Source organism: Paracoccus sp. NIOT.M2S5SZ12 (assembly GCF_057748165.1).
The window spans coordinates 1-87421 of record NZ_JBYLFR010000014.1; the positions used below are offsets into that span (position 1 = coordinate 1).

The 87421-nt window shown below is 68.4% G+C and carries 84 protein-coding genes, 1 tRNA gene, 1 other RNA gene and 2 pseudogenes; 65 read left to right on the forward strand and 23 right to left on the reverse strand.

Annotated elements, in window-relative coordinates:
- Positions 1-617: 617 nt before the first annotated feature.
- The 9 genes and pseudogenes from AC2SGK_RS13020 (at position 618) to AC2SGK_RS13060 (ending at position 8269) form a co-directional block, all read left to right on the forward strand.
- Complete coding sequence (locus AC2SGK_RS13020; RefSeq protein WP_488323947.1) at positions 618-1814, forward strand: tyrosine-type recombinase/integrase; 1197 nt, start codon at positions 618-620, stop codon at positions 1812-1814.
- Positions 1807-2505 (forward strand): hypothetical protein, encoded by a 699-nt coding sequence (locus AC2SGK_RS13025; protein ID WP_488323948.1) that lies wholly within the window; start codon positions 1807-1809, stop codon positions 2503-2505. Before AC2SGK_RS13020 ends, AC2SGK_RS13025 begins: the two co-directional genes overlap by 8 nt.
- A 71-nt stretch (positions 2506-2576) precedes the next feature.
- The gene (locus AC2SGK_RS13030; protein ID WP_488323949.1) at positions 2577-2762 is read left to right on the forward strand and encodes a helix-turn-helix transcriptional regulator; all 186 of its coding nucleotides are present in this window, start codon (positions 2577-2579) and stop codon (positions 2760-2762) included.
- 315 nt (positions 2763-3077) lie between these two features.
- Positions 3078-4472: a replicative DNA helicase gene (locus AC2SGK_RS13035; RefSeq protein WP_488323950.1), complete on the forward strand. Its 1395-nt coding sequence runs from the start codon at positions 3078-3080 to the stop codon at positions 4470-4472.
- Positions 4472-5263, forward strand: a complete 792-nt coding sequence (locus tag AC2SGK_RS13040) for a helix-turn-helix domain-containing protein (RefSeq protein ID WP_488323951.1) — start codon at positions 4472-4474, stop codon at positions 5261-5263. The genes AC2SGK_RS13035 and AC2SGK_RS13040 overlap by 1 nt, the downstream gene beginning before the upstream one ends.
- Before the next feature lie 19 nt (positions 5264-5282).
- Entirely contained in the window at positions 5283-5780 is a 498-nt protein-coding gene (locus tag AC2SGK_RS13045) for a hypothetical protein (protein WP_488323952.1), read from the forward strand.
- On the forward strand, positions 5714-6268 hold the full coding sequence (locus tag AC2SGK_RS13050) for an HGGxSTG domain-containing protein (protein WP_488323953.1): 555 nt from the start codon (positions 5714-5716) through the stop codon (positions 6266-6268). Before AC2SGK_RS13045 ends, AC2SGK_RS13050 begins: the two co-directional genes overlap by 67 nt.
- Positions 6269-6417: 149 nt before the next feature.
- Positions 6418-7160, forward strand: a pseudogene (locus tag AC2SGK_RS13055) (IS5 family transposase).
- Between the two features lie 176 nt (positions 7161-7336).
- Complete coding sequence (locus tag AC2SGK_RS13060; RefSeq protein WP_488323954.1) at positions 7337-8269, forward strand: IS5 family transposase; 933 nt, start codon at positions 7337-7339, stop codon at positions 8267-8269.
- A gap of 408 nt (positions 8270-8677) precedes the next feature.
- On the opposite strand, the gene AC2SGK_RS13065 is transcribed toward AC2SGK_RS13060, so the two are convergent.
- Positions 8678-9241 (reverse strand): hypothetical protein, encoded by a 564-nt coding sequence (locus tag AC2SGK_RS13065; protein WP_488323955.1) that lies wholly within the window; start codon positions 9239-9241, stop codon positions 8678-8680.
- Between the two features lie 339 nt (positions 9242-9580).
- Between AC2SGK_RS13065 and AC2SGK_RS13070 the strand changes: the two genes are divergently transcribed.
- The 7 genes and pseudogenes from AC2SGK_RS13070 (at position 9581) to AC2SGK_RS13100 (ending at position 17194) form a co-directional block, all read left to right on the forward strand.
- Positions 9581-10792 (forward strand): nucleotidyltransferase domain-containing protein, encoded by a 1212-nt coding sequence (locus tag AC2SGK_RS13070; protein ID WP_488323956.1) that lies wholly within the window; start codon positions 9581-9583, stop codon positions 10790-10792.
- A gap of 119 nt (positions 10793-10911) precedes the next feature.
- Complete coding sequence (locus tag AC2SGK_RS13075) at positions 10912-12507, forward strand: ThiF family adenylyltransferase (RefSeq protein WP_488323957.1); 1596 nt, start codon at positions 10912-10914, stop codon at positions 12505-12507.
- Positions 12508-12585: 78 nt separating this feature from the next.
- Positions 12586-13328 (forward strand): annotated as a pseudogene (locus AC2SGK_RS13080) (IS5 family transposase).
- 463 nt (positions 13329-13791) lie between these two features.
- Positions 13792-15288: a multicopper oxidase family protein gene (locus tag AC2SGK_RS13085; RefSeq protein WP_488323958.1), complete on the forward strand. Its 1497-nt coding sequence runs from the start codon at positions 13792-13794 to the stop codon at positions 15286-15288.
- A 28-nt stretch (positions 15289-15316) separates the two neighbouring features.
- Positions 15317-15916, forward strand: a complete 600-nt coding sequence (locus AC2SGK_RS13090) for a DsbA family protein (protein ID WP_488323959.1) — start codon at positions 15317-15319, stop codon at positions 15914-15916.
- Between the two features lie 93 nt (positions 15917-16009).
- Complete coding sequence (locus AC2SGK_RS13095; RefSeq protein WP_010400332.1) at positions 16010-16462, forward strand: DUF305 domain-containing protein; 453 nt, start codon at positions 16010-16012, stop codon at positions 16460-16462.
- Positions 16463-16543: 81 nt separating this feature from the next.
- Positions 16544-17194, forward strand: coding sequence for a L,D-transpeptidase (locus tag AC2SGK_RS13100; RefSeq protein WP_265502507.1), 651 nt, complete (start codon positions 16544-16546; stop codon positions 17192-17194).
- Between the two features lie 27 nt (positions 17195-17221).
- On the opposite strand, the gene AC2SGK_RS13105 is transcribed toward AC2SGK_RS13100, so the two are convergent.
- The 5 genes from AC2SGK_RS13105 to AC2SGK_RS13125 form a co-directional block, all read right to left on the reverse strand.
- Positions 17222-17494 carry a hypothetical protein gene (locus AC2SGK_RS13105; protein ID WP_488323960.1) on the reverse strand — a complete coding sequence of 91 codons (273 nt, stop codon included), beginning with the start codon at positions 17492-17494 and terminating at the stop codon, positions 17222-17224.
- A 41-nt stretch (positions 17495-17535) separates the two neighbouring features.
- A complete protein-coding gene (locus AC2SGK_RS13110) occupies positions 17536-17991 on the reverse strand; it encodes a c-type cytochrome (protein WP_488323961.1) in 456 nt (151 codons plus the stop codon).
- Between the two features lie 3 nt (positions 17992-17994).
- Positions 17995-18474, reverse strand: coding sequence for a DUF411 domain-containing protein (locus AC2SGK_RS13115; RefSeq protein ID WP_488323962.1), 480 nt, complete (start codon positions 18472-18474; stop codon positions 17995-17997).
- A 93-nt stretch (positions 18475-18567) separates the two neighbouring features.
- Complete coding sequence (locus tag AC2SGK_RS13120) at positions 18568-18891, reverse strand: hypothetical protein (protein ID WP_488323963.1); 324 nt, start codon at positions 18889-18891, stop codon at positions 18568-18570.
- Positions 18891-19172, reverse strand: coding sequence for a metal-sensitive transcriptional regulator (locus AC2SGK_RS13125; RefSeq protein WP_101459771.1), 282 nt, complete (start codon positions 19170-19172; stop codon positions 18891-18893). Before AC2SGK_RS13125 ends, AC2SGK_RS13120 begins: the two co-directional genes overlap by 1 nt.
- A 100-nt stretch (positions 19173-19272) precedes the next feature.
- Here AC2SGK_RS13125 and AC2SGK_RS13130 point away from each other — a divergent pair, with 100 nt between their 5' ends.
- Complete coding sequence (locus AC2SGK_RS13130) at positions 19273-21636, forward strand: heavy metal translocating P-type ATPase (protein ID WP_488323964.1); 2364 nt, start codon at positions 19273-19275, stop codon at positions 21634-21636.
- Positions 21637-22413: 777 nt separating this feature from the next.
- Here the strand turns inward: AC2SGK_RS13130 and AC2SGK_RS13135 are convergent.
- Both AC2SGK_RS13135 and ssrA read right to left on the reverse strand, forming a co-directional pair.
- Positions 22414-23877 carry a methyl-accepting chemotaxis protein gene (locus tag AC2SGK_RS13135; protein ID WP_488323965.1) on the reverse strand — a complete coding sequence of 488 codons (1464 nt, stop codon included), beginning with the start codon at positions 23875-23877 and terminating at the stop codon, positions 22414-22416.
- 107 nt (positions 23878-23984) lie between these two features.
- Positions 23985-24340: a transfer-messenger RNA gene (ssrA, locus tag AC2SGK_RS13140) on the reverse strand.
- Between the two features lie 73 nt (positions 24341-24413).
- Between ssrA and AC2SGK_RS13145 the strand changes: the two genes are divergently transcribed.
- Positions 24414-24914, forward strand: coding sequence for a MarR family winged helix-turn-helix transcriptional regulator (locus tag AC2SGK_RS13145; protein ID WP_488323966.1), 501 nt, complete (start codon positions 24414-24416; stop codon positions 24912-24914).
- A gap of 6 nt (positions 24915-24920) precedes the next feature.
- Here AC2SGK_RS13145 and gndA read toward each other — a convergent pair whose 3' ends face one another.
- Genes gndA through AC2SGK_RS13160 form a run of 3 tightly spaced genes read right to left on the reverse strand, consistent with a single transcriptional unit; the run spans position 24921 to position 27392 of the window.
- Positions 24921-26321, reverse strand: a complete 1401-nt coding sequence (gene gndA / locus AC2SGK_RS13150; protein ID WP_488323967.1) for an NADP-dependent phosphogluconate dehydrogenase — start codon at positions 26319-26321, stop codon at positions 24921-24923.
- 59 nt (positions 26322-26380) lie between these two features.
- The gene (locus AC2SGK_RS13155; protein WP_488323968.1) at positions 26381-26827 is read right to left on the reverse strand and encodes a PaaI family thioesterase; all 447 of its coding nucleotides are present in this window, start codon (positions 26825-26827) and stop codon (positions 26381-26383) included.
- Positions 26828-26849: 22 nt separating this feature from the next.
- Positions 26850-27392 carry a biotin transporter BioY gene (locus tag AC2SGK_RS13160; protein WP_488323969.1) on the reverse strand — a complete coding sequence of 181 codons (543 nt, stop codon included), beginning with the start codon at positions 27390-27392 and terminating at the stop codon, positions 26850-26852.
- 432 nt (positions 27393-27824) lie between these two features.
- Here AC2SGK_RS13160 and AC2SGK_RS13165 point away from each other — a divergent pair, with 432 nt between their 5' ends.
- The 9 genes from AC2SGK_RS13165 to AC2SGK_RS13205 all read left to right on the forward strand — a co-directional run bounded on the left by AC2SGK_RS13165 (position 27825) and on the right by AC2SGK_RS13205 (position 35770).
- Positions 27825-30107: a putative monovalent cation/H+ antiporter subunit A gene (locus tag AC2SGK_RS13165; RefSeq protein WP_488323970.1), complete on the forward strand. Its 2283-nt coding sequence runs from the start codon at positions 27825-27827 to the stop codon at positions 30105-30107.
- A 1-nt stretch (position 30108) separates the two neighbouring features.
- Entirely contained in the window at positions 30109-30525 is a 417-nt protein-coding gene (locus AC2SGK_RS13170; protein WP_411838952.1) for a Na+/H+ antiporter subunit B, read from the forward strand.
- Between the two features lie 2 nt (positions 30526-30527).
- Positions 30528-30902: a Na+/H+ antiporter subunit C gene (locus tag AC2SGK_RS13175; RefSeq protein ID WP_488323971.1), complete on the forward strand. Its 375-nt coding sequence runs from the start codon at positions 30528-30530 to the stop codon at positions 30900-30902.
- On the forward strand, positions 30899-32398 hold the full coding sequence (locus AC2SGK_RS13180) for a Na+/H+ antiporter subunit D (RefSeq protein WP_488323972.1): 1500 nt from the start codon (positions 30899-30901) through the stop codon (positions 32396-32398). The genes AC2SGK_RS13175 and AC2SGK_RS13180 overlap by 4 nt, the downstream gene beginning before the upstream one ends.
- A 2-nt stretch (positions 32399-32400) precedes the next feature.
- The gene (locus AC2SGK_RS13185; protein ID WP_488323973.1) at positions 32401-32871 is read left to right on the forward strand and encodes a Na+/H+ antiporter subunit E; all 471 of its coding nucleotides are present in this window, start codon (positions 32401-32403) and stop codon (positions 32869-32871) included.
- A gap of 4 nt (positions 32872-32875) precedes the next feature.
- Positions 32876-33163 (forward strand): monovalent cation/H+ antiporter complex subunit F, encoded by a 288-nt coding sequence (locus tag AC2SGK_RS13190; protein ID WP_411838956.1) that lies wholly within the window; start codon positions 32876-32878, stop codon positions 33161-33163.
- Positions 33160-33519: a monovalent cation/H(+) antiporter subunit G gene (mnhG, locus tag AC2SGK_RS13195; RefSeq protein WP_488323974.1), complete on the forward strand. Its 360-nt coding sequence runs from the start codon at positions 33160-33162 to the stop codon at positions 33517-33519. Before AC2SGK_RS13190 ends, mnhG begins: the two co-directional genes overlap by 4 nt.
- Positions 33520-33624: 105 nt before the next feature.
- Positions 33625-34794: a ribonuclease D gene (rnd, locus tag AC2SGK_RS13200; protein ID WP_488324022.1), complete on the forward strand. Its 1170-nt coding sequence runs from the start codon at positions 33625-33627 to the stop codon at positions 34792-34794.
- Position 34795: 1 nt separating this feature from the next.
- The gene (locus AC2SGK_RS13205) at positions 34796-35770 is read left to right on the forward strand and encodes a GNAT family N-acetyltransferase (protein ID WP_488323975.1); all 975 of its coding nucleotides are present in this window, start codon (positions 34796-34798) and stop codon (positions 35768-35770) included.
- Here AC2SGK_RS13205 and AC2SGK_RS13210 read toward each other — a convergent pair.
- Positions 35767-36510 carry a PAS domain-containing protein gene (locus AC2SGK_RS13210; protein ID WP_488323976.1) on the reverse strand — a complete coding sequence of 248 codons (744 nt, stop codon included), beginning with the start codon at positions 36508-36510 and terminating at the stop codon, positions 35767-35769. The two genes, AC2SGK_RS13205 and AC2SGK_RS13210, sit on opposite strands and share 4 nt — an antisense overlap.
- 231 nt (positions 36511-36741) lie before the next feature.
- Here AC2SGK_RS13210 and gmk point away from each other — a divergent pair, with 231 nt between their 5' ends.
- The 12 genes from gmk (at position 36742) to AC2SGK_RS13270 (ending at position 50443) form a co-directional block, all read left to right on the forward strand.
- Entirely contained in the window at positions 36742-37377 is a 636-nt protein-coding gene (gene gmk / locus AC2SGK_RS13215; RefSeq protein ID WP_488324023.1) for a guanylate kinase, read from the forward strand.
- Complete coding sequence (locus AC2SGK_RS13220; RefSeq protein ID WP_488323977.1) at positions 37374-37898, forward strand: gamma carbonic anhydrase family protein; 525 nt, start codon at positions 37374-37376, stop codon at positions 37896-37898. Before gmk ends, AC2SGK_RS13220 begins: the two co-directional genes overlap by 4 nt.
- 4 nt (positions 37899-37902) lie before the next feature.
- Positions 37903-39009, forward strand: a complete 1107-nt coding sequence (locus AC2SGK_RS13225) for an ATP-binding protein (protein ID WP_488323978.1) — start codon at positions 37903-37905, stop codon at positions 39007-39009.
- A 68-nt stretch (positions 39010-39077) separates the two neighbouring features.
- A complete protein-coding gene (rpiA, locus tag AC2SGK_RS13230; protein ID WP_488323979.1) occupies positions 39078-39830 on the forward strand; it encodes a ribose-5-phosphate isomerase RpiA in 753 nt (250 codons plus the stop codon).
- A gap of 1 nt (position 39831) precedes the next feature.
- Positions 39832-41211 carry a glutathione-disulfide reductase gene (gene gorA, locus AC2SGK_RS13235; RefSeq protein WP_488323980.1) on the forward strand — a complete coding sequence of 460 codons (1380 nt, stop codon included), beginning with the start codon at positions 39832-39834 and terminating at the stop codon, positions 41209-41211.
- A 115-nt stretch (positions 41212-41326) separates the two neighbouring features.
- On the forward strand, positions 41327-42613 hold the full coding sequence (gene hflK / locus AC2SGK_RS13240) for an FtsH protease activity modulator HflK (protein ID WP_488323981.1): 1287 nt from the start codon (positions 41327-41329) through the stop codon (positions 42611-42613).
- Entirely contained in the window at positions 42613-43848 is a 1236-nt protein-coding gene (gene hflC, locus AC2SGK_RS13245) for a protease modulator HflC (protein WP_488323982.1), read from the forward strand. Before hflK ends, hflC begins: the two co-directional genes overlap by 1 nt.
- 354 nt (positions 43849-44202) lie before the next feature.
- Positions 44203-45618, forward strand: a complete 1416-nt coding sequence (locus tag AC2SGK_RS13250; RefSeq protein WP_488324024.1) for a Do family serine endopeptidase — start codon at positions 44203-44205, stop codon at positions 45616-45618.
- 102 nt (positions 45619-45720) lie between these two features.
- Positions 45721-46044 carry a 2Fe-2S iron-sulfur cluster-binding protein gene (locus AC2SGK_RS13255; RefSeq protein WP_488323983.1) on the forward strand — a complete coding sequence of 108 codons (324 nt, stop codon included), beginning with the start codon at positions 45721-45723 and terminating at the stop codon, positions 46042-46044.
- A gap of 140 nt (positions 46045-46184) precedes the next feature.
- Positions 46185-46622: a DUF2141 domain-containing protein gene (locus AC2SGK_RS13260; RefSeq protein ID WP_488323984.1), complete on the forward strand. Its 438-nt coding sequence runs from the start codon at positions 46185-46187 to the stop codon at positions 46620-46622.
- Between the two features lie 78 nt (positions 46623-46700).
- Positions 46701-47813, forward strand: coding sequence for a metallophosphoesterase family protein (locus AC2SGK_RS13265; RefSeq protein WP_488323985.1), 1113 nt, complete (start codon positions 46701-46703; stop codon positions 47811-47813).
- The gene (locus AC2SGK_RS13270; protein ID WP_488323986.1) at positions 47810-50443 is read left to right on the forward strand and encodes an AAA family ATPase; all 2634 of its coding nucleotides are present in this window, start codon (positions 47810-47812) and stop codon (positions 50441-50443) included. Before AC2SGK_RS13265 ends, AC2SGK_RS13270 begins: the two co-directional genes overlap by 4 nt.
- A gap of 3 nt (positions 50444-50446) precedes the next feature.
- Here AC2SGK_RS13270 and AC2SGK_RS13275 read toward each other — a convergent pair whose 3' ends face one another.
- Positions 50447-51334, reverse strand: a complete 888-nt coding sequence (locus tag AC2SGK_RS13275) for a LysR substrate-binding domain-containing protein (RefSeq protein ID WP_488323987.1) — start codon at positions 51332-51334, stop codon at positions 50447-50449.
- Between the two features lie 105 nt (positions 51335-51439).
- Between AC2SGK_RS13275 and AC2SGK_RS13280 the strand changes: the two genes are divergently transcribed.
- Positions 51440-52648, forward strand: coding sequence for an acyl-CoA dehydrogenase (locus tag AC2SGK_RS13280; RefSeq protein WP_488323988.1), 1209 nt, complete (start codon positions 51440-51442; stop codon positions 52646-52648).
- Positions 52641-53786, forward strand: coding sequence for a CaiB/BaiF CoA transferase family protein (locus tag AC2SGK_RS13285; RefSeq protein WP_488323989.1), 1146 nt, complete (start codon positions 52641-52643; stop codon positions 53784-53786). The genes AC2SGK_RS13280 and AC2SGK_RS13285 overlap by 8 nt, the downstream gene beginning before the upstream one ends.
- On the opposite strand, the gene AC2SGK_RS13290 is transcribed toward AC2SGK_RS13285, so the two are convergent.
- Genes AC2SGK_RS13290 through ribA form a run of 5 tightly spaced genes read right to left on the reverse strand, consistent with a single transcriptional unit; the run spans position 53770 to position 57790 of the window.
- On the reverse strand, positions 53770-54600 hold the full coding sequence (locus AC2SGK_RS13290; protein ID WP_488323990.1) for a RibD family protein: 831 nt from the start codon (positions 54598-54600) through the stop codon (positions 53770-53772). The genes AC2SGK_RS13285 and AC2SGK_RS13290 overlap by 17 nt on opposite strands.
- Before the next feature lie 20 nt (positions 54601-54620).
- A complete protein-coding gene (locus AC2SGK_RS13295; protein WP_488323991.1) occupies positions 54621-55394 on the reverse strand; it encodes a class I SAM-dependent methyltransferase in 774 nt (257 codons plus the stop codon).
- A 2-nt stretch (positions 55395-55396) separates the two neighbouring features.
- Positions 55397-55792, reverse strand: coding sequence for a 6-pyruvoyl trahydropterin synthase family protein (locus AC2SGK_RS13300; protein ID WP_488323992.1), 396 nt, complete (start codon positions 55790-55792; stop codon positions 55397-55399).
- Positions 55793-55805: 13 nt separating this feature from the next.
- The gene (locus AC2SGK_RS13305; protein WP_488323993.1) at positions 55806-56750 is read right to left on the reverse strand and encodes a zinc-dependent alcohol dehydrogenase; all 945 of its coding nucleotides are present in this window, start codon (positions 56748-56750) and stop codon (positions 55806-55808) included.
- A complete protein-coding gene (gene ribA / locus AC2SGK_RS13310; RefSeq protein ID WP_488323994.1) occupies positions 56747-57790 on the reverse strand; it encodes a GTP cyclohydrolase II in 1044 nt (347 codons plus the stop codon). Before ribA ends, AC2SGK_RS13305 begins: the two co-directional genes overlap by 4 nt.
- 300 nt (positions 57791-58090) lie before the next feature.
- Here ribA and AC2SGK_RS13315 point away from each other — a divergent pair, with 300 nt between their 5' ends.
- A complete protein-coding gene (locus AC2SGK_RS13315; RefSeq protein ID WP_488323995.1) occupies positions 58091-58822 on the forward strand; it encodes an FkbM family methyltransferase in 732 nt (243 codons plus the stop codon).
- On the opposite strand, the gene AC2SGK_RS13320 is transcribed toward AC2SGK_RS13315, so the two are convergent.
- Positions 58804-59598, reverse strand: a complete 795-nt coding sequence (locus AC2SGK_RS13320) for an inositol monophosphatase family protein (RefSeq protein ID WP_488323996.1) — start codon at positions 59596-59598, stop codon at positions 58804-58806. The genes AC2SGK_RS13315 and AC2SGK_RS13320 overlap by 19 nt on opposite strands.
- 166 nt (positions 59599-59764) lie before the next feature.
- On the opposite strand from AC2SGK_RS13320, the gene AC2SGK_RS13325 reads away from it, so the two are divergent.
- On the forward strand, positions 59765-60883 hold the full coding sequence (locus AC2SGK_RS13325; protein ID WP_488323997.1) for an efflux RND transporter periplasmic adaptor subunit: 1119 nt from the start codon (positions 59765-59767) through the stop codon (positions 60881-60883).
- Positions 60880-63951, forward strand: a complete 3072-nt coding sequence (locus AC2SGK_RS13330; RefSeq protein WP_488323998.1) for an efflux RND transporter permease subunit — start codon at positions 60880-60882, stop codon at positions 63949-63951. Before AC2SGK_RS13325 ends, AC2SGK_RS13330 begins: the two co-directional genes overlap by 4 nt.
- On the opposite strand, the gene AC2SGK_RS13335 is transcribed toward AC2SGK_RS13330, so the two are convergent.
- Positions 63936-64583 carry a GntR family transcriptional regulator gene (locus tag AC2SGK_RS13335; RefSeq protein WP_488323999.1) on the reverse strand — a complete coding sequence of 216 codons (648 nt, stop codon included), beginning with the start codon at positions 64581-64583 and terminating at the stop codon, positions 63936-63938. The two genes, AC2SGK_RS13330 and AC2SGK_RS13335, sit on opposite strands and share 16 nt — an antisense overlap.
- Before the next feature lie 92 nt (positions 64584-64675).
- Between AC2SGK_RS13335 and AC2SGK_RS13340 the strand changes: the two genes are divergently transcribed.
- The 7 genes from AC2SGK_RS13340 to AC2SGK_RS13370 all read left to right on the forward strand — a co-directional run bounded on the left by AC2SGK_RS13340 (position 64676) and on the right by AC2SGK_RS13370 (position 74748).
- Positions 64676-66253, forward strand: a complete 1578-nt coding sequence (locus AC2SGK_RS13340; protein WP_488324000.1) for a gamma-glutamyltransferase family protein — start codon at positions 64676-64678, stop codon at positions 66251-66253.
- 10 nt (positions 66254-66263) lie between these two features.
- Positions 66264-67244, forward strand: coding sequence for a bile acid:sodium symporter family protein (locus AC2SGK_RS13345; RefSeq protein WP_488324001.1), 981 nt, complete (start codon positions 66264-66266; stop codon positions 67242-67244).
- A 78-nt stretch (positions 67245-67322) separates the two neighbouring features.
- The gene (locus tag AC2SGK_RS13350) at positions 67323-67862 is read left to right on the forward strand and encodes a 2Fe-2S iron-sulfur cluster-binding protein (RefSeq protein ID WP_488324002.1); all 540 of its coding nucleotides are present in this window, start codon (positions 67323-67325) and stop codon (positions 67860-67862) included.
- A complete protein-coding gene (locus tag AC2SGK_RS13355) occupies positions 67859-68833 on the forward strand; it encodes an FAD binding domain-containing protein (RefSeq protein WP_488324003.1) in 975 nt (324 codons plus the stop codon). The genes AC2SGK_RS13350 and AC2SGK_RS13355 overlap by 4 nt, the downstream gene beginning before the upstream one ends.
- Positions 68830-71046: a molybdopterin cofactor-binding domain-containing protein gene (locus tag AC2SGK_RS13360; RefSeq protein WP_488324004.1), complete on the forward strand. Its 2217-nt coding sequence runs from the start codon at positions 68830-68832 to the stop codon at positions 71044-71046. Before AC2SGK_RS13355 ends, AC2SGK_RS13360 begins: the two co-directional genes overlap by 4 nt.
- Positions 71047-71100: 54 nt before the next feature.
- Entirely contained in the window at positions 71101-73386 is a 2286-nt protein-coding gene (locus AC2SGK_RS13365) for an FdhF/YdeP family oxidoreductase (protein WP_488324005.1), read from the forward strand.
- Between the two features lie 114 nt (positions 73387-73500).
- On the forward strand, positions 73501-74748 hold the full coding sequence (locus AC2SGK_RS13370; RefSeq protein WP_488324006.1) for an allantoate amidohydrolase: 1248 nt from the start codon (positions 73501-73503) through the stop codon (positions 74746-74748).
- Here AC2SGK_RS13370 and AC2SGK_RS13375 read toward each other — a convergent pair.
- Both AC2SGK_RS13375 and AC2SGK_RS13380 read right to left on the reverse strand, forming a co-directional pair.
- A complete protein-coding gene (locus AC2SGK_RS13375) occupies positions 74745-75329 on the reverse strand; it encodes a retropepsin-like aspartic protease family protein (protein ID WP_488324007.1) in 585 nt (194 codons plus the stop codon). The two genes, AC2SGK_RS13370 and AC2SGK_RS13375, sit on opposite strands and share 4 nt — an antisense overlap.
- Positions 75326-75946, reverse strand: a complete 621-nt coding sequence (locus tag AC2SGK_RS13380) for a MarC family protein (protein WP_488324008.1) — start codon at positions 75944-75946, stop codon at positions 75326-75328. The genes AC2SGK_RS13375 and AC2SGK_RS13380 overlap by 4 nt, the downstream gene beginning before the upstream one ends.
- A 234-nt stretch (positions 75947-76180) precedes the next feature.
- Between AC2SGK_RS13380 and AC2SGK_RS13385 the strand changes: the two genes are divergently transcribed.
- The 14 genes from AC2SGK_RS13385 (at position 76181) to AC2SGK_RS13450 (ending at position 86847) form a co-directional block, all read left to right on the forward strand.
- Complete coding sequence (locus tag AC2SGK_RS13385; RefSeq protein ID WP_488324009.1) at positions 76181-76465, forward strand: twin-arginine translocase TatA/TatE family subunit; 285 nt, start codon at positions 76181-76183, stop codon at positions 76463-76465.
- A gap of 27 nt (positions 76466-76492) precedes the next feature.
- Positions 76493-76972, forward strand: coding sequence for a Sec-independent protein translocase protein TatB (gene tatB / locus AC2SGK_RS13390; RefSeq protein WP_488324010.1), 480 nt, complete (start codon positions 76493-76495; stop codon positions 76970-76972).
- Positions 76973-77830 (forward strand): twin-arginine translocase subunit TatC, encoded by an 858-nt coding sequence (tatC, locus tag AC2SGK_RS13395; protein ID WP_488324011.1) that lies wholly within the window; start codon positions 76973-76975, stop codon positions 77828-77830.
- A complete protein-coding gene (locus AC2SGK_RS13400) occupies positions 77827-78666 on the forward strand; it encodes an ATP-binding protein (protein ID WP_488324012.1) in 840 nt (279 codons plus the stop codon). The genes tatC and AC2SGK_RS13400 overlap by 4 nt, the downstream gene beginning before the upstream one ends.
- A 3-nt stretch (positions 78667-78669) precedes the next feature.
- On the forward strand, positions 78670-79941 hold the full coding sequence (locus AC2SGK_RS13405) for a short-chain fatty acyl-CoA regulator family protein (RefSeq protein ID WP_488324013.1): 1272 nt from the start codon (positions 78670-78672) through the stop codon (positions 79939-79941).
- Between the two features lie 113 nt (positions 79942-80054).
- The gene (locus tag AC2SGK_RS13410) at positions 80055-80414 is read left to right on the forward strand and encodes a response regulator transcription factor (RefSeq protein WP_488324014.1); all 360 of its coding nucleotides are present in this window, start codon (positions 80055-80057) and stop codon (positions 80412-80414) included.
- The gene (locus tag AC2SGK_RS13415) at positions 80414-80686 is read left to right on the forward strand and encodes a hypothetical protein (RefSeq protein WP_488324015.1); all 273 of its coding nucleotides are present in this window, start codon (positions 80414-80416) and stop codon (positions 80684-80686) included. The genes AC2SGK_RS13410 and AC2SGK_RS13415 overlap by 1 nt, the downstream gene beginning before the upstream one ends.
- Positions 80676-83306, forward strand: coding sequence for an ATP-binding protein (locus AC2SGK_RS13420; protein ID WP_488324016.1), 2631 nt, complete (start codon positions 80676-80678; stop codon positions 83304-83306). Before AC2SGK_RS13415 ends, AC2SGK_RS13420 begins: the two co-directional genes overlap by 11 nt.
- 60 nt (positions 83307-83366) lie before the next feature.
- On the forward strand, positions 83367-84503 hold the full coding sequence (locus AC2SGK_RS13425; RefSeq protein WP_488324017.1) for a hypothetical protein: 1137 nt from the start codon (positions 83367-83369) through the stop codon (positions 84501-84503).
- An 87-nt stretch (positions 84504-84590) separates the two neighbouring features.
- Complete coding sequence (gene infA / locus AC2SGK_RS13430) at positions 84591-84809, forward strand: translation initiation factor IF-1 (protein WP_010397442.1); 219 nt, start codon at positions 84591-84593, stop codon at positions 84807-84809.
- Positions 84810-84849: 40 nt separating this feature from the next.
- Positions 84850-85449, forward strand: coding sequence for a Maf family protein (locus tag AC2SGK_RS13435; RefSeq protein ID WP_488324018.1), 600 nt, complete (start codon positions 84850-84852; stop codon positions 85447-85449).
- Positions 85446-86501, forward strand: coding sequence for a ribonuclease E/G (locus tag AC2SGK_RS13440; protein ID WP_488324019.1), 1056 nt, complete (start codon positions 85446-85448; stop codon positions 86499-86501). The genes AC2SGK_RS13435 and AC2SGK_RS13440 overlap by 4 nt, the downstream gene beginning before the upstream one ends.
- Positions 86501-86677, forward strand: coding sequence for a DNA gyrase inhibitor YacG (locus AC2SGK_RS13445; protein ID WP_488324020.1), 177 nt, complete (start codon positions 86501-86503; stop codon positions 86675-86677). The genes AC2SGK_RS13440 and AC2SGK_RS13445 overlap by 1 nt, the downstream gene beginning before the upstream one ends.
- 94 nt (positions 86678-86771) lie before the next feature.
- Positions 86772-86847, forward strand: a tRNA-Phe gene (locus AC2SGK_RS13450).
- An 80-nt stretch (positions 86848-86927) separates the two neighbouring features.
- Here AC2SGK_RS13450 and AC2SGK_RS13455 read toward each other — a convergent pair.
- Positions 86928-87421 (reverse strand): tyrosine-type recombinase/integrase (locus tag AC2SGK_RS13455; RefSeq protein WP_488324021.1); only part of this gene is annotated, 494 nt, incomplete at its 5' end.

An 87421-nucleotide genomic window follows, 5' to 3' on the forward strand; every position in this document is an offset into this window, starting at 1 on the left:
AAGGCAGAGAACAGGTGTCAGGAGTGCTAACGCCAGGTGATCAGGCACGCAAATCCTGACGGGGCAACTGCAGCGGATGAAAAATTTTCGTCCGAAAGCTAGTGCACCGCTGTCCGAAAGCTGGCGCGCGGCAACAGGAGGCCGCGCCGGGTCTCCGCTGCAGTCGAAGCACCTGCAAGCTGCGGTGATTGGCGAAGGTTTGATCCGGGTCGCGTAACCGACCGCGCCACCGGCATCGAAGTGTTCAGCTCGCACCGACGGTTTTTCAATTAAAATCAATATGATGAGAAGAATTCACCAAATCCGCGCAGTCAACAGGTCCGGAGAATATCGGCCCTGAGAGACCGTTTCCGGGCCTCCCGGCACCCATGCCGGTGCTCAGCCCATCTCGCATAACCCACGAAAACAACGGAAAAATCCGGCGGCAGCCGGATCGGGAGAACGCTTTCGCGGCGGCAAGTGGCGGAGCGAGAGTCCGCCAAAGCTTCTTCCGGCAGAGTCCCCACAGTTCTCGATGGTATTGCATTTCCAGCATGATAACTGCTTCTCATGCTCCTTGTGTTCCAGCGTAGTCCGCGCTACTCCCGCCCACAATGGGGGAAGGAACGGCGGAAGAGATGGGAGATTATTTGACGCGCAGGCCAGAGAAGGTACTGACGGCGCAGGCGGTACGCAATGCAACCACTCCAGGTAAGTATTTCGACGGGCATGGCCTGTACCTTCGCGTCGATGCCAACGGCTCCCGCTTTTGGGTGCAGCGCATCACCATTCGAAACAAACGATGCGAGCTTGGCCTAGGTTCGCCGTCGCTGGTAACGCTGGCCGAGGCGCGAGCGAAAGCACTAGAGAACCGAAAGCTTGCCCGTGCAGGGGGCGACCCGCTTCAAGCCAAGCGCGAGGCGCGGGCCGTTCTGACTTTCGAGGATGCCGCCCGCGAAGTTCATGCGCTTCACAAGCCGACTTGGAGAAACGAAAAACACGCAGCGCAATTCATCACCACGTTAGAAACCTACGTCTTCCCCCGGCTGGGCAAGTTGAAGGTACCAGAGCTAACGACGGCGGATGTGCTGGCCGTGCTGATGCCAATCTGGACCGAAAAGCCCGAAACGGCCCGCCGCGTGAGACAGCGTATCGGTACAGTAATGAAATGGGCGATTGGCCAAGGCTGGCGACAAGACAATCCTGCCGAAAATATAAGCCAGTCGTTACCCAAAGTGTCCAAGAAACAGGAACACCGCAAGGCGCTGCCCTATGGTGACGTTGCGCGCTGTATCAATGCGGTAAACCAATCGAAGGCCGGGAGGGTGACAAAGCTGGCCTTCGAGTTATTGGTCCTGACCGCCGCCCGCTCTGGCGAAGTCCGTGAAGCCCGCTGGGAAGAGATCGACTTAGCTACGAAGGTCTGGGAAATCCCAGCAGCTCGAATGAAAATGAAACGTCTCCATCGGGTGCCGCTGTCCCTGCGTGCCGTAGCACTGCTGCACGAGGCCGCAGCGCTGGGTAACGGGTCCGGACTCGTGTTCCCGGGGACCAAGTCTGGCCGTCCTCTGTCAGACATGACGCTATCCAAGCTCGTGAAGGAACTGGGCTTCAACGCTGATGTTCATGGGTTCCGCACATCCTTCAGAACATGGGTACAGGACCGTACTGATTTTCCACATGAGGTGGCTGAGGCAGCACTTGCGCACCAGACTGGAGATAGCTCCTCAAGGGCATATGCGCGAAGCGATGTGTTCGATAAGCGGCGCGAGATGATGGACGCTTGGGCAGCCTACCTGCTGGAGACGCAGGCAAAGGAACAGGCTGGTGGCTGAGACGGATGATGCTTTACGCGCAGTGATGGTCGACTGGCTTGCGCGCAGAGACGCCAGAGAGGCGGCCTTTCGCGAAATCAGGTTCGGTGAGAAGGGATATTTCCAACGCGCCGTTTGCGCCGTCACTCCCATGCTTGAGCAAGCGTTGGCCGCCCGGCCGAAGAGGCAGGTTGGTCAATCGTTTGTTGAAGTGTTGCCGATGCTTATGCGCTCCGAACAAGCGGAGGTCACGAATGAGACCGTCGAGCAACTAATTGAAAAGGCGGCAACCGACTTCTACAGCTACCAAGAGTTGGCGTACCTGGCTTTGAACCCAGTCTTCCTTCGCCATTTACCCGCATTGAGAGATTGGCAGCTGCAGACCTATCTTGGGTCAAGAAAGCCACCAGCTAGGCCACGGGGCCATCACACTAACGCCAATTACTTCCGTGATAACGCGATCTGCAATGCTATTACAAAACTCGAAGAGATCGGCTTTACCCCGTACCGGGGTAAGCTCCACACATCGACATGCGCCAGCGATGTGGTCGTCGAGTCATTGGCGCGATGTGGCCAGAACGTCTCCTACGATGCTGTTGCAAAAATCTGGCGAGGTCGAACTGGATTGAAGGCCAGTGCCGCGGGCACCGAGCTCGCAAACGACTTAGCCCAGCGATTGTTGAAGGTCCTGTCGGACTCTAGTCAGGCTTAAGGAGTCCGACGACGTGCCGGCACAGATGTTGGAAGACTTGCATGTACTTAGACATGCAGAGGAAAGCCGACATGGCCCAGAAACACTACCGCCGCCGCGCCGTTGAAGAGATCACCGGCTTAAGCCGCAGCACGATCTACGACCTGATGAGCAAGGGGCTGTTCCCGCGCCCGGTGAAGCTGACCGGCAAAGCGGTGGCGTGGCCGGAAACTGCCATTGCCAACTGGTTGAACAGCCGCCCCACCAACTCGGCATAAGAAAGCCGCCACCCGGTCTAGGGCGGCGGCGCGTTCATTTCATCGTTTGATCGCTTTGAAATGTATTGCCCAGCAGCCATGGCCGCAAGTCATGAGGCAACATATGGACAAGGCGACTGTCTACATGATCGCAAAAGTCGCGGGCATGGCACCGGATGGTGCGGACATGACCCAATACACCATTGATCAGACATCTGCTGCACCTACCTGCGCTCGCCGCGGAGCGGTCTTGCATCACGCCCCGCAACCTGACCCTTGGAAACACATCAGGGAGCTGACTGGCAATTTGCTTATGAAGGCGATTGAGGCCCGCCAATGACCGCCGTGACCCCCATTCCGCGCGACGCAGCTTTCCATAATGTCGAGGCCGAGCAGCAAGTGCTTGGTGCGCTCATCATGGCCGACAAGTTGGTCCCGATCGTGATGCGGCGCGGCGGTGCCACACTGTTTGCTGCCGATGCTCATGTCGAAATCTATCACGCCATCGAGACGCGCTATAAGGCGGGCGAACTGGTCAGCCCGGTCACCATAAAGGCGATGTTCGAGGGATCCGAGTGCTTGGAGTCGGTCGGCGGCCCCTCCTATCTCGCGCGACTGGCCGGCTACGCGATTTACACGACCGCCCCGGCGGTGACCAGCTTGGCCGACATGCTGGTCGAATACGCCCGCAAGCGGTCGCTTCAGGTCGCGCTGACTGAGGCGCAGGCCGATCTGGCGCGCGGCGATCTGTCGGCGACTGACATCGCAAACTGCCTTGAAGGCGCGCTGGTCGCGCATTCCATGGCCGTCGCCGCCGACCGGCCCACGTCTATGTTGGCCGCCGTCAATGAGGCCGTCGCACTCGCCAACGAGGCATATCGCGGCGAGACGAGCGCCGCCGTCAGCTTTGGCATCCCTCCCCTCGACGCCATCATCCCCGGCCTCTATCCGGGCGAGCTGACGCTTTTGGGAGGGCGGCCCGCCATGGGCAAGTCGGCCGTCGCGCTTACCATGGCCCTAAACGCGGCACGGGCCGGGCATGGCGTCGCCATCGCGTCCCTTGAGATGACGCCCGCCGCAATGGCCCAGCGCGCCCTGTCCGAGGCAACCGCCAATGCAGGACGCGCAGTCCCGTATCAGGCCATGCGGCGCGGCGACATGAGCGAGGAAGAGATGCGCGCCGTGGTCGAATGCGCGCAGGACGTGGCGCAGCTTCCGATCACTTTCTTGTCGCGGTCTTACAGCGACGTAAACGCGCTGGTTGGCGGCGTGCGTCAGATCGTCCGTGCCAAAGATAACCTGCGCCTCCTGATCGTGGACTATGCTCAGCTTCTGAAGGCCAAGGGGCGCGACCGCTATCAGCAGGTCACTGAAATCAGCCTCGCGCTCAAGGGCACGGCGATGGCGCTTAACATCCCGGTTCTCGCGCTGTCCCAGCTGTCCCGCAGCATCGAGAGCCGTGACGACAAGCGCCCGGTCCTGTCCGATCTGCGCGAGTCCGGACAGCTTGAGCAGGACGCCGACAACGTGCTGTTCTGCTACCGGCCGGAATACTACATGCAGCAGGAACAGCCCGACCCCTCTGATCAGGACGACATGGCCGACTGGCAACTCACCATGAACAAGGCGCGAGGTGTCCTCGAAATCATCGTCTCGAAGCAACGCATGGGCAGCATCGGCACGGCGCGCTGCATGTGCGCCCTGTCCACCAACAGCGTCTGGGGGGAGTGATGGGCTACAAGCACGTCGAAATGGTTCTCGCCAGCGCGATCACCGATCCGACGGAGATCGCCGTGCTGATCGCCCTAGCATCTCACACCGATCAACACTGGTCGTGTTACCCATCCATCGCACGCATCTGCCGGCTGTCCCGCTACAAAGAGCGTGCCGTTCAGACTGCGATTAAGCGCCTCCAAGCACGCGGCGCGCTGGTCGTCAGGACCGGAGGCGGCCGCGGCGGGGCGAGCCACTACACCATCATTCCGAGCGCCTTGAACCCCGCAGGAGATGCACCCCTCAAGGAGGAAAAACCCAGCAGCAAAAACACCGTTTGTGACAACGAAAATCCGCAGCAAATGCGCGAAACCCCGCATTCAATGCGCGAAAACCCCGCAGCAGATGCACCCGAATATATCAATAAACCAGTCAAGAATATGTCATCATCAGCACATGACGACGCAGCGCGTACGCGACGAGAGAAAATCCTGACCATCATCGGATGCGACACGAGCGGCGTCACCAAGGGGCTACGCTTCACCGGCACGACCGTCGACTTGGCCGAGGCCAAACGCTGGGACGAAATGGGCCTGTCCGAAGCGCAGCAGGACGGCGTCATCCGCGACATGCTCGCCAGGGCCCGGATCAAAGACCCCGAGTTTATCCCGTCTAGCTGGCGATATTTTACAACCGGCATGGCAGGCTTGGTTCGCGCCAAGGGCACCCCGCACGACAAGACCACTTCATCACCCAAGACCACCCTCGAGCAGCGCGCAGCGCGCCGCCGTGTCATCCTGGGAGGCTGAATTGTCCGTTGATCCGATCTTGACCGAGACCGAGGTGCTCGACTTGAACAAGCTCAAAGCCCGAGGCGCGATCCAGCCGCAGATCGCGCAGCATCTGAGCGTCTTATTCGCCACCCTCAAGCGGATCCTGATCGAGATGATAAGGTACGGCATGAGCCGGCAACGCAACGCTGCCAAGGTTGAGACTGAAAACATCCTGGCACGCCTCGCCGCCCTCAGCGCGGGCCATTTCGAGAGCAGCTCAGACAAGATCCGATGGAGGCATTTCGCCGCCCTGAACCACTATCGTGTCCGCCTATGCGCAGTTTCAGATGCCGCCCTCCCCCCCTCGACGCTGCAAGTGCCCGATAACTATTGCCACACATGGACGCGTCGCGATTTGCGGCTGGACGAATGGCGGCAGCTTCGAGCATGGGACCGGCACGGCCCGGCTAGGCGGCTGGTCTACGGATGGGTTATCCGCGATGGCCGATACGGGCGGTCGGGGCGCTGGAAGGTGCAAGGGGGTGCCGCGTGACCGGGGCTGAACTGGCGGCCATTCGTAAGGCCGCAGGTTTGTCGCAGACCGAACTGGCTGGACGTGTTGGCATAGGCCGCCATGCCGTCAGCTATTGGGAATGCAAACGAGAAGTGGAACGCAGCGCTTGGGCCGTAGAACGTATGGCCCAGGTGCTGGCCCTGCCGAATGGGCCCGTGGTCGTTCCAGTCAGGATCTCCTTCGTAGAGCGGCAACAGCATGGAACAACTCATCAAGATGCCGCAGTGCTCGCAATGCTGCAGGCGGTTGAAGATCGAATGAAGGCCATCAGGGCCAACCGGCGGGTACGATGCGGGGCCAAGACGCGCAAAGGCGCAGCTTGCCACATGAGATCAGAGCCAGGAAAGCGGCGCTGCAAGTTTCACGGCGGCAAATCTACGGGAGCAAAGACTGCCGAAGGGAAAGCTCGGATTGCAGAGGCTCAGCGCAGGCGCTGGGCAAAATGGCGCTCGGAACGAAGAAAATAAAGCTGCCGGGCTAAACAGTAATCAGACCGTTACCATTCCTTGCGATCACAGTCCTCTACATGGGGTGTTAGGGTCTGTTGACGTTTAAGGATTCCCATATTGAGCGCGAAGTGATTCAAGGTTGCCAAATGGAGGTGACCTTGATCCGCATGACCTTGACCGATCCGCAATGGGCGCTCATCGGCCCGCACTGCCTTGGCCGGGAATGTGATCCCGGTCGCACGGGCCCTGACCCTCGGCTCTTCGTCGAGGCGGTGCTGTGGATCGCCCGGACGGGCTGTCCGTGGCGTGACCTGCCTGAGGAGTTCGGTAAATGGAACTCGGTGTTCAAGCGGTTCCGCAGATGGGTTAAGGCGGATGCTTTCTACAGGATATTCAGAGCCTTGGCCGAAGACACCGACTTCGAATACGCCATGATCGACGGCACTATCGTCAAGGTCCACCGCCATGGACAGGGCGCAAAAGGGGGACTCAGAGCCAGGCCATCGGACGCTCGCGCGGCGGCGTGACGACCAAGATCATGGCCCTGGCCGACGCACTCGGCAACCTGATCGATTTCCGTCTGCTGCCGGGGCAGGCTCACGATCTGCGTGGAACAGCAGCGCTGCTCGAAGGGTTGACCTGCGGCCAGTTCCTCGCCGACAGGGCGTTTGATGCCGATTGGGTGCGAGACGCCCTAACCGAGAAGGGGATCGAGGCAGTAATCCCGCCAAAGTCCAACCGCCGCTTCCCGGCGGAGTTCGACCGCGACACCTACAAGTGGCGTCACCTGATCGAGAACTTCTTCGGGAAACTGAAGGAATACAGAGGGATCGCCATGCGGTGCTGCAAGACAGACAGCAGCTTCTCAGCCTTCGTCGCCATCGCTGCAACCATCATTCGGCTGCGGTGAACGTCAACAGGCCCTAGTTCTCTGAAACATTACTACCGAATAACCGAATGCTACTCTGACAGACAGCGCTTGTAGCACTCGGGACCCGCAAACGTCATTAGATCCAGTGGGCGTTGTTGCAGAATTCCTGACCGTCGAGGATTCACATGGTGAGTCCATGCGTTTATACGTGCACCATGAGCAAGCCGACCCCCGCCCGCTACCGCACGACGAACTGGTCCAGCTACACAGCTTCGCTTCGCAAGCGCGGGTCGCTGTTGATCTGGTTGGACAAGGAGATGACCTGGATCGCGCGGCATGAAGGAAGTCCCGGTCGCCCTGCGGTATTCTCAGATGCAGCAATCCAGTTTTGTCTTACCATCAAGGTCCTGTTCAGGCTGCCGCTCCGGCAAACGACCGGGATGGTGGCCAGCCTGCTTAAGATGGCAACCCTGAATTGGGCGGTGCCCGACTACACCACCCTGTGCCGTCGCCAGAAGATGCTGGCCGTCCAGATCCCGTATCGCCGTGCCGATGGCCCCCTGAACCTCTTGATCGACAGCACCGGGATCAAGTTTCTTGGTGATGGCGAATGGCAGGCCCACAAGCACGGCGTTCAGGGCCGACGCCAGCGGCGCAAGGTTCATCTGGCCATGGACACGGCCACTTCGGACGTTCGGGCGGTGGAGTTCACCCCCAGCAGCAGCGGTGACAGCCCTGTGCTGCCGGAGTTGCTTGACCAGATCCACGAAGATGAGGAGATCAGCACCGTGACCGCCGACGGCGCCTATGATACGCGCCGTTGCCACACCGCCATCATTGACCGGCAGGCCATTCCGATCATACCGATCCGCAAGAATGGTCGTCTCTGGAAAGAGGAATGCCTGGCCGCAATCGCGCGAAACGAAACCCTGCGTGCCACCCGGCTCTATGGGAGGGCGTTCTGGAAGCGCTGGACCGGATACCACGCCCGAAGCCGGATCGAGGCGAAGATGCATTGCCTCAAGTCTTTTGGCGAACGCATCGCCGCAAGAGACCCAGACCGCCAGACTGCCGAGATCCAGATCCGCATCGCACTGATGAACCGCTTCTCGGCCCTCGGAACGGCCGAAATCATCCGCGTGGCCTGAAGACGAAGGGGAAAGGGGCTCTCATGCCTCAGGCGTGAGTTACGCAACAACGCCCTTTGAAGGCGTGAAAAGCGCCGCTCCTTGCCATCTCTCTGCAATTCAGTAAACGCAAGCCAGGTCGTCGCGCCTGATGCCATTGGACGCCGGCATGCGCTGGCGTTTCCACACAGCCTAGGCCCTTAGCCGCCGTTCACGCAGGGCGCAGCAGAGGGCCGATCTCAGCCGAAAGCAGTCAAATGGCCATCTCCAAACGTGCGTCGCCTTGCGCCTCGCCCCGGTCATTGCCCTATCGGCGGTCTGAGCCCAGAAGTGGACATGGGCAAGCTAAGGGACATTGGCCCCTCAAGGCGGGCATGAACTCTTGAGGTTGGGCGGCGCGGACTCTCCAAGGCCTTGGGTGTAAAGGCGCTATCGAAAGCGCTCGGCGGGGGTGAGATGCGTCGGGTGAAACCAGTACTCGATCTCAGGCAGTTGCCCTGCGCCCCCGATCACTGCGTCAAGCACCTGTGGAATGCCTCCGTAGAATAAAAGGATCGCTCGCTCATAGCCCGCACGATCCCGGAACTGTGATAGAGTCAGAAGGTCTTTTTTGATGCCCTCGCGGCGTGCGTTACCTGGCTTGACCTCAATAACGCAATAATTGCCAGCCATTTGGCCGGGCGTGTGCACTAAGAGGTCGGGCGAGGCGATGCGAGCTTGAATCCGCGCCCACTGAGGATGGGCTCGCTTATCGACTTCGCCGTTAAGGGAAAATTGAGCCTCTGGTGGCCAGAACGATCTCATCTGATGATAGAGTTCGTAGCAGTAGACCCGCTCGCGATAGACAGGGTCACCGCCATCCACAGGTAACTGGAAATAGATGGCATCAATAGCTGCCGTGGCTTTCCGAATGATGAGGTCTAGTTGTTCCATATTTCTCTCGGTAATAGTAGCGATATTCGTCTTTTTTATAGGTAAGGCGAGCAACTCCATGTCTCTATGGATGGCGGATTTGCTTCATCAAGCCTTACGCATGAAGGGTCGTCTAGGTCGAGCGCAGATGCATCATCTCTACCGGCCTGATGACCCAAGCATCGGGTTTCTGTTCCCGGCAAGTCGTCAAACATGCCGCCTTGATCAGCTTTCTGCACCAACGTAGATATGGGTTACTAGCGGTTAAAGGCCGCGGGGCGCTATCATTCTGGTTCGTTTGTCGCGACGCACCAGATCCGGCTCGGGGACATAGTCGATCCGAGTCATCGGACGATATGCGCCCTCCGGCGCAAGCAACGGTGGTCGCGCTTATAACTGGATCAGCAGGAAGAGGGCGCGATGGTTGCCATTACCAAAGAAGCTGAGGGTTACCTCGAGGCGCTCGCGGACGAGATTACGATCTCCCCTACTAGATATGAGCAGGCGGTCGCCCGGTACGAGTCGCTAGGCAAGTGGCTGCATCGCGACGCTTCCAAGGTGAAACAGTACGACCCGCAGGTCTACTCGCAGGGTTCGTTCCGGTTGGGCACGGTCATCAAGCCCGAGGACGAAAATGGCCAGTACGACATCGACTCGGTTTGCGAGTTGGCCACCCTGACGAGGGGACAGTTGACCCAGTATGCACTCAAGGAACTGCTTCGGGTCGAGGTCGAGGCGTATCGCACGGCACAGGCAATGGTGAAGCCGCTCGGCGAAGGCCGTCGTTGTTGGACGCTTGAATATGCCGATGGCGCCCAATTCCACATGGATATCGTGCCGGCGCTCCCAAGTGGCGCGTCTACAAGGTTGTTGCTGGAGAGTCGCCAGCTAGACGCGCAGTGGGCCGGCACGGCGATCGCCATCACGGACAACAGGCACCCTCTGTTTTATCAGCCCACTACCGAATGGCCTCGTTCCAACCCGAAGGGCTATGCCAACTGGTTCCGTTCGCGTATGGCTGTGGCTTTCTCGCGCAAGCGCCGCAAGCTTGCCGAAGCGGCCCAAGCCAGCGTTGAAAGTATTCCCGAATACCGGGTTGTCACCCCGCTGCAACAGGCGATCATGATTTTGAAGCGGCATCGCGATCAGATGTTCGCGGAACGCAAGGATGTTAAACCGATCTCGGTGATCCTCACGACCCTGTCTGCCTATGCATACGAAGGCGAGGAAACAATCGGCCAGGCCCTCATTTCGATCCTGACCAAAATGGACCGCTTCATCGGCCTCGATGGCGTCCGGTTCTACATACCAAACCCGTCTGACCCCCTCGAGAACTTCGCCGACAAGTGGGCCGATCATCCGGAACGCCGGGCGGCGTTCTTTGAATGGCTGGAAACAGCCAGGCGAGACTTTTTCTATGCAGCGCAAGTGACCAGCCGTCAGGTGATCACCGACTCTCTGGCCCCCCGCGTCGGTCGTGGCCTAGCGGAGCGAGCTAGGGATCGTGCGGCGCCAAAGCCCGCTCCATCGCTCCTGCGCCCTGCCACTGCAGCGTCCGTAGCGGCTCCTGTACCAACCTTCCCTGCGGAGGCGCGTGTTCCGGGCAAACCGGCAGGGTTCGGTGGCATATGATTTGGTGGGTTTCGGATCCCGGCCGGGGCCTGTTGGAGCGACTTGCGATCGCTCGGCTGGAGCAGTCCACCGACTGGCTCCAGAACGTACGGTGGCGCCTTGACGGCCTGAAGTTGCTCTTGGATTTCGAAATCGTCGAAGTCGCTTCCAGATGGCGTCTTGTGATGCACTACCCGGACTTCTTCCCCTCCATCCCGCCATTGGTGTTCAACGCAGACGGCGAACGTCTATCCGGACATCAATATGGTCTATCAGGCGAACTTTGCTTGGAATTTCGGCCCGACAACTGGGAGCTCAGTTGGACAGGCGCGATGATGATCGAAAGCGCCCATCGACTCCTCGTGGGAGAAAGCGCCGAGCTGGCGGGACACGGGGTGCCGTCTGCTCACGCGGTATCCGAAGGCCAGCGTCTTCGAGGGACCTATCTCAGGCTGGTCATACCCGAGGAACCACTGAGACTGATCCAGGCCATGGGTGATGGCCACGTGGAGCCGATTGAGGTCGACGAGCACTATTATGGCGAGGCCGCGGTGGCTCATTTGACCGCCTTGGGTCCGGACGGTGATCGGATTTGGAAGCGGAGCAAGCCGGTCTTCACGGCATCCAACTACAAAGGCACCGCGATCCGTGTCCCTCGGGGGGTGAGATTTCCGGGACCGGTCTCCGAAAAGACCCTCGAGGTTTTCCTAAAGTCTGCGGGTATCACGATTGAATATCCGGCGTGGCCGCCTGCCACCTACCTGCTTGTAGATGATACAACCGCGTGGTTGGCGATGGTGTACCGCAAGGCGGGCGGCGGCGTCCGACATTACGGCTACGCCACGTTTGTTATCGATGCTGACCAACAACGACTGCCCACAGCGAACACGGCGCTGGCCGACAAGCGGATCGCGCTGATAGGATGTGGGTCACTCGGATCGAGAACAGCGGCAATGCTTGTGCGATCGGGTGCCCGGAAGCTCGAACTATTTGACGACGACATTCTCTCTCCTGGCAACCTAGTAAGGAACGAACTGGATTGGCGAAGTGTTGGGGCCCACAAGGCCAAGGCACTGCGAGCGCGGCTGTTGGAAATTGCCCCCGAGGCGAAGGTCACGGTGCAGATTGTGAACCTTGGCGGCCAAGAAAGTTCCGACTGGACCGCCACCGCGCTGGAAACGCTAGCCAACTGTGACCTAATCATCGACGCCACGGCGGACCCGACCGTTTTCGGCCTCGCCGCGGCGGCTGCGCGATTTAAGGTTCGGCCGATGGTCTGGGGCGAGGTGTTCGGCGGTGGGATCGGCGGAATAGTTGCGCGGTCCCGCCCCGGCCACGATCCGTCTCCTGACGTGGCGCGGCGCCAAATCTTGGCGTGGTGCGACGATAAGGGCGTTGAGTGGGAGATGCCCTCTCGGCAGGTGGAGTACGGCGTCCTTCGGGAGGATCAACCACCGTTGATCGCAGACGATGCCGACGTTTCCGTCATTGCCGGTCACCTCGCGCGTCTGGCGATCGACACGCTTCGAGGTGGCGGGAGCCAGTTCCCCGCGCCGGCGTATGCAGTCGGCCTCGGTGAAGGCTGGATATTCACAGCCCCATTCGATACCCACCCAATTACTTATACCGGCACGGACGGCTGGGACGCGGGATCGTCCCTCGACAAGGTCAAGCTGAAAGAGCTTGTGACCCTTCTCTTCCCCAAGCAGGCCCAAGATGCAGATCGCCCTCCCTAGGGTCTGTTGACGTTTAAGGATTCCCATATTGAGCGCGAAGTGATTCAAGGTTGCCAAATGGAGGTGACCTTGATCCGCATGACCTTGACCGATCCGCAATGGGCGCTCATCGGCCCGCACTGCCTTGGCCGGGAATGTGATCCCGGTCGCACGGGCCCTGACCCTCGGCTCTTCGTCGAGGCGGTGCTGTGGATCGCCCGGACGGGCTGTCCGTGGCGTGACCTGCCTGAGGAGTTCGGTAAATGGAACTCGGTGTTCAAGCGGTTCCGCAGATGGGTTAAGGCGGATGCTTTCTACAGGATATTCAGAGCCTTGGCCGAAGACACCGACTTCGAATACGCCATGATCGACGGCACTATCGTCAAGGTCCACCGCCATGGACAGGGCGCAAAAGGGGGACTCAGAGCCAGGCCATCGGACGCTCGCGCGGCGGCGTGACGACCAAGATCATGGCCCTGGCCGACGCACTCGGCAACCTGATCGATTTCCGTCTGCTGCCGGGGCAGGCTCACGATCTGCGTGGAACAGCAGCGCTGCTCGAAGGGTTGACCTGCGGCCAGTTCCTCGCCGACAGGGCGTTTGATGCCGATTGGGTGCGAGACGCCCTAACCGAGAAGGGGATCGAGGCAGTAATCCCGCCAAAGTCCAACCGCCGCTTCCCGGCGGAGTTCGACCGCGACACCTACAAGTGGCGTCACCTGATCGAGAACTTCTTCGGGAAACTGAAGGAATACAGAGGGATCGCCATGCGGTGCTGCAAGACAGACAGCAGCTTCTCAGCCTTCGTCGCCATCGCTGCAACCATCATTCGGCTGCGGTGAACGTCAACAGGCCCTAGTTTCATAGGTTCCAACTCAACCACATGATGTGCCGCGCGATATGTTCTCTGCTTGTTGTCCTGCTCGTGTTGGCGGGCGCGACGCAGCATGGGCAAAGTGCTGGCCCAGCCGGACTGCCGACCGATCAAGTTGTCGCTTCGATCAGCCATCCCGGCGACACAGCCGGGCATGAGCACGGTTATTCGGGAGAGCCTTCTCGGCACGATATGACCGATGCCTGTGCGATTGTATGTGTCGGCACACCTACGCTCTGGCTTGCTGCCGCGCAACTTGCGCCTGTTGAGACCGAGCATTCGCTGAAATGGCACTCTATAGCGGTGACACGTGAGGGCCGTCTGGTCGGCCCCGGATACCGCCCTCCGAAATCCATCTGAACACCTGATTTGCCGCACCTGTTCAAGGTGCCGAACATTGTTCGCCCCACGGGGTTTGATGGATTACTCATATGACATGCACGCTGAATCGCCGCGGCTTTCTGACCGCATCCGCTGCCATGGCCGCAGCTTTTGCCGTCCCGCGCACGGGCTTTGCGCAGCCAGCCGCGCTGGCATTGCAGGCAACGACGCGCACGCTTGACATCGATGGCCGCGCCGCCACGGTTTTCGGGCTGATCAACGGCAACGGAACGCCCGGGCTGACACTGGACCCCGGCCAGCGTTTCTTGCTGGATCTGACCAATGATCTGGCCGAGCCGACGATCATTCATTGGCATGGACAGATCCCGCCGAACGCACAGGACGGCGTTCCCGATATGCCGATGCCGCTGCTGCAGCCAAGAGAGACGCGTGCCTATGATTTTGAGGCCGCAGCAGGCACGCACTGGATGCACAGCCATGTGCCCATTCAGGAGATGCAGTTGCTGGCCGCACCCCTGATCGTCCGCCGCCCCGAGGATCTGCGAGCTGATCGGCAAGAGGTCACCATGTTCCTGCATGACTTTTCCTTCCGCCCGCCGGAAGAGGTGCTGGACGAAATCCGCTCGGGAAAGGGGCATGACGAGGCCGCCGAAGCCGAAATGTCGCAACCAGCCGATCCCCATGCCGGTCATGACATGGGGGGCGGCATGGCCATGAATGTGATGTCGGAAATGAGCGGCATGTCCATGCCCGGCATGACCGGGATGCAGATGGATCTGAACGACTTCGATTTCGATGCCTATCTGGTGAATGACCGCACCTTGAGCGACCCGGAAGTTGTGCGGGTAGAAAAGGGTGGCCGGGTCCTGCTGCGGGTCATCAACGGGGCTGCGGCCACGGTATTCTGGCTCGACAGCGGCGAGGTTCCGGGTCGGCTTGTTGCGGTGGATGGCCAGCCGGTGCAGCCCTTGCCAGGAACGCGCTTTGGTCTGGCCATGGGGCAGCGCCTGGATATCGAGCTTGACCTGCCCACCGGAGGCGGCGCATGGCCGATCCTTGCTCTGCGCGAAGGCGCGCAGGAGCGCACCGGCCTTATCCTTGCGACCGCTGGCGCCAAGGTGCCGGTCATGCTTGGAATGGCAGACGAGGCCGCACCTGCATTCGATATCGACCTTGCACAGGAAGCCGCCTTGCGGGCCGTTGCTCCGCTGACGGAACGAGTTGCCGATGCATCACCCATGGTGATGCTGGGCGGGCAGATGCAGCCCTATCGCTGGACCATCAACGACCGCGTGTTCGAGGATCGGATTCCGGTTACGGCCAAAACAGGCCAGCGGGTCGAGATCATGTTCCACAACATGTCGATGATGGGCCATCCCATGCATCTGCATGGCCATCATTTCCAAGTTGTCGCGATCAATGGCAGACGGTTTTCCGGTGCATTGCGCGACACGGTCTATGTGCCGCCCATGTCGATGGTCACGGTGGCGCTGGATGCGGGCAAGGCGGCGGAATGGATGCTGCATTGTCACCACATGCCGCATCTTGCCAGCGGCATGATGACGACGTTCGCTGTCTCGGCGTGACGGGAGTGACATGATGTTTCAGCGACGCATGATCCTGACCCTGGCCCTTACCGCCTCGGCGATGGCCATCGCACCGCGCCTATCTTGGGCTGGTCATTCGCTTCCACCCGAATTCCGCAGGCAGCTTGAACATGACGCGAATGCGCCGATCTTCGGCAATCCTGACGGCGATGCGACTCTGATCGAGTTCTTCGACTATAACTGCCAGTTCTGCCGTGCGATGATGCCAGTGGTGGATGCCGTGTTAGGAGCCGATCCCGGCTTGCGGATGGTGATGCGGGAATGGCCGGTCTTTGGCGAGGGTTCGGTTTTCGCGGCCCGCGCGGCGCTGGCGTCGCGCAAGCAGGGCCGCTACGCCGACTTTCATCGCGCCTTGATGAGTCAGAAACCCCGGGCCGAAAGGGCCAGCGTCCTGCGTGTTGCGCGATCCATGGGTTTAGACACTCAGCAGTTGCAGCGCGATATGGACGGCCCGGAGATTGCCCAACATATCCAGCAGTCCAATGCGCTGGCCGAGGCGATGGGGCTTGTCGGCACACCCACCTTCATCGCCGGATCGGATTCGCGCTTTGGCGCCATTTCATCAACGGAACTGGCCGAACTGGTTGCGGCCTCGCGTGGCAATTGAAGCATTTCACGAAAGGACAACGCTTTGGATAATTCTGATCGACACAATAGCCACGGAAGCCAGAGCGGCGGAAGCTATGGCCGTTTTGCGGCGATGATCGCTACCTCGACGGTGATCATGTTCGGGCTGATGTATCTGAACACCTGGGCGATGGATCATGTCTTTTTCAGCCAGACCCGGATGTGGATGGCGCTTTACATGGGCGGCGCCATGGCGCTGATCATGCTGGCCTTCATGCTTGGGATGTATCGCAACCAGCGCGCCAATATGACCGTCGCAGGCCTTTCAATTCTGGCCTTTGCCCTCGGCCTGTTTCTGGTTCGCAGTCAGGCAACGGTCGATGATACCGCCTGGATGAAGGCGATGATTCCGCATCACTCGATTGCGATCCTGACATCCACCCGCGCGGATATCTCGGATCCTCGCGTGCGGGCGCTGGCGGACAGCATCATCGAGGCCCAGACGCTGGAAATCGCGGAGATGAAGGCGCTGATCGCCGATCTGGAAGGCGGGCCAGCGGCGACGCCCGAGGTCGATGGGCGCTGATGCGATACGGTTCGGCAATCGCGGATCCCGCTGCGCTTGCCGCATTCATCTGAAGGTACAACCATTACGAGGAGCAATCACATGCTGACACGCAGACATTTCATCCGAACGACGACGGCGCTGTTCGCGGCCTCCGCCGCCAGCCCGCTTATGGCCTCGACCTGGCCCGACGCGGCGCAGAAGGCCGCCTGGGATGCCGAGGTGGAAGCCGGCGGCCCCAATCCTTGGGGCCTGCACCAGCGTTTCCTGCCGCAGCGGATTGTCGCGAATGACGGTCTGGTGCCGGGCGATATCCATGTCGATGCCGTGGCCCGATACCTCTACCACATCGAAGAGGGCGGCACGGCGATGCGTTACGGCGTGGCCATCGGCCGGGGCGATCTTTACGAGCCGGGGACCTATACAATAAAGCGCAAGGCCGAATGGCCGCACTGGACCCCGACAAGGAACATGATCGAGCGCGAACCCGAGGTCTATGCGCAGTATGAAAACGGCATGGAGCCCGGTCCCCGGAATGCGCTCGGGTCACGGGCGCTTTATCTCTATCTCGGCGAGCGCGACACCTATCTGCGCATTCACGGCACGCCGTTTCCGACCTCGATCGGCAGCCGCGCCAGTTCCGGCTGCGTCCGCATGGTCATGGCCCATATCAACGGACTCTATCCACGCGTCCAGATCGGCGCGACCGCCTATCTCTATTCGCCGGTGGGCAGCGTGACGGCCATCAGCTGAACGGTCGCCCTCTGGCGAGGCCGGGCGTCAGGACGTACGCGCGTTGCAGATATGGTTGCCATTCGCGGCGCGCAGCGGCACCAGCGTCGTTTCGACCGGCCCGGCGTGGTAATACCAATAGCAGTCATCCGCCGGGTCCAGCCGGGCCGTGGTCAGGTCCTGATTGGAGCCGGCGATGGCGACGACCTCGTTCGGGATTGGATAGGGCGAGGCCTCCTCGACGGCGGTGCCGGTCGTTTGCGCCGTGCACCCGGCAAGGACGAACAGCGTCAGGGCGATGACGGCGGTTCTATTCTGCATGGGAAACTCCTTGGGTCGGTGGGTGGTGTCGCGCCGGGGTGTCACGGCGCGCTGTCTTTGGTAATTCGGCTCTGGATTGCGCGCTCCCGTTCGGGCCAAGTGGATTTGATATAGGTCAGAATGGCGCCGATTTCGGCGTCACCCATGACATCGCCGAAACCGGGCATGTCGCTTTCATACCCATCGCCGACCACGGCGGCGGTGCCGTTACGGACGATCTGTTCCAGAAGCGCGTCGGCGTGATGCCATGTGTGGCCGGTCTCGTCATGCGGGGGGGCCGGATAGCGGCCATTTGCCAGCGGGGTCTGCCAGTCCGGCTGACCCTCCAGATCGGCGCCGTGGCAACTGGCGCAGTTTTCAGCGTAGAGCCGCTGGCCAAGCGCGATCACGGCCTGATCCTGCACGGCTGCCTCCGTCGCCGCGCTGCCGCGCCAGAGGATCAGGATCGCAGCGGCCAGACCGACCGCCGCGATGAGGATGAGTGCGTTGCGCGTCATCTGTTACCCGTCCAGCGGGAAGGCGCGTCCGTCGCCGGCAATGCCACCCCAGGCGATGACCTCGGCGGTGGCCTCGACCCCGCCGCCCATGCCCGGCGAGCCGGCGGGCATCCCCGGCACGGCGATCCCGTTAATGTCGGGGCGCTGTTCCAGAAGCTGCCTTATGGCCGCGAAGGGCACATGGCCCTCGACGATATAGCCGCTGATCCGGGTCGTGTGGCAGGACCACAGGTTTTCGGGCACAGCGGCGTCGCGCTTCATGCCGACATAGTCGCTGGCCTCAGTGATCTCCACCTCGAACCCCGCCTCGATGGCCAGATCGGCCCAAGCGCCGCAGCAGCCGCAGCCGGGGTCCTTGGTGACACTCAGCAGGTTCGGCTTTTCGTCCGAACCGATGGCGGCAAAGGCAAGGGTGGAGGCTGTCGACAGTATCGCCGCGACCGCAAGGATCGCCCCGCGACGCGAGAAGTGATGATTGCTCATATCTGATGTCCTTCAGGATGTTGCGCGCCGTAGGGTCATTCATCCCTGTCATGGCGCAGTTGATCGGCTTGTGGCCCCTCGGGCCATTTGGCGTCAGAGAGCAGCGGATCGCGGAGGGGGCCGCGGCAAGCGCGGCCTGGCGGATTTCATATCTTGCAGCGGGGGAAAGTGTCGGATTCGGCGTGGCAAGCGGGCCGCGTTGGGCGTGATTTCGGCATTGCCGATGGCGGCACAGGCCGCACAGTCGCCATGTGGAGAATCCGGCTGCGTGGTGCAGCATTCATGCGCGACTGGCGACGCGGATGTTTCGGCCATCGAGGCCATCGACGATGCCTCCGCCGAGGCGGCGCCGGTCAGGGCCAGTGGCATCGTCACCGCCAGCATGACGGCAAGCAGTGCCGACAGCAGGAACCGCATCAGTCGCGCACCTTTTCCATCAGTTCGACGACCTCGCGGAACATCACCCGCTGACGGTCCTGATCGCCGGATTGGATCGCGTCTTCCATGCAGCTTCGGGCGTGATCCTCGATCAGCAAGCGTTCGACGCCGCGCAGGGCAGACCGGATGGCGGCGGTCTGGTTCAGGATGTCGACGCAATAGCGCCCATCCTCGACCATGCGCGAGACGCCCTGCACCTGACCGTTCAGGCGGGAAAGCCGCTTCAGGATCGCGTCTCGGTTCTGCTTGTCATGCGCCAAGGAGGGCTCCGAACTTCAACATCTGCGGCTTGTGCTATACCCTAAAGGGGTATAGAGCAAGTCTGATATACCCCCTATAGGTATCTGCCGGGAGAGAGTCATGGACCACAAGCACGATCATTCGCATGGGCATCACGATCACGGGACACACGGTGGCGCACAGGCACAGGCTGATTCTGGCAAGGCCATCGATCCGGTTTGCGGGATGCAGGTGAAGATAAAGCCCGAGGCCCGGCACCGCGACTATGAGGGACAGACCTTCTATTTCTGCTCGGACGGGTGCCAGTCGAAATTCGACGGCGATCCGTGGTTCTACGCCTCGGGCGCGGCGGCCAAGGTCGAAAAAACCGCCCCGGCGGGCACGCAATGGACCTGCCCGATGCATCCCGAGATCGTCCGCGACGAACCCGGCGCCTGCCCGATCTGCGGCATGGCCTTGGAGCCGATGATTCCCTCGGATGAACCCAGCCATGAACTGACCGATTTCACCCGCAGGCTGTGGGTCAGCGTGGCCGCTGCGGTGCCGTTGTTGATCCTGACGATGGGCGAGATGGTGGGCATTCCGGTCCGCGACTGGATCGGGCACCGCACCGCCATCTGGCTGGAGTTCCTGCTGGCCACGCCCATCGTGCTCTGGGCGGCGCGTCCCTTCTTTCAGCGCGGGTTGGATTCCTTCAAAAACCGCTCACCGAACATGTGGACGCTGATCTCGCTGGGGGTCGGCGCGGCCTATCTCTATTCGCTCTTCGCCACCTTCCTGCCGGGCATCTTTCCCGAGGAATACCGAATGGGCGGCATGGTCGGCACCTATTACGAGGCTGCGGTGGTGATCGTCGCCCTGGTCTTTGTCGGGCAGGTGCTTGAGTTGCGCGCGCGCGAACGCACCGGCGATGCGATCCGGGCACTGATGGATCTGGCACCCAAGACCGCGCGGCGCATCCTGCCTGATGGCAGCGATTATGATGCGCCGCTGGAAAACATCATGGCGGGCGACATGTTGCGGGTGCGGCCGGGCGACAGCATGCCGGTCGATGGCGAGGTGGTCGAGGGCCGTTCTTCCGTCGATGAAAGCATGATCACGGGCGAGCCGGTGCCGGTCGAGAAGGTGCAGGGCGACCGCGTGACCGGCGGCACGATCAACAAGAACGGCACGCTGGCGATCCGCGCCACCGATGTTGGCGCCGATACGGTGCTGTCGCAGGTCGTCCAGATGGTGGCCGGCGCGCGACGCTCCAAAGCGCCGATTCAGGGGGTGGCCGACCGGGTGTCCGCGATCTTCGTGCCTGCGGTCGTGGTGATCGCTGTTCTGGCCTTTATCGTCTGGCTGATCTTTGGCCCCAGCCCGTCCTATGTCTTCGCCATTGCCTCGGCGGTTTCGGTGCTGATCATCGCTTGTCCCTGTGCGCTTGGGCTGGCGACGCCGATTTCCATCACCACGGCGGCGGGGCGCGGCGCGCAGGCCGGCGTACTGGTCAAGAATGCCGAGGCACTGGAACTGATGGCCGATGTGGATACGCTGATCGTCGACAAGACCGGTACGCTGACCGAAGGCAAGCCCGCGCTGACCGATGTGACCAGCTTCGGCGACGTGTCCGAGGATGAGTTGCTGGCCGCAGCCGCCGCACTGGAACGCGCATCCGAACACCCGCTGGCCGAGGCGATCGTCGAGGGTGCGAAGGCGCGCGGGCTGAGCCTTGGCAATGGCGAGGAGTTCGAGGCCGTCACTGGCAAGGGTGTGATCGGCAAGGTCGATGGCCGCGATGTGGCGCTTGGCAATAACGCGCTGATGACCTCGCTTGGCATCGACTGCGACACCGGAGAGGACACCGCCGACCGTCTGCGCGGCGAGGGCAAGACGGCGATGTTCGTGGCGCTGGATGGCGGGCTGGCCGGTCTGGTCGCCGTGGCCGACCCGATCAAGCCCACCGCCGAGGCGGCAATACGTGACCTGCACGATCTGGGCATCAAGGTGATCATGGCAACCGGCGACAATGAACGCACGGCGCAGGCCGTGGCATCAAGACTGGGCATCGACGAGGTCCGCGCCGGAATGCTGCCCGAGGGCAAGAAGGATCTGATCGACGGGCTGCGCGGCAAGGGGGACAAGGTCGCCATGGCCGGCGACGGTGTGAACGACGCGCCCGCACTTGCGGCGGCGGATGTCGGTATCGCCATGGGCACCGGCGCCGATGTGGCGGTCGAAAGCGCCGGGCTGACCCTGCTGGGCGGCGATCTGACCGGCCTTGTCCGCGCCCGCAAGCTTGCCGTGGCCACCATGCGCAACATCCGACAGAATCTGTTCTTTGCTTTCATCTATAACGCAGCCGGGATCCCGGTGGCGGCAGGGATGCTCTATCCGGTCTTTGGCCTGCTGCTATCGCCGATGATCGCGGCGGCGGCCATGTCGCTGTCCTCGGTCTCGGTCATCGCGAATGCGCTGCGGCTGAAACGCGTGAAGCTTTAGAGTTGAGGGAGCGGCATGTGGGTTTGAAATTTCGGTTTCAGCCCGATCAGGGTACTCGAAAACAGGCTACGCGCCCCTGCTTCAGGGCGACTACATTAAAGACGACCGTTGGCAATGTGAGTCATCCTCTCAGGGAGCCTTTTCTTGCTGGCAAAGCGTGGGCCTCCTTTTGCTTGCGGATTTGCGATGCTGGAGAAAATCGTCTACCTCAACGCCACCTCAACCCTTGGCTGCAGTTTTCGCGCGTGTTGTGCCGCCCGATGTCGCTTGATCCGGTCGAATGACGGAATGGAAATCTTCAGAAATCAAATAGTTGTCGCGTAAGGCTATGAAATCGTTCAGTTTCTGATTTTCCCTTCTGATCGGCTCATAACCTGAAGGTCGTAGGTTCAAATCCTACCCCCGCAACCAGACTTTCCGACTGCGATCCAAGACCAGCCCTCGCCAAACGCGAGGGCTTTCGCATGTCCGGACAACCGCCACCCGCAGAGCCCTCCGCAATGCCAAGGATCCCGGCAAGCTCGCCCACCAGCTCCACATAGTGACCGCCCGGCGCAGCCGCATCAGGCACCATCCGGATCTCCCGGATCAGGCCCCGCAGGATCGGCTGGCAGACGCCTGCCGCGTTCGTCCGGACCTTCACCCCGCACCGGGGCCTGACGCTGCCCAACCCGCAAAGCTCCGCGCCACACACCATCGCTTAACCCGCCCAAACTCAAACCCGCAGGCGCGCTCACGCTGGATAAAGGATTGCGGCGAGGTCACCGAGGTTGGCGTTCAGCTGGCCTGCCGGAAGCTCAGTCTTTGCACGGGGCTGTCGGCGGCGAGAGTGAAGCTGCTGACCATCTTTGTCAGGTCGCGCACCTCGGCGTCCAGCAGGGAGCTGGTCGCATTCGCCTGTTCGACCATCGCGGCGTTCTGCTGGGTCACGTCGTCCAGATAGCGCACGGCGCTGTTGATCTCGGAGATGCTCAGCGACTGACGTTGGGCGGTGGCCGCCATCTCGATGACGATCCCCTCGATCTCGCTGAAGACGGCGACGATGTCGGCCAGCGCCTGATGCGTCGCGCCGACCAGGGAGACCCCATGCGTCGTCTGCTGGACGCTGCGGTCGATCAGCGACTGGATCGTGCGAACCGCCTCGGCCGAACGCTGCGCGAGGGCGCGCACCTCGGCCGCGACCACCGCAAAGCCCCGGCCGGCATCGCCCGCCCGGGCCGCCTCGACCCCGGCGTTCAGCGCCAGCAGGTTCGTCTGGAAGGCGATCTCGCTGATCACGCCGATGATCTGGCCCATCTCGCCTGCACTGGCCGAGACCTCGTCCATGGCGCTGCGGGTCTGGTCCATGATCTGCGTGCCGTGGGCCGCGACCTCGCGGGCGCGCGCGGCCATCGCTTCGGCCTTGCGGCTGCGCTCGGCGCTGTCGCGCACGGCGTCGGTCATCTCGTTGAGCGCGGCGGCCGTCTCCTCCAGGCTGGCCGCCTGCTGCTCGGTGCGGCGCGCCAGGTCGTCGGAGGCCGCGGCGATCTCTCCGGTTCCGTTGCCGATCTGGCCGGCCGAATGGCGCACCGATCCGATGATCGAGGCCAGCTGCTCGATCGTCTCGTTGAAGCGCGTGCGGGCCGAGAGCTCGGGGTCCAGCCGCGCGGTCAGGTCGCCCTCGGCCAGCCGCGACAGCGCCGTCGAGAGCGCGTCGAAGGCCTGCTGCTGGGCACGCTCGACCTCCTGGCGGCGCTGGTCGACCTGGTCCAGATAGGTCGAGATCGAGAGGTCGATATCCAGCAGCGCGGCGCGGATCAGCGCCGAGATGTCGGCCGCCAGACGCTCGCGCCCCGCGGTGCGCAGCGTGCGACGATCCTGCACCATGTCGCGGATCACCTGGTCCAGGACCAGGCCATAGCCGCCGATGTACCAGCGCGGCTCCAGTCCGATGCGGGCATGCACGGCGCCGATCCGGCGCACGGATTGACCGTAATCCTGTCCGTAATCGGCCGAGACGATCCGTGACCAATGCGCGGCCTGGCTGGCCCGGGCGCGGTCGGTATGGCTTTTGTCGGCGAAGAAGCCGCGCAGGACCGGGGTCGCCGCGACCTTGTCGTAGAACGCACCCAAGGCGGGGCCGACGCTGGCCTCAATCTGCGGGGCGAGGGCCTTCAGGCGGGCGCGGGTCGGGTCGTCCAGGCCAAGGAAGTCGAGGCGTGCCGCGATCTCGATCGAGGCGTTCGTGTCGTGGGTGATCACCGCTTATCCTTTCGCATGGCTCGGGCGGACCTTGGCCAGCATAGAACGCAGCGATTAAGGAAGCCTGAAGCCCGAACGGAAAAGTTCACATGCCGCGGTGGGGATGAGGTGCAGGATTCTGTTGCCAGGCTCCTGCGGGCCCCGCCTTACGCTGCTAGGCGCAAGGGCTTAGGTTTCGATCTTGCGGACTGCTTACGCAGCCAGCGCGACCGGAGCACGGTTGTCATTGGCAACTGTACGTTTTGCACCGATAACGGTGGTGGCTCACCGAGACAAAGCATAACCCCTTTAGACGTTCGTCGATCCTGTTTCGACCCCATTCGCCCCCAATGAGGGGTGGTTGGTGGAGTCGCCGGGTACCGCCCCCGGGTCCGATCCGCTTATTACGAGCGCGTTTATGTCCATAGTCCCGATCGCTCGGGACATCCCAGATATAGGACAGCGCGCGCCGCGCCGCAAGACGCTCAACCGATTGTCAGCGCCTTCGCGGGTCGCGGCCATTGCCCCCCGCCGGGCCGCGATGGCACAAGCGGGTCATGACACAGAACCCAGCCCCCTTCCGCGTCGATGCCGCGCTGATCGCGCTGCGCCGCATCCTACGCGCGACCGAGCAGTACGAACGCGACCTGGCCCAGGCCGCCGGACTGACCCCGGCCAAGCTGCGCGTCCTGCAGATCCTGTCGGGGCAGGAGGGCCGCCAGGCCACGCCCACGGCGCTGGCCACGCGCATGGGCGTCAGCCAGGCCACGGTGACGGCGCTGGTCGATCAGCTGGACCGGCGCGGCCTGACCGAACGGCGGCGTTCCAGCGCCGACCGGCGGCAGATGCACGTGATCCTGACCAGGGCCGGGACGGAGGCGCTGCGCCAGGCCCCCGATGCGCTGCAGCAGCAGTTCGTCAGCGGCTTTCACGCCCTGCAGGACTGGGAGCAGTCGCAGCTGGTTGCATCGCTGGAGCGGGTCGCGGCGATGCTGAATGCTCAGGGCATCGACGCCTCTCCGGTGCTGACACTGGGAGAGATCGACGCCCCGCGCTGAGGCGTCTCAGCCCTGCATGGCCCAGGGGCCGTGGTGGTCGTCCCGGCCGTCCAGCCGGTCGAAGCCATGCGCGCCGAAGAAGTCGCGCTGCGCCTGGACCAGGTTCGCGGTGCCGCGCGCGGTGCGCATCATGTCGAACCACATCAGCCCGGAGGCCAGCGCCGGCAGGGCATGACCCGCGCCGATGCCCTGGCTGACGACGCGGCGCAGCGCGGGCAGGGCGGTCTCGATCAGGTCGGCGAAGAAGGGCGCCATGATCAGGTTGCGCGACGGATCGTCGGCCAGCGCCTCGGCCATGTCGTTCAGCATGGCCGAACGGATGATGCAGCCCGCCCGCCAGACCCGCGCGATGCCGGGCAGGTCCAGCGTCCAGCCGAAGCGGTCCGACGCGCCCGCGATCATCGTGAAGCCCTGCGCATAGCACAGGATCTTGCCCGCGATCAGCGCCTGCTCCAGATCGTCCGCCTCCAGCGCGACCGGGGCGGGGGCGGCGCCGAAGCGGGCCTCGCCGGCCTGACGCTCCTCCAGGCGGGCGCTGACGTTGCGCGCCATGACGGCGGCCTCGATCACCGGGATGGGCGCGGAGAGGTGCTGCGCCTCGATCGCGGTCCAGCGGCCGGTGCCCTTCTGGCCCGCGCGGTCCAGGATCACGTCGGGCATGGCCGCGCCGGTATGGGGGTCGCGCGCCGCGGTGACCTTGGCCGAGATCTCGATCAGGTAGGAGGAGAGCGTCCCCTCGTTCCAGCGGGCGAAGACCTCGGAGATGGCGGGCGCCTCGAGGCCCATGCCGTCGCGCATCAGGCCATAGACTTCGGCGATCATCTGCATGTCGGCATATTCGATGCCGTTATGGACCATCTTGACGAAATGGCCCGCGCCTGCGTCGCCCATGCGCGCGGCGCAGGGGGTGCCGTCCTCCGCCTTGGCGGCGATCGCGGTCATCACTGGGGCGACGCGGTCCCAATCCGCCGCATCGCCGCCGCCCATGATGGCGGGACCGTGGCGCGCACCCTCCTCGCCCCCGGACACGCCCATGCCCAGAAAGCGGAAGGGCAGCCCGGCCGCCGCGCGGCGGTTGGTGTCGTGGAAATCGGCATTGCCCGCGTCGATAACCAGGTCATCGGGGCCAAGCAGCGGCGCCAGCGCGTCCAGCTGCGCGTCAACGGCCTCTCCTGCGGGGACCATCAGGATGATGGCGCGCGGCGCCTCGATGGCGGCGATCAGGTCCTCCAGGCTCTCGGTCGGCACGACGTTGCCCGCCAGCGGCCCGGCGCCCTGCGCAAAGCGGCGCGTCACCTCGGTCGTGCGGTTCCAGACCGCGATGGGAAAGCCCTTCTCGGCGATGTTCAGCGCCAGCGCCGCCCCCATCGTCCCCAATCCGATCAGCCCGATCTGCGCCTTGGCCATGTCTTTTCCTCGCCTCCGTTCCGGTTTCGGGGGATGTTTACGCTAGCGGTCCGGCAGAGTCACGGGGTCGGCCCACGCATGCGGACCCGCATCAGCGTCTGCAGCCCGGTCGCGACATGGTGGCGCGCGCCGTCGCGCAGGGCATGGACGTCCAGCTGGCAGATGCTCAGCGTGCGGCCCGACTTGATCACCCGGCCGGTGGCCTCCAGGCGCTCGCCCTGCGCGGGGTTCAGCAGGTTCAGCTTGAACTCTGTCGTCAGCACGTCGTCGGTCGGATCGAACAGCGTCATCGCGGCATAGCCGCCCGCCGAATCCGCCAGGGCCGACGTGGCCCCGGCGTGGAAATAGCCCATCTGCTGGGTCAGCTCTGGGCGGAAGGGCAGGTGCAGGACCACCGTGCCGGGGCGGATCGCGTCGATCCGCGCGCCAAGGTGGCGCATCAGGCCCTGGCTGTCGAAGCTGGACCTGATGCGCAGGGCGAGGGCGTCGGGAACGGTCGCGCCCATCACGCGCGCGCGCCCTGCGGCCTCAGCCGCGGCGCGACAGCAGCTGCAGCGCCAGCGTGCCGACGGCGATCTTGACGATGTCGCCCAGCAGGAAGGGGGCGACGCCCACCGCCAGCAGCCGGTCGGCCGGCACGAAGGCCGACAGCCAGATCAGGCCCGGCACATAGATCGCGACTGTGCCCGCCAGCATCGCCACGGCGCGCGCAGCCATCCCGCCGCGCGCGGCCAGCCAGCCGGTCACGACCATGGCCAGCGCCATGCCGATCAGGAAGCCCGTCGTCGGACCGGCCAGATAGGCCAGGCCCAGCCCACGCTCGGGCGAACCGGCAAAGACCGGCAGCCCGGCCAGGCCCGCGGCCATGTAGGCGCCCATCGCCGCCAGCCCCATGCGCGGCCCCAGGCCCGCCGCGATGACCAGCACGGCCAGCGTCTGCAGGGTCATCGGCACGGGCCAGAACGGCACCTGCACCTTGGCGCCAAGCGCGATCAGGGCCGCGGCGGCCAGCGTCAGGCCGATACGGGCGGTCAGGCCGTGGCCTGCGGGGCGGGTCTGGGTGAACTGCATGGGATATCCCCCTGTCTGTGGCGTGGTGTCCGTGATCCTTGAGCGACGCCCGGCGGCGACCGCGAATCACGCGGGCCCAAGGCCGACCGTCCTTGCGCGCCACACAAGCCCAAGGCGCGCCCGCGCACAAGCACGGATGCCGCAAAACCCGCTCGAATGGCACGTGGAAGCGCCGCCAAGACCTGCATGACATGCAGTTTTTTGCATCCAAGGAGCCTGTGCCAATTTGTCGCGATCTGCACTCCTTTGGGCGTTGCGCGGCGCAGGTGCCGAAACGGGCATACCTATTTACAGGGCGCGCGCGTCCCCCGCGCCACCCGGTGCGGCTTCACCGCCCTGACGGGCGGATCGGCATGCCCGCCGCGACTGTTTTCCGCCGATGAAGGGTGCTAAGCCCTTGGGCCATTGCATGCCGCGACAAGGGTTCGAGACATGGCTGACGATTATCGACCGGTTGAACGCGTGATGGGCGGGCCTGCGGGCTGGATCTCGATCGCGCTGCCGACGGTGCTGTTCGTGTACCTGCTGGGCTGGCTGCCGCAGGTCGTCCAAGGGCCGCAGGTTCTGGGCATTCCCTGGGTGCCGTCGCTGGACGTCAGCCTCAGCGTGCTGATGGACGGGCTCAGCCTGACGTTTGCGCTGTTGATCACCGGGATCGGTGCGGCGGTGACGCTGTATTCGGCCCGCTATCTGGGCGATCACCCGGATTATCCGCGCTTTGTCAGCTATCTGCTGATGTTCATGGTCGGCATGCTGGGCCTGGTCACGGCCGACAACCTGATCATGCTGTTCGTGTTCTGGGAGATCACGACCATCGCATCCTACCTGCTGATCGGCTTCAACGCCGACAGCGCCAAGTCGCGGCGGTCCGCGCTTCAGGCGCTGCTGGTCACGGGCACGGGCGGGCTGATCCTGCTGGCGGGCATCATCGTGCTGGGCACCGTCGCGGGCACGTTCCAGCTGTCCCAGATCCTGACCCAGGGCGAGATGCTGCGCGCCCATCCCTGGTATCTGGCCATCATGCTGCTGTTCCTGGCGGGGGCCTTCACCAAATCGGCGCAGGTGCCGTTCCATTTCTGGCTGCCCAACGCCATGGCGGCGCCCACGCCCGTCTCGGCCTATCTGCATTCCGCCACCATGGTGAAGGCGGGCGTCTTCCTGATGGCGCGCATGAACCCCGCTCTGGGTGGGACGGATGCGTGGTTCTGGACGCTGATCCTGTTCGGGGGCGTGACGGCGGTCTTCGCCTCGGTCATGGCGATGCGGCAGAGCGACATCAAGCAGGTGCTGGCCTATACGACGCTGATGGCGCTTGGCACGCTGACCATGTTCATCGGCGCGGGCACGCATTACGCGATCATGGCGGCGATGCTGTTCCTGGTGGTGCATTCGCTCTACAAGGCGGCGCTGTTCCTGATGATCGGCATCGTGGACCACGCCACCGGCACGCGCGAGGCAGGCGTGCTGGGGGGCCTCTCCAAGGCCATGCCGCTGACCGGGCTGGCCGCGGCGCTGGCCGCGATCAGCATGGCGGGCATCCCGCCGATGATCGGCTTCATCGGCAAGGAATTCATGTACAAGGCCGGGCTGGGGCTGGAGGGATTCGCCGCGCTCTGGGTCACGGGGATGATCTTCGCCGCGTCGGTCCTGATGTTCGCGGTGGGCGGCATCGTCGCGCTGCGCCCGTTCCGCGGCCCGCTGAAGGACACGCCCAGGACCCCGCATGAAGGCCCTTGGCCGATGCTGGTCGGTCCGCTGGTCTTGGGCGCGCTGTCGCTGGTCTTCGGCCTGCTGCCGGGTGTCCTGGGCCATTACCTGGTCGGCCCCGCGACGCATGCGGTCTTCGGCGAGGTGCGCGAGGTGCATCTCTATCTCTGGGGCGGGGTCAACATGGCGCTGATCCTGTCGCTGCTGACCTTTGCGGCGGGCTGGCTGGTCTACCGGGTGCATCAGCCCCTGCGCGCCCGCCTGGCCGCCTTCGAGGCCCGCAACCCGATCGACTTCGACGCGGGCTGGGACCGGCTTCTGGACGGGTTCAAGGCCTTCGCCGCCTGGCAGACCGCGCTGATCCAGACCGGTTCGCTGCAGCGCTACATGGCGGTGACCTTCGGCGCCTTTGTGGTGCTGGTCGGCGGCACCTATCTGCTGCGCGGCGCCTTCAAGGGCGTGCCGGTCCCGGCCGAGGGCGGCGTGCATCCCGTCCAATGGGCGGTGCTGGCGCTGATCGTGACGGGCGCGCTGCTGACCGTGTGGACGCACAGCCGAATGACGGCGGTGACGGGCATGGGCATCACCGGCATCGGCGTATCGCTGATGTTCATCATGTTCAGCGCCCCGGACGTCGCCATCACGCAGCTGCTGGTCGAGGTGCTGGTCGTGGTGCTGATCGCGCTGGCGATGCTGCGCCTGCCCTATCTGCCGCGCCGCTCGAAGACCGCGTTCCGCAAGGGCCATGCGCTGATCGCGGCCGGGGTGGGCAGCGTGACGGGCGCGCTGCTGATGTCGGTGATGGCCACCGACTTCGACCGCCGCCTGACCACCTATTTCGAGGCAACCTCCTATCCCGAGGCGCATGGCCGCAACATCGTCAACGTGATCCTGGTCGATTTCCGCGCGCTGGACACGTTCGGAGAGATCACCGTGGTCGCCATGGCCGCCATCGCCGCCTTCGCCCTGCTGCGCGGCGCCCCCCGCCGCGACAAGGAGGAGAGCTGAGATGCAGTCGCTGATCCTGACCACGACCACGCGCCTGCTGGCCGCGCTGCTGATCGTCTTTTCGGTCTATGCCCTGCTGCGCGGCCACAACCTGCCCGGCGGCGGCTTCATCGGCGGGCTGATCGGGGCCACGGCCTTCATCCTCTACACTATCGCCACGACCGTGGACGAGGCGCGCCGCGCGCTGCGCATCGACCCGTCGAACCTGGCGATGGCGGGCCTGGGCGTCGCGGCCCTGGGCGGCATCGGCGCGGCCTTCGCGGGCCAGCCCTTCTTCACCGGACAATGGCTGTTCCTGTTCCGCGACGGCGACAGCTATGTGCCACTGTCCACCGTGCTGGTTTTCGATATCGGAGTCTACATGGCCGTATTCGGCGGAATCCTGACCCTGGTCTTTGCCCTGGAACAGGAGGTCTGACGATGGAGCTGCTGCTTGCCCTGTCGGTGGGGATCCTGGTCGCGACCGCCGTCTATCTGATGCTGGACCGCAACGTGCTGCGCTTTCTGTTCGGGCTGGTGCTGCTGTCGAACGCGGTCAACCTGACCATCTTCGCCAGCGGCCGCCTGACGCCGGGCGCGCCCCCGCTGATCGAGCCGGGCGACTATGCGCCCGCCGGGGTCGTGGCCAACGCGCTGCCGCAGGCGCTGGTGCTGACGGCGATCGTGATCGGCTTCGGCCTGATGGCCTTCACGCTGGCGCTGGTCTATCGCACCTACATGTCGCTCGGCACCGTCAACAGCGACGAGATGCGCGTCGCCGAACCCGCCGACGCGGGCAAGGAGGCCGGGAAATGAGCTGGCTCCTGGTCTATCCGATCCTCATTCCGCTGCTGACGGCGGTGCTGTCCTACCTGTTCCGCACCACGCCCGCCGGGCGCTGGATCTCGGTCGCGGGGATGGTCGCGCTCTTGGTGGCCAGCATCGCGCTGATGGCGCAGGTGCTGGAGCGGGGCGTGGTCGCGGCGCAGATGTCGAACTGGCCCGCGCCCTTCGGCATCACGCTCGTCGCGGACCTGCTGGGCGGGGTGATGGTCGTCATCACCGCCATCACCGGGCTTGCCACCGTCGTCTATGCCCTGTCCGAGATCTCGCCCCGGCTGGAGCGGCTGGGCTTTCACGCCCTGCTGCACACGCTGCTGATGGGGGTCTGCGGGGCCTTCGTGACGGGGGACCTGTTCAACCTCTATGTCTGGTTTGAGGTCATGCTGATCTCCAGCTTCGGCCTGCTGGTGCTGGGCGCCAGCCGCGAGCAGCTGGACGGCGGGATCAAGTATGTCCTGCTGAACCTGGTCTCGACCGTGATGTTCCTGGCGGGGACGGGGCTGCTCTATGGCATGACCGGCACGCTGAACATGGCCGACCTGCACCTGGCCGTGCGCGAGGTCCAGAACACCGGCCTGCTGACCACGGTCGCGGTGATGTTCATGGTGGCCTTCGGGGTCAAGGCGGCGCTGTTCCCGCTGTTCTTCTGGCTGCCCGCCTCCTATCATACGCCGCCCGTCGCGGTGTCGGCGATCTTCGCGGGCCTGCTGACCAAGGTGGGCGTCTATGCGCTGATCCGGGCCTTCACGCTGATCTTCGATCAGGACGTGGCCTTCACGCACACGATCCTGCTGTGGCTGGCGGTGTTCACCATGGTGACGGGCGTCCTGGGCGCGGCCGCGATGAACGACTTCCGGCGCATCCTGTCCTTCCACATCATCAGCCAGATCGGCTACATGATCCTGGGCCTGGCGCTCTATACGCCCCTGGGGCTGGTCGGCGCGGTCTTCTATCTGGTCCACCACATCATCGTGAAGGCCAACCTGTTCTTCGTCGCCGGCGTGGCCAAGCGCATCGGCGGATCGACGGACCTGGCGCGGCTTGGCGGGCTTTACGCCCATGCGCCGCTGCTGGCCTTCCTGTTCCTGATCCCGGCCTTCTCGCTGGCGGGCTTTCCGCCGCTGTCGGGCTTCTGGGCGAAATACGTCGTGGTCAAGGCCGCGCTGGACCTTCAGATGTGGCTGGTGGCGGGCGTGTCGCTGGCGGTGGGCCTCCTGACGATCTTCTCGATGACCAAGATCTGGGGTGCGGCCTTCTGGCCGGCCCATCCCGACGGGATCAAGCCGCGGCTGTCGGACCTGCCGGCCTTCGACCGGGTGGCGTTGATGGGGCCGATCATCGGGCTGGCTGTGCTGACCTGCGTGATCGGCCTCTATCCCGAACCCTTCATGCAGTTCGCCGAACGGGCGGCGGGGCAGCTGCTGGACCCGACCGACTATGTCGAAACCGTGCTGGGGGTGCGGCCATGAACATGTTCGCGATCAACGTCGTTCTGGCCTTCGCCTGGATGGCCCTGACGGGCGGGCTGACCATCGGCGGGATGATCACCGGATTTCTGGTCGGCATGGGCGCGATGTGGATGGTCCGGCCGCTGTTTCCCAAGACCGGACATTACTTCCGCCGGCTGTATTGCGGCGCGCGCCTGGCGGTGATGTTCGTCTACGAGCTGGTCGTCAGCGCCATCCCGGTGGTGCGCGACGTGCTGACGCCGGGCCAGTCCTCGCAGCCCGCGCTGGTCGCGGTGCCCATCACCATGACCACCGACCTGCAGATCACGCTGCTGGCCAACTTCATCACCCTGACGCCCGGCACGCTGACGCTGGACGTCTCGGAAGACCGCAAGACGCTGTATGTGCACGCCATGTTCGGCGAGGACCCCGACGCCATCCGCGCGCAGGTGCGCGACCGCTTCGAGGTCTGGATCCGCGAGGCGACGGAGTAGAGCCATGATCCTGTCCTATGCCATCCTTCTGGGCTTCGTCCTGGTCATCCTGGGGGTGATCCTGGCGGCCATCCGGCTGGTGCGCGGGCCGTCGCTCGCCGACCGCATCGTCGCGCTGGACCTGATGACGGTGCAGCTGGTCTCCTTCGGGGGGCTGGCGGCGCTGCAATCGGCCAGCGCGGGCTTTCTGGACGTCGCCGTGGTCCTGGCGCTGGTGGGCTTTCTGGCCACCGTGTGCCTGGCCCGCTATCTGGAGCGCCGCATCCTGCTCAAGGCCGAGGAGCTGACATGATCACCGACATCATCATCGCCGCGCTGGTCGTCGCGGGGGGCGTGTTCTGCTTTGCCGCGGGCATGGGCGTGCTGCGCCTGCCGGACCTGCTGACGCGGATGCATGCCTCGACCAAGGCGGGCACCCTGGGGTCCGGGCTGATCCTGGTCGCGGTGGCCGTGGCCTTTGCCGAGACGACGGTGATCGCCCGCGCGCTGGCCGCGATCCTGTTCCTGCTGATGACCGCGCCGGTCGCGGCGCATCTGATCGGCCGGGCGGCCTTCCGCACCGGGGTGCCCATGGCCCCGAACACCCGCTGCGAGCCGGGCGTGGCCGAGGCGCTGCGCGCGCGACCGGAGGATGACGGTCCCCGCTGAGGCGCGGGGTCGCGGCGTCAGGTCTTTCCAAGCCGCGCCGCGGGGCGTAATGCTGATGGCTTGGCGGACGAACCGCCCGACCTGAAAGAGCGCATGAGCCACGACATCACCATCATCACCCGCACCGAGGACCTGGCCCGCTTCTGCGAGGCGGCCAAACAGGCCCCCTACGTCACCGTCGACACCGAGTTCCTGCGCGAGCGGACCTACTGGTCCAAGCTGTGCCTGATCCAGCTGGCGATCCCGCCGGCATCGACCGCGAAGACCTCCGGCGGCGATGCCGTGCTGGTCGATCCGCTGGCCGAGGGCCTGTCGCTGGAGCCGCTCTACGACCTGTTCCGCCACGAGCCGACGGTCAAGGTGTTCCACGCCGCCCGCCAGGACCTGGAGATCTTCTATCACGACGCGCAGCTGTTCCCGGTGCCGCTGTTCGACACCCAGGTCGCGGCCATGGTCTGCGGCTTCGGAGAGCAGGTCGGCTACGAGACGCTGGTGCGCAAGATCGCGCGGGCCGACCTGGACAAGTCGTCGCGCTTCACCGACTGGTCGCGCCGGCCGCTGTCGGATGCGCAGGCGGCCTATGCGCTGGCCGACGTGACCCATCTGCGGGTGATCTACGAATTTCTGTCGGCCGAGCTGAGGAAGACCGGCCGCGAGGCCTGGCTGGCCGAGGAGATCGCGGTCCTGGAGGACCCGGAGACCTATATCACCCGCCCCGAGGAGGCCTGGCTGAAGGTGCGCACCCGCACCAATTCGCCGCGCTTCCTGGCCATCCTGCGCGAGCTGGCGCGGTTCCGCGAGGCCTATGCGCAGGAGCGCGACATCCCCCGCTCGCGCGTCTACAAGGACGACGCGATGATCGAGCTGGCCTCGACCAAGCCGCTGACCGAGGCCGATCTGGGCAAGTCGCGCCTGCTCCTGCGCGAGGCGCGCAAGGGCGACATCGCCAACGGCATCCTGGCCGCGGTCAAGGCGGGCATGGAATCGAAGGACCTGCCCCAGCCCAAGGGAGAGGAGCCGGGCAAGCCCGGCAATGCCGCCCTGTCGGACCTGCTGCGCGTGCTGCTCAAGGCCAAGGCCGATGCGGCGGGCGTCGCGCCCAAGCTGATCGCCTCGTCTTCGGAGCTGGACGCGATCGCCACCGGCAGCCGCGACCTGCCCGCGCTGCAGGGCTGGCGCGCCGATGTCTTCGGCCGCGACGCGCTGCGCCTGGCGGGCGGCGAGATCGCGCTGTCGGCCAAGGGCGGCGCGGTCAAGGTCGTCCCGGTCGGCTGAGATGACGCCCCCGCCCGTCCTGCTGACGCGACCCTGGCCCGAGGATGCCGAGGACATGGCGGCGGCGCTGGCGGATTGGGAGGTCGTGCGCTGGCTGACCACGCTGCCCTGGCCCTACGGGCCGCAGGATGCGCGCGACTTCATCGCCGTCGCGCGGCTGGAGGAGCACGCGATCCGGCAGGGCGGCCGCCTGGTCGGCATGGTCGAGGCGGGCCGGCAGTTCGGCATCTGGATCGCGCCCGACCGGCAGGGGCAGGGCATCGGCCGGCGCGCGGGCGTTCTGGCCCTGTCGCGCCTGTTCCGGTCGGGGGCCGAGACGGTGCAGGCGCATTGCCTGCTGGGCAACCACCGCTCGGCCCGGCTGCTGGACCGGCTGGGCTTCGTGCCGCAGGGCCGGGCCGTCCTGACCTCGCGCCCCCTGGGGGCCGAGGTCGAGGCCGACCGGCTGGTCCTGGACCGCGCCACCTTCCACCGCCGCCACGCCATCGCGCTGGACACGCCGCGCCTGCGCATCGAACCCATGGCCCCGTCGGACCTGCCCGCGCTGCATGCCATCGTCACGCGACCCAACGTGGCGCGGATGCTGCAACGCTATCGCCCCGACATGACGCCGCAGGAGGTCGCGCCCCTGCTGTCGCAGGCCGCGATGCGGCTGGCGGTGCGGCGCGACGGGCGGGCGATCGGATCGGTCGCGCTGCTGGAGGGGCCGGTGCCGCGGATCAGCTATTTCCTGGACCCGGACCATGCCGGGCAGGGGCTGGGACAGGAGATGGTCGCGGCGGTCTTTGCCGAACTGGTCGCGCGGTTCGATCCGCCGCAGATGCTGGCGGACGTGTTCCTGGACAACGCGCCGTCGCGCAAGATCCTGAAGAACCTCGGCTTTCGCCGTCTGGAGGATGCCGACCTGCCGACCCTGGGCCGCGACGGCCCGGCGCGGGCGGCGCAGTATCGCTGGACGCCCGGCCTGCTGGGCTAGGCCTCCGGGTCCGACAGCGGCTGGATCACCCGGAACAGCGCCCGGCGTTCCTCGGGCGTCTCGGCTTGGGAAAAGCCGCGATGCGGGGTTGCCGGGCGCGGCGGGGTGGGGGCGGGCCTGCCGCGCGGCCCGAACTCGGCCATGCCCTCGGCAAAGCCGATGGCCGAGGGCGAGGGCGCCAGCGTCGTGCCCCCGTCGATGATCGGCATGACCTCGTCGGTCACGATGTCGAAGCGGCGCGGCGCGATGCCGGTGTCGCCCTCGGCCACCAGGCAGCCCAGGGCGCGCGTCACGTCCCCAAGGTCCGATCGCAGCGGCAGCAGCAGCATCTGCGCCGACAGCTGCGGGCGGGCGTAATCGGCCTTGCCGTTCAGCGTCAGCCGCGCGATCTGCGGGGCCTTGAACACGCTCTCCAGCACGTCCGAGAACCGCCCGCGCGAGCTGGTGTTCAGGAAGGCGCAGATCGGCATGCCGCGCACCTCCATGCCCATCAGGTCGATCAGGTGCCGCCCCGCCAGACGCATCCGCCCCGCGCCGGGCGCGATGCGCTCCAGGATGAAGGCGTAGTCCAGCGTGCGCGCGATGCCGCGCGGGTCCACGTCCGAGCGGGCCGGAATGGCGCGCCCGCGACGCAGCCCGTCCCAGTATTCACGCATCTCTCGCAGGATGCGATCGGGCTTGCAGGCCTCGTAATCGCGCAGCTGCACGACGCGGTCCCGATCCTCGCGGGGCGTCGACATCGGGGGGATGTCTGATCCGTCAGTCCGGTCCGACACGGTCAACCTTTCACCATCATCCGGCCAGGGCCGGTCACTCTGTTCGCATGCCCCATCCTAACGCCTGAACGGGGCATTCGGACAGTGAATTTATGAACGGATGGTTAAGATGCGCGGGTTGCGCGGGTCTTGACCAAGGCGGCCCGGCGTTGCATCCCCGAGGGCATGACGCACAATGCCGGGAACGCCGCCTTGATGATCGACCGCACGGGCCTGATGGTCATTCTGTCCTCGCCCTCCGGGGCCGGAAAATCGACGCTGGCCCGGCGGCTGATGGAGTGGGACGGCAGCCTGCGCTTCTCGGTCTCGGCCACCACCCGCGCGCCGCGGCCCGGAGAGGTGGACGGGGTCGACTATCACTTCACCACCCGCGAGGCCTTCCTGCGCATGGTCGCCGAGGGGCAGATGCTGGAACATGCCGAGGTCTTCGGCAATCTCTACGGCAGCCCGCGCGGGCCGGTCGAACAGGCCATGCTGGCCGGGCGCGACACGCTGTTCGACGTGGATTGGCAGGGCGGCCAGCAGATCCGGGCATCGGCCCTTGGCGCGCATGTCGTGTCGATCTTCGTGCTGCCCCCCTCGCTGCCGGAGCTGGAGCGGCGCCTGCGCGGGCGCGGGCAGGACAGCGACGCGGTCATCGCCGGCCGCATGCAGAAGAGCCGGTCCGAGATCAGCCACTGGGCCGAATACGACTACGTCCTGGTCAATGACGACCTGGACCGGACCGAGGCCGCGATGCGCGCCATCCTGACCGCCGAACGCCTGCGCCGGGACCGGCAGGCGGGCCTGGGCGGCTTCGTCCGCGCGCTGATGGCGGAGGAGACGGCGTGATCTGGGCGCTGGACGGCATCGCCCCGCAGATCGACCCCCAGGCTTGGGTCGCGCCCGACGCGCGGCTGATGGGGCGCGTGACGCTGGCGGCCGGGGTCTCGGTCTGGTTCGGGGCGGTGCTGCGCGGCGATACCGAGATGATCGCGGTGGGGCAGGGCAGCAACGTCCAGGACCTCTGCGTGCTGCATACCGATCCGGGCCATCCGCTGATCATCGGCGCGGATTGCACCATCGGCCACCGCGCGATCCTGCATGGCTGCCGGATCGGGGACGGGGCGCTGATCGGCATGGGGGCCACGGTGCTGAACGGCGCGGTGATCGGCGCGGGCGCGCTGATCGGGGCGGGGGCGCTGATCCCGGAGGGCAAGGTGATCCCCGACGGCGCGCTGGTCATGGGCGCGCCGGGCCGCGTGGTGCGGCAGCTGGACGATGAGGCGCGGGAGGGTCTGCGCGCCTCGGCCGCGCGATACCGGGCCAATGCGGCGCGGTTCCGGGCGGGCCTTGCCCCCGCGGCAGGCTGAGCCGATGAGCGCGGGCCAGCGCCGGGTCGAGGGGTTTCTGGATGGCATCCCGGTGCCGATGCTGGCGGTGGACCGCGCCGCCCGCGTGATCGCCGCGAACCCGCTGGCGCTGGCGCTGTTCGGTCCCGACCTGGCGGGGCGTCCCTTCGTCACCGTGCTGCGCCATCCGGCCATCGTGCAGGCCGTGGACTGGGTGCTGGACCCCGAGGGCACGCCCGCCCCCGCGCCCGATCCGGCGCTGCCCCAACCGCCCGACGGGGTGGCGACGCTGCGCGCGACCTGCGCGGCCGACGGGCGCGAGATCCTGGCCGAGGTGACCGTGGCGCCCTTGCCCGCGCCCCTGGGCCGCGGCGCGACCATCGCCGTCCTGGACCGCAGCGTGGCCGAGGAGGCCGAGCAGATGCGTCGCGACTTCGTGGCCAATGTCAGCCACGAGCTGAAGACGCCGCTGACCGCGCTGACCGGCTTCATCGAGACGCTGCGCGGCCCGGCCCGCGACGACGCCCGCGCACGCGACCGCTTCCTGGACATCATGGAGCGCGAGGCGGGGCGCATGAACCGCCTGATCAGCGAACTGCTGTCGCTGAGCCGGGTGCAGGCCGAGGAGCGCACGCGCCCGTCGGGGCGGGTCGATCTGCCGGGGCTGCTGCGCGGCACGCTGGCCATGCTGGCCCCGCGCGCCGAGGCGGCGGGCGTCACCGTCGCAACCGAGGGGCTGGAGGTCGATCTGCGCCTGCGGGGCGACGGCGACCAGCTGACGCAGGTGTTCCAGAACCTGATCGAGAACGCGCTGAAATACGGCGGGTCGGGCGGCGTGCTGCGCGTCACGCTGACGCGCATCCCGCATGAGCCGCTGCTGCGCGGTCCGGCCTGGGCGGTGGCCATCGAGGATCGCGGCGAGGGCATCGAGGAGCAGCACCTGCCCCGCCTGACCGAGCGCTTCTACCGCGTGGACACGCACCGCTCGCGCGCGCAGGGGGGCACCGGGCTGGGGCTGGCCATCGTCAAGCACATCGTCAACCGCCATCGCGGTCGGCTGCGGATCGAGAGCCGGGTGGGGCAGGGCAGCCGCTTCACCGTGATCCTGCCCGAGGGGACGGGGCGCGGCTGAGGCCCCTCTCGCCCTTGGCCGCCGCATGGCCTATAAGCGGGCGAACGGACAGTCAGGGGAACATCATCATGTCGCAATCACCGCAGGTCGATCCGGCCAAGCTGGCCGCCGCCAAGGCCGCGGTCGCGCTGGTCGAGGACGGCATGAGGCTGGGCCTGGGCACCGGCTCGACCGCCAGCGTCATGGTGCGCGTGCTGGCCGAGCGCGTCGCGGCCGAGGGGCTGTCGCTGCGCTGCGCGGCGACGTCGAAGGCCACCGCCGAGTTGGCCGAGAGCCTGGGCCTGCGCATCGAGAGCTTGGACGGCATCGGCTGGCTGGACATGACCATCGACGGCGCCGACGAAGTCGATCCGCATCTGCACCTGATCAAGGGCGGCGGCGCCGCGCATCTGCGCGAGAAGATCGTGGCCGCCGCCAGCGACCGCATGGTGGTGATCGCCGATCCCGCCAAGGTGGTCGAGGTGCTGGGCGCCTTTCCCCTGCCGGTCGAGGTGCTGGAATTCGGCTTCGAGACCACCCGCACCCTGATCCGCCGCGCGCTGGCGGCGCTGGATCTGGGCGAGCGCGACGTGCTGCAGCGCCTGAAGGGCAGCGACCCCGTCATCACCGATGAGGGCAATCTGATCCTGGACCTGCACCTGGAGCAGATCCCCGACCCCGCCGCGCTGGCCCGCGCCCTGTCGGGCATTCCGGGCGTGGTCGAGCATGGGCTGTTCCTGGGCATGTGCGACCTGGCCATCATCGGCCGCGAGGATGGCAGCGTGGTCGAGCTGGCGCGCGACGACATCGATGCCGACATGCTGGCGCAGGAAGGGGACTGACGTGGAGTTCGACTATGACCTGTTCGTCATCGGCGGCGGTTCGGGCGGCGTCCGCGCGGCCCGGATCGCGGCCGGAGAGCATGGCGCCAAGGTGGGCCTTGCCGAGGAGAGCCGCATGGGCGGCACCTGCGTCATCCGCGGCTGCGTGCCCAAGAAGCTGATGATCTTCGCCTCGCAGGCCGGGCTGATGGCCGACGAGATGCGCGGATACGGCTGGTGCGACGCGCAGGCCGGCGCCTTCGACTGGGAGGTGTTCCGCGAGAAGCTGGATGCCGAGCTGACCCGGCTGGAGCTAATCTATCGCGCCGGCCTGACCCGCGCGGGCGTCGAGATCCACGACCAGCGCGCCATGCTGGACGGCCATCACCGGGTCCGGCTGGCCGATGGCACCACCAAGACCGCGCGCCACATCCTGATCGCGACCGGCGGCCGCCCCGCCCCCATCGGCATCCCCGGAGAGGAGCTGGCGATGGTGTCGGACGACCTGTTCCTGATGGAGCGCCTGCCGGGGCGGGTGCTGCTGGTGGGCGGGGGCTTCATCGCCTGCGAATTCGCCACCATCCTGGCGGGGCTGGGCGTGGACACGGTGCAGGCCTATCGCGGCGACGCGGTGCTGCGCGGTTTCGACCGCGAGGCGCGCGACCTGGCGACGCTGCAGCTGGGCGCGGTGGGGGTCGATCTGCGCCTGGGCCTGACGCCTGCGGCGTTGGAACGGGACGGCGACGGCATCCGCGTGCGCTTCGACGACGGGTCCGAGGACCGCTTCGACGCGGTGCTGATGGCGACCGGGCGCGATCCCTATACCAAAGGCCTGGGCCTCGAGACGACCGAGGTCCGCGTGAGGCCCAACGGCGCGATCGAGGTCGACGAATGGTCGCAGACCTGCGTGCCGTCGATCTTTGCGGTGGGCGACGTGACCGACCGCGTGAACCTGACCCCGGTCGCGATCCGCGAGGGACATGCCTTTGCCGACACGGTCTTCGGCGCGCGCCCCCGGACGGTCGATCATGGGCTGGTCGCCAGCGCCGTCTATCTGCGCCCGCACGAGCTGGCCAGTATCGGCCTGACCGAGGAGGAGGCCCGCGCGCGCGGCCCGGTCGATGTCTTTGCCACGACCTTCCGGCCGATGCGGTCGATGTTCGCGGGCAGCGACGCCAAGGTGATGATGAAGCTGCTGGTCGATCCGGCCGACGACCGCGTGCTGGGCTGCCACATCTTCGGTCCCGAGGCGGGCGAGATGATCCAGCTGGCCGCCATCGCCATCACCATGGGCGCGACCAAGGCGCAGTTCGACGCGACCGTGGCCGTCCACCCGACCGCCGCCGAGGAGCTGGTGACCATGCGCCAACCCGCGCGGCGCCACGACGGCCCGGCCGTCTGACAATGCCGTGGGCGCGGCCTTGGGTCGCGCCAATCGCGGGGGTGCAGGGTTGACATTTCGGCCCCGCGCGCCAGTTTTCAACCAACGGAAATTCTTACGAAAGAAGGTCGAGCGGATGGCAAATCAGGGCCCCTGGGGCGGAGGCGGCGGCGGAAACGGCGGCCGGGATGACGGGGATCGTGACAAGAAGCCTGCCGGTCGCCCCTGGGGAGAGCAGCCGCCCCCCGGCGGCCCGCGCCGTCCGAACGGCGATCCGCAGCGCCCCGAGATCGAGGATCTGATGAAGAAGGGCCAGGAACGCCTGCGCGTCCTGATGGGCGGGCGCGGCGGTCCGGGCGGGCCGGGAACGGGCGGTCGGCCGCCGCTCGGGCCGAATTTCGGGCTGAACCGCTCGACGCTGATGATCGCGGGTCTGGCGGCGGTGGGTCTCTGGGCCTTCGCCAGCTTCTACCGCGTGCAGACCAACGAGCAGTCGGTCGAGTTCCTGTTCGGCCGCGCCGTCGCCGTGGGCACCGAGGGTCTGAACTTCGCCCCCTGGCCCTTCGTCACCGCCGAGGTCGTGCCCGTCACCAACGAACGCGTGACCGAGATCGGCACCGGCCAGGCCGGACCGATGGACAGCGGCCTGATGCTGACGCGCGACCAGAACATCGTGAACATGGAATACCAGGTCGTCTGGAACATCCGCGATCCGCAGATGTACCTGTTCAACCTGGCCGATCCGGCCGACACGATCCGCGCCGTCTCGGAGGCCGCGATGCGCGACATCATCGCGAGGAGCGAGCTGGCCCCGATCCTGAACCGCGACCGCGGCGTGATCGGCACCGACCTGCAGGCCGCGATCCAGAGCACGTTGGACAGCTATCAGTCGGGCATCAACGTGATCCGCGTCAACCTGGACCGCGCCGACCCGCCCGAGGAGGTCATCGACGCCTTCCGCGAGGTGCAGGCCGCCCAGCAGGAGCGCGACCGCCTGCAGAGCGAGGCCGACGCCTATGCCAACCGCGAACTGGCCGCCGCCCGCGGTCAGGCCGCGCAAATCCTGGAGCAGGCCGAGGCCTATCGCGCCGAGGCGGTGAACACCGCCGCCGGTGAGGCCGCGCGCTTCAACTCGATCTACGAGGAATACGTGAACGCCCCCGACGTGACCCGCCGCCGGATGTATCTGGAGACGATGGAGCAGGTTCTGGGCCGCGTGAACAAGATCATCATCGGCGAGGGCATCGGCGGCGAGGGCGGATCGGGGGTCGTCCCCTATCTGCCGCTGGACCAGCTGCGCGGCACCGGACAGCAGGGCGCGACCCCGCAGGCCGGCGCGGCACAGCCCACAGCGCAGCAGCCGCAGGGCGGCGGCCAGACCGGCGCCGCAGGGACCACCATGACCGGCGGAGGGACGAACTGATGGCCGCGCGCAAGAACATCCTGACGGCGCTGGCCGTTCCGGGCCTCGTGGTCGTGGCCGTGCTGGCCGCATCCTCGCTGTTCATCGTGGATGAGCGGGAGAAGGCGCTGGTGCTGCGTCTGGGTCGGGTCGTGGACGTGCAGGACACGCCGGGCCTGAACTTCAAGCTGCCCTTCATCGACAATGTCGTGCGCTATGACGGGCGCATCCTGGGGCTGCCGACCAGCCCGCTGGAGGTCACGCCCCTGGACGACCGCCGCCTGGTGGTCGATGCCTTCGCGCGCTGGCGCATCACCGATCCGGTGCGCTTCCGGCAGGCGGTGGGCATCCAGGGCGTGCAGGGCGCGCAGCAGCGGCTGGAGCCGATCGTCATCAACGCGATCCGCGACATCCTGGGCACGGTGCCCTCGACCTCGGTCCTGTCGGATGACCGGACGAACCTGATGAACCAGATCCGCGACGAGGCGCGCGCCAATTCGCAGGGCCTGGGCATCGAGATCATCGACGTGCGCCTGACCCGCACCGACCTGCCCGAGCAGAACCTGAACGCGACCTATGCCCGGATGCGGGCCGAGCGCGCCCGCGAGGCCGCCGACGAGGTCGCGCGCGGCAACGAGGCCGCGCAGCGCGTCCGCGCGGCCGCCGACCGCACCGTGGTCGAGCTGACCTCGGAGGCGACCCGCCGGTCCGAGATCATCCGAGGCGAGGCCGACGCGCAGCGCAACGCGATCTATGCCGACGCCTATGGCCGCGACCCCGAATTCTTCGCCTTCACCCGGTCGCTGACCTCGTATCAGCGGGCGCTGCAGGGGGGGAACAGCTCGATGGTGATGCAGCCCGACAGCGAGTTCTTCACCTATCTGTCGAGCGATGGCGCCGAGAACGCGAACCCGGCCTCGACCCCGGTGCCGCCGGGCACCTCGGCCGAACGGCTTGGCCTGAACGCCGATCCCGCCGCCCAGGAGGAGGGCGAGGCGCTGGTCACCCCCGAGGTCACCGACCGCGACGGCAACCGCCTGGGCGAATCGGCCGGGATCGAGCTGACCCCGGTGCCCGAGAACCTGGCCACCCCGCCGCAGGAGGAATCCGAGATCGTGGCCCCTGAGGCCGCGATCGAGGGCGAGGCCCCCGCGTCGGAACCCGCCCCCGCGGCGGAGCCGGTTCCGGCGGATGAGCCCGCCCAGGCACCGGCCCAGGAGCCAGCCCAGGACCCGGCCCAGGCACCGGCAAATTGATCCAGGCACGGGCGGGGGGCGACCTCCGCCCGTTTCCGTGAGCGGGTCTGCAACGAAAATCACGATCAGTTCACGACGCGAGAGCGTGGTTTATTTGCAACGCGACACTAGATTGCAGTCATATCCATGAGGCGACGCGGGGCATCCCTGCCAGGGCGCCGCCATCGAGAGATGAGGACATCACGCATGAAACCGCTTTTCCCTCGGCCCATCCTGACCGCCTCGGCGCTGGCGCTTGCCGTGGGTCTGGGCGCGGCCGGCGCGCAGCAGGTCACCCAGCCCGCCAATGACGACCTGCCCCCCGAGGTCGCGCAGGAGGCGCAGGAGGCCGCCGACGCCAACCAGCCCCTGGGCATGGACCAGGCCGCCCAGGCACCCTCGCAGGTGATGCCGGGCAGCTTCGCCGATCTGGCGCAGAAGGTGTCGCCCGCGGTCGTGAACATCACGACCACCTCGGTCGTGTCCCAGCCCACGGGCGGGCCGGCCTTCCCCGAGGGCAGCCCCTTCTCGGACCTGTTCCGCGAGTTCGGCTTTCCGGGCATGCCCGGCGGTCCGGGCGGCCCCGAGGGCATGCCGCGCCCCGGCCCGCAGCAGCGTTCGAACGCGCTCGGCTCGGGCTTCGTGATCTCGGCCGACGGGTTCATCGTCACCAACAACCACGTCATCGAGGGCGCCGACCAGATCGAGGTCGAGTTCTATTCCGGCGAGACGCTGCCCGCCGAGGTGGTGGGCACCGATCCCAACACCGACGTGGCGCTCCTGAAGGTCGAGAGCGACGAGGCGATCCCCTTTGTGCAGTTCGGCGACAGCGACACGGCGCGGGTGGGGGACTGGGTCCTGGCCTTGGGCAACCCTTTGGGGCAGGGCTTCTCGGCCAGCTCGGGCATCGTCTCGGCGCGCAACCGCGAGCTGTCGGGCACCTATGACGACTATCTGCAGACCGACGCGGCGATCAACCGCGGCAACTCCGGCGGCCCGCTGTTCAACCTGCAGGGCGAGGTCATCGGCGTGAACACGGCGATCCTGTCACCGAACGGCGGCTCGATCGGCATCGGCTTCTCGATGGCGTCGAATGTCGTGTCGCAAGTCGTTGACCAGCTTCAGGAATTCGGTGAGACCCGTCGCGGTTGGCTGGGCGTGATGATCCAGGACGTGACGCCCGAGATGTCCGAGGCCATGGGCCTGTCGGTCGAGGGCGGCGCGATGGTCACCGACGTGCCCGAAGGCCCGGCCCGCGACGCGGGTCTGCAGACCGGCGACGTGATCACCAGCTTTGCCGGCACCCCGGTCGAGGACACCCGCGGGCTGGTGCGCCGCGTGGCCGAGGCCCCCGCGGGCGAGACCGCGCAGGTCGTGATCATGCGCGATGGCGACGAGCTGACGCTGGACGTGACCCTCGGCCGCCGCGAGACGGCGCAGGGCGGCGGCACCGAAGCGACGCCCGACGAGCCGACCGAGAGCGACGTGTTGGGCATGTCCGTCACCGTGCTGACGCCCGAGATGGCGGCCGAGCTGGGCGGGCCGCGCGACGCGACTGGTCTGGTCATCACCGGCGTCGATGCCGAGGGTCCGGCGGCCGAGAAGGGCCTGGCCGCGGGTGACATCATCACCGATGTCAACCAGCAGGCCGTGACCAGCCTGGCCGACCTGACCGCCCGCATCGACGAGGCCCGCGAGGCCGGCCGCCAGTCGGTCCTGATGCTGATCCGGCGCGGCGGAGAGCCGCTGTTCGTGGCGCTGCCCCTGGGCGAGGCCGAACCGGCCGAGTAGGCGCCGCGTCCCGTCCGCGGACAGGGGGCGGTCCTTCGGGGCCGCCCCTTTTCAAATCGGTGCCGATCCCCTAACTCGGGTCAACCACAAGGGAACGAGCAGATGGCGAAGATTACCTATATCGAACACAACGGCACCCGCCACGAGGTCGAGGTCCGCCCCGGCATGACCGTGATGGAGGGGGCGCGCGACAATGGCGTGCCCGGCATCGACGCCGATTGCGGCGGCGCATGCGCCTGTTCGACCTGCCATGTCTATGTCGCGCCGGAATGGGTCGAAAAGCTGCCCCCCGTCGATCCGATGGAACAGGACATGCTGGACTTCGCGTGGAAACCCGATCCGGAACGCTCGCGCCTGACCTGCCAGCTCAAGGTGACCGAGGCGCTGGACGGCCTGGTCGTCGAACTGCCCGAACGCCAGATCTGACAGGCGGCCAGATCTGACCGGCCGCCCGTCGCTCACGCGCGGCTCAACTTCGGTTGAACCGCCGGCCTTGGGCGGTCGGGGCGGCTTGTTCCGCGTCCCGTTTCATGGTCCGGTCTGCACGGCGACGGGCGGAGGCGGGCATGCGGCGATTTCCCTGGTGGAGTGCGATGGCGGTTCTGGCGCTGAGCGTCCCGCTCCGGGCGCAGGAACCCCCAGCCACCGGGATCGAGGTCATCGTGCCGGGTCTGACCGGAGATGACGGTCGCGTGGCCTGCGCCCTGCACGCGGACGCGGCATCCTTTCCGCAGGGCGCGGGCGTCGCCCATGACGCCGTGACGCCATCGGGCGGGCAGGCCATCTGCCGGTTCGACGGGGTGCCTCCGGGCCGCTACGCCGTGGCGGTTCTGCATGACGCGAACGGCAATGGCCGCCTGGACACAAACGCCTTGGGCATGCCCACGGAGCGGTGGGGCATCTCGGTCGTCGAGGCGCCGCGCCTGCGCGCGCCCCGCTTCGAAGAGGCCGCCTTCGACCTGGGGGCCGAGCCGCTGCGCTTGCGGATCACGCTGGTGCCGTGACAGGATCGGGGCGCGTGCGCGCCTTGGACCGATCGTTCCGGAACGGGGCCGCGAATTCACCGCAAGGGCCTTTCGTTCATGACATTCCGCTTCCTGCATTCCTCCGACCTGCATCTGGGCAAGCCCTTCGGCGGCTATCCCGAAGCGATCCGCAACCGCCTGCGCGAGGCGCGCCACGCCGCCATCGCCGGGCTGGCGCAGGCCGCGCGCGAGGGAGGCGCGACGGTGGTCCTGCTGGCCGGCGACAGCTTCGACGCCGAGACCCCCGCGCCCGAGATGCTGCGCCAGGCCCTGCGCGCCATGGCGGACGAGTCCGACATCACCTGGATCATGCTGCCTGGCAACCATGACAGCCTGGCCGCATCCGAGTTGTGGCGCCGGATCGGCAGCGATGGCCCCGCGAACCTGGTCCCCGTGCTGGACGATGCGCCGCGCGCGCTGGCCCCCGATGTCTGGCTGCTGCCCGCGCCCTGCACGCAGCGCCGCGCCGGGCGCGACCTGACGCAGGCGATGGATGCCCCGACGCCTGAAGGCGCGCGCCGCATCGGGCTGGGCCACGGTCCCGTCACCGATTTCGACGAGGGCGAGGGGCGCAGCGGCATCATCCCGCCCGACCGGGCGCAGCGGTCGGGGCTGAACTATCTGGCCTTGGGCGACTGGCACGGCCAGCGCCGCATCGGGGCGCGCACCTGGTATTCGGGCGTGCCCGAGGCCGACAGCTTCAAGCATGACGGCCCGGCCGGCGCGCTGCTGGTCACGCTGGCGGGCGAGGCGGAGGTGCGCCCCGTGCCGGTGGGCCGGTTCCGCTGGCTGAGCCCGCAGCTGGACCTGCTGCCCGGAGAGGACATCGACGCCACGCTGGCGCGGGTGCTGCCCGCCGCGCGGGCGCGCGACCATCTGGTCAGCCTGACCGCGCGGGGTCGCGTGACCCTGGCCGAACGCGCCGCGCTGGAGGCCGCGCTGGGCGCGGTCGCGCCCGATCACGGCTGGTTCGCGGCGGATCTGTCCGCGCTGGAGGTCGAGGCGCGGCCCGACGATCTGGACCTGATCGACCGGGCGGGCGCGCTGCGCGAGGCGGCCGAGGCGCTGATGGCCGAGACGCAGGACCCGCGTCTGGCGCAATCGGACCGCGACATCGCCGCCGCCGCGCTGTCGCGGCTCTATGCGCTGGCGCAGGAGGTCCGGGCATGAGGCTGCGCCGGATCGAGCTGACCAACATCCGCCGCTTTGCCGGGCAGCGCGCCGTTCTGGACGGGCTGGGCGACGGGGTGACCGTGCTCTGCGAGCCGAACGAGAGCGGCAAGTCCACCTTCTTCGACGCGCTGCACGCGCTGTTCTTCGAACGCCATCGCAGCAGCCGCGCGCCGGTCCGCGCGCTGCAGCCCCATGCCGGCGGCGCGCCTGAGATCGCGGTCGGGATCGAACTGCCGCGGGGCAATTTCCTGCTGCGCAAGCGGTTCCTGTCGCGCCCGCAGGCCAGCGTGACGGATGGCCAGGGCCGGCTGATCGCGCAGGAGGACGAGGCCGAGGCCTGGATCGACCGGCTGATGGTGGGCGGTCTGGCGGGTCCGTCGGGCCTCCTCTGGGTGCGGCAGGGCGTTCTGGGGCTGGAGCCGGAGGGGGCGGGCGCCGATCAGCGCCGTCAGCGCGAGGATGGGCTGGCGGCACGGCGCGACCTGCTGTCCTCGGTCGCCGGAGAGATCGAGATGATGACCGGGGGGCGGCGCATGGACGCCGTGCTGGACCGGGTCCGCACCGAGATCGCGCGGCTGGCCACCGATACGGGGCGCCCGCGCGCGGGCGGCGAGTGGAAGCGCGCCGTGGACGAGGCGAAGGCCCTGGCCGATCAGGAGACCGCGCTGCGCGAGCGCGCGCAGCGGCTGAGCGGCGATCTGGCCCGCCGCGCGCAGGTCCTGTCGGCGCTGGCGGCGCTTGGGGCGCCCGATGCAGTGGCCGCGCGGACCGCCGCGCTGGATCGGGTGCGGCAGGCGCATGACGCGGCCCTGGCCCATGCCGACCGGCTGACCCATGCGGCGCGCGACTGCGAGGTCGCGCGGATGGCGCTGCAGGCCGCGACGCGCGAATGGGAGGATGCCCGTCAGCTGTCGGAACGCGTCGCGCAGGCGTCTGCGGCGCTGGCCACGGCCACGGCGGCGGCCGAGACCGCCCGCGATCGGGCGGCGCTGTTGGCCGCTCGCGAGGCCGAGACGGGGGCGGCGGTCCTGGCCGCGGGCCAGGCGCTGCGCGCCCTGCGCGACCGGATGGCCGCGGCGCAGAGGGCGCGTCTGGCGCGCGGCGCGCGGCAGCGGGCGGCGGATCTGGCCCGCGCGCTGGACCGCGCGCAGGAGATCGAGGCGCGGCTGCGCGGCGACCGTGCGCAGCGGGGGCAGCTGTCGGTGACGCCCAAGGCGCTGGCCGAGGCGGAGCGGGCCCAGACCGCGCTGGACCGCCTGGTGGCGCGGGCCGAGGCGCAGGCGGTCAGCATCGAGGCCGACCCTGACGGCCCGCCCGCGCTGCTGCCCGATGGAACCGCGCTGCCGCCCGGCGCGCGGACGGTGCTGGAACGGCTGCGGCTGGTGCTGCCGGGCTTCGGGGCGCTGGTCATTGACCCCGGCTCGGGGCAGGGCGGGGCGCTGGCGGCGGAGATGGCGGCGGCGCGGCGGGCGCTGGATCAGGCGCTGGCCGCCTGCGGTGCGGCCGAGCTGATGGCGGCGCGGGGTCTGCTGCAGCGGGCCGACCGGCTGGACGAGGCGCTGCGGCAGGGCGCGCAGGCGCTGGCCGACCTGGCGCCCGAGGGGCTGGAGGCGCTGCGCGACGCCCTGGCCCGCGCCGAGGCCGAGGCGGGCAATGCCCCGTCCGAGGCCGAGGACCCCGCCCTGCTGGAGCCGGAACTGGCCCGCGCCGAGGCGGCCGAAGCCGAGGCGCAGGCCCGCGCCACGGTGGCCGGGCAGGCCGCCGCCCAGGCCGGGGAGGCCCGCGCCGCGGCCGAGGCCGAGCGTCGTGCCGCCGCCCGCACGCTGGAGGCGGCCGAGGCGCAGGCCGGCGCGCCCGAGGCGCTGGCCGCGCGTCTGGCGGCGCTGAGCGACGCGCGCCCCGCGCAGGAGGCCCGCCTGGCCGAGGCCGAGGTCGCGCATCGCCGTCTGGCCGAGACCGCCCCCGACCTGGAGACCGCCCGCGCCGCCCTGACCCGCGCGACCAGCGTGGTCGAGCAGGCCCGCAAGGAGCAGAGCGACCTGTCGCAGGAGCGCGCGGGCCTGGACAGCCGCATCGCCACCCTGGCCGAGGAGGGGCTGGAGGAGACGCTGGAGGATCTGGCCGGCCAGCGCGCCGCCACCGAGGCCCGCGCCGCGCGCTATGAGGCGGAGGTGGCCGCGCTGACCCGGCTGCGCGACGCGCTGGAACAGGCGCGGACCCGTCAGCGGGACGCCTATTTCCGCCCGGTCCTGCGCGAGCTGCAGCCCCTGCTGTCGATCCTGCATCCGGGTGCGGGCCTGCAGATCGACGACGGCACGCTGCTGCCGCAGGCGCTGACGCGCGACGGTCAGGCCGAGCCGCTGGACATCCTGTCGGGCGGCACGCGCGAACAGGTGGCGATCCTGACGCGACTGGCCTTTGCGCGGCTGTTCGCGCAGGCGGGTCGGGCCGTGCCTGTGATCCTGGACGATGCGCTGGTCCATACCGATGACGAGCGGATCGAGGCGATGTTCACCGCCCTGCACCGCATCGCCGCCGATCAGCAGGTGCTGATCCTGACCTGCCGCCAGCGGGCCTTCGCCTCCCTGGGCGGGCATCGGGCGCGGATGCGGATAGAGCCTGCCTGAGCCTCAGGGCGCGACCTGACCGGCGATCCAGGTGCGAAAGCGTGCGAAGGCCGGATCGTCCTGCCGCCGGTCGGGCCAGGCCAGCCAATAGGCGCCCTCGCCCGGCACGCCCGCGCGCAGGATGGGATGCAGGCGGCCCTCGTCGATCTCGGGCTGGGCCAGATAGCTGGGCAGCAGCGCCACGCCCAGCCCGGCGATGGCCGCCTGGATCATCATCGAGAACTGGTCCATCACCATGCCCGACACCGCAGGCGGCGTGCCGCCCTGGGCCGCGAACCAGGCCGCCCAGCCCGAGGGCCGCGTCTCCAGCTGCAGCATGGGCAGGCCGGCCATGTCGGCGGGCGCGGCGATCGGGTGGCGGGCCAGGAAATCAGCCGATGCGCAGGCCGTCAGCCGTTCGTCGAACAGCCGCAGGTGATGCGCGTCCGGCCAGTCGGGCTGCCCGAAGAAGATCACCGCGTCAAAGGCTTCTCCGGCAAAGCTGAAGCGCTGGATCTTGGTCGAGAGGTTGATCGAGATGCCGGGATTGTCCGCCAGGAACTGCCCGATCCGGGGCGCCAGCCACCGCGTGGCGAAGGTCGGCAGCACCGACAGCGACAGCACCCCTCCGCCCGGATTGGCGATCAGCCCCATGCTGGCGCGCTGGATCAGGTCCAGCCCCTGGGTGACGGACGCGGCATAGGTCACGGCCTCGGGGGTGGGGGTCAGGCGCTTGCGGTCGCGGATGAACAGCGCCTTGCCCAGCTGCCGCTCCAGCGCGGCGATCAGGCGGCTGACGGTGCTTTGGGTCAGGTGCAGCTCGTCCGCGGCGGCGGTGACCGAGGCGTGCCGCATCACCGCCTCGAAGGCGATCAGTTGGGACAGGCTGGGCAGGAACCGGCGTTGACGCATGGGGTCATTCATAGAATGCATGAACGCATGAGGAAACAGCGTTTTTCATGCCGCCTGCATTGGGATAGGCTGTGCGCAACAGTCACCTGATGCAGGAATGATGCCATGCTGGACAAGACCACCGTCGATCACAAGGGCACGGCCTTTGCCTGGGAGGACCCCTTTCTGCTGGACGACCAGCTGGAGGAGGATGAGCGGATGATCCGCGACACCGCCGCCTCCTTCGCCGCCGACAAGCTGGCCCCGCGCGTCACCGACGCCTATCTGTCCGAGCAGACTGACCCCGAGATCTTCCGCGAGATGGGGGCCAGCGGGTTGCTGGGCGTGACCATCCCCGAGGAATATGGCGGGGTAGGCGCGGGCTATGTCGCCTATGGCTTGGTCGCCCGCGAGGTCGAGCGGATCGACAGCGGATACCGGTCGATGATGTCGGTGCAGTCCAGCCTGGTGATGTTCCCGATCCATGCCTATGGCTCCGAGGCGCAGCGGATGAAATATCTGCCCAAGCTGGCATCGGGTGAATGGATCGGCTGTTTCGGCCTGACCGAACCCGATGCCGGGTCCGACCCCGCCGGCATGAAGACCCGCGCCACGAAAACCGAGGGCGGCTATGTGCTGAACGGGTCCAAGATGTGGATCTCGAACAGCCCGATCGCGGATGTCTTCGTGGTCTGGGCCAAGTCCGAGGCGCATGGCGGCAAGATCCGCGGTTTCGTCCTGGAGAAGGGCATGAAGGGGCTGTCGGCGCCGAAGATCGGCGGCAAGCTGAGCTTGCGCGCATCCATCACCGGCGAGATCGTCATGGAGAACGTCGAGGTGTCCGAGGACGCGCTGCTGCCCAATGTCAGCGGCATGTCCGGTCCCTTCGGCTGTCTGAACCGCGCGCGTTACGGCATCAGCTGGGGCGTGATGGGGGCGGCCGAGGATTGCTGGTTCCGCGCGCATCGCTATGGCATGGACCGCAAGCAGTTCAACCGCCCCCTGGCCGCGACGCAGCTGTTCCAGAAGAAGCTGGCCGACATGCAGACCGAGATCGCCCTGGGCCTGCAGGCGTCCTTGCGCGTCGGTCGCCTGATGGATCAGGGCCGCTTCGCGCCCGAGATGATCTCGATCATCAAGCGCAACAATTGCGGCAAGGCGCTGGATATCGCGCGGATGTCGCGGGACATGCATGGCGGCAACGGCATCCAGGCCGAATATCACGTCATGCGCCACGCCCAGAACCTGGAGACGGTGAACACCTATGAGGGCACGCATGACGTCCATGCCCTGATCCTGGGCCGCGCGCAGACGGGGCTTCAGGCCTTTGCCTGAAGGCCCGCTCTCTGGTCTGCGCGTCGTCGAACTGGCGCGCATCCTGGCCGGTCCCTGGATCGGCCAGACCCTGGCCGATCTGGGCGCCGAGGTCATCAAGGTCGAGGCCCCCGAAGGCGACGACACCCGCCGATGGGGCCCGCCCTTCATCGACCGCCCCCGCGCCGACGGCACGGTGGAGACGGTCGCCGCCTATTTCCACGCGACGAACCGCGGCAAGACCAGCGTCACCTGCGACTTCAACGATGCGGAGGATCTCGCGCGTCTGCGCGCGCTGATCGACGGCGCCGATGTGGTGATCGAGAATTTCAAGGCGGGCGGTCTGGCGCGGTTCGGGCTGGATTACGAGACGCTCTCGGCGCGCAATCCGGGGCTGGTCTATGCCTCGGTCACGGGCTTCGGTCAGACCGGGCCGCGGGCCAGCCAGCCGGGATATGACTTCATGATCCAGGGCATGGGCGGCATCATGGAACTGACGGGCGATCCTGCGGGCGATCCGCAGAAGGTCGGCGTGGCCTGGATCGACATTTTCACCGGCCTCTATGGCGTGATCGGCATCCAGGCGGCGTTGGCGGAACGGGCGCGGTCGGGGCAGGGGCAGCAGGTCGATCTGGCGCTGTTCGACTGCGCGGTGGGGGTGCTGGCCAATCAGGCCGCGAACCATCTTCTGGGGGGCGTGGAGCCTGCGCGGTTGGGTAATGCGCATCCGAACATCGTGCCCTATCAGGTCTTTCCGGCCCGCGACGGCCATCTGATCGTCGCCTGCGGGAATGACCGGCAGTTCCGCGCGCTGTGCCTGGCGCTGGACCTGCCCGCGCTGGCGGAGGACCCGAGGATGGCCACCAATGCGCAGCGGGTGGCGGGGCGCGAGGCGCTGTGCGCGACGCTGGCGGAAGCCACCGCCGGGCATGACCGCGCCGACCTGATCGCGGCGCTGACCGCGGCCGGGGTGCCGGCCGGGCCGATCAACCGCGTCTCCGAGGCGTTGTCCGATCCGCAGGTGCAGGCGCGCGGCATGGTCGTGGCGCCCGAGGGCATCGCCGGGCTGCGCACGCCGATCACCCTGTCCCGCAGCCCGACCGTCGCGCCGGGCGCGGCCCCGACCCTGGGCGAGGGCAGCTTCAGCTGGCGGCGGTGACCAGCGGCGGGGCCTCGTGCAGGGGCAGCACCGCCCGCGCCGCCAGATCGCCCATCGCGCAGTCGAAGACGATATCGCTGCCAAGACCGAAGACCCGCGTCTCGGGGCGCAGCGCGTCCTTCAGCTTGTCCACCGGCGACAGGCTGGTCAGGCCCTGCGGCCCCGACCCGATGATCAGCGGCGCGATGGAGACCTGAAGCCGGTCCAGCAGTCCCGCCTCTAGGAAGCCGGTGATGGTGATGCCGCCGCCCTCGATCAGCAGCGACCCCAGGCCCATCTCGCGCAGCCCGTCCAGCACGGCGGCGGGGTGCAGGCGGCCGTCGGGGGCGGGCAGGCGCAGCACCTCGATGCCCGGCGCGCGGGGGCGGCTGACCCCGGTCACGACGATCCGCCGCGTCCCGTCAGCGCTCAGGACCAGCGCATCGTCCGGCAGCCGCCCGCGCGGGTCGATGACGATGCGCGCAGGGTTGTGGCCGCTGCAAAGCCGCACCGTCAGGCGCGGCTGATCGTGCAGCGCAGTCCTGACCCCGATGACTACCCCGTCGACGAGTGCGCGCAGGCGGTGCAGATGGGCCAGACCCTCGGGGCCGGACACGTCGCGCGCGTCGCCCGTGGCGGTGGCCACGCGCCCGTCCAGCGACTGGCCGACCTGGGCGATGGTGACCGGCCCCAGATCGCGCCGCGCGACCGGGGCATAGAGGTCCAGCGCCGCCCGTTCGCCGGGTGTGAAGCGCCCGCAGCAGGCGCAGGCCTGGCCTGACCGGACGGACAGAAGCCGCTCCCAGACCCGAGGGGTGACATCGACGGCGTGCATGGGCAGTCCTCCTCTGGGTGTCAGGCCGTGCCGGGGGGCAGGGCCAGCATGTCGTGATGTCCGATCAGGACGCGGCTGTCGGCGGCCATGGCGGCGCGGCTGCGCCCCCAATCGGCGGCGACGGCCACGCCCTTCTCAGACGCGGCCTGGGCGATGCCCTCGACCAAGGCGCGGTGGAGCGGGGCCTGATCGGGGCCGATGCGCCACGGGCTCTGGCCGGTGTGGACGGCAAAGCCCGCGTTGCGGAAGATGCCCGCGGCCATGGTGGCCGCATCCGGCCCAAGCGCGGGGCCGAGGCCCTTGTCGCCGCGCTGGTGGTCGTTGAAGGCGGCCGCGATGTCCACGTCGCGGGGCAACTCGGGCTCCCACCGCATGATCCCGTCATAGGAGAGCGCCGCATAGAAGGGCAGGCCCGACGCGGCCAGCCGGTCCGCCAGCGCGGCAATCCAGTCGGCGGGCATCAGGTCCAGCAGCGCCGAGGCCGTGACCAGCGTCACCCCCTCCAGCGGCAGCGCGTCCAGATCGCGCAGGTCCAGCGTATGGACGGTGGCGCGGCCCGGGGCCTCGGTCGCGGCCCGCTCCAGCAGCGCAGGGTCGTTGTCGACCAGATGCCAGCGGGCGGTGTCGGGTAGGTGGCCCCCAAGCGTGCGCAGCGTCGAGCCGGTGCCGCAGCCCAGGTCCAGGACCACAGGCTCGGGCCCGGCCACCTGCGCGGCCCGCGCCAGCAGCGTCGCGTCGCGGGCCGCGCGGTCGGCGGGTTCGCGCAGGCTCAGCCATTCCGCCGAGAACCCCATGCTCAGATATCCCCTTCGAACCAGGCGCGGGCCATGTGGCTCTCGTGCAGCAGGACGCGCAGCTTCTTCACGCGGCCGCCGTCCTTCAGCCGGCCGGCGCGCACGGTGTCGGCCATCCGGTCGAAGATATGCTTGCACAGGAATTCGGTGGTGGTCATCTTCCCCTTGAACTCGGGGATGTCGTCAAGGTTCTTGTAGCGCAGCGGGGCCAGCGTGTCGGCCAGGGCCTCGGTCGCCAGGCCGATATCGACGACCAGGCTCTCGTCATCCATTTCCGCGGCGAAGAAGGCGCAATCGACGGTGAAGGTCGCGCCATGCACCCCCTGGGCCGGACCAAAGGTCGGCGAGGGGAAGGAATGCGCGATCATGATATGGTCTCGGACTTCGACGGCGAACATGGTCTCTCCAGGGTCAATAGATGATGCGGTGGCACAGCGTGGCGGGGTCGGCCAGTATGCCGGGATAGGCGTCGGGCAGATCGGCGAAGGCCGTCTGCCCAGAGATCAGCGCGTCCAAGCGCGCGTCGCAGAGCAGGTCCAGCGCCTTGGTCAGGCGGCGGCGATAGGTCCAGCGCGGCGCACGGTCGGGCGGGATGCTGCCCACCTGCGTGCTGACGATGCGCAGGCGGCGGCTGTGGAACGCGGCACCCAAGGGCAGGGCCACATCGGCGCTGCCATGCCAGCTGGCCTCGGCGATGGTGGCCTGCGCGCTGGCCAGCGACAGGGCCAGGACCAGCCCGGCCTGCGTGGCGCTGGTGTGGATCACCACGTCCCGGTCGCCCGGCGCGTCCTCCGGGGCCGCGAAGGCGCAGCCCAGACCTTCGGCGACGGGGCGGCGGTCGGGCAGGGGGTCGACGACCGTCACCTCCGCCCCCGGCAGGCGTGCGGCCAGATAGCCGACCAGCAGCCCCACCAGACCACCGCCCACGACGGCGATGCGGTCGCCCGCGCCTGCGCCGCTGTCCCACAGGATGTTCAGCGCGGTCTCCATGTTCGCGGCCAGAACCGCGCGCTCGGGGGGCAGACCGTCCGGCAGCGGGATCAGCGCGTCGTCGGGCAGGCGATAGGCGTCCTGATGGGGAAACAGCGCAAAGACCCTCCGGCCCGCCAGCGGCCCGTCCTGGACGGCGCCGACGGAGGCATAGCCGTATTTCACCGGAAACGGGAAATCGCCCTCCTGAAAGGGGGCACGCATGCGGTCATGCTCGGCCGCGGGAACCTTGCCCGACAGGACCAGCCGTTCCGTCCCCCGGCTGATGCCGGAGAACAACGCGCGGACGGGCGTTCCCTCTCCTTCCGTCGCGGGGCGCATCCGGGCGCGGCCCGCATCCACGCACCACAGGGCCTGCGCGGTCATCCCAGCAGATGTCCGGACTTGCGGGCCTTGGTGTCCAGATAGCGGGTGTTGTCCGGCCCGCGGCCGACCTGAAGCTCCACCCGCTCGGTCACGGTGATGCCTTCGCTGTCCAGACGGGCGATCTTGGCGGGGTTGTTGGTCATCAGGCGCACTTGGGCGATGCCCATCTGGCGCAGCAGGGCCGCGCCGGTGCGGAAATCACGCTCGTCATCCTCGAAGCCGAGGCGGTGGTTCGCCTCGACCGTGTCGAAGCCCTGATCCTGAAGGCTGTAGGCGCGCATCTTGTTGGCCAGCCCGATGCCGCGACCCTCCTGGTTCAGATACAGAAGGATCCCCGATCCATGCGCCTCCATCGCGCGCAGCGCCGCGTTCAGCTGCGGGCCGCAGTCGCATTTCAGGCTGCCCAAGACGTCGCCGGTGAAGCAGGCCGAATGCAGGCGGACCAGCACGGGCTGGCTGCGGTCGGGGCTGCCGACCTCGACCGCGTAATGCTCGGGGCCGCCATCGGGGGCGCGGAAGACGTGCAGACGCCCGTTCCGGGCCGCCAGCATCGGCACGCGCGCGTCCGAAACAGGACGCGGATCGCGGGCCAGCAGGATCTGGTCCATCACCTCATGCGCGTCCATCACGCCGAGGCCGCTCTGCAGGGCCATCTGCACGACCTCGGGTCCGGTCACGACCAGCGCGGCGGGCAGCAGTTCGGCCGCCTTGACCAGCCGGATCGCCGCGCGATGCAGCAGGGTTGGGACCTGCTGCGGAGCCTGCGGCACGGCGCCGGAGGCCGGCATCTGCCGCGACGGATCGGCCAGCGCCTGGACCCAGTCAAGGCGCGCGCCGGCGGGAACGGGGATGCGGGCAACTTCACCCTCGGGCGCGCGCAGGCGCAGCGATTCCGCGCGGCGCGCCGTCAGGACCAGTTCGCCGCCATGGCACAGCGCGGCAAAGCGGTCTGCGGACAGGGTCTCGACGGGCAGGACCAGCGTCGCGGCGGCACCGCCCAGAAGAACGACCGGCAGGCCCAGCCTGAGGTCCGAAACCATGCGCGCAACACGCTCGGCGCTGTGCAGGGCAAAGGGGTTGGAATTTTGATCAGTCGGTGCGGAAACCGAAAGCGACACGGGAGTTATCGGAGGAAATACACGCATATTCGATCCTTCGGCCCAATTCGGGATAGTGTCACATTGCGGACAACGCATTGAAACACGGGCCAGTTCCGATCCCGGTGCGGCGCTGTGGCAGAATGTCGCGAAGGCCGCGGAACCCCGCCGTCCGGCGCGGGCTTTCTAGACGCGGGGCGGGGACCTGCCCTAGTCTGGCCCCCTGATCCAAAAGGAACCCAAATGCAGTTTCGCGCCTATCTGGGGCTGATCCGGTCGCTTGCCATCTACTACAACCCGATGCGGCGGCGTCAGTTGCGGGGCTTCTATGCCGACCTGCTGCGCCCCGGTCAGCTGGCCTTCGACATCGGCGCCCATGTCGGCAGCCGTGCCCGGGCAATGCGGGCGGCGGGCGCGCGGGTTGTCGCCTGCGAGCCGCAGGAGCCCTTCGCGGGCTTTCTGCGCCGCAGCCTGCCGCGCGACATCGTGCTGATCCGCCAGGCCGTCGGCCCGGCCGAGGCCGTGGCGCGCATGGTGGTGTCGTCGCTGCACCCGACGGTCTCCTCGCTCAGCACCAGCTTTGCAGCTGAGGCGGCCGAGGCGCCCGGCTTCGAGCATGTCCGGTGGGACCGCAGCCAGGAGGTCCGCGTGACCACGATGGACGCGCTGATCGCGGCCCACGGCCTGCCCGATTTCGTCAAGATCGACGTCGAGGGGTTCGAGCTGGACGTGCTGGCCGGGCTGTCGCGGCCGGTGCCGATGCTGTCGGTGGAATACCTGCCCGCCTTCCGCGACCGCACCCTGGCGGTGATCGACCGGCTGGAGGGCCTGGGGACCTATCGCTTCAACCCGGTCGCCGGAGAGGCGGGCGGGTTCCTGTGGCCCGAATGGCGTGACGCCGCGGGGGCGCGGGACTGGCTGGCGGGGCTGCCCGCCGATGCCGGGTCGGGCGACCTTTACGCGCGGCTGGCCTGAGGCGCGCGCAGCCGGGCGGCCAGGTCGTCGAACAGCGCGGGTGGGGCGGTGATGACGGTGCCATGGGTCTCGGGGCGTTCGTCGGGGGTCCAGCCCTCGACGCGCATCCCGGCTTCGCGGACCAGGACCAGCCCGGCCGAGATGTCCCACGGCCGCAGCCGCCGTTCCCAGAACCCGTCCAGCCGCCCGGCCGCGACATAGGCCAGGTCCAGCGCCGCCGCCCCCATGCGCCGGATTCCCGCTGTGCCGGGCAGCACCCGCGCCAGGTCGTCGGCGTGATCGTCGATATGGGGCATGGTGCCGAAGGGCAGCCCGGTCCCGAACAGCGCCGCATCGAAGCCCACGGGCGCCGCCGGCACGACGGACGCGCCGTTCAGCCGCAGCCCGCTGCCGGTGACGGCGCTGAAGGTCTCGTGCTTCAGCGGGTCGTGGACCACGCCCAGGACCAGCAGACCGTCCACCTCCAGCGCGATCGACACCGCCCAATGCGCGATGCCGCGCAGGAAGTTCGTCGTGCCGTCCAGCGGATCGACGATCCAGCGCCGCGTGCCGGGGCTGGGGGCGCTCTCCTCGCCCAGCCAGCCGTCTCCGGGCCGCGCGTCCAGCAGGCGGCCGCGCAGCAGCGCCTCGGACCGGTGGTCGGCCTGCGACACGAAGTCGCCCTGCCGTTTCGCGTCGATGACCAGCGTGCCGCGGTCGTCCCAATGGGCCCGCAGAAGGTCTCCGGCCTCGTGGGCGGCCCGTTCGGCTAGGATCAGGTCGTCGGCGAGGGTCATGGGAAGCGTCCTTTGTTCGCGGGCGGGGCGGCCGAACACGGGATTATCAGTTGCACCGACGCTGCCAAGCGGCAATCTGCCCTCAGCGTCGCGGGGCCAGACCGCCCGGCGGCATTTCCGGCCGACTGCACCCGGCCCCGTCCGGGAGAACAAGGAACCGAACCGCATGCGCATCGTCAAGGCGACCCTGGGGGCCATCGTGATCGTGGGTGCGGGGGTGCTGGGCATGACCATGGCCGACCGTTTCCTGTCCGCGCCCGAACCGCAGGCCGGTGGCGGCGGCGGGCCGGGGCGCGGCGGCGATGCCGTGGCGGTCGAGACCGTCGCCGTGGGGATCGAGCGTTTCGTGGACACGGTGCGGGCCGTCGGCACCGCCCGTGCGCGCAGCGCGGTCGACCTGATGCCCGAGGCCAGCGGCCGCATCGCGCGGATCGCCTTTGAATCGGGCGCCGAGGTGCGGCAGGGCGATGTCCTGCTGGAGCTGGACGCGCGCGCCGAGGAGGCCGACCTGGCCGCCGCCGAGGCGACCCTGGCCGAGGCCGATGCGGCCTTCGCCCGGCAGGAGCAGCTGAACGCCAGCGGATCGTCCTCGGACGCGGCCTTCCAGACGGCGCGGGCCGCGCAGCTGCGCGCCCAGGCCGAACGCGACCGCGCCCGCGTGGCGCTGGAGGATCGGCAGATGCGGGCGCCCTTCTCGGGTGTGATCGGCCTGACCGACCTGGTCGAGGGGCAGATGCTGGACAGCGGCACCCTGGTCGCCACGCTGGACGACCCGTCGGTGATCGAGGTCGATTTCGCCGTCCCCGAGACGCTGCTGCCGCGGCTGGCCACGGGGCAGGCGGTGCAGCTGCGCTCCTCGGCCTGGCCCGACCGGGTGTTTCAGGCGCGCATCACCCGCATCGACACGCGCGTTGACGCGGCGACGCGCTCCATCGCGCTGCGCGCCGAGATGCCCAACCCCGACCGCGCCCTGACCGGAGGCATGTTCCTCCAGGTCGAGCTGGTCCTGGCGGAACGCGAGCGTCCCGCCGTGCCAGAATCCGCCCTCAGCGTCGAGGGCGACACCAGCCGCGTCCTTGTCGTGCGCGACGGCGCCGCGGCCTGGGCCGAGATCCGCACCGGGCAGGAGGAGGGCGGTCTGGTCGAGGTGCTGGAGGGCATCGACCCCGGCACCCAGATCATCGTGTCGAACCTGCACCGCGTGCAGCCCGGCACCCCCGTCGCCGCGACGCTGCGCGCCGAACGCACCGCCAAGGCCGCCCCCGTGACCGGAGCGGACGGATGAGCGTCCCGCATTTCTCGCTGCGCCGCCCGGTCTTCGCCATCGTCATCAACCTGCTGATCGTGCTGATCGGCGCGGTCGCGCTGACGCGCCTGCCGGTGCGCGAGCTGCCCTCGGTCGAGGCGGCCGAGGTCAGCGTGCGCGTGAACTATACCGGCGCCGCGCCCGACGTGGTGGACAACCAGCTGGCCACCGTGATCGAGGGTGCGCTGGCCGGGGTCAGCGGCGTCACCGCGATGCGCACCAGTTCCGATCGGGGGCGGATGCGCACGGTGCTGACCTTCGATCCGGGCCGCGACATCGACAGCGCCGCCAACGACGTGCGCGCCGCGGTCGAGCGGGTGCTGAACGACCTGCCCGACGGCGCCGACACCCCGAGCGTCGAGAAGAACGACGACGAGGGCGACCCGGTGATCCGCCTGGCGCTGTCCAGCCCGTCGCTGACGCCGCTGGAACTGTCCGACTATGCCGACCGCTTCGTCACCGACCGCCTGGCGCGCCTGCCCGGCGTCGCCAGCGCGCAGATCTTCGGAGAGCGCGCGCCCTCCATGCGCATCTGGCTGGACCAGACCCGCATGGCCGCCTATGGCATCACCTCGGGCGACATCATCGCCGCGCTGCAGGCCAACAACGTGGAACTGCCCGCGGGCCAGATCGAGACCGCGTCCCGCCAGCTGCAGGTCTTGGCGCAGACGCGCTTCACCACCGCCGACGTGTTCGCGCAGGTCGTGCTGCGCGACGATGGCGGCCGGCCCCTGCGCCTCGGCGATGTCGCGCGCATCGAGGAGGGGGCCGAGACCACCACCACCATCTATCGCTCGAACGGGGTGATCGCCCTGGGGCCTGGCGTGCTGCCGCAGGCGCAGTCGAACACCGTCGCCATCTCCAACGCGGTCAAGGAGGAGCTGGAGCGCATCGCGCCGACCCTGCCCGACGGGATGGAACTGCGCGTGACCACCGACGAAGCGGTCTTCATCGAGAGCTCGATCGAGCAGGTGGTCAAGGTCTTCCTCGAGGCGGTCGTCCTGGTCATGGCGGTGATCTTTCTGTTCCTCGGCTCGGCGCGGCTGTCGCTGGTGCCGATCGTGACGATCCCGGTCTCGGCGCTCGGGGCGGCGCTGGGGATGCTGCTGATGGGCTTCACCATCAACATCCTGACGCTCTTCGCGCTGATCCTGGCGATCGGCCTGGTGGTGGACGACGCCATCGTCGTGCTGGAGAACATCCAGCGCCACCGCGCCATGGGCAAGTCGCGCGTCGAGGCCGCCCGCGACGGTGCGGGCCAGGTCAGCTTCGCGGTCATCGCGACCACCGCCGTGCTGATCGCGGTCTTCGTGCCGGTCAGCTTCATGGAGGGCGAGCTGGGCCAGCTGTTCGCCGAATTCGGCATCGTGCTGGCCATCGCGGTGGCGGTGTCGGGGCTGGTCGCGCTGACGCTCAGCCCGGTGCTGGCCGCGCGCGTCATGCCGCGCGAGGAGCGGCCGAACCTGCTGACGCGCGGCGTGAACCGCGTCATCGGCTGGCTGGAGCGGGGCTATGACCGCATCCTGGCGCGGATGATCGCGCGGCCGGTGGCCATCCTGGCGGGCACCGCCTTCATCGTGGCGGGGTCGGTCTCGGTCTATCAGGCGCTGCCCCGCCAGCTGACCCCGGACGAGGATCGCGGCAGCCTGCGCATCATGCTGAACGCGCCGCAGGGGTCGAACCTGGACTATACCGACGCGGCCGCCCGCCGGGTCGAGGCGATGATCCAGCCGCTGCGCGACCAGGGCGTCGTCGAGAACGTCACGACCATCGTCGGGATGGGCAGCGACCCGCGCCGCGCGCTGATGCTGATCAACCTCTCGCCCTGGGATGCGCGCGACGTGTCCGTGGACGATGTCATGGCCGAACTGCGCCCGCAGCTGAGCGCGATGACCGAGGTCTCGACCTCGATCCGGCCCTCGGGCGGGCTGGGTCTGGGCGGCGGCAGCGGCTCGATCAGCTGGTCGATCGGCGGGCCGGACCTGGCGCGCGCCGCGCAATGGTCCGACGAGGTCGCGGCCCGTCTGGCCGACGCGCCGGGCCTGGCCGCGATCGAGGTCGATTACGCCGCCAACCAGCCCGGCGCCTCGCTGGAGATCGACCGCACCCGCGCGCAGGACCTGGGCCTGGACAGCCAGACCGTGGCCCAGACCCTCCAGGTGCTGTTCGCGTCCCGCACCGTGGGCGAATACAGCAGCGACGGGCGGCAGTATCCGGTGATCCTGCAGGCCGCCCCCGAGGACCGCGACAGTGTGCAGGACATGCTGTCGGTGCTGATCCGCAACACGCGGGGCGACCTGATCCCGCTGTCGGCCTTTGCCGAGATCACCACGGGTGCCACCGTCCCCTCCATCGACCGCTATGACCGGCTGATCTCGGTCGAGACGCAGGCCGACCTGGTCGAGGGCACCGATCTGGCCCGCGCCATCGCCACGGTCGAGGCCGCGGCGGCCGACCTGCCCGCCGGCGCGCTGCTGGTCTGGCGCGGACAGGCGGCGGATTACCAGGAGAACCAGGGGGGCGTCGCCACCGTCTTCGCCATGGCGCTGCTGATCGTGTTCCTGGTGCTGGCCGCGCAGTTCGAGAGCTTCCGCACGCCGCTGACGATCATGCTGACCGTGCCCCTGGGGCTGGCGGGGGCGGTCGTCACGCTGCTGCTGACGGGGGCGTCGGTCAACATCTTCTCGCAGGTGGGGATGATCCTGCTGATCGGGATCATGGCCAAGAACGGCATCCTGATCGTGGAATTCGCCAACCAGCTGCGCGAGGAGGGGCGCGACCTGCTGACCGCCGCGCGCGAGGGCGCCGTGACGCGCCTGCGCCCGGTGATGATGACCACCATCGCCACCATCCTGGGCGCGGTGCCGCTGGCCACCGCCACGGGCGCGGGGGCCGAGAGCCGCCGGGCCATCGGCGCGGTCATCGTGGGCGGGCTGTCGCTGGCCTTCGTGCTGACGCTGCTTCTGACGCCGGTCATCTACGTTCTGATCGAACGGATCGGCCGGCGCGACACCGGCCCGGAACCCGCGCCTCAGCCCGCGGAATAGGACCGCGCGGCCAGCATCTCCAGGATGACGCCCAGGGATGCGCCCATATGCGCGCGCATCCGTTCTGCCGCCAGATCGGCGTCGCGCGCGGTGATCGCGGCCAGGATCGCCCGATGCTCGGCGCGCGAGGTCGCGATGCGCGCTTGGCGCGCGCTGAACTGCGCGTTGCGCCAGGGCAGGCTGCGGCGGTCCAGATCCGCCAGCAGATCGGCCAGCACCGCGTTGCCCGCCCCCTGCCGCAGCCGCGCGTGAAAGCGGATGTTGGCTTCGGCATAATCCGATCCGGGCAGGTCGTCGCGGTCCAGGATGCCCGCCAGCAGCGCGTGATCGGTGGGCGTCATGCGCAGCGCGGCCAGGCTGGCGCAGAGCGCCTCCAGCTCGGCCAGGGCCTCGAACAGGTGGCGCAGGGCGTCATCGCTCATCCGGCGCACCACGAAGGCGCGGCGCGGTCCGCGTTCGACCAGCCCCTCGGCCGCCAGCCGCTGCAACGCCTCGCGCACGGGCGTGCGCGACAGGCCGAACCGCGCGGCCAGCGCCGTTTCCGCCAGCGGATCGCCCGGACGCAGGCCGCCCGACACGATCTGCTGGGACAGGGCGGCGTGGACCTGATCGGCCGAACGGGTGGCGGTCATGCGGGTCGTCCCGTGATTGTATTCCTGTGCCATGAATATGTATACATGTGCTGACGACATGGCCACCTGATTCCCGACCGGAGGACCTCCAGATGACGACATTCGACTTTCTGTCCGGCAGGCGCCCGCCCAGCTATGCGGGCCGGGCGATGGTGGCGACCTCGCATCCGCTGGCCAGCGCCGCGGGCCTGCAAATCTTGGCCGAGGGCGGCAATGCGGTCGACGCGGCCATCGCGGCCAGCGCGGTGCAGGCGGTGGTCGATCCGCTGATGACCGGCATCGGGGGCGACTGCTTTGCGCTTTACGCGCCCGCCGCCGGGCCGGTCCGGGCGCTGAACGGGTCGGGGCGCGCGCCCGCCGCCGCATCGGTCCAGGCGCTGCGCGAGGCGGGTCTGACCGACGCCATCGTGCAGGGCAGCCCCCATGCGGTGACCGTGCCCGGCGCCATTTCGGCCTGGTGCCGGCTGCATGCCGATCTGGGCCGCCTGCCGCTGTCGCGGCTGTTCCGCGACGCGATCGCCCATGCGCGGGACGGCTTTGTCGTGACGCCCCGCGTGGCGCAGGACTGGGCGGAATCGCAGGCGACCGTCGCGGCCCATCCGCATGCCGCCGCGCATTTCCTGCCCGTGCCCGCGGCGGGCGGCCGCTTCGCCCAGCCCCTGCTGGCCGACCGGCTGGAGGAGGTCGCGGCCCATGGCCCGGCGGCCTTTTATCAGGGCACGACCGCCGCGCGGATGGTCGCGCATCTGCGGTCCCTGGGCGGCCTGCACAGCGAACAGGATTTCGCCGAGGCGACCGACGGCGCGGAATGGGTCGCGCCGATCAGCGCCGCCTATCGCGGCTTTGACATCCACGAATGCCCGCCGAACGGGCAGGGGCTGGCCGCGCTGCTGATCCTGAAGATCATCGAAGGCTTCGACATGGCCGCGCTGTCCCCGGCCGACCGCATCCATGTGCAGGCCGAGGCGACGAAGCTGGCCTATCACCACCGCGACGAACTGCTGGGCGACCCCGACCATTGCGCGGGGTTGACCGAGCAGCTGCTGTCCGAGGCCGCCATCGCGGCGCTGCGGGCGCGCATCGACATGGGCCGCGCCCAGCCCCCCGCGCTGTGGGACGAGCCCGGGCACAAGGACACCATCTATCTGTGCGTGGTGGATGCCGAGGGCAATGCGGTGTCCTTCATCAACTCCATCTTCCACGGTTTCGGATCGGGGCTCCTGGACCCCGCGACGGACGTCCTGTTCCAGAGCCGCGGCGCATCTTTCCGGCTGATCCCCGGACACCCGAACGCCATCGGTCCGCGCAAGCGACCGATGCACACCATCATCCCCGGCATGGTCACGCAGGGCGGCCGCACCGACATGCCCTTTGGCGTGATGGGCGGGCAGTATCAGGCGGCGGGCCATGCGGCCTTCCTGTCGGCGGTGATCGACCGCGGCCTGTCGCTGCAGGCGGCCATGGACGAACCCCGGACCTTCGCCACCGAGGGCGTCCTGCAGGTGGAGGCCAGCCTGCCGCAGGAGATCTGCGACGATCTGGCCGCGCGCGGCCACGTCATCCGCCGCCTGACCGACCCGATGGGCGGCGCACAGGCGATCCGTATCGGCGAGGGCGTGCTGGAGGGCGGGTCCGACAGCCGCAAGGACGGCATGGCCATCGGCCTGTAAGGAGAACGACATGGGCTTTCTGAAACGCATCGGGATCGACAGCTACATGCTGATGCTGCTGGGCACGGTGCTGCTGGGGCTGGCGCTGCCCGCGCGCGGCGTCGCGGCCGAGGGGCTGGGGCAGGTGACCTACTGGGCGGTCGCGCTGCTGTTCTTCCTCTATGGCGCCAAGCTGGACCCGGCCTCGGTCAGGGCGGGGATGCTGAACTGGCGGCTGCAGGGGCTGACCTTCGCCGCGACCTATCTGATGATCCCGGTCCTGGGCATGGCCTTCGCGCTGATCTTCGGCGACCTGCTGGGACCGCAGGTGACCCTGGGGCTGGTGTTCCTGGCGCTGCTGCCCTCCACGATCCAGAGCTCCATCGCCTTCGTGTCGATGGCGGGCGGCAACGTGCCCGCGGCGATCTGCGCGGCATCGCTGTCGAACCTGGTGGGGGTGGCACTGACGCCCGCGCTGGTCGCGGTGCTGCTGAAGACCGGACAGGGCGGGGTCGATCTGGACGCGGTGCTGCGCATCGGCACGCAGATCCTGCTGCCCTTCGTGCTGGGCCAGCTGCTGCGCCCCTGGGTCGGCGGCTTCGTGCGCAACCGCAAGACGCTGACGCTGGCGGTGGACCGGGGCGCGATCCTGCTGATCGTCTATTCGGCCTTCAGCGCGGGCACGGTCTCGGGGCTCTGGGCGTCGATCCCGCCGACGGCGCTGATCGCGCTGATCGCGGTGATGCTGGTCATGCTGGCCTGCGTCTTCGGGATGATGGCGGGGGTGGGGCGCGCCTTCGGCATGCCGGTCGAGGACCGCACCGTCCTGTTCTTCTGCGGATCGACGAAAAGCCTGGCGACCGGCCTGCCCATCGCCACCGCGCTGTTCCCGGCCGAGACGGTCGGCGCCACGGTCCTGCCGCTGCTGGTCTATCACATGGCGCAGCTTTTGATCTGCGCGATGATCGCGCAGAACCGCGCCCGGCGGAACGCCACCGCACTGGTCGCGTGAAAGGGCCGCGGCGCAGGGAACCGCCTTGCGCCGCCCACGTTGCCTTGGACCCAAGCCCGCGGTCCAAGGAGCCCCCGAATGGCACAAAGCCCCGCCGCCAGGTTGTCCATCAACGGCCAATCCCACGAATACCAAGGCGACCCCCGCCGCAGCCTGCTGGACGTCCTGCGTCTGGATCTGGGCCTGACCGGCACCAAGAAGGGTTGCGATCACGGCCAGTGCGGCGCCTGCACGGTCATCGTCAACGGCCGCCGCATCAATTCCTGCCTGACCCTGGCCGTCATGCATGACGGCGACGAGATCACCACCATTGAAGGCCTGGGCACGCCCGACAGCCTGTCGGCGCTGCAGGCGGCCTTCGTCACCCATGACGGGTTCCAGTGCGGCTATTGCACGCCCGGCCAGATCTGTTCCGCCACCGCCATGATCGAGGAGATCCGCCAGGGCTGGCCCAGTGCCGTGACCGCCGATACGGCGGACTGCAGCAAGGCCGACTGGCTGGACATCGCCGATGCCGAGATCCGCGAACGCATGAGCGGCAACCTGTGCCGCTGCGGCGCCTATGACAACATCCTGACCGCCATCCGCGACGCGATGGCCAGCGAGGCTGCGCGATGAAGGCGTTCGACTATACCCGTGCCGGCGCGCTGTCCGATGCGGTGGGCAGCCCCGCAATGCTGATCGCGGGCGGCACCAACCTTCTGGACCTGATGAAGCTGGAGGTCGCGACGCCCGACGCGCTTCTGGACATCAACCCCATCGGCCTGCGCGAGATCGCGCCCGAGGGCGCGGGCCTGCGCATCGGCGCGCTGGTCAGCAACGCCGATTGCGCGGCCCATCCCCGGGTGCGCGCCGACTGGCCGCTGCTGTCGCGGGCCATTCTGGCGGGTGCCAGCCCGCAGCTGCGCAACAAGGCCAGCATGGGCGGCAATTTGTGCCAGCGCACGCGCTGCGGCTATTTCATGGATGGCCATTCGCCCTGCAACAAGCGCGAACCGGGCAGCGGCTGCGCTGCGCAGGGCGGCATCAACCGCAACCACGCCATTCTGGGGGCATCTGACGCCTGTATCGCCACCTATCCGGGCGACATGGCCGTGGCCCTGGCGGCCCTGCGTGCCACGGTCGAGACCGAGGGTCCGGACGGCGCGCGTGAGATCGCGATGCGCGATTTCCACCGCGTCCCGGGCGACGACCCGAGCCGCGACAACGTGCTAAAACCCGGCGAGGTCATCACCGCCATCCGCCTGCCCGCGCCCGTCGCGGGGCGGCAGCTTTACCGCAAGGTCCGCGACCGGGCATCCTATGCCTTTGCGCTGGTCTCCGTCGCGGCGGCGATCCGGGTCTCCGGCGGGCGCATCGAGGCCGCGCAGCTGGCCTTCGGCAGCATCGCCCACAAGCCTTGGACCGACGAGCGCGTCGAGAAGATGCTGATCGGGCAGGCGCCATCGCCCGCCCTGTTCGACCGCGCGGCCGACCTGCTGCTGGAGGAGGCCCGCGGGCAGGGCCACAACGACTTCAAGATCCTGCTGGCGCGCCGCACCCTTGCGGCCGTGCTGGCCGAGGCCACGCAAGACGCGACGGGGGAATGACGATGAGCGACACCTATGACACCCCCGACAGCCGCGACATGCTGGACCGCACCCGTCAGGGCGTGATCGGCAAGCCGCTGGACCGGCCCGAAGGCCCGCTGAAGGTCGCGGGCACCGCCGCCTATGCCGCCGAATACGCCCGCGAGGGCTGCGCCGAGGGCGTGCTGGTCGGTGCGACGATCAGCACGGGCCGCATCCGCAAGATCCACCGCGAGGCGGTCATGGCCATGCCCGGCGTGCTGGGGGTCTTCTCCTCGGAACGCATGCTGCGGCGCGCGGCGCAGGGCACGGCGGGCGAGGCGCCCGAGCAGGACGTCTCTAAGGTCGATTTCCCGATGCAGCCGGTGGCCCTGGTCGTGGCAGAGACCTTCGAGCAGGCGACCGCCGCCGCCAAGGCCCTGCGCATCGACTATGACGACGCCTCCGGCGACGCCCGCTTTGTCGCGACCGAGGACAGCGCCCAGCCCGCCGACGACCCGGTCGAGGCGGGCGATCTGGACCGGGCGCTGCGCGAGGCGGCGCATGCGGTCGACCTGCGGCTGACCACCGCTGGCCATGCAAGCGCCGCGATGGAGCCGCATGCGGCCGTGGCGGAGTGGCAGGGGGGCGCGCTGACCCTATGGGGCAGCCTGCAGATGCTGGGCTACAACGTCGCCGAACTGGCCGACAGCCTGGGCATTGCCGAGGACAAGGTGCGCATCCTCGCGCCCTATGTCGGCGGCGGGTTCGGATCGAAGCTGGGCATTTCGCACGAGGCGGTCGCCGCCGCGCTGGCCGCGCAGGAGCTGGGCCGCCCGGTGCGGGTCGTGATGACCCGCCAGCAGGTGTTCCAGTCGATCATGCGCCGGTCCGAGACCGAGCAGCGCATCCGCCTTGGCTGCGATGCCGAGGGTCGGCTGACAGCCTTCGCCCATGAGGCGCTGGTCTCGAACCTGCCCGGAGAGAGCTTTTCCGAGCCGGTGACGCAGGCCTCCGAGTTCCTCTATGCTGGAGAGAACCGTCTGCTAGCGGTGCGCAAGTCCGACGTCACCCGCCTGACCGCCGGGTCCGTCCGCGCGCCGGGCGAGGCGGTCGGCATGCAGGCGCTGGAAGTCGCCATGGACGAGCTGGCCGAGGCCGCGGGCATCGACCCGGTCGAGCTGCGCAAGCGCAACCTGCCCGAGGCGGTGCCCGGCGAGGGCACGCCCTATTCCTCGCGCCGGCTGATCGAGGCGCTGGACGCGGGCGCCGCGGCCTTCGGTTGGGACAGTCGTGCCGCGAAGCCCTGCGCCCGGCGCGAGGGCGAGTGGTGGATCGGCATGGGCGTGGCGTCGGCCGCCCGGGTGAACATCCTGGCCAAGGCCGAGGCGCGCGTGACCCTGACCGCCGACGGCCGGGTCGTGGTCGAGACCGACCACACCGATATCGGCACCGGCAGCTATGCCATCCTGGGACAGATCGCGGCCGAGATGCTGGGTCAGCCCATCGAACGGACCACGGTCAAGCTGGGCGACAGCCAGCTGCCGACCGGGGCGGGGTCGGGGGGCAGTTGGGGCGCCTCCTCCACCGGGTCGGCGGTCTTCTACGCCTGCGAGGCGATCCGCGCGACGCTGGCGCAGACCTTCGGCTGCGCGGCGGATGAGCTGATCCTGAAGGACGGGCAGGCCTGGACCGAAGGGTCCGAGCCGCGCGCCGTGACGGAACTGCTGTCGGGCGACCTGACCCGGACCGGCCGGATCGAACCCGGCGCGCTGATGGAGAAGGTCAACCAGTCGACCTACGGCGCCTTCTTCTCCGAGGTCGCGGTCAACGCCTTCACCGGCGAGACGCGCATCCGCCGCATGACCGGGGCCTTCGGCTTCGGCCGGGTGCTGAACGCCAAGACGGCGCGGTCGCAATGCCTGGGCGGCATGGTCTGGGGCATCGGCAGCGCGCTGACCGAGGCCTTGGCCTTCGACACGCGGGACGGTCATCTGGTGAACCACGATCTGGGCGAATACCATGTGCCGGTCCATGCCGACATGCCCGATTTCGAGGTCATCCTGCTGGAGGAGCGCGACCCCCACGCCTCGCCCCTGCAGGCCAAGGGCGTCGGAGAGCTGGGCATCTGCGGGGCGGCCGGCGCGGTCGCCAACGCGATCTACAACGCTTGCGGCGTGCGGGTGCGCGACTTTCCGATGACGCCGGACCTGCTGCTGCCGCATCTGCCCGATCCCTTCGCGCCCGCCGCATGACGCACAGACCGGGGGTCGCCTCACGCGACCCCCGCACCATTTCAGGAGCCTGCCATGCCCGATGACACCGCCGCCGCTTCGCATGGCGACCGCGCCGATCCGATGACCTATGACGGCCCGGTCGGCGGGTGGGGCTCGGCGCGCGGCATGGCCGCGGTGGCCCGGACGGCGCATCCCGTCGCCGGGGCGCTGGACACGCTGCGTCGCCTGAACAAGCCGGGCGGGGTCATGTGCTCCTCCTGTGCCTGGGGCAAGCCGCCCAACCCCCATGTGGTCGAGTTCTGCGAGAACGGCGCCAAGGCCACGCTGTGGGACCTGACCTCGCTGCGCTGCGGGCCGGAGTTCTTCCTGGAGCATCGGGTCGCGGATCTGGCCGGCTGGTCGGAATACGACCTGGAGATGGCCGGGCGGCTGACCCATCCGCTGCGCTATGACGCGGCCAGCGACCGCTATCTGGAGACGGGCTGGGACGAAGCCTTCGCCGAGATCGGGGAGGCGCTGCGCGCGCTGGACCCCAAGGCCGTGACCTTCTACGCCTCGGGCAAGGCAGGGCTGGAGGCGTCGTTCCTCTACGGCCTCTTCGCGCGGGCCTATGGCCATGTGAACCTGCCCGACAGTTCCAACATGTGCCATGAGACGACCTCGGTCGGGCTGAAATCGGTGATCGGATCGCCGGTCGGGACCTGCACGCTGGACGATTTCGACCATTGCGACATGATCCTGCATGTGGGCCAGAACCCCGGCACCAACAGCCCCCGCATGCTGCACCCGCTGCAGGAGGCCGCCAAGCGCGGCTGCTGCATCGTGGCCATCAACCCGCTGCGCGAGAAGGGCCTGATGGAATTCGCCAATCCGCAGAGCCCGTGGCAGATGACCGTCGGCGCGCCGACCGAGATCGCCGACCGCTATCTCCAGGTCCGCGCGGGCGGCGACATCGCGGCGCTGACCGGCATCGCCAAGCATGTCCTGGCGCTGGAGCGGTCGATGGGCGGCGTGCTGGACCACGACTTCCTGAACGCGCACACGCAGGGCCTCCAGGAGTGGATGGACTGGGTCGATGCGACGGATTGGAGCGAACTGGAACGCGTGAGCGGCCTGTCGCAGGCCGCGATGGAGGGGATCGGCGCGATCTATGCGCGCGCGCGGGCGGTGATCGGGGTCTATGGCATGGGCCTGACGCAACATGTCCACGGATCGGGCGCGGTGGCGGCGCTGGTCAACCTGCTACTGCTGCGCGGCAATATCGGCCGCAAGGGCGCCGGGTGCAGCCCGGTCCGCGGCCATTCCAACGTCCAGGGCCAGCGGACCGTGGGCATCACCGAAAAGCCCGACCTGGTGCCGAACGACCGGCTGCGCGACCTCTACGGCATCCAGCCGCCGATGGAGGAGGGGTGGAACACCAACGCTTTCGTCCAGGCGCTGCTGGAGGGGCGGGCGCAGGGTTTCGTGGGCCTGGGCGGCAATCTGGCGCGGGCGGTGCCCGATATCGACCGGGTGGCCGCGGCCTGGGGCGCCATGCCGCTGACGGTGCATGTCGCGACGCGGCTGAACCGCACGCATCTGATGCCGGGCCGCGCGTCCTGGATCCTGCCCTGCCTGGTCCGGGCCGAGGAGGACCTGCAAGGTGGCGTGAACCAGCAGGTCACGGTCGAGGACAGCTTCAGCCATGTCCACGGCTCGATCGGCAGGCGCCGTCCCGCCAGCCCGCATCTGATGTCCGAGACCGCCATCGTCGCGCGCATGGCCCGGGCCACGCTGGCGCCGAACCCGAAGATGCCCTGGTCGCGATGGGCGGCGGACTATGCCCAGGTGCGCGCGCAGATCGCCGCGGTCTATCCCGAGGATTTCCACGATTTCGAGGCGCGCATGGATCAGCCCGGCGGCTTCTATCGCGAGAATCCGGCCCGCAACCGGGTCTGGAAGACCGATTCGGGCCGCGCGCAGTTCACCCGCCCCGCCGATCTGGACGCAACGGGTCTGGGCGACCGGGAAGGCGTCTATCGGCTGATGACGCTGCGGTCGAACGATCAGTTCAACACGACCGTCTACGGCATGTCCGACCGGCTGCGCGGGATCGAGGGCGACCGGATGCTGGTGATGATGTCGCCCGCCGACATGGAGGCCGAGGGCCTGTCCCCCGAACAGCGGATCACGCTGGAGGGGGCGGCCGATGACGGGGTGGCGCGGCGTGTGGCGGGGCTGCGGGTGCTTCCCTATGACCTGCCGCGCGGCTGTCTGGCGGGCTATTTTCCGGAACTGAACCCGCTGTCGCCGCTGTCGCGCGGTGATCTGGCCTCGGGGACGCCCGCGTCGAAGGGCATTCCGGTGCGGCTGGCCTGAGCGATGCCGGACGGGGTGGCGCGGCGGCCACAGGCCGGCACCGAATGCGCCATGCCATTGACCGGGCGCGGTTTTGCGCCATTCTCCGCCGCGCAGAGGGCGGAGGAGAACGCTATGACGGGCTATGCTGACCCGCGCCGGATCGAGGCGATGATCGAGGGGCTGGACCGGTTCACCGCCACGCCCGGACGCGGCACCACGCGGCTGACCTACAGCGCGGAATATCGCGCGGCGGCGGATTTCGTGACCGGGTGGATGCGCGATGCGGGCCTGACGGTGCGTCAGGACGCGGTGGGCACCATCATCGGCCGGATCGAGGGGCGCAACCCGGACCTCGCGCCGATCCTGGTCGGCTCGCATCTGGATTCGGTGCCGAATGGCGGGCGTTTCGACGGTCCTGCGGGCGTCGTCGCGGGCATCGAGACGGCCTTCCTGTTCCGCGATCTGGGCCTGGTGCCCGACCGGCCCGTCGAGGTCGTGGCGATGGTCGAGGAGGAGGGGACGCGCTTTGGCGGCGGCCTGTTCGGCTCGCGCCTGCTGACCGGGGCCATCGCCCCCGAGACGCTGGAGGATCTGCGCGACGGGCAGGGGGTCTCGGCCGCCGAGGCAATGCGCGCCTATGGCCTGGACCCCGCGCGCGCCGGGGAGGCGGCGCGTGCGCCCGGTTCGGTCCACGCCTTTCTGGAACTGCATATCGAACAGGGCCCGGTCCTGGAGGCCGAGGGTCGCGACATCGCCGTCGTGCAGACCATCGTGGGACTGGCGCAGCTGCGCGTCACCGTGCGCGGGCAGGCGGCCCATGCCGGCACCACGCCCATGGACCAGCGCCGCGACGCGCTGGTGGGGGCGGTGGGCATCCTGGCGCAGCTGCCCGACCTGGCGCGGCAGGTGGGCCGCGGCGCGGTGCTGACCGTGGGGCGGATGGAGGTCCTGCCGGGCGGCGCGAACGTGATCCCCGATCTGGTGACCTTCACCATCGACCTGCGCGCCCCGGCCGAGGCGGACGTGCTGCGCCTGATCGAGATGGTCGAGGGCACCGTCGCCCATGCCCAGGGGAACGGCCTGTCCTGCGGCATCGAACGCCAGCTTTATGCCCCGCCCACGCCGCTGTCCGACCAGATCCAGACCGCGCTTCTGGCGCAGGCCGAGGGGCTGGGCCTGTCGCATCGGGTGATGGTCAGCGGCGCAGGCCATGACGCGATGATCCTGGCGGGGCTGGCGCCCACCGGGCTGATCTTCGTGCCAAGCCGCGGGGGCGTCTCGCACGCGCCCGAGGAATGGACCGACTATGCGCAGCTGGCGCGCGGGACGGACCTGATCTTCGCCACGATCCGCCAGATGTCCGGGGCGGTGCCGGGCTAGCGTTCCAGGATCAGCAGGTCGCCCTCGAAGCTGACGCGGGCAAAGCGGCGCAGATAGGACATGCCCAGCAGGCTGTCGGGCAGGTCGCTGTCGATCACCACGGCGCGCACGTCGCGATCCACCGCGTCGCCGATGACGAATTGGCCGATGGTCACGGGCGCGGTCGCCACCCGCCCGTTTGCGGTCACCGCGACGCCCGAGAAGTTCAGCAGGTCCAATTCCAGCCCGATCGCCTGCGCATCATCGCGCGACAGGGCGACGCTGGTCGCGCCGGTATCCACCATGAAATCGACCGGCGTGCCGTCCAGCATGGCCTCAAGGTGGAAATGGCCGCCGCGGCCCAGGGGGATCTCGATCCGGGCGCCGTCCTCCAGCACCTGCTGGCGCGGCGCGGTGCGGGTCTGCCACCAGTCGTGGCCCATGGCCAGCGCGGCGATCAGCACCGCCCAGAGGACCAGCGCGCGCAGCGCCCGCCCGCCGCGGCCCGACAGCTCGAACAGCATCGCCCCGCCCACGACGACCAGCAGCAGCACCAGAAAGGCCAGCCGCGCCAGATCGTCGCCGGACAGTGCCCCCGTCACGGAAAGAGGCCCGATCCCTGCAGTCCGTCTATGACGAACTGCACCGACAGCGCGGCCAGCAGCATCCCCAGCAGCCGCGTGACGACCATCACCCCGGTCCGCCCCAAGGCGCGCGCCAGGGGCGTCGCCAGCACGAACAGCACCATGCAGATGCCCAGCACGACCAGCATCACCAGATGCACCATCAGCACATGGGCCGGGCCCTGGTTGTCGCCCACCAGCAGGATCATCGTGGCCAGCGCCCCCGGACCCGCCAGAAGCGGCATGGCCAGCGGAAAGACCGACGGGTCATGGGCGTGATCGTCGCCCTCGGCCTGGCCCTCGCGGCGTTCGGTGCGGCGCTCGAATAGCATGTCCAGCGCGGTCAGGAACAGAAGCAGCCCCCCCGCGATCCGGAAGGCCGAGATCGAGATGCCGATGGCCGACAGGATCGCATCCCCCGTCAGCCCGAACAGCGTCAGCAGGATCGCCGCGATGACCAGCGCCCGCGCGCCGATCCGGCGGCGCTGCGCCCCGGACTGCCCCGGAGTCAGCGCGATGAAGATCGGCGCCAGCCCGATCGGGTCGATGACCACGAACAGCGTGACGAAGGCGGTGAGGTAAAGCGAGGCGTCCATACCCGCTTATGGCCTGCCGCGCGCAGGGTGCCAAGCCCGTCCGACGCACCGCGGCGGGCCCGCGCGCGGCGTCACTTCCGCGTCATCGCGACGCGGCGGGCAGGGTGGTCGGCGGGATTCGGCGGCGGCGGGCTTTCACTGTCGGCGAACTGGGCCTATAGTCCCGTCATCCCTGATGCAGGGCGTGCCGGGACCGCCCGGGCCGCCCCTCAGACACCGGAACGGAGATTTGGAATGCACGCACCGTCCCCCATGGCCCTTCTGGTCATCGCCATCGTCGTCCTCGTGCTGTTCGGGCGCGGCAAGGTCTCGTCGCTGATGGGCGAATTCGGCAAGGGCATCACCGCCTTCAAGAAGGGCCTGAACGACGGCGGCACCGCCCCCGAGGACAAGCCCGCCACGCTGGAGCAGCCCACCCCGACCGTGGCCCCCACCGCCGCCCCGGTGCAGCCCGTCCATCAGCCGGTTCCCGGCGCGGACGCGCGCGACGTCACGCCGCATACCGACAACCGCGCCTGATCATGCACGCCGCCGTCGAGGTCGCCGATGCTTGATATCGGCTGGAGCGAGCTGCTGCTGATCGGCGTCGTCGCGCTGGTCGTGATTGGCCCCGAGGATCTGCCCAAGCTGTTCCACACGCTTGGCCGCCTGACCGCGCGTGCCCGCGGCATGGCGCGCGAGTTCACCTCGGCGATGGAGGAGGCCGCGCGCGGCAGCGGCCTGGACGACGCGGCCAAGGGGCTGCGCGACGTCTCCTCGCTGACCTCGAAGAACAACCGCGGCCTGCAGGCGCTGGACCGCGCCGTGACGCGGTTCGAGAAATGGGACCCCAAGATCGCCACCGGCGGCGCCCCTGCGGGCATCCAGCCCGATCCCGCGGCGCCCAAGGCGACCGCCGCGCCTGCGTCGAACACCGCCGCCGCCCCGACCGCTCCGGCGACGGAACCCGCGGCGGCGACGCCTGGTGGTCGCCAGGGCGGGCGGCGCCTTGCCGGCGTGCGCCGTTCGGACATGAAGGACCAGTAAGTGACATCGCAAACGCCGACGGATGACGAGCTGGACGGAAGCTCGGCCCCGCTGATCGAGCATCTCAAGGAGCTGCGCACCCGGATCATCTGGTCCGTGCTGGCGCTGGTCGTGGCGATGATCCTGGCCTACACGGTCTGGAACCCGATCTACAACTTCCTGACCCGGCCGATCTGCGCGGCATTGCAGGATCGCGGCCAGGAATGCGGGCTGATCCTGCTGAAGCTGCAGGAGGGCTTCTCGGTCGCCATCCGCATCGCCTTCTTCGGCGGCTTCGTGATGGCCTTCCCGATCATCGGCTATCAGCTGTGGCGCTTCATCGCGCCCGGCCTCTACCGCAACGAGAAGCGGGCCTTCCTGCCCTTCCTGGTGGCGTCGCCCGCGATGTTCGTGCTGGGCGCGGCCTTCGCCTATTACATCATCCTGCCGATGGTCTTCGCCTTCTTCCTGGGCTTCCAGCAGGGGCCGCTGGCCCTGCCGGACCAGAGCGCGGGGGCCGAGGGGACTTCGGCCCTGGCGGGGATCGTGTTCCAGGGATCGGTCAGCGAATACCTGAACCTTACCACGCGCTTCATCCTGGCCTTCGGGATGTCGTTCCAGCTGCCGGTGGCGCTGGCGCTGCTGGGCCGCGCGGGGCTGGTCTCGGCCGAATCGCTGGCCTCGACGCGGCGCTATGCGGTGGTGATCATCCTGACGCTGGCGGCCTGCTTGACGCCGCCCGATGTCGGCAGCCAGCTCGTCCTGTTCTCGGTCATCTACGGCCTTTACGAACTGTCGATCCAGATCGTCCGTCAGATCGAGCGCCGCCGCGAGGCCAGGCTGCGGGCCGAGGGGCTGTGGTTCGAGGACGACGAATGACCCATGCGCTGACGCGCATCGCCGAGGCACTGGAGCGGCTGGCCCCGCCCGCCGCGCCCGCCCCGCGCTTCGATGCGGCCGACGCCTTCGTCTGGCACCCCGATCCCGACCGGTTGGAGCCGGTGGCGCGGGTGTCGGGCGTGGCGCTGGAGCGGCTGGTCGGTATCGACCGGTCGCGCCGCACGCTTCTGGCGAACACGCTGCAATTCGCGCGCGGCTATGCGGCCAACAACGCCCTGCTGTGGGGCGCGCGGGGCATGGGCAAGTCGTCGCTGGTCAAGGCCGTCCATGCCGAGGTGGTGGGCCGGGGCCTGCCGCTGACCCTGGTCGAGATCGGGCGCGACGACCTCTCTTCGGTCGCGCGCCTGCTGGCGCTGCTGGGTGCCGCGCCCGAGCGGCGCTTCGTGCTCTTCGCGGACGACCTGTCCTTCAGCCATGACGACACGCAGTACAAGTCGCTCAAGGCGGTCCTGGACGGCGGCATCGCCGGGCGGCCCGCGAACGTCATCCTCTATGCGACATCGAACCGCCGTCACCTGATGCCGCGCGACATGATCGACAACGAGCGCGCCAGCGCCATCCATCCCGGCGAGGCGGTTGAGGAGAAGGTCTCGCTGTCGGACCGCTTCGGGCTGTGGCTGGGCTTCCACCCCTGCGACCAGGACCAGTATCTTGCGATGATCGAGGGCTATTGCGCGGCCCACGGCCTGTCGGTCGATCCGGCCGAGCTGCGCGCGCAGGCCATCGAATGGCAGGCCACGCGCGGCGCGCGGTCGGGCCGGGTGGCCTGGCAGTTCTTCACCGACCTGGCCGGCCGGCACGGCCTGGCGGTCTGATCCGTGGCGGATCGCGGCGGCACCGTCCTGACCGGCACGCGCATCCGGGAACGCCGGCTGGCGCTTGGCCGGCGGCAGGCGGACGTGGCACGTGCGGTGGGCATCTCGCCCGCCTACCTGAACCTGATCGAGCACAACCGACGCCCCGTCGGTCCAGACCTGATCGCCCGGCTGGCCGAGCAGCTGGAGGTCCCCGCCGACGAGCTGGCCGAGGGCCGCGAGGAGGTCCGCATCGCCGCGCTGCGCGAGGCCGCGGCCCATCCGGTGGCCAGCGGCACCGCGCCCGAGCTGGACCAGATCACCGAGTTCCTTGCCCGCTTTCCGGGTTGGGCCGCGCTCTTGGTCGCGCAGTCGCGCCGCGCGGGCGCGCTGGAGCGGCAGGTCGTCGACATGTCCGACCGCATGACCCAGGACCCCTATCTGCTGACGACGCTGCACGAGGTGCTGTCGGCGGTGACCTCGGTCCGCTCGACCGCCGCGATCCTGGTCGAGGAGGGCGAGATCGCCCCCGACTGGCGCCGCCGCTTTCACGCCAACCTACATCAGGACAGCCAGCGCCTGTCGATGACCGCGCAGGCGCTGGTCGCCTATCTGGACAGCTTCGAGGCCGAGGGCAGCGCCGCCACCCCCCAGGACGAGGTCGAGGCCTGGCTGGCCGATGCCGGGCCGGACCTGCCAGACCCCGACCAGCTCAGCTCGGACAGTGCGCGGGCGATGGCCGGGGCGCTGCTGGCCGGGATGCAGGCCGATCGCACCGCGCTGCCGGACCGCAGCCTGACCGAGGCCATCACCGCGCTTGGCGCGCCCGCCGATCCGGTGCGGCTGGCCGCGCGGCTCGGCCTGCCGCTGGACCTGGTGATCCGCCGCTTGGCCGACCTGCGCCCGGCGGGGTTCGAGGGGGCGGGCCTGCTGATCTGCGACGGCTCGGGCGCGCTGGTCCATCGCCGTGCGCCGCAGGGCCTGGCGCTGCCGCGTCCGGGCGACAGCTGCCCGATTTGGCCGCTGTTCCAGGCGCTGGCCGCGCCGCAGGCCGCGCGGGCGCAGGCGGTGGTAATGCCCGACGGGCGCGCCTTCCGCACGCTGTCCTATGCCCATCGCCATCAGCCCGCGGGCGTGGACGGTCCCGTCCTGACCGAGGCGCTGATGCTGATGCTGCCGGTCGAGAATCCGGCCCCCGGCGATGCGCTGCCGGTGGGGCCGGCCTGCCGGATCTGCCCGCGTGCCGCATGCCCCGCGCGGCGCGAGCCGTCCATCCTGGTGGCGCAGCCCGGCTGACGCCCTGGACCGCCCCGCGGGCGCGATGGGGCTTTGACACGGGGGCGTGATCCGGACCATGATCGCCGCCACGGCCCGGCCCGCCTGCCGGACCGCAAGGGGGGACGAGGCGGATGCAGCTTGACATCCTGATGATCGAGGACGAGCCCAACATCGCCGAGGCGGTGCGCTTCATCCTGTCGCGCGAGGGGTGGCGGGTCGATCATCACGCCGACGGCGCCGGCGGGATCGAGGCGATCCGCGCCGCCCGCCCGCGTCTGGTGATCCTGGACCTGATGCTGCCCAACCGCTCGGGCGCGGAGATCCTGGACGAGCTGCGCGACGCGTCCGATGCCGACCTGGCGGCGACGCCGGTGCTGATGCTGACCGCGCGCGGCCAGTCGCCCGACAGCGGCACCCGCGCCGACGCGGTCCTGGCCAAGCCCTTCGAGAATGACGACCTGCGCGCGATGGTGCGCCGCATGCTGCGCTGATGCCCGAGCGGCCGCTGTTCCTGGAGCGGGCGTCCTATCACCGCCGCAGGCTGGGCGATGCCGCGCGGGTGCTGCCGGTGCTGACGCTGATCCTGCTGTTGGTGCCGGTCTGGTGGGCGCCGGCCAGCCTGTCCTATGCCGGGGGGACGGTCTGGCTGTTCGGGCTGTGGACGGCGCTGATCGTGGCGGTGCGCGTGCTGCACCGCGCGCTGCTGCGCGCCGAGGCAGCGACGCAGCCGGTCGAGCGCGCCGGGGACCGCGATGCAGTTTGAGGCGCTGCTGGCCACCTGCCTGGCCTATGTCGCGCTGATGTTCGGGGTGGCCTATGCGGCCGACCGGGCGGCCGCACGCGGCCATGTGCGCTGGCTGGACCATCCGTTGGTCTATACGCTGTCGCTGTCGGTCTATTGCTCGGCCTGGACCTTCTATGGGGCGGTCGGATATGCGTCGCGGTCGGGTCTGGAATTCGCGACGATCTATCTGGGTCCAACCATCGTCTTCACCGGGGCGTGGTGGGGTCTGAGGCGGTTGGTGCGGGTGGCGCGGATGCACCATGTCACCTCAGTCGCGGACCTGGTCTCGGCCCGCTTCGGCAAGTCGAACCGGCTGGCGGCCATGGTGACGTTGATCGCGGTCGTGGCCTCGACCCCCTATATCGCGCTGCAGCTGCAATCGGTGCGCCTCTCCTTCGAGGTCTTCGCCGAAGGCACGGCGGATGCGGCGCGGGGCGGCACGGCGCTGTGGGTGGCGGCGGGGCTGGCGCTGTTCACCATCCTGTTCGGCACGCGCAACCTGGCGGCGGACGAACGTCATCACGGCGTGGTCACCGCCATCGCGCTGGAGGCGCTGGTCAAACTGGCGGCCTTCATCGCGCTTGGCGTCTATGTGGTCTGGGGCCTGGCGGACGGGCCCGCCGACATGCTGGAGCGCATCGCCCGCGCCAGCCGCGACCCGGTGCTGGCCGAGGGCTGGCTGATCCGTCCCGACCGCTGGACCGCGCTGATCCTGGTGTCCGCGGCCGCGATCCTGACCCTGCCGCGCATGTTCCAGGTGATGGTCGTCGAGGCCGCCGACGAGGAGCGCCTGCATGTCGCGGGCTGGGCCTTTCCGGCCTATCTGATGGCCATGTCGCTCTTCGTGCTGCCCATCGCGGTGATGGCGCGCGACCTGCTGCCCGCGGGGATGGACCCGGACCTCTACATGCTGACGCTGCCCACGGCCACGGGCCAGAGCGGGCTGGCGCTGCTGGTGTTCCTGGGCGGGTTCTCGGCGGCCACGTCGATGGTCGTGGTCTGTGCCATCGCGGTGGCGACGATGGTGTCGAACCACTGGATCGTCCCGGCCTGGCTGGCGCTGCGCCGCGTGCCCGCGCCCGACGAGATGGACGACCTGCGCGGCTTCGTGCTGAACGCGCGGCGGCTGGCGATCCTGGCGGTCGTGGCGGCGGGCTGGGTCTATCACGAGGCGTCGGGCGGCTCGGCCGCGCTGGCCGCGATGGGGCTGGTGGCCTTCACGGGCATGGCGCAGGTGCTGCCCGCGATGCTGGGCGGACTGCTGTGGCGGGGCGCGAACCGCAAGGGGGCCTATGCGGGCATCGGATCGGGGGCGGCGCTGTGGATGGCGCTGATCTTCCTGCCCTCGGTCGGGGCGGGGCTGACGCTGCCGGTCCCGGAGGGCGTCGATCCCTGGACCGCCGCCGTGGCCCTGTCGCTGGCCGTCAACACGCTGGCCTTCATCGGCCTGTCGATCTTCGGCTTTCCCGACCCGGTCGAGCGGTTGCAGGGCCTGTCCTTCGTCTCGGCGGTCGAGCCGATCCGTCACCGCCGCATGCTGCGCGGCGAGGACCGGGCCGAGCCGCTGCTGGCCATGGCCCGGCGGCTGTGGGGGGCTGATGCCGCGCTGCGCTATTTCCAGGCCGAGGCCCGCGCGCAGGGCAAGAGCGGCTATCTGCCGGACCTGACCCCGCGCTTCCTGAACGCGCTGGAGCGGCGGCTGGCGGGCTCCATCGGCGCGGCCACGGCGCATGCGATGATCGACCGCGTCGCGGGGGGCGTGGCGCTGACCGTCGCGGACCTGATGCAGGTCGCGGGCGAGGCGCAGCGCGCCAAGGAGGAGACGCAGCGCCTGGAGGCCGCGCGGGCCGAACTGACCCGCACCGCCCGCCAGCTGCGCGAGGCCAATGACAAGCTGACCGCCCTGTCGGTCCAGAAGGACGCCTTCCTGGGCCAGATCAGCCATGAGCTGCGCACACCGATGACCTCGGTCCGGGCGTTTTCGGAGATCCTGAAGGACCCCGGACTGACCGCCGAGGAGCGGGGCCGCTTCGCCGGGATCATCCATGACGAGGCCGGGCGCCTGACGCGGCTGCTGGACGACCTGCTGGACCTGTCGGTGCTGGAAAGCGGCCGGGCCCAGTTGACCGTGACGGTGGCCAACCTGCATGATCTGATCGGGCGTGCGCTGGCCACGACCTCGGCCACCCGCCCCGAGCGGCGCTTCACGATCGACCGCGACGTCCTGGCCGAGCATGTGGGCGTCATCACCGACGCGGACCGCCTGCTTCAGGTGCTGATCAACGTGATCAGCAACGCCCGCAAGTATTGCGATGCCGAGCGGCCGCAGCTGACCATCCGCGTGCGCCGGCCCGAGGGCGGCGGCGCGGTCATCGACATCGTCGACAACGGCAGCGGCATCGACGCCGCGCGCCAGTCGCTGATCTTCGAGAAGTTCGCCAGGCTGAACGATCCGGCGCGGGCGGGGGGCGCGGGGCTGGGCCTGGCCATCTGCCGCGAGATCATGCGGACCCTGGGCGGAGAGATCAGCTATCTGCCGGGGCAGGAAGGGGCCGCCTTCCGCATCCAGCTGCCGCAGCGCCCGCCTGTTCCGGCTTAATGGTTTCTCAACCTCGATGGTCCAGTCTGAGGGGGCAGCGAAGCCTGATTCGGACCGGACATGACCCAAGCAGACCCAAACAGCCACGGATCGGGCGTCTTGCGCCGCATGTTGCAGGCCAAGACGCAGGCCCGGCTTGGCCAGGGGGGCGCGCCCCAGCTGCCCGCGACGGCCCCGCCGACGCCCGCCCGCGCCGGGGCGACCGCCATCGGCCGCTCGGCCGACCGCCTCTATCAGCTGCCGGTGCGGGCGCTGTCCGTGCAGCCCGGCGCGCTGACCCTGGCCGAACTGCCCGAGATGCTGCCCGAACTGCCGCTGGTCGTGGTGCTGCAGGGGCCGGGCGACCTGCTGGGGGCCATCGCGCTCTGTCCGCAGGCGGTGGCGGCGCTGGTCGAATGGCAGGCCCTGGGCCGCGTGACCTCGCGCGGGTTGGAACGCCGCCGCCCCACGCGCAGCGACGCGCTGCTCTGCGCCGATTTCATCAACGCCTTCCTGACCGACCTGACGGCCGAGATGGAGGGGGTCGAGGGGTTCGAGGCCATCGCGGGCTATCGCTTCCTGACCCATCTGGACGATCCGCGCCCGCTGTCGCTGATGCTGGAGGACCGGCCGCTGCGCAGCCTGTCCTTCCATCTGGCGATGGGCGCCCCCGACATGCGCGAGGGACAGGTGCTGCTGGCCCTGCCGCAGCCTGCCGGCGCTGCGCTGCGCCCGCGCCCCGACGCGACCCCGGCGCTGTCCGCGCCGGTCGCGCCGCCCGTGCCTGCGCCCGCCCCGGTCCGCGTCAGCCTGGCCGCCCCCATGCAGGAGGCGCCGGTCCTTGTCACGGGCGTCCTGTGCCGCAAGCGGGTGTCGCTGGCCGAGCTGCGGGGCCTCCTGGCCGGCCGCCTGATGGCGCTGCCGCGCAGCTGCCTGACCCAAGCCACGCTGGAGACCGACGACGGGCAGGTCCTAGCCACCGCCAAGTTCGGCGAGGCCGAGGGCTGTCACGCGCTGCGCCTGCGCGACCCCGAGGCGTCGGACACCGATGACGGCGCGCCGACGCTCTCCGCGCACGGCCTGTCCCTGGGGGCCGCGCTTGGCGCTGCGGCGATGCCTGCGGACCTTGCGCAGCCCGACCCGTTCCGCCACGCCGCGGGCGCATCCGGTCCGATCGATCTGCCCCTGGGCCGCGACCTGACGGTGCTGCGCGGCTGACCGGGCGCTTTTCCCTTGAATTCCGCGCCTTTCGGACGCATGTAACGGCGGTCCCGAATCTGACGGGATGTTGAGAACGGAGTGACCATGGCCAAGGAAGAAATGCTCGAATTCCCCGGCGTCGTGAAGGAACTCCTGCCCAATGCGACATTCCGGGTCGAGCTTGAGAACGGCCATGAGATCATCGCACATATGGCGGGAAAGATGCGCAAGAACCGCATCCGCGTTCTGGCAGGCGACAAGGTTCAGGTTGAGATGAACACCTATGACCTGACCAAGGGTCGGATCAATTACCGCTTCAAGTGAGCCGTCCCTCGGGACGGACCACGCAACCGGAGGCCGGATGATGGCCGACCTGCGCCCCAGGCTGATCCTGGGATCGGCAAGCCCCCGGCGGCTTGAACTGCTGGCCCAGATCGGGATCGTGCCCGACGCGCTGCGCCCCGCCGATATCGACGAAACCCCCCGCAAGGCCGAGACGCCCCGCGACTATGTCCGCCGCATGGCCGCCGAGAAGGCCGCCGCGCTGGACCTGGCCGAGGGAGAGGCGCTGCTGACCGCCGACACCACCGTGGCCGTCGGCCGCCGCATCCTGGGCAAGCCCGCCGACCGCGCCGAGGCCGCGGCCTTCATGCGGCTGATGTCGGGGCGGCGCCATGTCGTGCTGACCGCCATGGCGCTCCGCCACGGGTCCCGCACCGCGCTGCGCCTGGTCGAGACGCGGGTGCGCATGCGCAGCATCGACGATGCCGCGCTGGAACGCTATCTGGACGCCGGCGACTGGCAGGGCAAGGCGGGCGGCTATGCCATCCAGGGCGCGGCCGCGGCCTTCATCCCGTGGCTGGAGGGGTCGTTCTCCGCTGTCGTGGGCCTTCCCCTGTCCGAGACCGCCGCGATGCTGGCCGCCATCGGCATCCACCCCACCCCGCAAGGAGGCGCCGCATGAAGGGACGTCAGGTCGTTCTGGGACATCTGTTCGGGTTGGAGGCCGCCGCGCTGATGGTCGACGGCCAGCTGGCCGATCTGCTGGTCGCGGGCGATCCGCTGACCCCGCTGGCGCCGGGCGCGATCTGCCGCGCCACCACCGACCGCTTCATGAAGGGGCAGGGCGGGGTCTTCCTGCGCCTGCCCGACGGACAGACCGGCTATCTGCGCGACCGCAAGGGCGTCCCCGAGGGCAAGCCCGTGCTGGTCCAGATCGCCGGCGTGGCCGAGGAGGGCAAGGCGCTGCCCCTGTCCACCCGGCTTCTGCTGCGCGGCCGGCACGCCCTGGTCACGCCGGGCGCGCCGGGCGTCAACGTCTCGCGCAGCATCCGCGACGAGGATCGCCGCGACGCGCTGGCGGCCCTGGGCCGCGAGGTCCTGGGCGACCGCGATCACGGCCTGATCCTGCGCAGCGTCACGCTGGACGCCGATGACGCCGAGATCCGCAACGAACTGGAACAGCTGATCGACCTCGCGGACCGCATCTGCGCCGAGACCACGGGTGGCCCCGAGCTGTTGCTGGACGCGCCCAGCCCGTGGGAACAGGCCTGGATGGACTGGGCCGAACCGGCCCCCGACGCAGTGGAGGAGGGTGACGACAGTTTCGAGCGCTGCGGCGTCCTTGAGGCCGTGGACGCCCTTCTGTCGCCCCGCATCTCGCTGCCGGGCAGCGCGGACGCCTTTGTCGAGGCGACACGCGCGCTGGTCGCGGTGGACGTGAACACCGGCAACGACACGTCGCTGGCGGCGGGGCTGAAGGCCAACATCGCGGTGGCGCGCGAGCTGCCGCGGCAGCTGGCGCTGCGCGGGCTGGGCGGGCAGGTCGTGATCGATTTCGCGCCCATGCCCAAGCGCGACCGGGCCACGCTGGACCAGGTCCTGCAGGCCGCCTTCCGCGGCGCGGGGTCCGAGACGACGCTGGTCGGCTGGACCGCGATGGGCCTCTACGAGCTGACGCGCAAGCGTGACCGCGTGCCCCTGGCGCGGCTGGCGCAGGCCGCCGGGGGCGCCTGATGGCCTGTCCGATCTGCGCCAAGCCCGTCGATCCGCGCTATCGCCCGTTCTGCTCCAAACGCTGCGCGGACGTGGATCTGGCGCGCTGGTTGCGCGGCAGCTACGTCATTCCCGGCGCCCCTCTGGACGAGGTTCCGAGCGGCGACGCCCCCGACGATCGCGAGAGCGGCAAATAATGTCGCCACGGCAAAGAATCGGTGATTTCGGTCTGGACAGTCCCGGCGCCTCTTCGTAAACACCACCCATCCCGCGCCGGACGGCGCGACAGGGGCCCGGATAGCTCAGTTGGTAGAGCAGCGGATTGAAAATCCGCGTGTCGGCGGTTCAAATCCGTCTCCGGGCACCATAATTTCAATGACATAGCCGATCCGCTTCTTCTTGGGGTATCATTATTGGTATCAGTTTCTGGTTATGTGCGACTTCTGTTCACTGTCGTTTTTCACGAGCTTGACGAGCGCGCATTTCCTGACGCGCCTCGCCAGCGTACTTGGCAATCATGGCCTTTGTCGCATGGCCGCTGTACGCAGCAATTTCGTCATCGTCACAGCCCGCCCATGCTAGCTCTTTAATGCTACGATACCGAAGTGCGTGAAGGTCATATGCCTCTAAACCAAGGCGGATCCGCTCTTTACGCATGACTTTTGCCATATAAAAATACGTCATCGAATTGCCGTTCGGTTGGGTTAGTATAGGCATAGACGCTGCAGTGGCGCGCCCAAGCAATCTTTTCGCTTCGGCCAGAGCGGTATTGAGCGCTACCGTGCAGGGGAGGACCAGATATTTGTCTGTTTTTCTCTGTCGCAGCTTGAGGGTGTCTCCATCGTAGTCACCCCATGGGCGTTGTTGCAGAACTCTCCCCGTGAAGGATTCACTTGGTGAATCCATGCGGTTAGATGGGCAGCATGAGCAAGCCCAAGCCC

Coding starts and splice junctions, on each gene's coding strand:
- AC2SGK_RS13020 (WP_488323947.1), top strand. CDS start 618: ATGGGAGATTATTTGACGCGCAGGCCAGAGAAGGTACTGACGGCGCAG.
- AC2SGK_RS13030 (WP_488323949.1), top strand. CDS start 2,577: ATGGCCCAGAAACACTACCGCCGCCGCGCCGTTGAAGAGATCACCGGC.
- AC2SGK_RS13035 (WP_488323950.1), top strand. CDS start 3,078: ATGACCGCCGTGACCCCCATTCCGCGCGACGCAGCTTTCCATAATGTC.
- AC2SGK_RS13040 (WP_488323951.1), top strand. CDS start 4,472: ATGGGCTACAAGCACGTCGAAATGGTTCTCGCCAGCGCGATCACCGAT.
- AC2SGK_RS13050 (WP_488323953.1), top strand. CDS start 5,714: ATGGGTTATCCGCGATGGCCGATACGGGCGGTCGGGGCGCTGGAAGGT.
- AC2SGK_RS13060 (WP_488323954.1), top strand. CDS start 7,337: ATGAGCAAGCCGACCCCCGCCCGCTACCGCACGACGAACTGGTCCAGC.
- AC2SGK_RS13065 (WP_488323955.1), bottom strand. CDS start 9,241: ATGGAGTTGCTCGCCTTACCTATAAAAAAGACGAATATCGCTACTATT.
- AC2SGK_RS13070 (WP_488323956.1), top strand. CDS start 9,581: ATGGTTGCCATTACCAAAGAAGCTGAGGGTTACCTCGAGGCGCTCGCG.
- AC2SGK_RS13085 (WP_488323958.1), top strand. CDS start 13,792: ATGACATGCACGCTGAATCGCCGCGGCTTTCTGACCGCATCCGCTGCC.
- AC2SGK_RS13090 (WP_488323959.1), top strand. CDS start 15,317: ATGATCCTGACCCTGGCCCTTACCGCCTCGGCGATGGCCATCGCACCG.
- AC2SGK_RS13095 (WP_010400332.1), top strand. CDS start 16,010: ATGATCGCTACCTCGACGGTGATCATGTTCGGGCTGATGTATCTGAAC.
- AC2SGK_RS13100 (WP_265502507.1), top strand. CDS start 16,544: ATGCTGACACGCAGACATTTCATCCGAACGACGACGGCGCTGTTCGCG.
- AC2SGK_RS13105 (WP_488323960.1), bottom strand. CDS start 17,494: ATGCAGAATAGAACCGCCGTCATCGCCCTGACGCTGTTCGTCCTTGCC.
- AC2SGK_RS13110 (WP_488323961.1), bottom strand. CDS start 17,991: ATGACGCGCAACGCACTCATCCTCATCGCGGCGGTCGGTCTGGCCGCT.
- AC2SGK_RS13115 (WP_488323962.1), bottom strand. CDS start 18,474: ATGAGCAATCATCACTTCTCGCGTCGCGGGGCGATCCTTGCGGTCGCG.
- AC2SGK_RS13120 (WP_488323963.1), bottom strand. CDS start 18,891: ATGCGGTTCCTGCTGTCGGCACTGCTTGCCGTCATGCTGGCGGTGACG.
- AC2SGK_RS13130 (WP_488323964.1), top strand. CDS start 19,273: ATGGACCACAAGCACGATCATTCGCATGGGCATCACGATCACGGGACA.
- AC2SGK_RS13145 (WP_488323966.1), top strand. CDS start 24,414: ATGACACAGAACCCAGCCCCCTTCCGCGTCGATGCCGCGCTGATCGCG.
- gndA (WP_488323967.1), bottom strand. CDS start 26,321: ATGGCCAAGGCGCAGATCGGGCTGATCGGATTGGGGACGATGGGGGCG.
- AC2SGK_RS13155 (WP_488323968.1), bottom strand. CDS start 26,827: ATGGGCGCGACCGTTCCCGACGCCCTCGCCCTGCGCATCAGGTCCAGC.
- AC2SGK_RS13160 (WP_488323969.1), bottom strand. CDS start 27,392: ATGCAGTTCACCCAGACCCGCCCCGCAGGCCACGGCCTGACCGCCCGT.
- AC2SGK_RS13165 (WP_488323970.1), top strand. CDS start 27,825: ATGGCTGACGATTATCGACCGGTTGAACGCGTGATGGGCGGGCCTGCG.
- AC2SGK_RS13170 (WP_411838952.1), top strand. CDS start 30,109: ATGCAGTCGCTGATCCTGACCACGACCACGCGCCTGCTGGCCGCGCTG.
- AC2SGK_RS13175 (WP_488323971.1), top strand. CDS start 30,528: ATGGAGCTGCTGCTTGCCCTGTCGGTGGGGATCCTGGTCGCGACCGCC.
- AC2SGK_RS13180 (WP_488323972.1), top strand. CDS start 30,899: ATGAGCTGGCTCCTGGTCTATCCGATCCTCATTCCGCTGCTGACGGCG.
- AC2SGK_RS13185 (WP_488323973.1), top strand. CDS start 32,401: ATGTTCGCGATCAACGTCGTTCTGGCCTTCGCCTGGATGGCCCTGACG.
- AC2SGK_RS13190 (WP_411838956.1), top strand. CDS start 32,876: ATGATCCTGTCCTATGCCATCCTTCTGGGCTTCGTCCTGGTCATCCTG.
- mnhG (WP_488323974.1), top strand. CDS start 33,160: ATGATCACCGACATCATCATCGCCGCGCTGGTCGTCGCGGGGGGCGTG.
- AC2SGK_RS13205 (WP_488323975.1), top strand. CDS start 34,796: ATGACGCCCCCGCCCGTCCTGCTGACGCGACCCTGGCCCGAGGATGCC.
- AC2SGK_RS13210 (WP_488323976.1), bottom strand. CDS start 36,510: ATGTCGACGCCCCGCGAGGATCGGGACCGCGTCGTGCAGCTGCGCGAT.
- gmk (WP_488324023.1), top strand. CDS start 36,742: ATGATCGACCGCACGGGCCTGATGGTCATTCTGTCCTCGCCCTCCGGG.
- AC2SGK_RS13225 (WP_488323978.1), top strand. CDS start 37,903: ATGAGCGCGGGCCAGCGCCGGGTCGAGGGGTTTCTGGATGGCATCCCG.
- rpiA (WP_488323979.1), top strand. CDS start 39,078: ATGTCGCAATCACCGCAGGTCGATCCGGCCAAGCTGGCCGCCGCCAAG.
- hflK (WP_488323981.1), top strand. CDS start 41,327: ATGGCAAATCAGGGCCCCTGGGGCGGAGGCGGCGGCGGAAACGGCGGC.
- hflC (WP_488323982.1), top strand. CDS start 42,613: ATGGCCGCGCGCAAGAACATCCTGACGGCGCTGGCCGTTCCGGGCCTC.
- AC2SGK_RS13250 (WP_488324024.1), top strand. CDS start 44,203: ATGGACCAGGCCGCCCAGGCACCCTCGCAGGTGATGCCGGGCAGCTTC.
- AC2SGK_RS13255 (WP_488323983.1), top strand. CDS start 45,721: ATGGCGAAGATTACCTATATCGAACACAACGGCACCCGCCACGAGGTC.
- AC2SGK_RS13260 (WP_488323984.1), top strand. CDS start 46,185: ATGCGGCGATTTCCCTGGTGGAGTGCGATGGCGGTTCTGGCGCTGAGC.
- AC2SGK_RS13265 (WP_488323985.1), top strand. CDS start 46,701: ATGACATTCCGCTTCCTGCATTCCTCCGACCTGCATCTGGGCAAGCCC.
- AC2SGK_RS13270 (WP_488323986.1), top strand. CDS start 47,810: ATGAGGCTGCGCCGGATCGAGCTGACCAACATCCGCCGCTTTGCCGGG.
- AC2SGK_RS13275 (WP_488323987.1), bottom strand. CDS start 51,334: ATGCGTCAACGCCGGTTCCTGCCCAGCCTGTCCCAACTGATCGCCTTC.
- AC2SGK_RS13280 (WP_488323988.1), top strand. CDS start 51,440: ATGCTGGACAAGACCACCGTCGATCACAAGGGCACGGCCTTTGCCTGG.
- AC2SGK_RS13290 (WP_488323990.1), bottom strand. CDS start 54,600: ATGCACGCCGTCGATGTCACCCCTCGGGTCTGGGAGCGGCTTCTGTCC.
- AC2SGK_RS13295 (WP_488323991.1), bottom strand. CDS start 55,394: ATGGGGTTCTCGGCGGAATGGCTGAGCCTGCGCGAACCCGCCGACCGC.
- AC2SGK_RS13300 (WP_488323992.1), bottom strand. CDS start 55,792: ATGTTCGCCGTCGAAGTCCGAGACCATATCATGATCGCGCATTCCTTC.
- AC2SGK_RS13305 (WP_488323993.1), bottom strand. CDS start 56,750: ATGACCGCGCAGGCCCTGTGGTGCGTGGATGCGGGCCGCGCCCGGATG.
- ribA (WP_488323994.1), bottom strand. CDS start 57,790: ATGGTTTCGGACCTCAGGCTGGGCCTGCCGGTCGTTCTTCTGGGCGGT.
- AC2SGK_RS13315 (WP_488323995.1), top strand. CDS start 58,091: ATGCAGTTTCGCGCCTATCTGGGGCTGATCCGGTCGCTTGCCATCTAC.
- AC2SGK_RS13320 (WP_488323996.1), bottom strand. CDS start 59,598: ATGACCCTCGCCGACGACCTGATCCTAGCCGAACGGGCCGCCCACGAG.
- AC2SGK_RS13325 (WP_488323997.1), top strand. CDS start 59,765: ATGCGCATCGTCAAGGCGACCCTGGGGGCCATCGTGATCGTGGGTGCG.
- AC2SGK_RS13330 (WP_488323998.1), top strand. CDS start 60,880: ATGAGCGTCCCGCATTTCTCGCTGCGCCGCCCGGTCTTCGCCATCGTC.
- AC2SGK_RS13335 (WP_488323999.1), bottom strand. CDS start 64,583: ATGACCGCCACCCGTTCGGCCGATCAGGTCCACGCCGCCCTGTCCCAG.
- AC2SGK_RS13340 (WP_488324000.1), top strand. CDS start 64,676: ATGACGACATTCGACTTTCTGTCCGGCAGGCGCCCGCCCAGCTATGCG.
- AC2SGK_RS13345 (WP_488324001.1), top strand. CDS start 66,264: ATGGGCTTTCTGAAACGCATCGGGATCGACAGCTACATGCTGATGCTG.
- AC2SGK_RS13350 (WP_488324002.1), top strand. CDS start 67,323: ATGGCACAAAGCCCCGCCGCCAGGTTGTCCATCAACGGCCAATCCCAC.
- AC2SGK_RS13355 (WP_488324003.1), top strand. CDS start 67,859: ATGAAGGCGTTCGACTATACCCGTGCCGGCGCGCTGTCCGATGCGGTG.
- AC2SGK_RS13360 (WP_488324004.1), top strand. CDS start 68,830: ATGACGATGAGCGACACCTATGACACCCCCGACAGCCGCGACATGCTG.
- AC2SGK_RS13365 (WP_488324005.1), top strand. CDS start 71,101: ATGCCCGATGACACCGCCGCCGCTTCGCATGGCGACCGCGCCGATCCG.
- AC2SGK_RS13370 (WP_488324006.1), top strand. CDS start 73,501: ATGACGGGCTATGCTGACCCGCGCCGGATCGAGGCGATGATCGAGGGG.
- AC2SGK_RS13380 (WP_488324008.1), bottom strand. CDS start 75,946: ATGGACGCCTCGCTTTACCTCACCGCCTTCGTCACGCTGTTCGTGGTC.
- AC2SGK_RS13385 (WP_488324009.1), top strand. CDS start 76,181: ATGCACGCACCGTCCCCCATGGCCCTTCTGGTCATCGCCATCGTCGTC.
- tatB (WP_488324010.1), top strand. CDS start 76,493: ATGCTTGATATCGGCTGGAGCGAGCTGCTGCTGATCGGCGTCGTCGCG.
- AC2SGK_RS13400 (WP_488324012.1), top strand. CDS start 77,827: ATGACCCATGCGCTGACGCGCATCGCCGAGGCACTGGAGCGGCTGGCC.
- AC2SGK_RS13410 (WP_488324014.1), top strand. CDS start 80,055: ATGCAGCTTGACATCCTGATGATCGAGGACGAGCCCAACATCGCCGAG.
- AC2SGK_RS13415 (WP_488324015.1), top strand. CDS start 80,414: ATGCCCGAGCGGCCGCTGTTCCTGGAGCGGGCGTCCTATCACCGCCGC.
- AC2SGK_RS13420 (WP_488324016.1), top strand. CDS start 80,676: ATGCAGTTTGAGGCGCTGCTGGCCACCTGCCTGGCCTATGTCGCGCTG.
- AC2SGK_RS13425 (WP_488324017.1), top strand. CDS start 83,367: ATGACCCAAGCAGACCCAAACAGCCACGGATCGGGCGTCTTGCGCCGC.
- infA (WP_010397442.1), top strand. CDS start 84,591: ATGGCCAAGGAAGAAATGCTCGAATTCCCCGGCGTCGTGAAGGAACTC.
- AC2SGK_RS13435 (WP_488324018.1), top strand. CDS start 84,850: ATGGCCGACCTGCGCCCCAGGCTGATCCTGGGATCGGCAAGCCCCCGG.
- AC2SGK_RS13440 (WP_488324019.1), top strand. CDS start 85,446: ATGAAGGGACGTCAGGTCGTTCTGGGACATCTGTTCGGGTTGGAGGCC.
- AC2SGK_RS13445 (WP_488324020.1), top strand. CDS start 86,501: ATGGCCTGTCCGATCTGCGCCAAGCCCGTCGATCCGCGCTATCGCCCG.